The sequence below is a fragment of the Streptomyces sp. NPDC021224 genome, from assembly GCF_044332905.1.
GTDB lineage: Bacteria > Actinomycetota > Actinomycetes > Streptomycetales > Streptomycetaceae > Actinacidiphila.
Map to the genome: position 1 here is coordinate 517,750 of NZ_JBIRPW010000001.1, position 114,860 is coordinate 632,609.

The window sequence follows — 114,860 nt, forward strand, 5'->3', positions numbered from 1 at the left end:
GGGGGTCAGCCGCCGGAGCCGCCGTTGCCCGCGGAGGAGCCGTTGCCCGCGGTGCCGCCGCCGCCCGAGTCGTCGGTGGGGGAACTGCTGGGCTTGTCCGTCGGCTTGTCCGTCGGGGTCGAGTTGGACGGCGGCGGCGTGGTCTGCGTCGGCTTCGACGTCGGCGAGTCGTCGGTCGGCGGTGTCTTCGACGGGGCCGAGGGCGGGGCCGTCGTGGTCGGCGTCCAGGTCGGCTTCGTCGGGTCGTCCGTCGGCGCGCCGGTGTCGCTCGGCTCGTCGGTCTGCTGGTCCGTGGGCTGGTTGTCGCTCGGCTGGTCGACGGGCGCGCTCGTGGACGACGAGGGCTGCTGGTTGTCCGCCGGGCTGTCGCCGTTGCCGCTGCCGTGCGTGGCGAGGACGACGCCGATGACCACGGCCAGCACCGCGGCCACCGTGAAGAGCACCGGCTTGAGCCAGCGGTTCCCGCCGGGGCCGTCGTCGTAGCCGCCGCTGCCGCCGGAGCCCGCGCCCGTACCCGTGTGCGTACCTGCACCCATGCCCGTACCGCCGACGACGCCGGGGACGAGGGGGGCGTTCAGTTCGGCGGTGCTGCCGCTGCGGCCGTCCGGGTGGTAGCCGCCGGGGCGAGTGGGGGCGGGGCCGGGGCCCTCCGGGAGGACCTTGGTGACCGCGCCGGTGTCCCACATGCCGCCGGTCCAGCCGCCCTGCTGGGTGAGGGCCTGGTGGGCGTAGCCGACGACACCGCGCATCTCCTCCGCGCTCTGGAAGCGCTCCTCCGGCTGCTTGGCCAGCGAACGCAGCACCAGGCCGTCCAGCTCGGGCGGCACCCGGTCGTTGACCTGCGAGGGAAGCCGCGGCTCGTCCTGGACGTGCTGGTAGACCACGGAGAGCGGTGTCTCGCCAACGAAGGGCGGCCGCAGCGCCAGCAGCTCGTAGAGCAGGCAGCCGGTGGCGTAGAGGTCGCTGCGGTGGTCGACGGACTTGCCGAGCGCCTGCTCGGGCGAGAGGTACTGCGGGGTGCCCATGACCATGCCGGTCTGCGTCATGGTGCTCGCGGCGCCGTGCAGGGCGCGGGCGATGCCGAAGTCCATGACCTTGACCGCGCCGCCGGTCGTGATGATCACGTTGGCGGGCTTGATGTCCCGGTGCACGATGCCGTGCTGGTGGCTGTACGCGAGGGCGTCCAGCACACCGGAGACGATGAGCAGCGCCTGGTCGACGGGCGGCGGGGTCGCGCTGGTGAGCAGGTCCTTGATCGTGTGGCCCTCGACGAGCTCCATCACGATGTAAGGGGCCGTGCCGCTGGGCGTGCGGTCCTCGCCGGAGTCGTAGACGGCGACGACGGCGTGGTGGTTCAGGCCCGCGACGGCCTGCGCCTCGCGCGTGAAGCGGGCCTTGGAGACGGGGTCCTCGGCGAGGTCGCCGCGCAGCAGCTTGACGGCGACGATCCGGCCCAGCCGTACGTCCTCGGCCGCGAAGACCTCGGCCATGCCGCCGCGGCCGAGCCGCCGGGTCAGCCGGTAGCGGCCCTCGCCGACAACGGAGCCCGTGCCCCACTGCTGGAGGGAGGTCTCCGACGCTCCGGTGCCCGCGGCCGTCTCGTTCGGGTCGACCATCAGTCCTCGCCGTCGTTCGCCTTCGCTTGGTCTGGTGCGCCACCGTACCGCTTTTCCGTCGGCGGCCACGGCCGGTGTCCGGTGGACGGGCGCACCCGTGCACCGGCCGCCCCGCGACCCCTCGGGATTCGTGCGGGGCCCGCGCCAGGGGTCCGCGCGGGTCCACTCAGGCGCCGTCTACCCCGCGGCGGCGGTCCGACCCGCCGTTACGCGGGAAAGTTCCGCGTTCTGTATGCGACCGATGCGTATCAGGTGACGAGATGGTCAACGAACTTGACGTGCCGGTGCTATCAGCCAGACTGAGCGGGCAAGCTCGGGGACGTGTGTCATCCCGTCGGACCTTCATGGGGGTAGCGGTACTGATGAGCGGGGACGCCACGCAGGGCGGCGGTTACACGGGGCGCTCGGTGGGCGGTGGGCGCTACGTACTGCGCAACCTGCTCGGCCAGGGCGGCATGGCCTCCGTGCATCTGGCACACGACACCGTGCTGGACCGGCCGGTGGCCGTCAAGACCCTCCACACCAACCTCGGGCACGAGCAGTCCTTCCGCGAACGCTTCCGCCGCGAGGCGCAGTCCGTCGCGAAGCTCAACCACACCAACATCGTCTCGGTCTTCGACTCCGGCGAGGACACGATCGACGGTCAGGTCGTCCCCTATATCGTCATGGAGTACATCGAGGGCCGCCCGCTCGGCGACGTCCTCGCCGCGGACATCGCGCAGTACGGCGCGATGCCCGCCGACAAGGCGCTGAAGATCGTCGGCGACGTGCTCGCCGCCCTCGCCGTGAGCCACGAAATGGGCCTGGTCCACCGGGACATCAAGCCCGGCAACGTGATGATCACACGGCGCGGCGTCGTCAAGGTCATGGACTTCGGCATCGCCCGTGCCATGCAGTCCGGCGTCACCTCCATGACGCAGACCGGCATGGTCGTCGGCACCCCGCAGTACCTGTCGCCCGAACAGGCCCTCGGACGCGGCGTCGACGAGCGCTCCGACCTCTACTCGGTCGGCTGCATGCTCTTCGAACTCCTCACCGGACGGCTCCCGTTCGACGCCGACTCGCCGCTCGCGATGGCGTACCAGCACGTCCAGGAGACGCCGCCCGCCCCGTCCGGCTTCAACCGTGCTCTGAGCCCGGCCGCCGACGCACTCGTGGCCCGCGCGCTGCGCAAGAACCCGGCGGAACGTTTCCCGACCGCCGACGCCATGCACGACGAGACCGACCGCGTCCTCGCCGCCACCGCGCAGAACGCGATACCGCAGCTTTCCGGCGAGGCCGCGACCGGCAGCCGCGGGGAAGGCGTCGCCAACTCCGTCTTCCCGTCCGCGCAGGGGCCGGTGCAGACCCCGCCGCCGCAGCTCCAGACGCCGTACGCGCCGACGACGCCCGCCCCGCAGTCCGGCTACGCCCCGCACACCCCGCCGCCCTCCGCCTACGGCTACCCGCAGCAGGGCCACGCCCAGACCCCGCCGCCGAGCACCGCGTACGGCATGGGCGCGCCGCCCTCCCTGCAGGGCATCCCGCAGCAGCACATGGGCGGCGGCCACCCGGGCGGCATGAACCCGGGCGGTCCGGGCGGCCCCGGCGGCGGGCGCAAGCGCAACACCCCGCTGATCGTGGGCGCCGCGGTGGTCGGCGTCGTGATCGTCGTGATCGTCGCCGTCGTACTCGCGACGCAGGGCGGCGGCAAGCCCGACCCCGACCCCACGGCCGCCCCGAACCCCACGGCGACCACCGGGACCGCGGAGCCCACCGCCACCGGCGACGGCGTCGTCATGGGCGACCAGACCCGCACCATCGAGACCAGCGAGTGCACCAAGGCGCACAACGAGCTGATCAACCCGGGCAAGCCCAACCTCATGACGATGCCCGACTTCACCTCGATCTACGTCGACTCCGCGGTCGCCTGCATGAAGGCCGCCAACTGGCCGTACGAGATCAAGGACATGGACGAGCAGCAGTGGGGCAAGGGCACGATCACGTCCCAGAACCCGAAGCCGCTCGACGACTTCGACGCCAACTCCGGCGACAAGATCACCATCTGGGTCTCCACCGGCAAGGGCTCCAACTAGCCCCTGGGGCCTGGGCCTTCGCCTTTTCTGCCCTTCGCCCTCCCGCACCTGTCCCGCCGGGCGTCCGGTGGCACTCAGCACCGCGGGCCCGGCCTCTTCCGAGAGGCCGGGCCCGCGGTGCTTCTCCCGGGACACGGGCCCGCGCCACCCCCCGGGTGCCGCAGACCGGCGGTGCCGTCGGAGACAGCCGTCGGAGACAGCAATCAGAGATAGGGGCCCGAACGCGAGCCCGGGTGACCGGTGTCCAGCTCCTCCTCGTGCCCGAGCGCCCCCGGCGGCAGCGCCCGCCGCATCTGCTCCAGCTGGGCGCGCGCGGCCATCTGCTGGGCGAACAGCGCGGTCTGGATGCCGTGGAAGAGGCCCTCCAGCCAGCCGACCAGCTGCGCCTGGGCGATCCGCAGCTCGGCCTCGCTGGGCACACTGTCGTCGGTGAAGGGGAGCGACAGCCGCTCCAGCTCCTCCACCAGTTCCGGTGCGAGCCCGGCCTCCAGCTCCTTGACCGAGCTGGCGTGGATCTCCTTCAGCCGCACCCGGCTCGCCTCGTCCAGCGGAGCCGCCCGCACCTCCTCCAGGAGCTGCTTGATCATGCTGCCGATCCGCATCACCTTCGCGGGCTGCTCGACCATCTCCGTGACCGGGATCTCGCGCCCCTCCTCGCCGTCGCCGCCCCCGGCCCCGCCGAGGGCCATGCCGTCCGGCCCGACGACCAGGACCTGCGGATTCTGCGAGCTCTCCGGCGAGCGTTCGTTCATCGGCATCTCCATGTCGCCATTGTCCCGCACCTCGGTCCGCGCGGGCCGTGTGGCCCCCTCCTCGCCCACACGGCCCGCACGCCCCCGAACACGTCCCGGCCCTCCCGGCGCCCCCGGCACGTGCCTGCTCCCCTCAGCCGTGGCTCCGGTCAGCCCTCCTCCTCCCCCCGCCGCTCAGCCGTCGGCGCGTCTGCCGAGCTGCGGACGGGACCGGGTGACCAGGGCCGCCAGCAGTCCCGCTCCCAGCGGCACCGCCACCACCAGCAGCGTCAGCGTCCCCCAGGGGATCGCCACCGGGACGCGGGGCACACTGCTCGCGTCCGTCCAGCCGTGGAGCAGATCGCGCCGGAACTGCGCCCACCGGTGTCGCCGCTCGACCCGCCGCAGCGCTACCGCGGGCAGCACCCCGGCGACCGAGCCCAGCACCACACCCATCACGGCGACGATCCCGCACTGGAAACCGGACAGCGTCCGCCGGATGCCCCCGCTCGCGCCTATCGCCGCCAGCGTCCTGAGGTCCGGACCGGCATCCGCCTGCGCCAACCCCGTCGTTATCCCGGCCGCCCCGACCGTGACCAGCCCCGCGAATATCGCCAGCGCCAGCAGCAGTACCCCGTCATGCCGGGAGTAGCCGTCCTCGACGTACACGCTCACCTGCGTGCCGATCTTGGCCACGTCCAGGTCGAGCGTCTGCTGCTCCTTTCCGCTCGGCAACCTCGCCGTCGTGTAGAAGGAGCCCAGCGCCACGGTCCGGAAGCCCGCCGCCTCCGCCGCCCGCGGCGGCACGAGCGCCGTCAGCCCGTACGGCGTGTCCTCGGCGGCCAGATACGCGGGGAGCACCTTCACCTTGCCCGCGGGCTCCGAACCCTCCCCGACGTCGGTCTTCGTGACGTCCGCGATCACCGTGACCCGGAGAGTGCCGTGGTCGGCGTAGGCCCGGTCGAACAGCACCGTCTCCCCACGGCCCAGCGCCTGCTCCGCCGCGGGGTCGCGGATGCCCAGCGCGTGCAGCACATCGGCCCCGCCGACCATGATCCCGCCGTCGCTCGGCATCGCGGTCGCTCTGTTCGGCCTCGTGCAGCGCCAGTCCGCGAGCAGCGCCTCGACCGACGTGGGCCGTACGGCCGGGCCGCCCTCGTGCGGCACCGAAGGGCACCGGTTGGCGTCCGGCATCTCCGCCTGCACCGCGCCGCAGCCCTTCTCCTCGTCCACCGCGCAGGACGGCGCCCCGATGTAGATCCGCGACACGTCCACCCGCCCGGTGACCGGGTAGTCCTTCTCCACCGCGGCCCGCACCCGCGCGAGATCGCCGGACGCGCTGCCGAGTCCCGACACCGCCACCGACCCGTACGGGAGCATCGCGTGGTGGGCCTGCCGGTCCTCCTGCCCCTTGCTCGCCGTGTAGGTCGCGACCGCCACCGACCCGGCCACCGCCGCCAGCACCGCGGCCACCGCGGGCGCCGTGCGGCCCCGGTTGCGGACCGTGTCCCGCAGCGCCAGCCTCGGCGCCGTCGGCAGCCATCGCCCGAGCCGGCCGAACAGCCCGATCAGCACCGGGGTCGTCATCGCCAGCCCGATCTCCGCGAGGCTCGTGCCGAGCACCGCCGAGTAGATGCTGTCGGTGCGGGTCGTCGCGTAGACGGTGGTCGCCACCCCGATGACCATCACGCCCGCTCCCATCAACGGCAGCACACGGCTCGCGCGCCGCACCCCCCGCCGGCCGGTGAGCGAGGCGATCACGCTCTGCCGCGCCGCCGACACCGCCGGCACCATCGCCGCCAGCACCCCGGTGAGCACCGCCAGCCCGCCGATCGCCGCCAGCTCCAGCGGCCGCAGCGTCAGCCCGCCGAAGCGCGCGCCGCCGTGCTCCTCCAGGGGCCCGCGGAGCAACTGGGTGAGCGCGACCCCCAGGACCGTCCCGACCACGGCCGCCCCCACGCCGATCACCAGGCCGCTGGAGATCACTATGGCCCTGATGTGCCTGCGGTCACCGCCGTTGGCACCCACCAGCCCGAGCTGGCGCCTCGAGCGGCGCGCCCCGACCGCGAAGGCCGGACCGGCCAGCAGGCAGATCTCCACGATGCTGAGCCCGACGATCGTCACTATCACGGCGACCGCCTCGGCCCTCGTGTCGCTGCCGTCGGACAGCAGCCGCACGCTCTCGGGCCTCGCCCGGTAGAGCGGCACCTCGGCCGCCGGCGGCTGGTGCTCGCGCACCTGCCGCGAATCGACGACCACGCCCAGTGTGTTGGCGTGCTTGACCATCTCCCAGGTGAAATCCCCCGGGAAGGACACCAGATAGCTGAGACGTCCCGGGGAGAACCTGTCCTTCATCGTGTCCGCGGCCGCCTGGTAGGGCGCGACGAAAGCACCGGGCAGCACGTTGAGTTCCGCGTCGTTCAGGTCGCTCGGCAGTTCGTAGACGCCGACGATCATGTAGGACCGGCTCAGACCGCGCACCTTCACCCGTGACCCGATGTCCAGCCCGCTGTCCTGGAGGAACTGGCCGGTGGCACCCGCCTCGTCCGGCGTCCTCGGATAGCGGCCCCGGAGCAGCCGGGTGATGCCCTTGGCCATCGGGTCAGCCGCCTTCAGCTCCCTGACCTCGGTGTCCAGCAGCCCGTACTTCCCCATGACCGGTGCGTAGGCGTGGACGTCGCTCAGCCAGCGCGCCCCGGCCGGCAGCGCGGTCAGCGGGTCGACCACGGGGTCGGCCGCGGGGCCTTCCCCGTCGGCCGGATCCTGGTGCTTCAGGGGCATCCCGATGCCGTCCTTCGGGTCCTCGTACACCGGCTGCGGTCCGTACCCCGGGTCGGACAGCCGCGCGTCCGCGGCCCCCAGCTCGCGGGTCGCCTTCTCCCCGACCGACAGCTGCGAGCTGCGGACGGTGACATCGGCCGCGCTCACGCCCATGATGGGCACCGCGATCATGGCCAGCACCATCAGGCTGCGGGCCTTGTACCGCAGGGCGTCCCGGCGGGCGATCCGCACCGCCACCCGCCACGCGTGCAGCCGCCCGGCACCCGGTACCGCGCCCCAGCGCCGCCCGCTCACCGCCCCGCTCCGCCCGCTCACCGCCCCGCTCCGCCCGCGAGCAGCGACTCCGCACTGGAGCGCAGCGTCGACTCGACCACCGAGCCATCCCGCAGGAAGACCACCCGGTCCGCCCACGCCGCGAACCGCGGCTCATGCGTCACGAGGATGCCGGCCGCGCCCGCGTCGCACCGGGACCGCAGCAGCGCGAGCACCGCGTCACCGGTCTCCGAGTCCAGCGCGCCGGTGGGCTCGTCGGCGAGCACCAGCCGCCGGTCGCCCACCAGCGCGCGGGCGATGGCCACCCGCTGCTGCTGCCCACCCGACATCTCGTCCGGGAAGCGGTCGGCGAGGTCGGCCAGCCCGATCTCGCCGAGCGCCGCGACCGCCTCCCGGCGGGCCTTTCGGCTGCCGAGCCCGTCCAGCTCGCGGGGCAGCGCCACGTTCTCCGCGGCGGTCAGGGCGGGGATCAGGTTGTAGTCCTGGAAGACGTAGCCGATGCTCCGCCGCCGCAGCGCCGCCAGTTCCTTCCGGCTCGCCACCGTCAGGTCGGTGCCCTCGACCAGCACCCGGCCGGACGTCGGCAGGTCGAGCCCGCCGGCCAGCGTCAGCAGCGTGGACTTCCCCGAGCCCGAGGGCCCCATGACGGCGACCAGCTCCCCCGCGTGGACGTCGAGATCGATCCCGCGCAGCGCGTGCACCTCGGCCGCGCCGGTGCCGTGCACCCGGGTCACCTCCTCGACGCGGAGCACGGGCTCCACCTCGGGCTCCGCCTCCCGGGCGCCGCCGCTCGCCCCGGCCCGGCCGGGCACGCCGGACGCCTTCTCCGGCTCGGCCGGCGGTGTGGACTGACTGGACATCGGACTTCCCCCTGCTTCCGGTCCGGGCCGTCCAGGTCCGGACTGTTCGTCGTGCTCCTCGCGTACGTCATCCCGTGGGCCCGCGCCGCGCCCTGCTGCGGCGCGGCCGTGTGCGCGGCGGTGTGCAGCGCCGCGGGCCCGCCCCGGGTGCGGGCCCGAGCGGGCCCGACCGCGACCCCGTCTCCCGCTCGTCCTCCGTCAGGACCGGGCGGGCGGACGGTCAGCGCCGGGGCCGCCGCAGCGCGCCGCGCAGCCCGCCGGCCCGCGCCACGCCCTGCTGCGGTGCGGTGCCCGTCCGCTCCGCGGCGCCGTCCCCGCCCGGGCTGTCCTCTTGTTCTTCCTCTTCTTTCCGCTGCCGGTCGGCGGCCGCCTGCGGGGCGAGCCGGACGAGCCGGGTCTCGCAGTGGTCCAGCCAGCGGGCCTCCGCCTCGGCCTGGAAGATCATCTGGTCCAGGACCAGTTGCCAGGCCACGTCGTCCGGGTCGAAGACTCCCGGGCGGGCGCCCGCCGCCTCCAGCGCCTGCGCCTTCAGCCGCGTGTAGTCCTGCATGGCCTGGATGGTGTGGGCGCGCTGGGCCTGGATGACGGTGCGGACATCCACATCGGGCGTCCCCACCGCCATCGCGAGCTTTATCGCGAGCTCGTCGCGCGGCGGACTCGCGCGGTCCACCGGCGTGGTGAACCAGCGTCTGAGCTCGTCGCGCCCGTCCTCCGTGATGGCGTAGAGGGCGTGCCCCGCGTCGTCCTCGCCCGCGGGCACGACCAGGCCGTCACGCTCCAGCCGGGCGACGGTGGTGTACACCTGCCCGACGTTGAGCGGCCAGGTGGAACCGGTGCGCGACTCGAACTCGGTGCGTAGCTGGTAGCCGTAACGCGGCCCTCGTTCGAGGAGGGCCAGCAGGCCGTGACGGATCGACATACTCAGTATGTATACCGAGTAAGGTCACCTCCGGCAAGAGCGATCGGCGAGCCGGGACCTCCCTTCACTCGAACGAATGAACGAAGGGCGTTCGATGTTCGAGCGGCCGCGCCGCAGGCAATCATGATCGGGAACGGTCACCTGCGACGGCGGGCAGCCGGGACGGAAACTCTCGCGCGGGCGGGTACGCATGCGCCCGCGGGCACGCGCGCAGGCGCGGGCACGCGGGGGAGAACAGGGTGGGCGGCCGGTCGGCCAGGTTTCGGGCGATCGGGGGCCTGGGGGTCGGGCGCCGGTGCGATCGGGGCCTGGCGATCCGGGCTGTCGGGTGCGGTTCGATCGGGTGCTGGGCCGTCAGGTCCGGCGCAGGCGGAGGCCGAGAAAGCCGAGACCGAGCCCGACCAGCATCATCCCGGCCCCGAGCGGCAGCACCCGGAGCACCCGGGGCTTCCGGGTGGTGGTCGGCGGCGGGTCGCTCTGCACCGCGGCCGGCGCGGGAAGCGTGGTCGCCGTCGGCTCGGGGCCGGTGGAGCCCGCGCCGGGCAGGAGCGAGGGTGCCTGCTCGCGGAAGCCGTGGTCGTAGCGGCGCTGCCGGGGCCGGTCCTCGTAGGCGCGGTGCCGCGCGTGGACGCCCTGGCCGGATCCGTCGGCGGGGAGTCGCGCGGGAGGCCTCAGCGGTGCGCCGCGGGGAGCCGACGGCGCGGGCGCCCGCGCCGGATCGGAACGGGCGGGACCGGAATGGGCGGGCTTCCCGGAAGGACGGGGAGGCCCGGACGGGCCGGCGGAGGCGGGCGGGAGCGAGCGAGGAGGTGACGGCATGGCAGGCATGCCGGAAGTGGCGGGTGGACGCGGCGCGCCGGGGTGCGGGCCGCTCACGGACGGGCGCCCCGGTCCGGGCGGCGAGGGCCGCGCGGGCTGCGACGGTGCCACGGGTCGCACGGGGTGGCCGGGACCGGTGGATCCGGGCGGCGGGAAGTCCGCGGCCCCGCCGGGCTGCGGACCGCCGGGCCGCTGGTCGTGCCCCGGCCGGGGCGGGCGGGCCACGCCGGGAGCGGCGGCCTGCGGCGACGCACGCTGCCCGGAGGGGGGTGTCGCCCCCTCCGGCGCGACGGGACGCCCCGTGGCGCCGGAGCCGAGGAGGGCCACGGCGAGCAGTGCGGGAGCTGCCGCCCGGAAGGCCGCGGCGGCGGCCGGGCGGACGGGATGCGCGGCATCGGGGAGTGACCCCCGCCTGCCGGATGCCCACCGCACGTCCCTCGCCTCTCCGCCGGACTCTCGGTGGGATCAGCGTCACACGAAGCGACAATTCCGGCATCCCGGGCGGGGAGCGGGGTGTTGGCGGTCAGACGGTGAGCAGGATCTTGCCGACGTGCTCGCTGCTCTCCATCAGCCGGTGCGCCGCGGCGGCCTCGGCCAGCGGGAAGGCCCGGTCGACGACCGGGCGGACGGTGCCCGCCTCGACCAGCGGCCAGACGTGCTCGCGGACAGCCGCGACGATCGCCGCCTTCTCCGTCTCCGGCCGGGCCCGCAGACTGGTCGCGATCACGGCGGCACGCTTGGCGAGCAGCTTCGCGAGGTTGAGTTCCGCCTTGACGCCGCCCTGCATGCCGATGACGACCAGGCGCCCGTTCAGGGCCAGGGCGTCGAGGTTGCGATCCAGGTACTTCGCCCCGACCACGTCCAGGATGACGTCGGCGCCCCCGTCACCGAGCTGCTCGACGAAGTCCTGCTCCCGGTAGTTGACCAGGATGTCGGCACCCAGCTCGCCGCAGAAGGCCAGCTTCTCCGCCGTGCCCGCGGTGGTCGCGACCGTCGCGCCGACAGCCTTCCCGAGCTGGATGGCCATGGTGCCGATGCCGCTGGAGCCGCCGTGCACGAGCAGTGTCTCGCCCGGCCGCAGGTGCGCGATCTGGAAGACGTTGGACCAGACCGTCGCGGTCACCTCGGGCAGCCCCGCCGCCGTGACCGGGTCGATGCCCTCGGGCAGCGGCAGCAGCTGCCCGACCGGCACCGCCACCAGCTCGGCGTAGCCGCCGCCGGACAGCAGCGCGCACACCTCGTCGCCGACCGCCCACCCGGCCACGCCGGGGCCGAGTCGCACGATCCGCCCGGAGCATTCGAGGCCGGGGTAGCGGGAGGCACCGGGCGGCGGGTCGTAGAAGCCCTGCCGCTGCAGGACGTCGGCGCGGTTCACGGCCGAGGCCGCGACCTCGACGAGCACTTCGCCCGGACCCGGTTCGGGGTCGGGCACCTCGGAGAGGACCAGCACATCGGGCCCGCCGGGCTCGGCAATGGTGATCGCACGCATGCCCCGACCTTACGGGAAGCGTTCGCGGCGGTCCGTCGCGCCGTGCTGCGGTGCTGGATCCCGCGGTCAGTCCAGCGGCGCGGTCTCCGTACCGCCGGTCGCCCGGTGGATGGTGATCAGCCGGTCGCCCGGGCGCAGCGGCGAGGCGTCCGGGTCGTCGTGGCCGAGAAGGCGCGAGCCGCGCTTGACCGACACCACCAGATCGCCGCACTCGCGCGGCGCCCTGCCCGCCTCGGACGCCGTGACCGGCCGCTCGATGAGGTCGAGCCCGCTGCCGTAGGTGATCAGGTCGTCCATCACCTGCCCGACGCTGGGGCTGAGCACGCCGAGCCCCAGCAGCCGCCCCGCGTAGCCGGAGCTGGTGATGACGGAGTCGGCGCCCGACTGCCGCAGCAGCGGCCCGTTCTCGTCCTCGCGGACGGACGCGACGATGTGCGCGGTCGGGTTGAGCTGACGCGCGGTCAGTGTGACCAAGACGGCGGTGTCGTCGCGCTGCGCCGCGACGACGATCTGCCGCGCCCGCTGCGCCTCGGCCCTGCGCAGCACCTCGCTGTGCGTCGCGTCGCCCGCGACCGCGACGAACCCCTCCTCGGTCGCGCCGTGCACCGCCTTGTGGTTCGGGTCGACGACCACGATCTGCTCCTTCGGCACCCCGCGCCCCAGCAGCGTCCGCGCCGCGGACCGGCCCTTGGTGCCGTACCCCACGATGACGACGTGATCGCGCACCGTTCTCCTCCAACGGGTGATCCGGAACTGCTCCCTGGTCCGCTCGGTCAGTACTTCCAGCGTCGTGCCGACCAGGATGATCAGGAAGAGTACGCGCAGTGGCGTCACAAGAAAGGTGGTCGTCAGGCGCGCGCTGGTGCTGTACGGGACGATGTCGCCGTAGCCCGTCGTCGACAGCGTGACCGTCGAGTAGTAGAGCGCGTCGAGGAAGCCCACCGAGGTGTCGGCGGCGTCGTGGTAGCCGCGGCGGTCGGTGTAGACGAGGACGACGGTGACGGCGAGCACCAGCAGCGCGAGCAGCAGCCGCTTGCTCACCTGCACCAGCGGCCCCGCGGCCTGGTGCGGGAAGGCCACCACGTGTCCGCCGGGCGTGGCGTCGGGCGGCGGAGCCTCGTCCCCGCCGCCCGGCCCCTCCGGCGGGGTCATGTACCGCTCCCCCACGCGGGCGCGAGCACCCCGGTGTCCAGCACCGCCGTCTCCTCCCCGGCCCTCCCGCCGCCCGGCGGGATCACCGCCATACCGTCCGCCGCGGCCAGCCCGCGCAGCATCGCCGGACCGGTGAAGTGCAGCGGGCGCGCGGCCGATTCGTCGTCGAAGACGACAGGCACGAGCCGGGTGTCCACCGGGTGGCCCGGCACGTCCGAGGTCAGCGGCGCCGCGTACGGGGCCGGCAGCGGCCGTCCGGCCAGCGTGCGCAGCACGGGGGCGACCAGGGTGAGCACGCCGGAGACGGCCGCGAGTGGATTGCCGGGCAGCCCGGCCAGCAGGCCCCCGGCGGGCAGCCGGGCGAGCAGCATGGGGTGCCCCGGCCGCACCGCCACCCCGTCGACGAGCAGCCCGGCGCCGAGCCGGGCCAGTACGGGATGCACATGGTCGACCGGGCCGCCCGCCGTCCCGCCGGTGGTCACCACCAGGTCGGCGGTGCTCGATGCCAGGGCGGCGTGCAGCACGTCGGCGTCGTCCGCGAGCCGCCGCACCCCGGTGACGTCCGCGCCGAGCCCGCGCAGCCACGACGGCAGCATCGGGCCGAGCGCGTCGCGCACCCGCCCGGTCCGGGGCGGCCCCTGGTCCAGCAGCTCGTCGCCGAGCACCAGGATCTCGACCCGGGGGCGCATGACGACGGTCAGCTCGTCGTATCCCGCCGCGGCGGCCAGCCCGAGCACCGCCGGGGTGACCAGCGCCCCCGTGGGCAGCAGTTCGTCACCGCTGCGGCATTCCTGGCCCCTGCGCCGTATCTCCTGGCCGGGCCCGGGAGGGGAGTGCGGCGCCAGTACGTGCAGCCACTCGCCGTCGGTCCGCTGCCGCACACCACCGTGCTCGCTGCGCAGCACCGCGGTGGTGCCCGGCGGCAGCACCGCACCGGTGGCGATACGCACCGCGTGGCCGCCCAGCAGGGGGTCGGACGGCCGCCGCTGCCCGGCGAGCACCTGCCCCTTCAGCCGCCACGGGCCCTGGCCCGCGACCGCCCAGCCGTCCATCGCGGAGGAGTCGAAGGAGGGCAGGTCCGTCAGCGCGGCGAGCGGCCGCGCCAGTGCCATGCCGAGCACCTCCTCGCCGAGCGGCAGCGCCCGCGCGTCGAGCCTGCGCCCCGCCCGGCGGGCGATACGCCGCGCCTCCGGCCAGGAGACGGTGCTCGCCGCGGGCTGGGCGGGCTCGGGCGCGCGCACCGGCTCGTGGCCGAGCGCGACCGCCAGCGGGTCGTTGGCGGGCGGCCGCGCGCTCCGGCCCGCCCTGCCCCGGGGCCCGTTGGCCAGCGCGAGGGCGTCGTCCAGGGCGCGGTCGGCGGCGTCCTCACCGCTCGCGCCGCGGTCACGGGGGCCGTTCATCCGGCTTATTCCTCCGGTTCCGGCCAGTGCACGGCCAGGTCCGCGGCCTTGCGCGCCGCCTCCCGCACGGCCTGCGGCCCGCCACCGGCCTGCGCGGCCGCGTAGCCCACCAGGAAGGTGGTCAGCGGCGCCGCCGGGCGCGCGACACCGTGCGCGGCGTCACGGGCCAGGTCGAGCAGGACACCGGTGTCCACGTCGAGTTCGATGCCCAGTTCGGTCTTGACTGCTGCGATCCATTCGTCCACCACACGCCCATGGTCCCCGATCCGCCCGCGCAAGCCACCCAGGCTCACCCCGTGGACACCCCGCCCGGCCCACCGGCGCCCGTGGGCGGCGCCGACGGGGCGTCAGACTCCGGGCAGACCGCCGCGCGGGTCCAGGCGGGAGCGCGCGACGGCGACGTCCTCCCATGTGTCGCAGTCGAAACTCGCCCGGCCGGTGGGGTCGGGGATCCGGCGCAGCGTCAGAGCCGAGGTGAGCAGCCGCAGCGGAAGGCCCGACAGGGTGCCGTACTCGGCCCGGAGCAGCGCGGCCTCGCGGCGCAGCGGCTCGGCCCGGTAGGCCGCCGCGAGCGGCTGGTCGCGGCCGCCCGCGTCGGTGAGCAGCACACCCTCCCATGCGCCGGTGAGGCCGCCGGTGAGCGCCGTGACCGTGTCCACCGTGAGGAAGGGCAGGTCGGCCGCGAGCACGAGCACGACCGGCGGACGGTCCGGGCCGCCGAGCGCGGCGAGTCCGGCGGCCAGCGCGGGCAGCGGGCCGCCGCCCGCGGGCTCTTCCCGGGTCCAGCGCACCGGCCGGGCGGTGGGCCTGCGCGGGCCGACGACGACGGTGCGGTCCGCGTCCGCGCACACCGAGAGCACCCGGTCGAGCAGCGTCCGGCCACCGACCGCCAGCGCGGGCTTGTCGGCGCCGCCCAGCCGCCGGGCCGCGCCGCCGGCCGGCACCACCGCGTCGTAGCTCGTCGTCATGACGCCGAGTATCCCCCGGCCGGTGCGCGACACGGCCGGGGGAACGGGTCAGCAGCGGGCCGGGGCGGGTCAGACGGCCGCCAGCAGCACGGCGGGCTGCTCGACGCAGTCGGCCACCATCCGCAGGAAGCCGCCCGCGGCACCGCCGTCGCACACCCGGTGGTCGAAGGTGAAGGACAGCTGCACCACCTGGCGCACCGCCAGCTCGCCCTCGTGCACCCACGGTTTCGCGACGATCCGGCCCACACCGAGCATCCCGGCCTCGGGGTGGTTGATGATCGGCGTGGAGCCGTCGACACCGAAGACGCCGTAGTTGTTCAGCGTGAACGTCCCGCCGGTCAGCTCGGCCGGGGACAGCGTTCCGGCGCGGGCGGACTCCGTGAGCCGGGCGATCCCGTCCGCCAGCGCCGCCGTGGTCATCGTGTGGGCGTCGCGCAGCACGGGCACCACGAGGCCGCGGTCGGTCTGCGCGGCGAAGCCGAGGTGCACTGCGGGCAGCCGCACGATCTCCGAACGCTCGGTGTCCACGGTGGCGTTGAGGTCCGGGTAGCGGGCCAGCGCGGCCGTGACCACCCTGGCCAGCAACGCGAGCACGGAGATCCGGCGCTGTCCCGAGGCGTTCATCGCGGCGCGGGCCGCGAGCAGTTCGGTGGCGTCGGCGTCCACCCAGCAGGTCGCGTCGGGCACTTCGCGGCGGCTGCGGGCCAGCTTCTCCGCGGCGGCCCGCCGTATCCCGCGCAGCGGCACCCGCTCCGCGCCCTCCGGTACGGCCGTGGGGGCGGTGGCGGGAACCGGGACGGCGGGAGCGGCGGCGGGGGAAACGGAAGCGGGGGCCGCCGTGATCGCGCGCTCGACGTCGGAGCGCAGGATCAGTCCCTCGGGCCCGCTTCCGGCCAGCGTCCGCAGGTCCAGCCCGTGCTCGCGGGCGATCCGCCGCACGAGCGGCGAGATGACGGCCACCGGCCCGCGGTCCGCACCGTCCTCAGCGGCCGCACCATCGGACCTGGCCGGCCCGGCCGACGCGTCGGGCACGGGCGTCGGCGGGGGAGCGGGAGCCGGAGGCGGCGCGACCGCCGCGGGCGCGGGACCGGCCGCCACCGGGGCGGCGCCCGGTGCGGCCCGCCGGCCGCCCGCCCGGATCCGCCCCCGGCGGCGGCCCGCGGCACCGGCGGTGCCGTAGCCGACCAGCACGTTGCCGGAGCCCTGTCCGCCGTCCGCGGCTCCCGCGGGGGCGGCGCCGTCCGCACCACCGGCCGCGTCAGCGTCGGCGGACCCGACCGCGACGGTCACCAGCGGCCGTCCCACGGCGAGCGACTCGCCCTCCTCGCCGAACCGCGCGGTGACCACGCCTCCGTAGGGGCACGGCACCTCGACCACGGCCTTGGCCGTCTCCAGTTCGACCACCGGCTGGTCGATCGCGACCACGTCGCCGACCTCCACCAGCCAGCGGACGATCTCCGCCTCCGTCAGCCCTTCCCCGAGGTCGGGGAGGGTGAACTCGCGCACCACGGCCATCAGTCGTCCTCCCACTGGAGTCGGCCGACCGCGTCGAGGATGCGGTCCACACCGGGGAGGTGGTGCCGTTCGAGCATCGGCGGCGGGTACGGGATGTCGAAGCCGGTGACCCGCAGCACGGGTGCCTCCAGGTGGTGGAAGCAGCGTTCGGTGATGCGGGCGGCGATCTCCGCGCCCGCCCCGGCGAACCCTGCCGCCTCGTGGACCACGACGGCCCGCCCGGTGGCGCGCACGGCCGCCGCGACGGTCTCCTCGTCGAAGGGCACCAGGCTGCGCAGGTCCACCACGCCCAGATCCCAGCCCTCCGCCGTGGCCGCCTCCGCCGCCTCCAGGCACACCGGCAGCGACGGCCCGTAGGTCACCAGCGTCGCCGTGCGCCCGGCCCGGCGCACCATGGCCTGTCCCGGCGGCGGCACCGCCACCGGCTCCCGTGGCGACCAGTCGGCCTTCGACCAGTACAGCCGCTTCGGCTCCAGGAAGACGACCGGGTCGTCGGAGGCGATGGCCGCCCGCAGCATGCCGTAGGCGTCCTCCACCGTGGCCGGGGTGTAGACGTGCAGGCCCGGGGTGTGGACGTAGTAGGCCTCCGAGGAGTCGCTGTGGTGCTCCACACCGCCGATGCCGCCGCCGTAGGGGATCCGCACGGTGATGGGCAGCGGCAGCGCGCCCCGGGTGCGGTTGCGCATCCGGGCGACATGGCTGACGAGCTGCTCGAAGGCCGGGTAGGCGAAGGCGTCGAACTGCATCTCGACGACCGGCCGCAGCCCGTACATCGCCATGCCGACGGCCGCTCCGAGGATCCCGGCCTCGGCGAGCGGGGTGTCCGTGCAGCGGTCCTCGCCGAAATCCCTGGTCAGACCATCGGTGATGCGGAAGACCCCGCCCAGCGTGCCGACGTCCTCCCCCATGACGTGCACGGCCGGATCCGCCGCGAGGGCGTCCCGCAGCGCCTGGTTGAGCGCCTGCGCCATGGTGGTCTGCTTACGGGCGGGCGGCGCCGTGCGGCCCGCGTCGGTGGTGGCAGTGGTCATGGCCGGCGCTCCGCCGCCGGCTCCTCCGCGGGAGCGGCCGCGGCTGCTTCCGCGGCCTCCGCCGCCTCTGCTGCCTCCGCCGCCTCCGCCGCTATCTCCGCGCGCAGCATCTCGGCCTGTTCGCGCAGTTGCTGCGTGGGCTCGGCGTAGACGTGTGCGAAGAGCTCCATCGGGTCGAGCGAGGGCTCCTCGTGCATCCGTGCGCGCAGGTCGGCGGCGAGCGTCTCCGCCTCGTCGGCCGCCTGCTGCCGCCCCGCCTCGTCGAGCAGCCCGCGGCCGGTCAGTTCCCTTTCCAGCAGCTCCACCGGGTCGTGCGCGCGCCACGCGGCGACCTCGGCCTCCTCGCGGTAGCGGCCCGCGTCGTCGGCGTTGGTGTGCGCGTCGATCCGGTAGGTGACCGCCTCGACCAGGGTGGGGCCGCCGCCGTCCCGCGCGCGGTTCAGCGCCTCGGTGAGGATCTGGTGGACTGCCGGTGCGTCGTTGCCGTCCACCAGCCTTCCCGGCATGCCGTAGCCCACGGCCTTGTGCGCGAAGGTGGGGGCCGCGGTCTGCTTGGCCAGGGGGACGGAGATGGCGAAGCCGTTGTTCTGCACCAGGAAGACCACCGGCGCCCGCCAGACGGCGGCGAAGTTGAGTGCCTCGTGGAAGTCGCCCTCGCTCGTGCCCCCGTCGCCGACCATGGCGAGCGCGGCCACCGGGTCCCCGCTGAGCCGGGCGGCGTGGGCGAGGCCGACGGCGTGCGGCAGTTGGGTGGCGAGCGGCGTGCTGAGCGGGGCGACGCGGTGGACGCGCGGGTCGTACCCGGTGTGCCAGTCGCCGCGCAGCAGCGTCAGCGCCTCGACCGGGTCCACCCCGCGGGCCACCACGGCGAGGGTGTCGCGGTAGCTGGGAAAAAGCCAGTCGGCGGGTGCGAGGGCGAGAGCGGCGGCGACCTCGCAGGCCTCCTGGCCGGTGCTGGACGGGTAGACGGCGAGCCGGCCCTGCTTGGTCAGGGCGGTGGCCTGCCGGTTGTAGCGGCGTCCGCGGACGAGCTGCGCGTACAGGGCGCGCAGCAGCGCGGGGTCGAGACGCGCGGCGGCCGGGGTGCCGAGCAACCGGTAGGGCTCCGGGTCGGGCAGCAGCGGCGCGGCGTCGGCGCGAGGCCGCCAGGCGGGGGTGTCCAGCACGGTCATCGCGAGCACCTCCTTGTGGTCGGTGACCGTCAGCAGTCGGGAGCGCGAGCGGGTTCCGCTCTCCCTACCGATTGTTCGGTCGCCGGAGGCATTTTGGCTACGGGGTGGTTCCGCCTGTGGACAAACGGTTCTGCACAGCCTGAGATGGAGCCAGTACGTCCATGGTAGGGAGCCCCGGGGGGATGGCGAGAGAACAGATGGCCGACCAGGAGCCCGCAGCGCGGCCGCTGGACCCGACGGACCGCACGATCCTCCGGCTGCTCCAGGAGGACGGCAGGGCCTCGGTGCGTTCGGTGGCGGAACGGGTGCACGTGTCCCGGGCGAACGCGTACGCCCGGATCAACCGGCTCATCGAGGACGGGGTGATACGCGGCTTCACGGCCCGGGTGGACCACGAGCGGGCCGGGCACGCCGCCTCCGCCTACATCACCCTCAAGATCGTCCAGAATTCCTGGCGAACGGTGCGGGAAAAGCTCGTTGCCCTTCCCGGCGTCGTCCACATCGCCCTGGTCAGCGGCGATTTCGACGTCCTGCTGCTGGTGCACACCGTCGACAACCGCAGTCTGCGGGAGCTGGTCCTCACCCGCCTCCAGCTGATCGAGGAGGTGCTGAGCAGCAGGACGCTGCTGGTCTTCGAGGAGACGGACCTGGTAGTCGGCGACTGACCCGGACGCCCGGCAGGGGCCCGGCGCCGCCAGGTCCGGCCGCCGCTCCCGACAGCTCGCGGCCCGCCTTCGCCCGTTCGGGTGACGCGGGGCGAGGCCAGGTGCCCTGCGTCCGCCTCCTACGCGCGCAGCCCGTCGAAGGCCAGCCGCACCACGGCGTCGGCGACCTGCTCCCGGTCCAGCGCGCCCTTGGCGGCCGGCCGGTACCACTCGGCTATGGAGTTGATCATCCCGAAGAGCAGCCTGGTCGCCAGCCGCGCCTCCACGTCCGTCCGCAGGTCCCCCTCCGCCACCGCGGCCTTGAGCAGCTCCGCGACCCGCTGGTCGAACTCCCGGCGGCGCTTCATGGCCCAGCGCTCCGTCGTGGTGTTGCCGCGCACCCGCAGCAGCAGCGTCACATAGGGGAGTTCGTCCATCAGGACCACGGCCGTGCGCCGGATGACGAACTCCAGCTGCCGCACCGCGGCACCCTCCCGCGCCGCGGGCTCCTCCAGGATGCCGAAGAGCGCGTCGAGCGCGCGCCCCACCGCCCGGTGGAGCAGCTCCTCCTTGCCGCGCACATGGTGGTAGATGGAGGACTTGGAGATCCCGGCCACGCGGGAGAGGTCCTCCATGGACGTGCCGTCGTAACCGCGCTCGTTGAAGACCTCCACGGCCACGGCGAGCAGCGAGTCCGGCGTATAGGTGTCGCGCTTCGGCATGGTCATGAGGAGATCACATCCTGCTCCCGCCACGCGCGCCGCCTCAGCCCCTGGCTGGGCGCGTAGCGCCCGGTGGGGTACACGTCGTGCATCCCCTCCAGCACATCCACCACATAGTGCGCCGAGATACGGTCGCACCATTCCAGCGGGCCCAGCGGGTAGTTGACCCCCAGCCGCATCGCGGTGTCGACGTCCTCGGCGGAGGCCACCTGGCGCGCGACCGCGTCGGCCGCGAGGTCGGCCAGCATGGCGACGGTCCGCGCCACGATCAGGCCGGGAGCGCTGTTGACGACGCTGACCTCCTTGCCGAGCGCCTGGAAGAGGCCCACCGCGTGCGCCACCGCGTCCGCGTGCACCCCCGGTTCGGGTGCCAGCGCGATCCGGGTGGCGGCCCGGTAGTCGGCCGCGAGGTCGAAGCTGATCTCAGGTTCGTCGCTCTCCCGGCCCGCGGCCAGGCGGAGCAGCGTCCCGTCGGGCAGCACGAGGCCGTCGTCACCGCCCTCGGGGTCCTCGGCGACCTCGACACCGGCCTCCCGCAGCATCGGCACCACCTCCCGCGCGGGCCCCAGGCTGCCGCGCACCAGCACCCGGGTCGGCGCCAGGGCGGGTTCGGCGGTGTGCGGCTGGTGTCCGGGATCCGCGGTGCCGCCGGGGCGGCCGTCCGCCGGATAGGGATACCAGCCGCGGCCGGACTTCCTGCCGAGCCGGCCCGACTCCACCAGGCGGCGCTGGGCCAGCGACGGGGTGAACTTCGGGTCGTGGAAGAAGGCCTCCCAGACCGTACGGGTCACCGCCTCGTTGACGTCCTGGCCGATCAGGTCCATCAGCTCGAAGGGCCCCATGGCGAAGCCGCCGCATTCGCGCAGGACGGCGTCGATGGTCGCCGGGTCCGCGACCCGCTCCTCGTACAGCCGCAGGGCCTCGGCGTAGAAGGGTCGCGCGATGCGGTTGACGATGAAGCCGGGGGTGTCCGTGCAGCGCACCGGTGTCTTGCCCCACGCGGTCGCCGTGTCCGCGGCGCGGGAGACGGCCGCCGGGGAACTCTCCGCACCCGCGACCACCTCGACCAGCGGCAGCAGCGGGGCCGGGTTGAAGAAGTGCATCCCGACCAGCCGGCCCGGCAGCCGCAGCGCACCGCCGATGGCGGTCACCGGCAGCGAGGAGGTGTTGGTCGCCAGCAGGCAGCCGTCTGCGACGACATCCTCCAGGCCCGCGAAGAGCGCCTGCTTAGCGGCCAGGTCCTCGACGGCGGCCTCCACCACGAACGCGGCGTCCGCCAGCTCGGCGGCGCTCTCCACGGGCACGAGCCGCGCCAGCGCCTCCTTGTGCTCGCTCGCGCCGAGCCTGCCCTTGGCGACCAGTCGGTCGAGGCGGCCCGCCACGCCGTCGGCGGCGGCTTCGGCCCGTCCCGGAAGGGCGTCGTGCAGCAGCACCCGGTGGCCGGCGAGCAGCGCGACCTGCGCGATGCCCTGGCCCATGGTGCCGGTGCCGACGACGGCCACGGTGCTGGTGCGGTCGATCCCGGTCACACTGTCCCCTGTTCCCTCTCACGGCGTCCTGCCCGTGCCTGCCCGTCCACGTTCCGCCCCTCCCTGGCCGTCCCCGGCCGTCCCCGGCCGTCCCCGTCCCGGCCCGTCGCGGCGCTCGCGGTGCCCGGTGGCCGGGGGCGCGACGGGCCCGGAGAGTTTTCCACAGGCCCGGGACGGCCGCCTTGTCCCGACCGACCATTCGGTTAATCTAGCTGTGTCGCCCTCACTCCGCGCAGCTCGACGAGGAGTTGGTCCCATTGTCCGCCGGTCTCTCCCCCCAGTCCCTGGCAGAACGCCACCGCGCCACCCTCGACACGGCGCTGGACACGATCAGGACGCGCGGCTTCTGGTCGCCCTACCCCGAGCACCCCAAGGCGTACGGGGACGCCGAGGAGGGCAAGGCCGCGTTCGACGCGCTGCTCGGCAGGCCCTTCCCGTTCGCGGCGGAGCAGCCGGGCACGGACGAGTGGACGGGCGGCGAGCGCTCGCCGTACGGCGTGGAGCTGGGCGTGAGCTATCCGCACCCCGACCCGGACGTCCTGCTGCCCGCGATGCGCGCGGCGATGCCCGCCTGGCGGGAGGCCGGACCGGAGACCCGGGCACTGGTCTGCCTGGAGATCCTGGCCAGGATCAACGCGCGGACCCACGAGATGGCCCACGCCGTCATGCACACCTCCGGCCAGGCCTTCACGATGGCCTTCCAGGCCGGTGGCCCGCACGCCCAGGACCGCGGTCTGGAAGCGGTGGCCTACGCGTACGCCGAACAGGTCCGCGTGCCCGGCACCGCCGAGTGGGTGAAGCCGCAGGGCAAACGCGATCCGCTGGAGCTGCGGAAGTCCTTCACCGCGGTGCCGCGCGGCGTCGGCCTGGTCATCGGCTGCAACACCTTCCCGACCTGGAACGGCTACCCGGGTCTCTTCGCCTCGCTGGCCACCGGCAACGCGGTGCTGGTCAAGCCCCATCCGCAGGCCGTGCTGCCGCTCGCGCTGACGGTGTCCGCCGCCCGTGACGTACTGGCCGAGGCGGGCTTCTCCCCCGACCTGGTGTGCCTGGCCGTCGAGCGCCCCGGCGAGGGCCTGGCCAAGACGCTGGCGCTGCGCCCCGAGATCCGCATCGTCGACTACACCGGTTCGACCGCCTTCGGCGACTGGCTGGAGGCCAACGCCCGGCAGGCGCTGGTCTTCACCGAGAAGGCCGGCGTCAACACGGTGGTCGTCGACTCCACCGACGACTACCGCGGCATGCTCGCCAACCTGGCCTTCTCGCTGTCCCTCTACAGCGGCCAGATGTGCACGACGCCGCAGAATCTGCTGATCCCCAGGCACGGCATCGGCACCGAGGCCGGACCGCGGACGTACGACGAGGTGGTCGCCGACCTCGCCGCCGCCGTGGAGAAGCTGCTCGGTGACGACGCGCGGGCCAACGCGCTGCTCGGCGCCCTGGTCAACCCGGAGGTCAGGGCCCGGGTGGAGGCCGCCCCCGGCATGGGCGAAGTGGCGCTCGCCTCCCGGGAGGTCGTCCACCCCGACTTCCCCGACGCGGTGGTCCGCACCCCGGCCCTGGTCCGGCTGGACGCGGCCAAGCCCGACAGCGAGGCCCTCTTCACCGCCGAGTGCTTCGGCCCGGTCGCGTTCGCCGTCGCCGTCGACTCCACCGACGAGGCGCTGAAGCTGCTGCGCCGCACCGTCCGCGACCACGGCGCCATGACGGTCGGCGGCTACACGACCTCGCCCGAGGTCGAACGGCGGCTGGAGGAGGTGTGCTTCGAGGAGTGCGCCCAGCTGTCGCTCAACCTGACCGGCGGGGTGTACGTGAACCAGACGGCCGCCTTCTCCGACCTGCACGGCTCCGGCGGCAATCCCGCGGCCAACGCGGCCCTGTGCGACGCGGCCTTCGTTGCGGGCCGCTTCCGGACGGTGGAGGTGCGCAGGCCCGCCTGAGCCGCGCCAGGCCGGAGCCGGGGCGCGCCGCCCGCCCGAGCCCCGCCCGAGCCCCGCCGGTGCTCAGGAGCGGCCTGGCACCCGCTCGGAAGCCGAGGTGGCCGCCCAGTGGTAGAGGGCCATGCCGACGCTGGTGGCGAGGTTGTAGCTGGACACCTGCGGGCGCATCGGCAGCGCCACCAGCGCGGTGGCGCGGGCCCGCAGTTCCTCGGACACCCCGTGCCGCTCCGAGCCGAAGACGATCAGCGCGTCGTCCGGCAGCTCGGCGGCCCGGATGTCCTCGCCCTCCGGGTCGAGGACGTGCAGCGGTCCCGGCGGCAGCCCCTCCGGGCCGGTGCGGGTCACCGCGGTCGCGTAGTGGAGTCCGGCGCCGGCGCGTACGGCGTTGGGGTGCCAGGGGTCCAGGTCGCCCGTGGTGACCACGCCCGTCACCCCGAAACCGGCGGCGAGCCGGACGACGGCGCCGACGTTGCCGAGGTTGCGGGGCCGGTCGAGGACGACGACGGGCGCGCGCCGGGGCAGCGCGGTCAGCGCCGCGGTACGGCGCGCGGGGTCGGGGGCGGCGGCGAGGGCGGCCACCGCGGTGGGGTGGACCCTGGCGACCAGGCCGCGCAGCTCGGCGGCCGGGATCTCGGTCACGCACGCCCTGAGGGCGGCCGTCAGGTCGGGCGCGAGGTCGGCGGCGAGCCGCAGCACGGCCTCCTTGTCGCTGCTGACCGCGACGAGGACGTCGGCGCCGAAGCGCAGCGCGTGCTTGAGGGCGTGGAAGCCGTCGAGCAGCACCGCGTCCGCGGTGTGCTCGTGCCAGCGGATCACGGCGGACCGCTCCCCGGACAGCCGGATCGCGGCCTGCTCGTCGCTCATGGCGCCCAGCCTACGGCCGGACGCCGAGCCGCCCCGGCCGCCCGGTGTGGTCCGGGAGGCCGGGGCGGCTCGGGAAGGGACGGGCCCCGGGGGCCTCAGGTCAGGTCGGTCACCGGCTCGGCCACCGGTGTGCCGCCCGCGGGGACGTCGTCGGCCTGCCTGCTGCCCGGGATCGCGGCCGCCTCGCGCGGACCGGGGGACAGCCGCAGCAGCCGGGCCACGTGCTGGCCGATCCAGCGCAGGAAGTTGGTGGGCAGGAAGACGGAGTCGGCGGCGATCATCGCCAGCGAGAAGATGGGCAGCCCGAGCACGATCGCGATCGACGCGTGCTCCAGCATCATCGCCCCCAGCAACACGTTCTTCACCTTGCGGTTGAAGAGGGTGAAGGGGAAGGCGACCTGCACGATGACGGTGCCGTAGGTAATCAGCATGACCATCAGCGAGTTGCCCGCCAGCGCGTGCGAGAGCGAGGGCCACGGCGTGAAGTCGTCCAGGTGGAGCGGGTAGTAGAGCGCGGTGCCGTCCTCCCACCGGCTGCCCTGGATCTTGTACCAGCCGGCCGTGGAGTAGATCAGGCAGACCTCCACGACGATCACCAGCATGGCGCCGTTGTGGATGACGTTGGCCATGATGTCGAGCACCGAGCGCGGCTCGCCGGGCGCGTAGCGGCGCACCGCCCACCACAGCGCCTGGACCAGCAGGCCCGCCCACAGGGCCACCTTCCACTCGGTGGAGAGCTTGCCCATCGACGTGGCGAGGACCAGGCCCGCGGCCAGCAGCACCCACAGCCCGACGCCCACGGGGTCGCTCCCGGTGCGCGCGGGCAGCAGGTCGGCGGAGAGTTCGGGCTCCACCGCGCCCCGCGCCCCGGCCCTGGCCGCGGCCCGGTCGGCGAGCCTGCGGTCGACCGACCAGACCTGGCCGCAGCGGGTGAAGACCAGGTAGATGGCCATGAGGTGGACGACGTTGTCGCCGCCGTCGCCCATGAAGACGCTGCGGTTCTGCAGCGACAGCACGCCGATCATGAAGAGCACGGACGCGGTCCTGGTGCGCCAGCCGACCAGCAGCATGGCGCTGCTGACGATCGCCACCGCGTAGACCAGCTCGAACCAGCCGCGGCTGTCGCTCCACATCAGCGCGGTGAAGGCGTGGTTGCCGGCGATCAGCCGCTTGGCGAGGTCGAAGCTCCACGGGCTGTCGGGGCCGTACAGCTCCGAGCGGTGCGGGAATTCGCGCAGCAGGAAGAGCAGCCAGGTCAGCGCGAAGCCGATCCGGACGATCGCGACCTGGTAGGGACCGAGGGCGGAGCCGGTGACCTTGGCCAGGCCCTGGGCGATACCGCGGTCGACGGCCGCGCCGAGCCCGGCGAAGGGCGAGGGCACGGGCGCGTCGTCCTTGCCGGGAGCGTCGGCCGCGACGTGGCTGCCACCGGCACCGGTACCGGCACCGGGGGCGTCGGGAGCGGCGGATCCTGCGGGGGTGCGGGGGTCGTCGCTCACGAGGCCTTCTCCTGCCCGGCAGGGGCCGTGGGGAGGACCCACCACGGCAGTTCACGGTAAGTGGTCGTGGCGCTGGGGGCCTGGCCGCTCCAGTCCGGCTTGGCGACCGGGGTGACCGCCGCCCGGGCCTGGATGCGGACGACCGTCCCGCCGTCGAGGTGCGTGCCGAGGCGCTCGGAGATGATGTTGCGCAGGTAGGTGTCGCTCAGGTCGCTGCCGTTGCCCGAGGTCGGCTGGTTCTGGTCGTTGTGGGTGTCGGTGTAGTAGCCCCAGGCGCGCCGCAGCTCGTTCTGGTCGGTGTGGCTGGGGATCGGGTTGTGCCGCATGGCCGCCACGTCCTGCGCCGTCAGGTCCACCCATCCGGTGGTCTGGGTGCTGCCGTCCGGCTTGCGGACCTCCGCCCTGGCCTGCACATGATTGTTCTGCTGGACCGGGTCGGGCGCGAACAGCTTCCAGTTCTGCTCGAACTCGGGATAGATGTAGTCGCTCACCGCCGCGGCGTGCTGGGTGTTGAGCGTGTTCGACGGCGAGACGTGCAGGAACACCATGCCGAGGTGGAAGAGCGCTCCCACGGCGACGACGCCGACGGTCACCGCCACCGTTATTCGTGCGGGCAGCGACAACGTCGCCACCTGGGGCGTCGACCCCTCCGCTGACTCCATCGTCTCTCCGCTCTCATGTCGTCGCACCAGGCGCGCTCATGCCGGGCAGCACGCTACCGATCCCGAAGTCCGGCGGTGACCTTACCGAGTTATCCACAGGTGACGGAATGCCTTGACACCCCCATGACCGGCCATCGACCATGGAACGGACCGAACGATCGGTCGGTGGTGCATCCGGGAGAGCAGGACAGGGCATCCGCGCGAAGGAGGCGTCCGCATGACGACCACGGCGACGACGACGGGCACGGCCGCGCCCCGGGCGACCGGACCGACCGGGGCGACCGCGCAGGCGGCCGCCGCAGAGGACGTCAGAGCGCTCACTGAGGCCTTCGACGCGGCGGTGGCCGACGAGGTGCGGATCGAGCCGCGCGACTGGATGCCGGACGCCTACCGGGACACGCTGGTCCGCCAGATGGCGCAACACGCCCACTCGGAAATCATCGGCATGCAGCCCGAGGCCAACTGGATCACCCGCGCCCCCTCGCTGCGCCGCAAAGCGATACTGATGGCCAAGGTCCAGGACGAGGCGGGCCACGGCCTCTATCTCTACAGCGCGACCGAGACCCTGGGCGTCAGCCGCGACGACCTGCTGGACAAACTGCACGCGGGCCGCCAGCGGTATTCCTCGATCTTCAACTACCCCACGCTCACCTGGGCGGACGTCGGAGCCATCGGCTGGCTGGTGGACGGCGCCGCGATCACCAACCAGGTGCCGCTGTGCCGCTGCTCCTACGGCCCCTACGCGCGGGCGATGGTGCGCATCTGCAAGGAGGAGTCCTTCCACCAGCGGCAGGGGTACGAGCTGCTGCTCGCCCTCAGCCGCGGCACCCCCGAGCAGCACGCCATGGCGCAGGACGCGGTGAACCGCTGGTGGTGGCCCTCGCTGATGATGTTCGGCCCGCCCGACGACGAGTCGGCGCATTCCGCCCAGTCGATGGCCTGGCGGATCAAGCGCCATTCCAACGACGAGCTGCGGCGCCGCTTCGTGGACATATGCGTCCCGCAGGCGGAGATCCTCGGCCTGACGTTTCCCGACCCCGACCTGCGGTGGAACGAGGAGCGCGGCGGCTACGACCACGGGCCGATCGACTGGACGGAGTTCCGCGAGGTGCTGCGGGGCAACGGTCCGTGCAACCGCGAGCGGCTGGAGCGCCGCCGGTCGGCCCACGAGAAGGGCGCCTGGGTGCGGCAGGCGGCGGCCGCCTACGCCGCCAAGCACGCCCCCGGACCGGAGGGCGCGGACGGGCAGGGGCGTACGAACGGGCAGCGGCAGCAGGAACAGCAGGAGCAGCAGCGGCAGGAGGAGGACGCATGAGCGGGCAGCAGCAGCCGGGCGGCGAGTGGCCGCTGTGGGAGGTCTTCGTCCGCAGCCGGCGCGGGCTCAGCCACACCCACGCGGGCAGCCTGCACGCCCCGGACGCCGAGATGGCCCTGCGCAACGCGCGGGATCTCTACACCCGGCGGGCGGAGGGCGTGTCGATCTGGGTGGTGCCGTCCGCGGCGGTCACCGCCTCCTCCCCCGACGAGAAGGACGCGTTCTTCGAGCCCGCCGCCGACAAGCCGTACCGCCACCCGACGTTCTACGCGATCCCCGAGGGGGTGAAGCACCTGTGAACGCGCCCGTGACCCCGCCGACCACCGCGCCGGGCCCGTCGGCCACCGCGTCCGCCGCCCTGGCCCTGGGCGACGACGCCCTCGTGCTCGCCCAGCGGCTGGGGGAGTGGGCCGGGAACGCCCCTGTCCTGGAGGAGGACGTCGCCCTCACCAACATCGCCCTGGACCTCCTCGGCCAGGCCCGCACCCTGCTCTCCCTGACCGGCGACGAGGACGAACTGGCCTTCGGCCGCGAGGCCCACCGGTTCCGCAACGTCCAGCTGGTGGAGCGCCCCAACGGCGACTTCGCCGACACCATCGCCCGCCAGCTCTTCTTCTCGGTCTACCAGGAGCTGCTGTACGGCGCGCTCGCCGGCGGCGACGGCGAGCTGGCGCCGCTGGCCGCCAAGGCGGTCAAGGAGGTCGCCTACCACCGCGACCACGCCGAGCAGTGGACGCTGCGGCTCGGCGACGGGACGGAGGAGAGCCACCGCAGGATGCAGCGCGCCCTGGAGGAGCTGTGGCCGTACACCGCGGAGCTGTTCGACCCGCTGGACGGGCTCACGGTGGAGCTGCCCGCGCTCCGCGGGCCCTGGCTTGAGCGGATCGGAGCGGTCCTGGAGCGGGCGACCCTCGCCCTGCCGCAGGGCAGCGACCGCACGGCATGGTCGGCGGGCGGCGGACGGCAGGGCGTCCACACCGAGGCCTTCGGGCGCCTGCTGGCCGAGATGCAGTATCTGCACCGCGCCCACCCGGGGGCGTCATGGTGAGCGACAGCCCGCTGGAGCGGGAGCTGCTGCGGCTGGTCGGCGAGGTCCCGGATCCGGAGCTGCCGGTGGTCTCGCTCGCCGACCTGGGGGTGCTGCGCGGCGTGGAGGTCACCGGACCGGGCCGGGTCGAGGTGGAGCTGACCCCGACGTGGACGGGCTGCCCGGCGCTGGACACGATGGCGGCCGACATCACCCGGGTGCTCACCGAGCACGGCATGTCCGACGTGGAGGTCCGCACCGTGCTGGCGCCCGCCTGGACGACCGACGCGATCAGCGCCGAGGGCCGCCGCAAGCTCGCCGAGCACGGCGTCGCGCCACCGCGGCCGGGGGCCGGTCCGGGCGCGGGCGCGGGCGAGCGGGGCACGCCCGTCGCCGTCGACCTGGCGGTGCGCTGCCCGCACTGCGGCTCCACCGAGACGGTGCTGCTGAGCCGCTTCTCGTCCACGGCGTGCAAGGCGCTGCGCCGCTGCGAGTCGTGCGGCGAGCCGTTCGACCACTTCAAGGAGGTGTGAATGTTCCATCCGCTGCGGGTGGCCGAGGTCAGCCCGCTCACCGACGACTCGGTGACCCTCACGTTCGAGGTCCCCGAGGAGCTGCGCGGGGCGTATCGCTACGCGCCCGGCCAGCACATCGCGATCCGCCGCAGGGTGGACGGCGCGGAGATCCGCCGCACCTACTCGCTGTGCGACCCGGTGGCCGCGGGCCCCGACCCGGGGCCGCGGCGGCTGCGGGTGGGGGTGCGGCTGGTGGAGACGGGCGAGTTCTCGACGTACGCGTTCAAGGAGCTGGCGCCCGGGGACGTCCTGGACGTCATGACGCCCGCTGGCCGGTTCGTCCTGGAGCCGCGGCCGGGCCGCTTCGCCGCGGTCGTCGGCGGCAGCGGCATCACCCCGGTGCTGTCGCAGGCCGCGACACTGCTGGCGCGCGAGCCCCGGGCGCGGTTCTGCCTGGTCCGCAGCGACCGTTCGGCGGCCTCCACGATGTTCCTGGACGAGGTGGCCGAGCTGAAGGACCGCTGGCCGGACCGCTTCCAGCTGGTCTCCGCGCTCTCCCGGGAGGAGCAGCAGACGGGACTGCCGACCGGGCGGCTGGACACCGACCGCCTGACGGCGCTGCTGCCCGCGCTGCTGCCCGTCGCGGAGGTGGACGGCTGGTATCTGTGCGGTCCGCTCGGCCTCGTCGGCGCGGCCGAGCGCGCGCTGCGCGGGCTCGGCGTGCCCCGCTCGCGGGTCCACCAGGAGATCTTCCATGTGGACGAGCCGCCCGCGCCCGGCGCCGCCGCGGCGATACCCGGCGGCGGCACGGTCCGGGCGACGCTGGACGGCCGGGCGGGCAGCTGGCGCTCGCAGGCCGGGGAGAGCGTGCTGGAGACGGTGCTGCGCAACCGGCCGGACGCCCCGTTCGCCTGCAAGGGCGGGGTGTGCGGGACGTGCCGGAGCCGGCTGGTGTCCGGCGAGGTACGGATGGACCGCAACTTCGCGCTGGAGCCGGAGGAGACGGAGGCGGGCTACGTACTGGCCTGCCAGTCGCACCCGCTCACCCCCGAGGTCGAGGTCGACTTCGACGCCTGACCGGCGGACGGATCGCATCGGCCGGGCCACGGTCCGCGGACCGGCCGTCCGTGGGACACGCCGGACGCGGGGCGAGCCGGACCCGGGGCGGGCCGTCAGACCACGAAGCCCGCGGCGCCGTCGCCGGTGACGACCGGGCGGCCCGCGGCCTCCCAGTCGAGCATGCCGCCGCTGACGTTCACCGCGTCCCGACCCTGGGCGATCAGGTACTGCGTGACCTGGGCCGACCGGCCGCCGACCCGGCAGACGACATGGAGCGGGGCGCCCTCGGGCACCTCGTCGATCCGGGCGACGACCTCGCCCATGGGGATGTGGACGGCGCCTTCGGCGTGGCCCGCCGCCCATTCGTCGTCCTCACGGACGTCGAGCAGGACGGCGCCGGCCGGTACGGCGGCGGCATCCACCGAGGGCAGCTGCGAACGGAACATCGGGTCGGCCTCCTGGGGCGCGGGAGAACGCGGTGACGCGTGGGCTCCCGCAAAGCTACCTCAGCCGCTGGCGGGGTCCTGGACGAGTTCGGCGAGCCTGGCCTCGCGCTGGGCGACCTGGCCGAGAAGCTGCTCGGCGATCTCGTTGAGCAGCGCGTCCGGGTCCTCGGGCGAGAGCCGCATCATCTGGCCGATCGCGCTCTCGTCCAGCTCGGTGACCATGGCGGCCAGCATCTCCTTGCGCTCGGCCAGCCACTCCAGCCGGGCGTAGAGCACCTCCGCCTCGCCGGGCAGGTCCGCGAGCGGTACGGGCCCGGCCTCCCACTCCTCGGCCAGGGCCTGGAGCGCGTCCTCGTCCGCGTAGGCGTAGGCCTCGTTGACGCGGGCGATGAAGGCGCTGCGCCGCTCCTTCTCCTCCTCGTCGTCCTGCGCGAGGTCGGGGTGGGCCTTGCGGACCAGCTCGCGGTAGAGGCGCTGGGCCTCCTTGCCGGGGCGGACCCGGCGCGGCGGGTTGGGATCCTCCACCGGGCGCACCCCGTCCGAGCCGAGCAGCCCGCCGAACAGCTCCTCCACACCAGGCATGGGCATGACGAGGGCACGAGCCTCCCAGGCCCGCTCGATGTCCGCCCGGTCCCCGCTGTGGGCCGCGACCGCCTCCGCGATCAGCGCATCCAGCTCGTCCAGGCGCGCGTACATCGGGCCGAGCCGCTGGTGGTGCAGCCGCGAGAAGTTCTCCACCTCGACCCGGAAGGTCTCCACGGCGATCTCGAACTCGATCAGCGCCTGCTCGGCCGCACGCACCGCCTTCGCCAGCCGCTCCTGCCCTGCCGACGCGGGCGCGGCACCGGGCACGGCGGCAGGGCCGGACGCGGCGGCGGACTCGGTTCCGAAGGTGTTCGTCACCCGGACAGCCTAGGCCCTGTCCCGCCGAACGCGCCGAAAGCGCCGGGCGGGCACGGCCCCGCGCCCCGCCCCGGCCCGGCACCGCGCACAACCGGGCTCAGCCCTCCGTCTCCGCGGCCAGCCGCCCGCTGCGGACAGCCGCGAGCAGGTCGGCGTGGTCGGCCTCGGTCCGGTCGGCGTAGGCCACCGCGAAGGCCGCCACCGCGTCGTCCAGTTCCTCGTTCTTGCCGCAGTAACCGGCCACCGCGCGCGGATCCGCGCTGTGCGCGTGCGCCCTGGCCAGCAGCGCACCGGTCATCCGGGCGTAGTCGTCCAGCAGCCCGGGAGGCAACGTCGCGGGGTCCACGCTGCCCTTCCGGTTCCGGAACTGCCGCACCTGGTACGGCACACCGGCCACGTCCGTCCAGCCGAGCAGCAGGTCGCTGACGACCTGCATCCGCTTCTGGCCGAGCACGACCCGTCGCCCCTCGTGCCCCGCGGGTTCCGCGGCGAAACCGGCCTTCGCCAGGTGCGGCAGCAGCGCCGAGGCGCGGGCCTCCTTGACCTGGAGCACCAGCGGCTCCCCCAGATGGTCCAGCAGCAGCACCACGTACGACTTGGTCCCCACGCTGCCGGTGCCTACCACCCGGAAGGCGACGTCGTGCACGGCGTAGCGGGCGAGCAGCGGCAGCCGGTCCTCGCCGACCGTGCGCAGGTAGCCGTCCAGTGCGCCCGCGACGGCCGCGGCCTCCGCGTCCGGTATCCGCCGCAGCACCGGCGGGGCGTCGGTGAAGCGCCGCGCGCCCCCGTCCAGCGTCTCGGTGGAGCGCGCCGCGAACTTCGCGCTGGTGTTGCGCCGGGCCTTCGCGGAGACCTGCTCCAGCGTCCCGGCCAGGTCGTGGGCCCCGGCGTGCGCGACCAGCCGCTCGTCGGCGATGGCGTTCCACGCCTCGTGCACCGGGAGCTTGGCCAGCAACCGCATCGTCCGCCGGTAGGCGCCCACCGCGTCGTACGCCGCCGCCCGGCAGACGTCCTCGGCCGCGCCCGCCTCGCGTCCGGCCAGCACCAACGACACCGCGAGCCGCAGCACGTCCCACTCCCAGGGGCCGCGCGCGGTCTCGTCGAAGTCGTTGATGTCCATCACCAGGCCGCCGCGGGCGTCGCCGTAGAGGCCGAAGTTCGCCGCGTGCGCGTCGCCGCATATCTGGGCGGCGAGACCGGTCACCGGCCGGTCGGCGAGGTCGGCGGCCATGAGCCCGGCGGAACCGCGCAGGAAGGCGAACGGGCTCGCCGCCATCCGCCCCACGCGCAGCGGCACCAGCTCGGGTATCCGCCCGGCGTTGGACTCCTCGACGGCGGCGACGGCGGCCGCGCCGCCCCCGGCGCCCGCGCTCTCCCGCTCCCGCCACGTCCACAGCTCGGGCCGTCCGAAGACGTCCCGCGGCACGCTCTCCCGCAGCGCCTTGCCCTGCTGTTTCGCCGACCGCTCGTGCGGCCAGCGCGCGAACCCCGCCACATGCGGCACCCGTGCGTGCACCGAACAACTCCCCCCAGCCGCCCGCGTCAGCGGACATCACGTGATGTAACCCACTGCGGGGGTCAATCCGGCTGTTCGGCCGCCCCCGCCGCCCGATCCGTGCTTGCCTTGAGTCCAGAGGACCCTACTCAGCGGCGAACCGCAGGTGCACGACGTTGGACGACATCAACCGGCATCCCGCAGCCACCGATGCAGATGATCACACGGAACGTCCCACACCCCAAGAGCAGCGTGACGGCCAGGCACGTCCCGCCGCCCGCCGGTTAGCCGGAGCGCGCCCCGCGGCGAACGGCACGCCGCCGCACCCGGCCGACGGCGTCCCGGAGCCACCTGCCGCCGAGCCGTTCGGCAGCGCCCCCACGGACGTGCCGGGCGGCCTCCCGGGCATGACCGCGCTGCTCCGCCTCGCCGTGCTGTGCGTCGACCCGGACGGCCGGATCTCGTACTGGAACCGCGGCGCCGAGGAGCTGTTCGGCCACCGCTGGGAGCACGTCTTCGGCCACCGCGCCTCGGGCCTGCTCACCCCCACCCGCACCGCGGCGGGCGCCCTGCACACCGCCTCGGGCACCACGCGGCAGGACACCCTCGACGTCCTCGACGACCTCACCACTTCGGCCTGGTCGGGCGCGCTGGCCGCCGCCGACCGGGACGGCACCGTCAAGGACGTGCTGTGGTGGACGTACCGCATCACCGAACCCGGCGGGCGCAGCCTGCTCGCCATCGCCACGCACGGCAGGCCGCTGCGCACCGGCGGGCTGCGCATCGCGGTGGGCGCCCGGCTGCTGCCCTACGTCGCGGAGGGCCCGCGGCGGCAGGACATCGCCGTCGCCGCCGTCCTTTCCCCCGCGCCCGACCCTGCACAGGGCCACGCGCTGACCGCCCGGCTGGGCACCGTGCTTCCCGGCGTCAGCCCCGGCAGGCTGGACCGCATCGTCCGGCAGATCGCCCCGCTCGGGCACCCCGCGATCGAGATCGAGGGCGGCGTCCGGCTGCCCGTCACCCCGCAGGACTACGCGCAGGTCGCCGCGGCCGCTCGGGCCGACCGTGCGGCCCGCCGCGAACTGCTCCCCGGTCCCCGCCCGGACCCGGCCGCAGCTCCCGAACCGACGACTCCCCGCAATCATTCGACTACCCAAAGTGCGGACCGTTCAAGCGCGTCGGCGCTCACCGCCGTGCCGCCGCCCACCCCCGGCCGTCCCGCGCCCGTCTCCCCCGCCAACCCGCCGCCCGCGGGCCCGGGCCGTCCCGGACGCCCCGCGGGGCCCGTGCCACCGCCCGGCGCCGCTCCCGCCGCCCGGACCGCGCGGCGCGGTAATTCGCCCGGCAGCGCGCTCGACGAGCAGTTGTCGCTGCTGCGCGAGACCGGCTCCGTCGTCGGCTCCACCCTGGACCTCCAGCTGACCGCGCGCGAACTCTGCTCGGTCACCGTCCCCCGCTTCGCGGACCTGGCCAGCGTGCTCGTCGTCGACCAGCTCTTCTCCGACACCGAGCCACTCAAGGACGACCGTGCGGCCGACAGTGTCGTGGTCCGCCGGATCGCCCTCGCCCACCAGCCCGAGCCCGCCACGGCCTGGCCCGCCTGGGAGACGGCGCTCCCGGAGGGCGAGTTGCTGACGCTGCCCGCGCAGGACGCGGTGCCCAGACTCGGCGACCCGGTCCTCGTCCCGGTCGTCGACCCCTCGCTCGCCCCCGACATCGCCGCCGACCTGGGGGTCGCGGGGCTCGGCGGCCTGCTGGCCGGCCACTCGCTGATCCTCGCGCCGCTCACCGCCCGCGGTACGGTCCTGGGCCGGATCTGCTTCGTCCGCGGTCCCGGGCGCCGCCCCTTCGACGCGCGGGACGCGGCGACGGCCGCCGAGGTGGCCGCCCGCGGGGCCGTCCACCTCGACAACGCGCGGCTGCACCGGCTGGAGTCACGCGCGGCCGCGACCCTCCAGCGCTCGATGATGCCCACCAGGCCACCCCGCATCCCGGGTGTGCGCATCGCCCACCACTACATGCCGGGCGACCGGCAGGCCCAGGTCGGCGGCGACTGGTTCGACGCGATCCAGCTGCCGGGCGGGCGGGTCGCGCTGATCGTCGGCGACGTGATGGGCCACGGCCTCCAGGCGGCGGCCGTGATGGGCCAGTTCCGCACCGCGGTGATCACCATGGCCGCCCTCGACCTGCCACCGGCCCAGCTGCTGCGGCACCTGGACAACCTCGCCCACCGCCTGGGCACCGACCACCTCGCGACCTGCGTCTATGCCGTCTACGACCCGATCAACCGCACCCTCACGCTCGCCAACGCCGGGCACATCCCGCCGGTCCTGGCCGGTCACGACGGGCGCAGCGAGCTGCTGACGATCCCCGGCGGCGCGCCGATCGGGGTGGGCGGGGTGCCGTTCGAGACGGTGGAGATCCCGGTACCGGACGGCAGTTGGCTGGTGCTGTGCACCGACGGCCTGGTGGAGGTGCGCGGCCAGGGTATAGACGCCGGACTCGCCGCGCTGTGCGCGAACGTGATCGAACCCGAGCAGACGCCCGAGGACGTCTGCGCGCAGATCCTGCAGCGGGTGCACTCCGAGGATCGGCGCGACGACGTGGCGCTGCTGGTCGCCAGGTTCGAGGGCATCGCGCCGCGCGACGTGGTGCAGTGGCGGCTGCGGGTGGACGAGTCCGATGTCGCGCGGGCCCGCGACCTGACCCGGCGCCAGCTCGACTGCTGGGGCCTGCAACGGCTGAGCGAGACCACCGAACTGCTGGTCAGCGAGCTGGTCACCAACGCGATCCGGGCGGCGTCCTACGAGGTCGAGCTGCGGCTGATGCGCGTCGGCAAGCTGCTGGTCGAGGTCAGCGACGACAACCACAACCTGCCGCAGTTGCAGCGCGCCGAGGCGGACGACGTCGAGGGGCGCGGGCTGGCGCTGGTGTCGCACATGTCGCGGCGCTGGGGGACGAGCCGCAAGGCGGTGGGCAAGGTCGTGTGGTTCGAACTTCCACTACCCAGCTGATATTGTTGCACTCTGCAACACTCCACGTCGGCGGGCGGTCACCGGACCACCTGGTCGGACGGCCGACGGGAGTGCCGGTGTGAGGAGTCGCAGCCATGAATGCCCGGGAGCCGTCGTCCCTGGACATCGTCCAGCGCGAGCTGACCGCGTTCGCCCGCCGCGCGCGGGCCACCGCGGCACGCATGCACCCCGAGCTCTCCCTCGTGTCGTACACGATCCTGGCACATCTGGAGGAGCAGCAGGGCTGCCGGGCGACCGACCTGGCCGTCCACTACATGCTGGACAAGTCCACCGTCAGCCGGCAGGTCGCCGCCCTGGAGAAGCTGGGCTTCATCGAGCGCCGGGTGGACGAGAAGGACCACCGCGTGCAGGTGCTGCACCTGGCGCCCGGCGGGAGGGAGATCCTCACCTCCGCCCGCCGCAGCCGCCAGGAGTCCATCCAGGCGCGACTGGCCGCGTGGGACCCCGAGGACCTGGAGCGCTTCGCGCGCTACCTCGTCCGCTACAACGAGGACGCCGCGGCGCACCCCTGAGCCCGCCTGCGCCCCGGTCCGAGGCGGCCCTGTCCGCGTGAGCCCCGCCCACCGCCCGGGGAGGGCGGCGGACGGGGCTGTCACACCCGCGGCACGCGTACGCCGAGGCGCACGCCGGAGGCCTACGTCAGAGGTTGACGCCGAAGTCCTGCGCGATGCCGCGCAGGCCGGAGGCGTAACCCTGGCCGACGGCGCGGAACTTCCACTCCGCCCCGTTGCGGTACAGCTCACCGAAGACCATCGCCGTCTCGGTCGAGGCGTCCTCGGTCAGGTCGTAGCGGGCGATCTCGGCGCCACCGGCCTGATTGACGACCCGGATGAAGGCGTTGCGCACCTGGCCGAAGCTCTGCTGCCGGGTCTCGCCGTCGTAGATCGAGACCGGGAAGACGATCTTGTCGACCTCTGCGGGCACGCCCGCCAGGTTGACGTTGATGGTCTCGTCGTCGCCCTCACCCTCACCGGTGAGGTTGTCACCGGTGTGCTCGACCGAGCCGTCGGGGCTCTTGAGGTTGTTGAAGAAGACGAAGTGCTTGTCCGAGACGACCTTGCCCGACGTGTCGAGCAGCAGCGCGCTCGCGTCGAGGTCGAAGTCCGTGCCCGTGGTCGTGCGAACGTCCCAGCCCAGGCCGACGGCGACCGCCGTGAGTCCGGGGGCCTCCTTCGTCAGTGAGACATTGCCGCCCTTGGAAAGGCTGACACCCATGGTGGATCTCCCTGCTCAATCCGGCGCGGGCCGCGCCACTTGACGATTTCTTTGCCCAATGGCTCCAACGGACACCACCCTGCCCCGGTTCCCGGCGGGCTGCCACCGTACGCGGTCAGCCGAGCTCGGCCACCTGGCCGCGGGCCCACTCCGCCCACTCCTGCCTCATGACTGTCAGCCGCAGTCCGTACTCCAGGGCAAGTCGGCCGTGGACGGAGATCCTGTCCTCCCCCCAGTCGACCGAGGCCTCCAGCCGCTCCAGCTCGGCGTGCTCGGAGGCGGCGCTGTCGGCCTCAAGGCTGAGGTACGTGACCGCCTCCACCCGGCTGAGGAGGCCCAGGAAGAAGACCCGCAGCAGGGTGTCGCTGCGGCGCGTGCGGTCCGGCCGTGTCTCGATCAGCCAGGTGCGCAGCTCCGCGAGCCCGCGGTCGGTGATCGTGTACTCCTTGCGGCCGCGCGGGCCCTCCGCGGCGACCTCCAGCAGCCCGGCGCTCGCGAGTTTCCCCAGCTCGCCGTAGACCTGGCTCTGCGTGGCGGGCCAGACGTTGGCGAGCGAGGAGTCGAACAGCTTCATCAGGTCGTAGCCGCTGGCCGTTCGGTCGGCGAGCAGCCCGAGAACCGCATGGCGAAGACTCATGCGGAACAGCTTACCTTCCACTGTTGACAGGTCAATACTTGACCTTCCACTCTCGACATGTCAGAGTTGGAACACATCGCAGCCCGGGCGCCCACCAGACCGACACCCGGGCCCGTACGAGGGGGAATCCGATGAACTACCTGCGCGGCTTCGTTCCGTGGATCGCCTTTGCCGCCGTCTCGCCGGCCGGTTGGCAGTGGGGCGCGCTCGCCGGGCTGCTGCTCGGGCTCCACCGGGTCGCGCAGGACCGCAGGGCGGGCGTCGCCGCCGACGCGCTGATACTGGAGCACAGCACGGTCGCCTGGTTCGCCGCGCTGACCGCCTTCTCCTTCGCCCGCACCGACAGCCCGGTGCAGCACTGGACGGGCGCGCTCTCGCTCGGCTGGCTCGCCGCCACCGCGTGGGCGGGACTGGCCGCGCGCCGCCCCTTCACCCTCGGCATAGCCCGCCGCCAGACCCCCGAAGAGCTGTGGGAGAACCCGGTGTTCCTGCGGATCAACGTCGTCCTGAGCACGGCGTGGGCCGCCTCCTTCACCGTCACCGCAGCGCTTGTGGCCTCCGCCGACGCCGCCGGGCTCGGCTCCGCGGTCACGATCCCGCTCCAGATAGCCGGCTTCGCGCTCCCCGCCGTCTTCACCGCCCGCTACCCCGAGCGCGTCCGCGCCCGCCTCGCCTGAGCCCACGGCACGGCACGGCACGGCACGGCACGGCAGCACGAAAAACCCCCGCCCCGGAAGGAATCCGGAGCGGGGGTGATGAGATCTCGGTCACACTTTCACGCCGAGTGCTCACATAATGTGCGCGAGGGGGGAGTTGAACCCCCACGCCCTTTCGGGCACTGGAACCTGAATCCAGCGCGTCTGCCTATTCCGCCACCCGCGCATGGGTGCTGTCGTTCGATTCTCACACATCCGGTGGACTGTCCGGTCCGGTGGCGGTGAGCGCCTTCCGACATGCAGAAGATTAGCACGGGGTCCGGGGTGGAATCACATCCGTTTGACCTGGGCCGGACGCACACCGGCCGCACGCCGGAAGCGGGCCGGACCGGGCCGGACCGGTGCCGGGCGGGACGCAGGCCGGACGGATGGCGGGGACGGTGGCGGAAAGGGTGGCGGGAACACGGCGACAGGTTGCGGGAGTCGGCACGGGGGTACGCGGTCGTGCGGGAGACTGGGGACACTTGGAACGGAGCCGGACCTACCATCGCTGTGGAGCTGGGCGAAGGGGGACAAGGGGAACGGCGCGCGAGCGCGGGCGTGTGAGGGTTGACACTGCCCTGTCCAGGGCGTTCGGGGAACCGCAGGTTTTTCCCGCGCGTGGATACGATCAGTAAGCAGTATCGGATTCGACTCGGAGGAAGACCCGAGGAGGGAGGTGCCCCGTGGGAGTGCTGAAGCGCTTTGAGCAGCGCCTGGAAGGACTGGTGAACGGCACCTTCGCCAAGGTGTTCAAGAGCGAGGTGCAGCCCGTCGAGATCGCGGGCGCGCTCCAGCGCGAGTGCGACAACAACGCCACGATCTGGAACCGCGACCGCACGGTCGTCCCCAACGACTTCATCGTGGAGCTGAGCGGCACCGACTTCGAGCGGCTGAGCCCGTACGCGATCCAGCTGGGCGACGAGCTGGCCGGGATGGTCCGCGACTACGCCAAGCAGCAGCGCTACACCTTCATGGGGTCCATCAAGGTGCACCTGGAGCGGGCCGACGACCTGGACACCGGGCTCTACCGGGTGCGCAGCCGCACCCTGGCGTCCAGCGAATCCCAGCACCCCCAGAATCCGCAGCAGGCCCAGCAGTTCCCGCCGGAGCGCCAGCAACGGCCCGCCGCGTACCAGCAGCAGGCCCCGCAGGGGTATCCGCCGCAGCACGCCCCCTATCCGCCGGCCGGCGGACCGCCGGCCCTCCCCGCCGCCGGGCCGCGCCCCGCCGCACCGCCTCCCATGCCCGCCGCGCCGCCGCCCGGCGGCGGCGCGCGGCCCGGCGCGCCCGTCACCCGGCTCCCGGGCACGGGTGTCCCGGCCGGCGCCCCCGGCGCGTCCATGCGCCGCTGGATCGAGATCAACGGGACGCGCCACCAGATCACCCGGCAGACCCTGGTGCTGGGGCGTTCGACCGAGGCCGACGTCCGGGTGGACGACCCGGGCGTATCGCGCAAACACTGCGAGATCAGGGTCGGTATGCCGTCGCTCGTGCAGGACCTCGGGTCGACAAACGGCATTGTGGTGGACGGACAGCACACTCAGCGCGCTACGCTCCGCGACGGCTCCCGCATCGTCGTGGGGAGCACGACCATCGTCTACCGGCAAGCCGAAGGGTGAAGCGGGGCCAATGTCAGAGCTGACCCTGACGGTCATGCGGTTGGGTTTCCTCGCCGTGCTGTGGCTGTTCGTGATCGTCGCGGTGCAGGTGATCCGCAGTGACCTCTTCGGGACCCGGGTGACCCAGCGCGCGGGGCGCCGCGACGCGGGGACGCGTCCGCCGCAGCAGCGCCAGCAGGCCGCCCCGCAGCCGCAGCGCGCGCCGCAGCAGCAGCCCCAGCAGAGCCCGCGCCAGCGGCGCGGCGCCCCCACCAAGCTGGTGGTGTCCGAGGGGTCGCTCGCCGGCACCACGGTGGCGCTGCAGGGCCAGACGATCACGCTCGGCCGGGCGCACGATTCGACGATCGTCCTCGACGACGACTACGCGTCCAGCCGGCATGCCAGGATCTACCCGGACCGGGACGGCCAGTGGATCGTGGAGGACCTCGGATCCACGAACGGCACCTATCTCGACCGGAATCGGCTCACCACGCCGACCCCGGTCCCGCTGGGTGCTCCGATCCGCATCGGCAAGACCGTCATCGAGCTGCGGAAGTAGTCGCACAATGAGCGAGCGGAGCCACGACGCGCGAGCGAGAGGGTGGGCAGCGTGCGGATGTACCCGGAGCCGACGGGGGAGGTACGCATGTCTCTGAGCCTGCGTTTCGCCGCCGGTTCGCACAAGGGCATGATCCGCGAGGGGAACGAGGACTCCGGCTACGCCGGTCCCCGTCTGCTCGCGATCGCCGACGGCATGGGCGGCCAGGCCGCCGGAGAGGTCGCCTCCTCCGAGGTGATCTCCACCATTGTCTCGCTCGACGACGACATTCCCGGTTCCGACATCCTGACGTCGCTCGGTTCCGCGGTGCAGCGTGCCAACGACCAGCTGCTGCAGATGGTCCAGGAGGACCCGCAGCTGGAGGGCATGGGCACCACGCTCACCGCCCTGCTCTGGACCGGCCAGCGGCTCGGCTTGGTCCATGTCGGCGACTCCCGCGCGTACCTGCTGCGCGACGGTGTCCTCACCCAGATCACCCAGGACCACACCTGGGTGCAGCGGCTGGTGGACGAGGGGCGGATCACCGAGGAGGAGGCGACCACCCATCCGCAGCGCTCGCTGCTGATGCGCGCGCTGGGCAGCGGCGAGCGGGTCGAGCCCGATCTGTCCATCCGTGAGGTGCGGGTCGGCGACCGCTACCTGATCTGCTCCGACGGCCTGTCCGGCGTCGTCAGCCACCAGACCCTCGAAGACACCCTGGCCGGCTACCAGGCGCCGCACGAGACGGTTCAGGAGCTCATCCAGCTCGCGCTGCGCGGCGGCGGCCCCGACAACATCACCTGCATCGTCGCCGACGTCCTGGACACCGACGACGGCGACACCCTGGCCGGCCAGCTCAACGACACCCCCGTGGTGGTCGGCGCGGTCGCCGACACCCAGCTGCCGCTCAGCGACGCCCGCCACCTCCAGACCCCGGCCGGCCGCGCCGCGGAGCTGGGCCGTACCCCGCAGCAGTCGGGCCCGGCCGGCGCGTTCGGCCCGCCCGGCAGCGGCGGTCCGGTCCCCGGCGCCCCGCTGGGCACGTTCGGCGAGCACGAGGACGCCGAGAAGGGCGAGCCGCGCAAGGGCCGCTCATGGGTCAAGCGCACGGTGATCGGCGCGGTCGTGCTCGCGGTGGTCGCCGGCGGCGGCCTCTACGGCTTCTACACCTGGGCGCAGACGCAGTACTACGTCGGCGCCAAGGGCGACCACGTGGCCGTCTACCGGGGCATCGACCAGAAGCTGGTGTGGATCAGCATGTCGAAGCTCCACGAGGACCGCCCCGACATCAAGCTCGCCTACCTGCCGGACTACCTGCGCAACCAGGTCGCCAGCACCATCGCGATGAGCAGCGCCGGCCAGGCCGACGACAAGGCGGACGAGCTGGCCACACAGGTCGCGGTGTGCGAGAAGGCCGAGCGGGTGAAGGCGCAGAACACCGCCAAGCCCCAGGACACCACCAAGGCGCAGGACGGCGCCAAGTCGTCCGGCGGCACCGGGGACACCGCGTCCGACAAGGACGACAAGGCCGCGAGCCCGCTCGACAAGGTGAAGAAGGCCACCGCCCTGCCGTCCACCGGCGCGGGCGGCGCGGCCGGCCCCGAGGTGGGCGACCCGACGAGCACGCCCACCCCGGGCAAGAACAGCCCTGACTCCTCGGGCCCCGACAAGGCCGACACCGGCAAGACCACGACCCCGCCCACCCCCGAGGTCCTGTCGCCGGAAGAGCAGGCGAAGGCCCGAAACTGCCCGTCGGGGCAGTCGTAAGACCAGGAGGGCTCGGCTCGTCATGAGCGCCAGCAACACCACCACCATCACGTCGATCGGCGCTCCCAACCGCCGCAACACCGAGCTGGCCCTGCTCGTCTTCGCGGTCCTCATCCCGGTCTTCGCCTACGCGAACGTCGGGCTGGCCATGAAGGGTTCGGTCCCGGCGGGCCTGCTCGGCTACGGCGTGGGCCTCGGCCTGCTGGCCGGGGTGGCCCATCTGCTGGTGCGCAAGTTCGCGCCGTACTCCGACCCGCTGATGCTGCCGATCGCGACGCTGCTCAACGGCCTCGGCCTGGTGCTGATCTGGCGGCTCGACCAGGAGAAGAGCCTGGGCACCCCGATGGCGTCCAAGCAGCTGATGTGGTCGACGGTCGGCGTCGCGCTGTTCATCGCGGTGCTGGTCTTCCTCAAGGACCACCGCATCCTGCAGCGCTACACCTACATCTCCATGGCGCTGGCGCTCTTCCTGCTGGTCCTGCCGGTGTTCTTCCCGGCCGTCTACGGCGCCCGGATCTGGGTGACGCTGCCCGGCATCGGCTCGCTCCAGCCCGGTGAGTTCGCCAAGATCGTGATCACCGTCTTCTTCGCGGGCTACCTCATGGTCAAACGTGACGCGCTCGCGCTCGCCAGCCGCCGGGTGATGGGCCTGTACCTGCCGCGCGGCCGCGACCTCGGCCCGATCCTGGTGATTTGGGCCATGAGCCTGCTCATCCTGATCTTCGAGACCGACCTGGGCACCTCGCTGCTCTTCTTCGGCCTCTTCGTGATCATGCTCTACGTGGCCACCGAGCGCACCAGCTGGATCGTCTTCGGCCTGCTGCTCAGCGCCGCCGGGGCGGTCGCGGTCGCCTCGACCGAGCCGCATGTGAAGATCCGCGTCCAGGACTGGCTGCACCCGCTCGCGCTGGCCTCCAACGGCGGTGTGACCGAGACCGCCCAGTCCCGCTACGCCTTCGGCGCGGGCGGGCTGTTCGGCAGCGGACTGGGCCAGGGCTACTCCCGCCTCATCGGCGGCATCGCGCCCAAGAGCGACTACATCCTCGCCACCGTCGGCGAGGAGATGGGCCTGGCCGGTGTGATGGCCGTCCTGCTGCTCTACGGGCTGCTGATCGAGCGCGGCATCCGCACCGCGCTGGCCGCCCGCGACCCGTTCGGCAAGCTGCTGGCCATCGGCCTGTCCGGCGCGTTCGCGCTGCAGGTCTTCGTGGTGGCCGGCGGTGTGACCGGGCTCATCCCGCTCACCGGTATGACCATGCCGTTCATGGCCCAGGGCGGATCATCGGTGATCGCCAACTGGGCCCTGGTGGCGATCCTGCTGCGGATCAGCGACACCGCGCGCCGGCCCGCCCCGACCCCCGCCGGATCTCCCGACGCCGAAGCGACCCAGGTGGTGAAGAGCCAGTGAACAAGCCACTGCGACGGGTTGCGATCTTCTGCGGTCTGCTCGTCCTCGCGCTGCTGCTGCGGGTGAACTACGTGCAGTTCGTCCAGTCCGACCAGCTCAACAACGACAAGAACAACCGGCGGGTGGCGATCAACCAGTTCGCCCAGCCGCGCGGCGACATCATCGTCGACGGCAAGGCGGTCACCGGCCACACCGAGACCACCGGCAGCGACTTCAAGTACAAGCGCACCTACACCGACGGCAAGATGTGGGCCCCGGTGACGGGTTACGCCTCGCAGGTCTACGGGACGACGATGCTGGAGGGCGTCGAGGACAGCTTCCTCACCGGCGACGACGACCGGCTGTTCTTCAACCGCACCATCGACCTGCTCACCGGCAAGCAGCGCCAGGGCGGCAACGTCGTGACGACGCTCAACGCCAAGGCGCAGAAGGCCGCGTACACCGGGCTCGACAACAAGAAGGGCGCGGTCGTCGCGCTCGACCCGCGCACCGGCGCGATCCTGGCGATGGCGAGCACCCCGTCGTACGACCCCTCGACGATCGCCGGGAGCAACGACGGCGACGCGTGGACGGCGCTCGACAAGAAGAACGACCCCGACGACCCCACGCAGAACCGCGCGCTGCGCATCACCTACCCGCCGGGCTCGACGTTCAAGCTGGTCACCGCGGCCGCCGCGCTGGAGAACGGCCAGGTCACCAACATCGACGACAAGACGCAGTCGCCCGACCCGTACACCCCTCAGGGCACCACCACGCAGCTGAAGAACGAGGGCAGCATCAAGTGCAAGGACGCCACGCTGCGTGACGCGCTGCGGCAGTCCTGCAACACCGTCTTCGGCAAGCTCGGCACCGACGTCGGCCTGAAGGGCATGGTGGACGAGGCCGAGAAGTTCGGCTTCAACAAGGAGCAGTTCGTCCCGGTGCGCGCCAACGCGAGCAACTTCGACACCGAGATGAGCATCGACCACGTCGCCCAGTCCTCCATCGGCCAGTTCGACACGGCCGCGACACCGCTGCAGATGGCGATGGTCGCCTCGGCCATCGCCAACAACGGTGTGCTGATGCAGCCGTACGAGGTGGACCGGCTGGAGGCGCCCAACACGAGCACCATCTCGCAGACCACCCCGCAGAAGATGAGCACCCCGCTCTCGCCGAAGAACGCCCAGGCGCTCCAGTCGATGATGGAGACCGTCGTCACCGACGGCACCGGCAAGAACGCGCGGATCCCCGGTGTGCGGGTCGGCGGCAAGACCGGCACCGCGCAGCACGGCGTCAACAACGACAAGGCGCCGTACGCGTGGTTCGTCTCCTACGCCATGACCGACCACGGCTCGCCGGTGGCGGTCGCGGTCGTCGTCGAGGACAGCGACGCCAAACGTGACGACATCAGCGGCGGCGGTCTCGCGGCCCCCATCGCCAAGAGCGTCATGGAGGCGGTGCTCAACAAGTGAGACCAACGTCACGCACGGTGTCGGCCCTGTTCACATACCGGTCAGGTATCGGCGGTGGGCGAGGGCGCGGATCCGCGGGAAATGCCCGGTACCGTAGCTCCGTGCAGCGCAGGGCAGGGATTAACGGATTCGGGTCGTGAACGTCAAGATACGGGTTTGAGGAGAGGGCAGAGCTATGGAAGAGCCGCGTCGCCTCGGCGGCCGGTACGAGCTGGGCTCGGTGCTCGGCCGCGGTGGCATGGCGGAGGTGTACCTCGCGCATGACACCCGTCTCGGCCGTACCGTGGCGGTGAAGACGCTGCGGGCGGACCTCGCCCGCGACCCGTCGTTCCAGGCCCGGTTCCGCCGGGAGGCCCAGTCGGCCGCCTCGCTCAACCACCCCTCGATCGTCGCGGTGTACGACACCGGCGAGGACTACGTCGACGGCGTCTCGATCCCGTACATCGTGATGGAGTACGTCGACGGCTCGACCCTGCGCGAGCTGCTCCACTCCGGGCGCAAGCTGCTGCCCGAGCGGGCGCTGGAGATGACCGTGGGCATCCTCCAGGCCCTGGAGTACAGCCACCGCGCGGGCATCGTCCACCGGGACATCAAGCCGGCCAACGTGATGCTGACCCGTACGGGCCAGGTCAAGGTCATGGACTTCGGCATCGCCCGTGCGATGGGCGACGCCGGCATGACGATGACGCAGACCGCCGCCGTCATCGGCACGGCGCAGTACCTGTCGCCGGAGCAGGCCAAGGGCGAGCAGGTCGACGCCCGCTCGGACCTCTACTCGACCGGCTGCCTGCTCTACGAGCTGCTGACCGTGCGACCGCCCTTCGTGGGCGACTCCCCGGTCGCGGTGGCCTACCAGCACGTCCGCGAGGATCCGCAGCCGCCGTCGGTCTTCGACCCCGAGGTCACCCCCGCGATGGACGCGATCGTCCTCAAGGCGCTGACCAAGGACCCCGACTACCGCTACCAGAGCGCCGACGAGATGCGCGCCGACGTCGAGAGCGCGCTCGACGGCCAGCCGGTCGCCGCGGCCGTCGCGATGGGCGCGGCCGGCTACGGCTACCCGCCGTCGTACGGGGACGGCGCCGCCACCACGGCGCTGCCGCAGCAGGCCGACCCGCGCACCTCGATGCTGCCGCCGGCCCGTGACGACGACGGCGGCTACGGCTACGACGAGCGCCCCGACCGCCGCCGGCAGAAGAAGAGCGGCGGCAACGCGTCCACCGTGCTGCTGGTGCTGGCCGGTGTCCTGGTGCTGGTCGGCGCGATCTTCCTGGGCAAGGCGCTCTTCGGCGGCAACGGCGCCGGCAGCAGCGAGAAGGTGCCCAGCTTCGTCGGCAAGTCCATGGACGAGGCGAACACCACGGCGAGCAATGTCGACCTGAAGATCGTCGCGGGCACCCCCGCCTTCTGCGACGCGGTCGACAAGGACCTGATCTGCTCGCAGACTCCGGCGGCCGACAGCGCGATCCCGTCCGACAAGACGGTCACGGTCGTCCTGTCGAAGGGTGCGGCGCCCAAGGCCGTCCCGGATGTCGTCAACGACAAGTTCGAGGACGCGCAGACCCAGCTGACGAACGCCGGTTTCCAGGTCAAGCGGGTGGACCAGGAGTCCACCACGGTCGACGAGGACACCGTCATCAGCCAGGATCCCAAGGCGGGCACCAAGGAGCCCAAGGACACGATCATCACGCTGAAGGTCGCGGTCAAACCGGCGGAGAAGCAGATCCCGGATCTCGCCGGCTACACCGAGGCCGGCGCGAAGAAGCAGCTCCAGGACATGGGCTTCACCAACATCCACACCCAGCGCCAGCCCTCGGACGACACGCAGTATCAGAACGGCACGGTCATCAGCACCAACCCGCAGGCGGGCTCCTCGGCGAAGCTGGACGACTCGATCACCCTGATCGTCTCCTCCGGCCCGACGCAGCAGACGCAGGACCCGACGCAGCAGGCGGTCATGCCGGACGTCTCCGGCCACCGGCTGGGCGAGGTCAAGCAGCAGCTCCAGGCGATGGGCGTGAACGTCGAGGTCATCGGCGGCGGCCCGCAGGGCGACAACGCCCGGGTGATCAACAGCACCACGCCGCAGGGCACACCGCTCCAGCCGGGCCAGACGGTCCAGGTGATGACGATGGGCGGCGGCCCCGGCGGCGGCTGATCCCGCGGGGCCCGGGGCACCCCCGGGCCCGCCGCAGCACCAGGGGCGCCGCCGTCCGGACTAGCGCAGTTCGGGCGGCGGCGTCCTTTGTGCGTCGACCTTCTGGGTGCGGACCAGCTCGCCCCACACGATGTAGCGGTAGCGCGAGGTGTAGACCGGGGTGCAGGTCGTCAGGGTGATGTAGCGGCCCGGCTTGGTGCGGCCGGACTCCTTCGGCACCTGGGCGGCCACGCCGACGTTGTACTTCGAGGTCTGGTCGAGGATCTTGTAGACCCTGTAGATGTACCAGGTGTCCTTGGTCTCGAAGACGATCGCGTCGCCGTTGTCGATCTTGTTGATGTTGTGGAACTTCGCACCGTGGCCGTCGCGGTGCGCGGCGAGCGTGAAGTTGCCGGTCGTGGCCCACGGCATCGCCGCCGGGACGGGCTTGGTGTAGTAACCGGCCACCCCCTCGTTGAGCACCTTGGTGGAGGTGCCCTTCTTGACCAGCACCTCGTAGTTCTTGCCCATCGCGGGGACGTGCAGGAAACCTATGCCGCCGCCGGTGTCCAGGCCGCGGGCGGGCGCGCCGGGCGGTGCGTGGGACCACTCCTGGCGGACCTTGTCCGCCTCCTTGGCCTCGTGCCGGTCGGCCAGCACGTTCGTCCACCACAGGGAGTAGACGACGAACAGGGCCAGGACCAGCCCGGCCGTGATGAGCAGCTCGCCGACGACGCTCACGACGGAGGCGAAGGCGCTCCTGCCGCGTGGGGTCCCGGCCTGGCCGTCGCCGCTCTCCGGAGCACCGGGGTCGCCCGTCTCGCTGGTCGTGGTGGTGGTCACGCTGTTCAGCTCTCCGTCCGATGGCACTGCGGCACTGCCGGCGAGGGGGAAGGCTCCGCGGGTCCGTCAGTCGCCGGAGACGAGCGCGTCCGGCTTGCCCTTGCTGCGCGGACGCTCCTCGACCAGTTTGCCCCACACGATCAGCCGGTTGGTGCTGGTGAATTCCGGCGTGCAGGTGGTGAGCGTGAGGTAGCGGCCGGGGGCGGTGAAACCCGATCCGTTCGGGATCGGCTTGAGCACGCTGATGTTGCTCGGCGGCGTACTGGCCAGCGAGCTGGTGATCACGTAGGTGTAGTACTCGCTCTCCGTCTCGACCACCACCTTGTCGCCGGGCGTGAGGTGGTTGATGTAGCGGAAGGGCTCGCCGTGGGTGTTGCGGTGCGCGGCGACGGCGAAGTTGCCGGTCTTGTCCCAGGGCATCGCGGTGTTCAGGGAGCCGTCGTAGTGGCCGATCATGCCCTTGTCGAGCACGTTGTGCTTGGAGACGCCCTGCGCGATGGGCGCCTTGACGTCCAGTTTGGGGATGTACATGATCGCGAAGCCCTGGCCGGGCGAGAAGGTGCCGGGCACCCGGTTGGGGTCGGAGGACTCGTTGTCCCACTTCTGCTGGAGGTTGTTCGCGGCGCCCGCTGCCTCGCGGTGGGCGCGGACGTTGGTCCACCACAGCTGGTAGGTGACGAACAGCAGCATCAGCACGCCGAGGGTGATGAACAGCTCGCCGACGACCCGGCTGGCGATGACCGCGGGGCTCTCCTTGGCGGCTTTCGCGGCCCGTCTGGCCTCCACCCGGCTCAGCGGTGCGGCCGGGGCCGCGCTCTGCGCCTGCGCGGCCTGGGGGGCGCCCTCCCGGCCTCCCCCGCGGGCCCGGTGCCCGCCGCCCTGCCGTGCGGCCTTGCGCCGCGCCGCCCGTCCGCCGTCCGCGGGCGGTACGGCCGCCGGGACCGGGGCCGCGGCCGCCGCGGGGGCTTCGGGCTCCGCCGGTTCGGGCGTCACGACCGGCAGCACCGCGGTGTCCCCACCACCCGCCGCCTCCCCGCCCTCCCGCGGCTCGTCGTACGGTGCGGGCCCGGTCGGCTCGTCGTACTGCGCGGGCCGCCTCGGCTCCTCGTACGCGGCCGGGGCGGCCGGTTCCTCGTACGGTGCGGCGGCGGGTGCCGACGGCTCCTCGTACGGCAGCGCGGCGGGGGGCTGCTCGTACGGGAGGGCGGCCGGGGCGGCCTCCAGGGGCTGGGCGGGGCTGAACCACGGGGAGGCGGAGGCAGGCCCGGCGAAGGCCTGCGGCGCGGGGGCGTACACCTGCTCCGGCCCGGGGCCCTGCTCCGCGTACGGCTCCGGAACGCCGCCCTGCTGCGGGGCCGGGTCGGCGCCCGGGGCCTCCGGCGGCTCCTCCTGGACGGCGGCGGGGCGGCCGGGCAGCGGGTCGTTCAGCGGATCGTCGAGCTGTTCCACGACAGCTCTGAACTGCCCGGTGTTCTCGTACGACATCGGGCCGTCGTCGGCGGGGCGCTCCGGGCGGAGCGTGGTCACGCCCCCGCCCTCCCGACAACGGGCGCGAGGCCCTCCGAGCGGTCCCTGGCGCCCGCGTCACCGCATTCGGCGAGCCAGTTGGCCAGCATCCGGTGCCCCCATTCGGTGAGCACCGACTCGGGATGGAACTGCACGCCCTCCACAGCCGCCTCCCGGTGTCTGAGCCCCATGATGATCCCGCTGTCCGTCCACGCGGTGACCTGGAGCTGGTCCGGGAGGGTCGGGCCCTCGACGGCGAGCGAGTGGTAGCGGGTGGCGGTGAAGGGCGACGGCAGTCCGGCGAAGACGCCCGCCCCTTCGTGCGTCACCAGCGAGGTCTTGCCGTGCAGCAGCTCGGGGGCCCGGTTGACGACGCCGCCGTAGGCGACCGCGATGGACTGCACACCGAGGCAGACGCCGAAGACCGGCACCCCGGTTTCCGCGCAGTGCCGCACCATGTCGATGCACACCCCGGCCTCCTCGGGGGTGCCGGGGCCGGGGGAGAGCAGCACGCCGTCGAAGCCGTCCTGCGCGTGCGCGGGCTGCACCTCGTCGTTGCGCAACACCTCGCACTCGGCGCCGAGCTGGTAGAGGTACTGGACCAGGTTGAAGACGAAGCTGTCGTAGTTGTCGACCACGAGGATGCGTGTGCTCATCGGACGGCGGCCATCCCGTTGTCGACGGTGACGTCATTGAAGGGCAGCAGCGGCTCCGCCCAGGGGAAGACGTACTGGAAGAGGAGGTAGACGACTGCCAGCACCAGCACCAGGCAGGTCAGCGCCCTTATCCACGCGTTGCCCGGCAGATTCCGCCAGATCCAGCCGTACATGCGGTCCCTTCCTTCCGGCTCCCCGGAACAGAGTAAGGGGAGATCGCCCGGAGTGGGTTGGTAGCCGGACAAAGCTTCGTCCCGGCTTCACCTGCGCGTCCGGCGCCCAAGACCCCGTGATCCGGGGGTTCTTCAGGGCTGGTCCACAGGCTGCGCATAGTGAAGGGACGTCGAGCCGGTGTAGCCCGGCAGGGTGGTGGAGCGCGCGCTGGAGACCTTCCAGCCGAGGCCGTACGCGGCCACGTACTGGAGGTAGTTCTGGATCGCGGGGCTCGCGTCGAGAGCCTGGCGGAGTTTCCCCTGGTCGCCGACCGCGGTGATGCGATAAGGCGGGGAGTAGACGCGGCCCTGGAGGATCAGGGTGTTGCCGACGCAGCGGACCGCGCTGGTGGAGATCAGCCGCTGGTCCATGACCCGGATGCCGCGGGCGCCACCCTGCCACAGCGCGTTGACCACGGCCTGCAGGTCCTGCTGGTGGATGACCAGGTCGTTGGGCTGCGGGTCCGGCACACCGGGGATGAGCGGGGTCGCGCCCTGCGGGGCGTCGTTCAGGGTGACCTCGACGGAGGGGCCGCTGAGCGGGGCGGTGCCGGCGTCCTTGCGAAGGGCGTCGATCCTGGCCTGCTCGGCGGCGCTGAGGCCGCTGCCCTGCCGGGTGAGCTTGTCCACGTCGTCGCGGACGCCGGTGAGCTGGTCCTCCAGCTGCTCGTTGTGGGCGTTCTTGGTGCGGATGGTGTCGGAGAGCTTCGGCAGCGGGTCGTCGCTGCGGATGTCGACGCCCTTGGCGGTGTCGAAACTCATCCAGAAGATCAGTCCGGCGAGCGCGAAGACTCCCGCGCTGGCCAGCCGCAGGGCCACCGTGCGCGGGACGGGGCGAGGGGAGGGGGCGGGTGAGCTTCCGCCGGGATCCGTCGCCACCGTACGCTGTCTCCTTAACAAGCAGATGAAGCACTACGCTAACGGACGCCCGGCGGCGGCACCGCCCCCGCCGGTGGCAGACCGTCGTCCCATACCCGCCAGGACCGCCCAGCACCCCCGCGCGGTTACGCAGCGCATCGACAGGAGAGTCCCTCGTGCCGAAGTCACGGATCCGCAAGAAGGCCGACTTCACCCCGCCCCCGGTGAAGGCAGCAACCGCCATAAAGCTGGGCAACCGCGGCTGGGTCGCCCCGCTGATGCTGGCGTTCTTCGTCGTCGGGCTGGCCTGGATCGTGCTCTTCTACGTCACGCAGGGCGATCTGCCGGTGGACGCGTTCGGCAACTGGAACATCGTCGTGGGCTTCGGCTTCATCGCCGGGGGCTTCGTCGTCTCCACTCAGTGGAAGTAGCGGACACCTCCGGCGGCAGCGCCGGAACGGTTGTCCACAGAGTTATCCACAACCATGTCCACAGTGGGGAAAAGGTCGGAAGATCTGTGGATAACCTCTACGAGGTTGACGCCGGTACGACCGGTGGCCGCGGCTGACGGCCACCGGTCGTTTGCTGTCCCGCCACCGAACCGTAGTGATCTTGCCGGAGAAAACGGGACAATCCGAACGCTCGGCCGCCTGCACACAACCCCTTCCGCAGGGTGTGCACAACTCGCACAGGCTTCCCTACCCGCTGTGGATAACGTGTGATCAACGGCTGTGGTTACGGCCCTCAGGACGTGACCTGGACCACAGCGATCACGCTGAGCACCAGCGAGAGCACCAGCACTCCCGCGGTGGTCCCCCACTGCACCGCGTTCCGCCGCTCGCGCGGGGCGTAGAACATCGCTATGGCGACCGCGGTGCCGCCCACCAGCCCGCCCAGGTGCGCCTGCCAGCTCACATGCGGCCAGGTGAAGGTGAAGAGGATGTTCAGCCCGAGCAGGATGAGGATCGGGCGCATGTCGTAGTTGAGCCGCTTCACGAAGACCGCGGTCGCGCCGAAGAGCCCGTAGAGCGCCCCGGAGGCGCCGAAAGTGAGCGCGCCCGGGTCCAGCAGCAGCACCGAGGCACTGCCCGCCAGTGCCGAGACCAGGTAGAGCGACAGGTAGCGGCTGCGGCCGAGCATGCGCTCCAGCGGTCCGCCGATCCACCACAGCGTCAGCATGTTGAAGAGGATGTGCGTGAAGTTGGGCGGCAGGTCGTGCACGAAGGCCGAGGTGATGACGCGGTACCACTCGCCGTCGGCGACGCCGCCGCACCGCTGGCCGATCGTGCCCTTGGGGCCGCAGGCCGCCCACAGTCCGAGGTCCTCGGCGATCCTCTTGCCGACCGTCAGTTCCAGGACGTAGACGGCGACGTTGAGCGCGATGAGGATCTTGGTGACGAGAAAGGGATCGTGGGCCACCACGCCGCCCGCGATCGTGCGCTGCCGGGTGTGGGGGGACGATCCCTGCCGTACGCAATCCGGGCACTGGAAGCCGACGGAGGCGCTGATCATGCAGTCGGGGCAGATCGGCCGCTCGCACCGGGTGCAGCGTATGCCGGTCTCCCGGTCCGGGTGCCGATAGCAGCAGACCGGCTGGTCCATGAGTCCACTCCCCTGTCGCGGCGCTCCCGTGGCGCCGAACGCCCCACCCGCTCTTCCGACGTGCGGGCGGGGCGCGGTGTTCCCGTCGTGGTCCCCGCCGCTCGTTCGGGTGGCCGGACGGCGCCAGGCGCCGTCCGGAGACCTCGCAGCCTACGTCAGCCGCGCTTCTCGACGACGACCGACTCGATCACGACGTCCTCCAGCGGACGGTCGGTGCGCGGGTTGGTGGGGCTGCCCACGATCGCGTCCACGACCTTGCGGCTCGCGTCGTCGGCGACCTCGCCGAAGATCGTGTGCTTGCCGGTCAGCCACGCGGTCGCGGACACGGTGATGAAGAACTGCGAGCCGTTGGTGCCCGGGCCCGCGTTGGCCATCGCCAGCAGATAGGGCTTGTTGAAGGCCAGGTCCGGGTGGAACTCGTCGGCGAACTTGTAACCGGGACCGCCGGTGCCGTTCCCCAGCGGGTCGCCGCCCTGGATCATGAAACCGGAGATCACCCGGTGGAAGACCGTGCCGTCGTAGAGGCGGTCGTGCGAGGCCCGACCGGTGTTCGGGTCGATCCACTCCCGGGTGCCCTCGGCGAGGCCCACGAAATTGGCCACGGTCTTGGGGGCATGGTTCGGCAGCAGCCGGATCACGATGTCGCCCTGGTTGGTCTTCAAGGTGGCGTAGAGCTCCTCGGCCACGGTCTACCTTCCATAGTCGTCGCTGACAGGGGTTGATCCTCGCACGGCGCGAACCGCCGCGCGGCCTTCCCCCGCACTCCGCGCCCGCCGACTCCGCAGCAACCGGGCCGACTGACCCGTATGCGCGTCCGCACATGCCGTACGCGGTGTAGACGGGCATGATTTCAAACCGGATGGAAAGGCGAAAACCGTACGCCACCGAGGAGGAGGTTCCTGTGACCCGCATCGACAGCGTGCGCAGCGCGGCTGACATGACGAAGGACAGCGTGCGGCACGCCGCGGAGGTGGCTGCGCCGTACGCCAACACCGCGAAGGACGAGGCCGCGCGGTACGCACAGCAGGCCGGTGTCTATGCCCAGCAGGCGGGCGCGTCCGCCCGCCGGGCCTACGACGCCAAACTCGCCGCCCAGGTGAAGCAGGCGCGCGAGCAGGCCTGGGCGGCGGTGCCGCCGAAGGCCGCGGAGGCGGTCGAGACCGCCGCCAAGCGGACCGCCCAGGGCGCACGGACGGCCGCCGACTACGCCGTACCGCGGGTGAGTTCCGCGGTCGCGGCGACCCGGGCGGTGGCCGTGCCGGTCACCGCCGAGGCCCTGGTGCGCGGCAGCGCGGCCCTGCACGCGCTGCGCGGCCAGGTGACCGCGGCCGAGATCGACCGGCTGGTCCGCAAGCGGATCCGGCGGCAGCAGACCGCGCGGGCCTTCCGCACGCTGCTGCTGGCCGGGGTCGCGGGCGGTGCCGTCTACGCCGCCTGGCGCTGGTGGAGCGCCCAGTCCGACCCGGAGTGGCTGGTGGAGCCGGGCGAGGCCACCGAGGCACCGGCGCCGGAGGAGACGATCAGCGGTACGAGCACGCTGACCGTCGTCGACCCGCTGGACGGGCCGCCCTCGTCGGTCAACGGCCAGAGCGGCGCGCACGTCGACCTCGTCGACGGCTCCGCCGCTACGGACGCGGACGCCGAGTCCTCGTCGTCCGACGACGACAAGCCCGAAGGCGCGTAAGGCCGACTGCCGGGGCGGGGGCCGGTCCTCCGGCCCCCGCCCCGGCACCGGCACGTCGCGGAGCCCTGGCCCCGCACCCCTGCCGAGGGGTGCGGGGCCAGGGCTCCGCGGGGTCGTACGGGGTGTCAGGCGGTCGCGGGCTCCGGGTCCAGCAGCACCGCGGGCACCTTGCGCAGGGTGACGAGCGCGAAGACCGCTCCGGCGAGCATCAGGGCACCACCGATCAGGGTCGTGGTGTGCAGGCTGTCCGTGAAGGCGTTCCGGGCCGCCTCGACGACCTGGTGCCCGAGCCCGCCGCCCAGCTGCGTACCGGTCGCCACACCGCCGCTCACCGACTCGCGGGCGGCGCCGGTCTGGCCGGCCGTCAGCCCGGACGGCAGCGTGAGGCCGCTGCGGTAGTACGCGTTGAGCACCGAGCCGAGGATGGCGATGCCGAGGGCGCCGCCGAGTTCCATCGCCGTCTCCGAGGTGGCCGCGGCCGCGCCGGTACGGGTCGCCGGGGCGCTGGCGAGAATGGTGTCGGCGGTCACCGCGAAGGTGAGCATCAGACCCGCGCCGTTGACGATCACCACGGGCAGCAGCTGCCAGTACGCGCTGTGTTCGGTGGCCAGGCCAAGCCCCGCCGTGCTGAGGCCCATGAGCACCAGTCCGGCGGCGACCGTCCGGGCCCGGCCGATGAGCGGGATCAGGGCGGAGGCGGCGGGCGCGACCAGCGCGGCGGCCAGCGGGCCGGGCAGCACGGCGAGGCCCGCGGTCAGCGGCGACCAGCCGCGCACCTCCTGGAAGTACAGCGAGAAGCCGAGGGAGAGCACGGTCGAGGCGAACATCGTCACGACGTTGGCGCCGATCGCGCCGGAGAAGGCGGGGTTGCGGAAGAGGCGGAGGTCCAGCAGCGGCTCGGCGAGCCGGGTCTGACGGCGCAGGAAGGTCAGGAGCAGCGCCGCGCCCAGACCGGCCGCGATCCACACCGAGGGCTCGGCGACGCCGTCCCGGGCGGCGGTCTTGATCGCGTAGATCACGCCGAACATGCCCAGCACCGACAGCGGCACGCTGGCCCAGTCCAGCCGCCCCGGCTTGGGGTTGCGGCTCTCCGGCAGCACGACCAGGCCCAGGGCCAGTACCAGGGCCATCACCGGCACGTTGACCAGGAAGACCGAGCCCCACCAGAAGTGGTCCAGCAGCAGGCCGCCGACGACCGGGCCGAGCGCGAAGCTCGCCGCGGCCACACCGCCGCTGATGCCGACGGCGGCGGTGCGTTCCTTGGGGTCGGTGAAGACCGTCCGCACCAGGGAGAGCGTGGAGGGCATGATCGTGGCGCCGAACAGGCCCAGCAGCGCGCGGGCCGCGATGAGCATCTCCGGGCTGCCGGCGTAGGCGGTGAGCGCGGAGGCGGCGCCGAAGCCGGTCACCCCGATGAGCAGCAGCTTCTTGCGGCCTATCCGGTCACCGATGTTGCCCATCACGATGAGCAGGCCGCCCAGCACGAAGCCGTAGACGTCCACGATCCACAGCAGCTGGGTGGCAGACGGTGCGAGCTGGGCGGTGAGCGAGGGGACCGCGTAGTTGAGCACGCTGGTGTCGATGCCGAGCAGCGCGGAGGCGACGCTGCAGATGGCCAGGACAGCCCAGCGCCGCCCGTCGCGGTCGGCGGCGGCCGGTGCGCCGGTGGTGTCGTGCGTCGATGTCTTCGTCATGCACGGCAGCCTGCGGGGCACCGCTGACCGGCGGCTGACCGTCCGCGCACCGCTCACGCACCGAGCGCGCACCGCGGGTGGTGCGGGGCTGTGCGGGCGGTGCGCAGGGCGGTCAGCCGCCGCAGACGTACGAGGTCAGCAGCGCGAACGCGGTGTTCCGGTCGCCGGGCACCTCCGCCGGACGGTCCGTGCCGCCCGTCGCGGCCCGCAGCGCCTCCCGGACGACAGTGCTGTCCGGCCCGGTGCCGGGGCCGCCGCGCAGGGCCTCGGCGGCCCCGAGCAGCGCGGCGGCCCGCCCGGGATCGCCCTCCAGCAGCGCGAGGGCGGCCGCGGCGTCGGCGACGGTCGCCGCGGTCTCCGCGGCCATCCGCAGCACGTCGGGGTCGAAGGTCACCGCGTCCCGCAGCGCGGTCCGCGCGCCCTCCGTGTCGCCCGCGGCCACCGCGATCCGGGCGAGCGCCACCTGCACGCCGGTACGGATCGCGTTGCTGGAGAACCAGCCGGTGGGGCATTCGGCGAGGGCCTGCTCGGCAAGTTCCCGGGCGCCCGGCAGATCGCCGCGCAGCCGCGCGATGTCGGCGAGGCCCCTGTGCGCGACGGCCAGGCTCTCGGGGGCGCCGGCCCGCCGGGAGAGCGTGGCGGCCCGCTCGCAGTCGGCCTCGGCGCCCGCGAGGTCCCCACCCCGCAGCCGGTAGGCGGCGCGGTTGGCGAGCAGCTCCGCGACGTCGAGGGCGGAGTCCAGCTCCTCGGCGAGTACCAGCGCCTCCTCGTGCAGCGCCACCGCGGCCCGCAGGTCCCCCGCGTGGTCGGCGAGGTCGGCGAGCAGGTGCAGGCAGGTGATCATGCCCCAGCGGTCGCCCTGCTGCCGGAAGCCCGCCAGCGCGGTCCCGCAGGCCTCGCGGGCGGTGTCCTGGTCACGGTGGGTCAGCCACGCCTGGAAGCCCCTCCCGAGCTGCCCCAGCGCGTCGTACCAGGGGTCGTCGAGGGCGGCGAGCCGTGCCTCGGCCTTGGCGAGGTCGTCGGTGTCGGCGGAGGGCGCCCCGGCGAAGGGGGCCCACAGCAGCGTCAGGACGGGGTAGCGGCTCGCCACCCGGTAGAAGCCCTCGACGATCCCGGCGGCCTCGGCCACGTGCGCGGTGTAGCCGGAGGGGTCGCTCAGCGCGTTGACGACGGCGAGCACGCACAGCGCGTACTCCTCCTCCAGGCCCTCGGGCGCATGCGGTCCGACGGCCGCCAGCACCTGCTGGGCGGGGCCGACACCCTCGTAGCGCACCCCGCGCAGCAGCCAGTACGAGGAGAGCGCCGAGATCAGCCGCATGGCCCCGGGGATGTCACCGGCGTCGAGGGTGCGGTGCAGGGCGGCCTGGAGGTTGTCGCGCTCGTCGGACAGCAGTCGCAGCCACTCCAGTTGACCCGCGCCGCGCAGATGGGGGTCGGCGGCGAGGGCGAAGCCCAGGAAGTGGGCGGCGTGCGCGCGATGGGTCCGCTCCGTCTCACCCGCCTCGGCGAGCCGCTCGGCGCCGTAGGCGCGGATGGACTCCAGCATCCGGTAGCGGACACCACCGGGCCCGTCCGTGTGCTGGGCGACCACGAGCGACTTCTCGACCAGCGCGGCCATCAGGTCGAGCATGTCCTCGGGGTCGATGCCCTCCTCCGCCCCGTCGCCGTCCGCGCACACCGACTCGGCGGCCGCCGGGGTCCAGCCGCCCGCGAAGACCGAGGCGCGGCGCAGCACGGCCCGCTCGTCCTCCGGCAGCAGTTCCCAGCTCCAGTCGACGACCCCGCGCAGCGTGCGCTGCCGCGGCTGGGCGGTCCGGCTGCCGCGCGACAGCAGCCGGAAGAGCACATCAGGGCGCGGCCCGAGGCTGTACGGGGCCGTGTCCGCGGGCAGCGCGCCGAGCCGCGCGGCGATCTCGGTGACGGGCAGCGTGCGCAGCCGGGCGGCGGCCAACTCGATGGCCAGCGGCAGCCCGTCGAGGGTCGTGCACAGCCGCAGGACGGTGTCGGCCGTGGCCGGATCGGCGCCCAGGTCGAAGCCGGGGCTGACGGCCGCCGCGCGCTCGGCGAAGAGCCGTACGGCGGGAGAGGCGAGCACCTGGTCGCGGTCGCTGCCCGGCCGCGGCAGGGCGAGCGTGGGCACCGGGCACAGTGTCTCGGCGGTGATGCCGAGCGCCTCCCGGCTGGTGGCCAGGATCCGCAGGGAGGGGGAGGCGGCGAGCAGCCGCTCGGCGAGCGCCGCGGCGTCGGCCACCACATGCTCGCAGTTGTCCAGCACCAGCAGCAGCGGCCGGTCGGCGAGCGCGGAGGCGATCCGGGCCACCAGATCGGCCGCGCCCGAGGGTCCCGGGTGGCCGGACGGCGGGAGCAGTCCTCCGTCGCGCAGGCCCAGGGCGCCGAGGACCGCCTGCGGGACCTCGGCGCCTTCGGTCACGCCGGTCAGGTCCACGAAGCACACGTCGTGCGGATGGCGGGCGCCCGCCTGCACCGCGAGCCGGGTCTTGCCCGCGCCGCCCGGACCTATGAGGGTCACCAGCCGTCGCCGGGCCAACTGCGCACCGATCACCGACAGTTCCTCACCGCGGCCGACGAAGCTGGTGAGCTGCGCCGGGAGGTCGTGCCGTGCGCTCTGCGGGGAGGGCGTGTCCGGCGGGGTGGCCGGGGGGACGGAGGGCGGTGTCCGCGCCGAGGACGCGACGGGTATCGACGATGCGGTACCGGTCGGCGTTTCACGTGGAACATCCCGGCTCAGTGCGTTTTCCGCTGTTTCACGTGAAACAGCGTCCAGCGGCATGTCCAGCGGTTCACCGCGGAGGATCGCCAGATGGACGGCGGCCAGTTCGGGCCCCGGGTCCGCACCGAGAGACTCGGCCAGCTCGCGGCGGGCGTCCTCGTACGCCTCCAGCGCCTCGCTCTGCCGCCCGCTGCCGTACAGCGCCCGCATCAGCTGCCCGCGCAGCCGCTCCCGCAGCGGGTGGGCCGCGACCTCAGCGCCCAGCTCCGCGACCAGCGAACGGTGCCGGCCGAGCGCCAGGTCGGCCTCGACACGGTCCTCGACCGCACCGCCGCGCAGCTCCTCCAGCCGGACGACCTGGGCGGCGGCGAAGGGTGCGTCACCGACGTCGGCGAGCGCCGGACCGCGCCAGAGCGCGAGGGCTTCCCGCAACACCTCGGCGGCCAGGGAGGGTTGTCCGGCGAGCAGCGCGTCCCGGCCCTGGGCGGCGAGCTGCTGGAAGCGGTGCGCGTCCACCTGGCCGGGGTCGATGGCGAGCCGGTAACCCGCGGGGTGCCCCTCGACCGGGACGGGCAGCACCTGGCGCAGCCGGGAGACCTGGGACTGCAGCGCGTTCGCCGCGCCCGCCGGAGGCTCCTCCCCGTACAGCGCGTCGGTCAGGCGCTCGGTACCGACGAGCCGCCCGGCGTCGAGCAGCAGCACCGCGAGCAGCGCGCGCCGCCGCGGGCCGCCCAGCGCCAGTTCGGCGCCGTCCGCGCCCAGGGCCTGTGTCGTACCGAGGATGCCGAACATCACGCCCCGATTGTGTCGCACCGGCGGCAGGCAGCACCGACGTGTTCCGCGGGGCGCGTTCGCCCGGGGCGGGGCGCGGGTGGGGGGCGCGACTCAGCAGCCGGCCGCGGGAGAGCAGCCGTCGTCCTCCGCGGGATCGCAGCCGTCGTCCGTGGAACCGTGCGCGGCGGCGTCGCACGCGGGCAGCGATCCGGACGCGGCGAGCAGCAGCAGCTCGTACAGGGTGTCGCGCTGGTCGGCGTCCAGCGCGCCGAGCACCTCGTCCTCCACCCCGGCGAGCGAGAACTCGGCCTTGACCAGCACCCGCACCCCCTTCTCGGTGAGCCGCACGATGTGCCGCCGCCGGTCCTCGGGGGAGCGCTGCCGCTCGATCAGCCCGTCGCTCTCCAGCTCGTTGAGCAGGCCGACCACGGTGGCGCGGTCCATCATCAGCGTCGTCGCCAGCGCCTGCTGGGTGCTGCCGCCCTGGTCCCGCAGCACCGTCAGCGCCACCAGATGCCGCGGCCGCAGCCCGAGCGGCGTGAGCACGCCTTCCGCGTGCAGCCGCATGCGCCGAGCGAGCTGGTCCAGCAGCGCGCCCGACCGCCGCGAGGGCTGGTTCAGCACGGGCAGGGAGGCCATCCACGAATTCTATCCCGACATGCGGGAATCGTGCCGTGCTATAAATCGTTGGCGTAAGGCAAATCAATGAGAGAGGACAAATGAGATGCCTCACCTTCTGCACATCGACTCCAGCATCCAGGGCGAGCGGTCCACCAGCCGGCGGCTGACCGCCCGCGCCGCGGCCGCGTGGCGCGCGGCCCACCCCGGCGGCACGGTCACCTACCGCGACCTGGGCAGCAATCCGCTGCCGCACCTGACCCCCGCGACCGTGCACGCCGGGATGGTGCCGGAGGCCGACCGCACCCCCGAGCAGGCGGCGGCCTGGGCGCTGAGCCAGGAGGTCGTCGGCGAGGTCCTGGCGGCCGACACCGTCGTCCTCGGCCTGCCCGTCTACAACTGGGGCGCCCCCAGCAGCGTCAAGTCCTGGGTCGACCACCTGATCGCCGTCGGCCTGTCCGTCCACCCCGAGACGCAGGAGGGTCTGCTCGGCGACACCGACTTCGTCGTCGTGGGTTCCCGCGGTGGTGGTTACGCCCCCGGCACCCCGCGCGAGGGCTGGGACCACGCCGAGCAGTGGCTGCCGCACGGCGTCTCCCTGACCGGCCTCGTGCCGCGCTTCATCACCGCCGAGCTGACGCTCTCCCGGGTCAACCCGGCGATGACCGAGCTGATCCCGCTCGCCGACAAGAGCCTCGCCGAGGCCGAGCAGGCCATCGACGCCCTGTGGCCGGCCCCCGTCACCGCCTGAGCCCCGCCCGCGTCCCGCGCCCCGCGGCGCCTCCCGGCAGCCGCGGGGCCCATCGCCGCCCGGTCCGCCCTCACCGCGCGTCCGTCCGGGCCAGCACTGCCAGGCCCAGCGCCGCCCACGCGGAGAACTCCTCGGGCAAGAGGCGCTGATGGGCCTGCAGGCCGCTGTTTCACGTGGAACATCGCCAACGGTGCACGCCGCGCAGGCGGTGGCGCTGCTTTCCGACGCCGGGGCTGCCGGGGGCGGTCGTGCTCGGCGGGCAGGCAGCCGTCCGTCCTCACGTTCCTGGCGTGGCCTACCCACGGCATACGGAGGACGGGGCAATCGGATCGACCGAACACAGAACGGATTTGAGCCGGAGGACGAAACCGCCCGCCCGCCGGGCGGCGGCCACCCTTGGGAGCCGCCGTGGACGGCACGGCGGCCGGGCACCGCGCGGGAACCGGCGGAGCTTCCAGTCCAGTCGGGCGTCGGGAAAAGGGCGGAAAAAAGCCCCGCCTGACCGGCTTCCGCAGGTCAGACAGGGTTCACGGTGTGGAGCCTAGGGGAGTCGAACCCCTGACATCTGCCATGCAAAGACAGCGCTCTACCAACTGAGCTAAGGCCCCGCAACGGAGACAGCGTACCCGGTGGAGCGGGGTCGACCGAACGGCATTTCCGGGACCTAGGATGGTTTGCGGGATTCGCACGCGCAAACAGGGAGAGGTCATGGACGGCTCGGGCCGTACCGGAGGGGGCGGCCAGGAAGCCGGTGCGCGGGCCCTGGAGGCGCGGGAGTTGCAGCGCGGGTGGTACGGGGAACCGCTGGGCGAGCTCTTCCAGCGGCTCATCGCGGACCTGGGGCTCAACCAGGCGCGGCTCGCAGCGGTGCTGGGGCTGTCGGCGCCCATGCTGTCGCAGCTCAAGAGCGGGCAGCGGGCCAAGATCGGCAACCCGGCGGTGGTACAGCGGCTGCAGGCGCTCCAGGAGCTGGCCGTGCAGGTCACCGACGGCCGGACGGACGCGGTGGAGGCGGCGGCCCGGATGGACGAGATCCGTGACGCGGCCACCGCCTCCGTGCTGGGCACGACACACTCCGCCCTCGCCGCCAGGGGTCCGGCCGCCGCCCCCCGCGAGGTGGTGCGCGGCATCCAGGAGGTGCTGCGCTCGGTGGCCTCGGCCACGGAGGTGGAGCAGGCCGCCCGCTCCCTCGCGCCGCTCCATCCGCACCTGGCAGAGTTCCTCCGTGTGTACGGCGCCGGGCGGACCAGCGAGGCCGTGGCCCATTACGAGGCGCACCGGGACTGACGGACGGCCACGGGGGGAGAGCGGGACGCCATGGGTGAGGTCTTCGCCGGTCGCTACGAGCTCGTGGACCCGGTCGGACGCGGTGGCACCGGCGCGGTCTGGCGGGCCTGGGACCAGCGGCGGCGCCGCTACGTGGCTGCGAAGGTGCTCCAGCAGCGCGACGCCCACGCCCTGCTGCGCTTCGTCCGCGAGCAGGCCATGCGCATCGACCACCCGCACGTCCTGGCCCCCGCGAGCTGGGCGGCCGACGACGACAAGGTGCTCTTCACCATGGACCTGGTGCGCGGCGGTTCGCTGTCGCACCTGGTCGGCGACTACGGGCCGCTGCCGCCGCACTACGTGTGCGTGCTGCTCGACCAGTTGCTCGCCGGGCTGCACGCGGTCCACACCGAGGGGATCATCCACCGCGACATCAAGCCCGCCAACATCCTGCTGGAGGCGACCGGCACCGGCACCCCGCACGTGCGGCTGTCGGACTTCGGCATCGCCATGCGGCAGGGCGAACCGCGGCTCACCGACGCGCACTTCGTGGTCGGCACCCCGGGGTACTTCGCGCCCGAGCAACTCCAGGGCGCCGAACCCGCCGTCGCCGCCGACCTCTACGCGGTAGGGCTGGTCGCCCTCTACCTGCTGAGCGGGCTGCGCCCGGACGCCGAGGCCGTCAACGCCCGCTTCCTCGCCGACGGCGCCCCGCCCGCGCCGAGGGAGGTGCCGCGGCCGCTGTGGCAGGTCCTGGTGGCCCTGCTCCAGTCCGACCCGCAGGCCCGCTTCCGCACCGCCCTCGGGGCGCGCAAGGCGCTGGCCGGCGCCGTCGAGCTGCTGCCCGAGCCGCCGTCGGGGGAGGAGCCGGTCGAGATCTTCGACCAGGTGGGGCCGCTGCCCGAGGGCTTCGGCCCCGACGGGCCGGTGCGGACGGCGCCCGGCAGCAGTACGTACGCGGTGGGGCCGTCCGCGGCGGGAGCAGGGACCGGGAGCGCCGCGACACCTCAGCGGGGTGCGGAGCAGCAGCCGAGCCCCGCCGGGCCCTCCGTCACACATCCGCCCACCAGGGCGGACCTCCCTGCGCCGGCGCCCGCCCCCGCACCCTCCGTACCGCCGCCGGGCCCGACTCCCGCTCCCGCTCCCGCGGCCGCGCCCGCCGCCCCGCAGCCGCCCGTACCCCCGCAGCCGCTGCCGCCGCGCGCGGACGCCGCGAGCGCCGCGGGCGCCACGACCGCGGGGGCGCGTCGGGGTGCGCACCGGACCGTCCCGCGGCGCAGGCCGGGACCGCCGCGCGCGGTGGTGATCCCGGTCCTGGTCGTCGCCGCGCTGTGCTTCGCGGTCGGCATCGTGGCGCTGGCCACGGGCTGAGGCCCCGGCGGGACCGTCCGGCCCGGCGTCACCGCTACCGCGGCGGGCGTTGCTGCGTGACCGTGTCGGCGGCGGCCGGCCGCCGCCGCACCGCGAGCGTCCACCCGCCCAGCGCCAGCACCAGCACCGTCCCGGCGCCGAGCGCGGCGAAGCCGACCTGGCGCCGCACGGAGGTGCCGCCGTCCGCGGCGGCCCGGGACGGCGCGGTGCCGTCCGCCGAGGACACGTCGTGCGCGCCGACCCCGATCCCCACGGCCTTCGGGTCCCCGTCGTAGGCGGGCGCGGCCTGCGCGCTGCCCGCGACCTCGATCCGCAGCGTCACCGGCACGGCGCCCCGCACGAAGGTGGCGACCTCCGGGTGCACGGTGACGGCGACGTAGTACCAGCCCGCGAAGCGCACCGCCGAGACGTCCGAGTCGTCGGCGCCGCGGTTCGCGTACGAGACGGGCGCGAGCTGCTCGTGCAGCGAGCTGGGGGTGCCGTCGTAGGACTCGTCGGTGTCGTCGACCAGTGCGCGCACCGGGTTGAAGACGGCCAGCCGCACACCGCCGCTGGTGAAGCCGGAGTCGTCGGTGACCTCGGCGTTGGAGAAGTCGGCGAAGACGGTCGCCCGCTGGCCCCAGTCGACGGGGATCTTGTAGAAGCGCGTCTCGCCCGGCCGCACCGTGTCCTTCCAGATGCCGGTCCGCACCGCCGCCGCGGTCTCCGGGGAGGTGCCGCCCGCCGCCTCGTGCGGGGTCCCGGCGGTCAGCGGGGTGGGGGTCGCGCTGTCGGGGTCGCTGTCGGAGTCGAGGCCGGGCGCGTGCCCGGCGGGGGCGCCGGACTTGAGCGGCGGCTCCACGACCCAGCGCAGCTCCAGCGGCCAGGGTGCCGGGTCGGAGGCGCCCCCGCTGGTGCGGTGCACGGACAGCGTGTACTGGCCGGCCTCCTGGCAGACGTCGTCGGCCGCGATCGTGCGGGAGACCGCGGTGCCCACCGGACGTGCCCCGTCGTCCTCCCCGAAGTGGACGTCGGCGTCGTCGCACTGGTCGCCGTCGGCGCTGAGCAGGGTCAGCTCGATGCCGTCGTCGAAGGCCACCCGCGCGCCGGGTGCGGGAAGCGCGAAGGCCGAGGCATAGGCGGAGGACACGGCGTCGAGCGCGATGCCGTAGTAGCGCGTCTCACCGGGCCGGATCGTGTCGCGGTAGGTGGCGCCCGGCTTCATCGCGGGTGCGTCCGCGGTCGTGGCCGTACCGGCGAGCTGCGCGCCCTGCGGCTGCCAGCCTGCGGGAGCGGCGGGCGTACCGCCCGTTCCCCCGGTCACGCCGTCCGCGTGGGCGGGCCCGGCCTGGAGGGCTCCCAGCGCCAGCAGCGCCCCCGTCAGGGCGGCCCCCGCCGCGCGCCGCCCGCCTCCCCCACGGGTGCCGGTACGACGACGGCCCCCGGCACGTATGCCGCGGCATATGCGCCGGAAAACGGAAGACGCGGCATATATACCGAGTCGTTGAGCCGGCCCGGCTCCTAAGGCACGCCGCCCGGCGGCCCCTGCCCGTACACCGTGCTTCCCGGCCGCTGCCGCCCGTATGCGGCGGTGCGGCGCCCCGTGCCCTGTCATGGCCCACCCCTTGTCGTACGGCTCCGCATACGGCGTGCCAGGGCCGTCGCTCCGGGTCCGGCGAGCAATCCGGAACGGTCACGGTCCCACAACAACGAAGGTCCCGGCCGCAGTCACTGCGGCCGGGACCTGGGGCGGTGGTGCCGGCTCTCGGCGGCCCACCGCGGCGTCACACGTTGGCGCCGGAACCCGCCGGGACCGAGTCAGTGGCTTCCGTCCACAGGTCCTGCTCGGCGCGGTCCGCCTGGATCTGTCGGTAGACGAACAGCCCGGCGACGGCGGCCAGTGCAACCAGGAGAAACTTCTTCATCGCCCGACCTCCTCCTTCATGCATGGTGGAAACAGCTCCTGACGCGCCCGACTATACACAGCAGCCGATACCGAACGGTGACCTGCGCCCCCGAAGCGCCGCGCCCCCTCGCTCCCACCGCGCCGACCTGCGCACAAACGCCGAAGGCCACGTACTCGATCGAGTACGTGGCCTTCGCGCGTCGGTGGGGCTACCAGGACTTGAACCTGGGGCCTCTTCCTTATCAGGGAAGCGCTCTAACCGTCTGAGCTATAGCCCCGCGCTGCAACGAAAGATTAGCGCACGCCTGGCCATGTCCCAAAATCGGTATCGCCCGGCGCTACTCGTCCTCGGCGAGCGTCAGCTCCACACCGCCCACGAAGCCCGCGGACAGGTTGTAGATGAAGGAGCCCAGCGTGGCCAGCGCGGTGGCCAGCACGACGTCGATGACCGCGATCACCGTGGTGAAGAGCATCACGCGGGACAGCGACAGGAAGGACACCAGGTCGAAGCCGCCCTTGCCGCCCTGCTCGGACGTGGTGGCGTCGGAGATGGTCGAGCCGACGGTGCTGAAGACGCCGATCGCGTCGAGCACCATCCACAGCACCGCGACGGCCACGATCGTGCAGATGCCCAGCGCGATGGACAGCAGGAAGCTGACCTTCATCACCGACCACGGGTCGGCCTTGGCGATCCGCAGCCGTGCCTTGCGCGTGCGCGGCACCGTACGGGCCGCGGGGCGCGGGCGGCGCACTCCGGCGGAGGACGCCGAGCCGCGCCCCCCGGAGCGGCCCTGCGCGCCCCGCCCGCTGTGACCGCCCGGCGCTCCGGGCGTACCCGGCGAGGCGGGCGGCGCACCCGGCGGCGGAGGCGCGTAGGCCTGCGGCGGCTGGTGCGGTTGGGCCGGCTGCTGACGCGTGCCCGTCACTGAGTATCCCCCCTGGTCAGGGCCGCCAGCCGAGCCACGGGCACCTCCGGTCGTCCCGGACCCGCCTGCGGCGCCCGTGGCTCCACTCACGGCTTACTCCTCCGGCTCACCGGCCGCGGGCGCTTCGCCCTCGGCCGTAACGTCCTGTCCGGCGTCCTGTCCGGTGCCGGCCACGACATGTTCGATTCCGTGTCCGGACCCATCCTCGCCCATAACGGCGGGACCGGCCGCATCCGGATCATCCTCCGCTTCGGCGTTACGCGCGATACCGACCACGGCATCGCGTTTCCCGAGGTTGATCAGTTGGACGCCCATGGTGTCACGGCCGGTTTCACGGACCTCGTCGACCCGCGTCCGGATGACCCCGCCGCTCAGCGTGATGGCCAGGATCTGGTCACCGGCCTCGACGACGAGCGCGCCGACCAGCGAGCCCCGGTCCTCGACGATCTTGGCGGCCTTGATGCCCAGGCCGCCGCGGCCCTGCACCCGGTACTCGTCGACCGAGGTGCGCTTGGCGTAGCCGCCGTCGGTGGCGGTGAAGACGTACGTCCCGGCCCGCACCACGTTCATGGACAGCAGCTCGTCGCCCTCGCGGAAGCTCATGCCCTTGACCCCGGACGTCGCCCGGCCCATCGGCCGCAGCGCATCGTCCGACGCGGTGAACCGGATGCACTGGGCCTTCCGGCTGACCAGCAGCAGGTCGTCCTCCGCCGAGACCAGCTCGGCGCCGATCAGCTCGTCGGGGGTTCCGCCCTCGGCGCCCTCGGCCCCTTCGGCGGCCTCGCGCAGGTTGATCGCGATGACACCGCCGGCCCGCGGGGAGTCGTAGTCCTTGAGCGCGGTCTTCTTCACCAGGCCGGACTTGGTGGCGAGCACCAGGTACGGCGCGGCCTCGTAGTCCTTGATGGCCAGGATCTGCGCGATCCGCTCGTCCGGCTGGAAGGCCAGCAGGTTGGCGACGTGCTGGCCGCGCGCGTCCCGCCCGGCGTCCGGCAGCTCGTAGGCCTTGGCGCGGTAGACCCGGCCCTTGTTGGTGAAGAACAGCAGCCACTGGTGAGTGGTGGTGACGAAGAAGTGGTCGACGATGTCGTCCTGCTTGAGCTTCGTGCCGCGCACGCCCTTGCCGCCGCGCTTCTGCGAGCGGTAGTCCTCGGTCTTGGTGCGCTTGACGTAGCCGCCGCGGGTGATCGTGACGACGATGTCCTCCTCGGCGATCAGGTCCTCGATGGACATGTCACCGTCGAAGGGCACGAGCTTGCTGCGCCGGTCGTCGCCGTACTTGTCGACGATGGCCTGCAGCTCCTCGCTGATGATCTGCCGCTGCTTCTGCGGCGAGGCGAGGATCGCGTTGTACTCGTTGATCTTCGCCTGGAGCTCGTCGTGCTCGGCGATGATCTTCTGCCGCTCCAGCGCGGCCAGCCGCCGCAGCTGCATCTCCAGGATCGCGTTGGCCTGGATGTCGTCGATGTCGAGCAGGCCCATCAGGCCCTCGCGCGCGACCTCGACCGTGTCGCTGCGCCGGATGAGCGCGATGACCTCGTCGATCGCGTCCAGCGCCTTGAGCAGGCCGCGCAGGATGTGGGCGCGCTCCTCGGCCTTGCGCAGGCGGAAGCGGGTGCGCCGGACGATGACCTCGACCTGGTGGGTGACCCAGTGCCGGATGAAGGCGTCCAGCGACAGCGTGCGCGGCACCCCGTCGACCAGGGCCAGCATGTTGGCGCCGAAGTTGGTCTGCAGGTCGGTGTGCTTGTACAGGTTGTTCAGCACGACCTTGGCGACCGCGTCCCGCTTCAGGACGATGACCAGCCGCTGGCCGGTGCGCGACGACGTCTCGTCGCGGACGTCGGCGATGCCGCCGATCCGGCCGTCCTTGACGAGGTCGGCGATCTTCTGCGCCAGGTTGTCGGGGTTGACCTGGTACGGCAGTTCGGTGACGACCAGGCACTGCCGGTTCTGGATCTCCTCGACCTCGACGACCGCCCGCATGGTGATCGAGCCGCGGCCGGTGCGGTACGCGTCCTCGATGCCCTTGCGGCCGACGACGAGCGCGCCGGTCGGGAAGTCAGGGCCCTTGATGCGCTCCATGAGCGCTTCCAGCAGCTCCTCCGGTCCGGCGTCCGGGTTGGCCAGGCACCACTGGGCGCCGTCGGCGACCTCGCGCAGGTTGTGCGGCGGGATGTTGGTGGCCATACCGACCGCGATGCCGGCCGAGCCGTTGATCAGCAGGTTCGGGAAGCGGGACGGCAGGACCGTCGGCTCCTGGTTGCGGCCGTCGTAGTTGTCCTGGAGGTCGACGGTCTCCTCGTCGATGTCCCGGACCATCTCCATCGACAGCGGCATCATGCGGCACTCGGTGTACCGCATGGCGGCGGCCGGGTCGTTGCCGGGCGAGCCGAAGTTGCCGTTGGAGTCGACGAGCGGCATCCGCATCGACCACGGCTGCGCGAGGCGGACCAGCGCGTCGTAGATCGAGGAGTCGCCGTGCGGGTGGTAGGTGCCCATGACGTCGCCGACGACGCGGGCGCACTTGTAGAAGCCCTTCTCCGGCCGGTAGCCGCCGTCGTACATCGCGTACAGCACCCGGCGGTGCACCGGCTTGAGGCCGTCCCGCACGTCCGGCAGCGCACGCGAGACGATGACGGACATCGCGTAGTCGAGATAGCTGCGCTGCATCTCGGTCTCGAGCCCGACGGGCTCGACGCGCAGGCCGCCGGCCTCGTTGCGCAGTTCCCGCTCGGAGTCGGGGACGTCGGGCACGGGGGGCATGTTCGGGGGGGTCTGGTCGTCGGCCATCGCTGTCAGATAGTCCTTTCACACGGCCAATGAGGGGGCCGACTCAGATGTCCAGGAACCGGACGTCCTTGGCGTTGCGCTGGATGAAGGAGCGGCGGGCCTCCACGTCCTCGCCCATCAGGACCGAGAACAGGTCGTCGGCCTGCGCCGCGTCGTCCAGCGTGACCTGGCCGAGCACACGGTGGTCGATGTCCATCGTGGTGACGCGCAGCTCCTCCGCGTTCATCTCGCCCAGACCCTTGAAGCGCTGGATCGAGTCCTCACGGACGCGCTTGCCGTTCTGCTTGCCCAGGACCACCAGCGCGTCGCGCTCGCGGTCGGAGTAGGCGTACTCGAAGTCGTCCCGGCCCCACTTGATCTTGTACAGCGGCGGACGGGACAGGTAGACGTGTCCGGCCTCCACCAGCGGGCGCATGAAGCGGAAGAGGAAGGTCAGCAGCAGCGTGTTGATGTGCTGGCCGTCGACGTCGGCGTCCGCCATCAGGATGATCTTGTGATACCGCAGCTTGGCGATGTCGAAGTCCTCGTGCACGCCGGTGCCGAAGGCGGAGATCAGCGCCTGGATCTCCTGGTTCTGCAGGATCTTGTCGATCCTGGCCTTCTCGACGTTGAGGATCTTGCCGCGGATCGGCAGGATCGCCTGGTACTGCGGGTTGCGGCCGGACTTCGCGGAGCCACCGGCCGAGTCGCCCTCGACGATGAAGATCTCGCACTTCGTCGGGTCGTTGGACTGGCAGTCGCTCAGCTTGCCGGGAAGCGACGCGGACTCCAGCAGGCCCTTGCGGCGGGTCAGGTCGCGCGCCTTACGGGCCGCCACCCGGGCCGTCGCCGCCTGGATGGCCTTGCGGACGATGTCCGCGGCCTCCACCGGGTTGCGGTCCAGCCAGTCGCTGAGGTGCTCGTGGACGACCTTCTGCACGAAGGTCTTCGCCTCGGTGTTGCCCAGCTTGGTCTTCGTCTGGCCCTCGAACTGCGGCTCGCCGAGCTTGACCGAGATGATCGCGGTCAGACCCTCGCGGATGTCCTCGCCGTTGAGGTTGTCGTCCTTCTCGCGCAGCAGCTTCTTCTCCCGCGCGTACTTGTTGACCAGGCTGGTCAGCGCCGCGCGGAAGCCCTCCTCGTGGGTGCCGCCCTCATGCGTGTGGATGGTGTTGGCGAAGCTGTAGACGCCCTCGCTGTACTGGCTGTTCCACTGCATCGCCACCTCGACGGACAGCAGCCGCTCCTTGTCCTCCGCCTCGATGTCGATGACGGTGGGGTGGATCAGCTCGCCCTTGCGCGAGTTGAGATACGTCACGTAGTCGACGAGGCCGCCCTCGTAGAAGTACGTGACGCTGAGCGGCTTGCCCTCCTCGTCCACGTGGTCGGCGCGCTCGTCGGTCAGCGAGATGCGCAGGCCCTTGTTGAGGAAGGCCATCTCCTGGAAGCGGCGCGAGAGCGTCTCGAAGGAGTAGTCGGTGGTCTCGAAGATGTCGCCGTCGGCCCAGAAGGTCACCGACGTGCCCGTCTCCTCGACGGCCTCGTTGCGTGCCAGCGGCGCCGTCGGCACCCCGAGCTTGTAGTCCTGCGTCCAGCGGTAGCCGTCGGTGCGCACCTCGACCGCGACGCGCGTCGACAGCGCGTTGACCACGGAGACGCCGACGCCGTGCAGACCGCCGGAGACCGCGTAGCCGCCGCCGCCGAACTTGCCGCCCGCGTGCAGCACGGTCAGCACGACCTCGACGGCCGGCTTGCCCTCGGAGGCAACCATGCCGACCGGGATACCGCGTCCGTTGTCCACCACGCGCACCCCGCCGTCGGCGAGGATCGTGACGTCGATGGTGTCCGCGTGCCCGGCCATCGCCTCGTCGACCGAGTTGTCCACCACCTCCTGCACGAGGTGGTGCAGGCCGCGCTCGCCGGTGGACCCGATGTACATGCCAGGACGCTTGCGCACCGCGTCCAGGCCTTCGAGCACGGTGATCGCGCTGGCGTCGTAGGACTTGCTGGAATTCTCGTTGGGGTTGCCGGAATCGGCCACGAAGCGCCCTTTCTGGCACAGCACGAGCCGGGTCCCGACGCGCGGGATCGGCTGCGTCTTCGACATGTTCCGCTGGGGTACCCCTGCCGCTTGGCCAGGGGAGGGCGGTGTTGGAGCCAGTCTACCGGTAGCGCCGACCCTCATGGGGCTTTGCCGGTACCTCGCTTCCCATGTGCCGCCCAAAACCGCTGCCGTGAGACTCCCTCCACGCGGACCAGGCCCCAAAACCGCTCACGCGGGCGTCCAGGGCTTCCGGCTGTCAGGGCCCGGCTACGCACAGCAGGCTCTCCCCCCGGCATCCCCGCAGCCCTCTCACCAGGCTCGCACGCAGGTCCGACAGAGCCCTCTGACCTGCGCTTTCATCGCGGTACGCGCAAGGTCCGCGGCGCCGCCCGGCTCGTACGGGCGTACGGCGGTGGTACGGGGGCGCGCGTCGGGCGCTCCCCGTACGGCGTCCGGCACGTGAGGAACCGGCTCAGCCGTACGTGTCACCCGGGCCGCGGCTGCCCGGCGCGCGCAGCCGCCCGTTGTAACCGCGCGGGGGACCCGCCGGGCCCTGGACCTTCAGCAGCTTGACCGTGCCGTGCCCGAGGTCGGTGTTGAGCCGGGCCACCAGCATCGGGGCCAGCAGCCGCAGCTGCGTCGCCCAGGCCGTGGAGTCGCACACCACGGTGAGGACGCGCGCCTCCTCGTCGTAACGCTCGGGCGCGCAGTGCTGCGCCACGTCGGGGCCGACGAGCTGCGGCCAGCGGCCCATCACCCCGCCGACCGCGGCCGGCGCCTCCCAGCCGCGCTCGGTGATCAGCCGGTTGATCGCCGCGCCCAGCGGCAGCGGGTCGCGCCCGTCGGCGTGCGCGCCGCTGCGCAGGCCGCCCCGCCTGGCCTGCTTCTTCTGCACGGCCGCCGCACCCCTGGCCCTGGCCTGCTCCTTCGCGGCACGCAGCGCGACCCGCGCCAGATCCACACCCGAGGGCTGCTGGCCGGGCACGGCGGGGGAGGCGTCCGGGGCGCCGGACGGACCCGGTGGGCCCGGGGTGCCGGGCAGGCCGGGAGTGGCGTCGCTCACTGCCGCACCACCGTCCCGTTCTCCACCGCGAAGCGCGCGCCGCGCAGCGCCCCGGGCACGTCGTCGTCCACCGCCGCGGTGACCAGCACCTGCTCGCCGCCCGAGACGAGATCCGCGAGCCGCTCCCGGCGCCGGGCGTCCAGCTCGGCGAAGACGTCGTCGAGGACCAGCACCGGCTCGTCGCCGTCCGCGCACAGCAGCTCGTAGGAGGCCAGCCGCAGCGCCAGCGCGTACGACCAGGACTCGCCGTGGCTCGCGTAGCCCTTCGCGGGCATCGGGCCGAGCTTGAGCAGCAGGTCGTCGCGGTGCGGGCCGACCAGCGTCACACCGCGCTCGATCTCCTGCCGCCGGGCCTGCGTCAGCGCCTCCAGCAGCCGCTCGCGCAGCTCGTCGCGGCCGCTCGCGCCGGCCATCGCCTCGTCGCCGATCGAACCGCGGTAGTCCAGGCCCACCGGCCCGCCGCCCGGCGCGAGCTGCTCGTACGCCTTGTCCACCAGCGGCTGGAGGGCCGCGACCAGGTCCAGCCGGTGCGCCAGCAGCTCCGCGCCCGCGCCCGCAAGATGCTGGTCCCACACGTCGAGGGTGGACAGGTCCCCCGCAGACTTCGTCGCGGGAGGTCCCCCCGGGCCCTTGCTGCCGTGCCGTCGGGCCAGCGCGGCGGTCTTCAGCAGCGTGTTGCGCTGCTTGAGCACCCGGTCGAAGTCGCTGCGCACCCCCGCCAGGCGCGGCGCCCGTGCGGTGATCAGCTCGTCCAGGAAGCGCCGCCGCTCCCCCGGATCGCCCTTGACCAGCGCCAGGTCCTCGGGCGCGAAGAGCACGCTGCGCACGATGCCCAGCAGGTCGCGCGGGCGAACCTGGGAGGAGCGGTTGATCCGGGCGCGGTTGGCGCGGCCGGGGTTGATCTCCAGTTCGAGCAGCTGGCGGCGCTCGGCCGCGTCGCCGCCGAGCGGGCCGGGGCCGCCGCCCTGCACGACCTGGGCCCGCACCACCGCGCGCTCGGCGCCGATGCGCACCAGCGGGGCGTCGGCGGCGACCCGGTGGCTGCCCAGCGTCGCGAGGTAGCCGACCGCCTCGACCAGGTTGGTCTTGCCCTGCCCGTTGGGGCCCACGAACGCCGTGACGCCCGGGTCGAGAGGGACCTCGGCCCGGGCGTAGGAGCGGAAGTCGGCGAGCGACAGGTGCGCTACGTGCATCGCGTGCTTGGCGCGCGGCCGCGCCGACCTCCTTGCTGTGCTGTGCGGTGCGGTGCGGGCCGCCGGACGGCCCGCACCCGCGGCTTACTCCGCGGCGGTGACCGCGTGGCCGCCGAACTCGTTGCGGAGCGCGGCGATCATCTTCATCTGCGGCGAGTCCTCCTGGCGGGAGGCGAACCGCGCGAAAAGCGAGGCGGTGATCGCCGGCAGCGGCACCGCGTTGTCGATCGCGGCCTCCACCGTCCAGCGTCCCTCACCGGAGTCGTCGGCGTGACCGCGCAGCTTCTTCAGGTGCTCGTCCTTGTCGAGGGCGTCCACGGCCAGGTCGAGCAGCCACGAGCGGATGACCGTACCGGACTTCCAGGAGCGGAAGACCTCGCGGACGTCGGTGACCGAGTCCACGGCCTCCAGCAGCTCCCAGCCCTCGGCGTAGGCCTGCATCATCGCGTACTCGATGCCGTTGTGGACCATCTTCGCGAAATGCCCCGCGCCGACCTTGCCGGCGTGCACCGCGCCGCTGTCGCCCTCGGGCTTGAGCGCGTCGAAGATCGGCTGCGCCTTGGCGATGTCCTCGGCCTTGCCGCCGTACATCAGCGCATAGCCGTTCGCCAGGCCCCAGACGCCGCCGGAGACACCGCAGTCGACGAAGCCGATGCCCTTGGCGGCCAGCTGCTCGGCGTGCTTCTCGTCGTCCGTCCAGCGCGAGTTGCCGCCGTCGACGACCAGGTCGCCGGGGGAGAGCAGCTCGCCCAGCTCGTCGATGGTCGCCTGGGTCGCGGCGCCGGCCGGCACCATGACCCACACCACGCGCGGCGCCTGCAGGCTGTCCACAAGCTCCTTGAGGCTGTGGACATCGGCGAGATCGGGGTTGCGGTCGTAGCCGATGACGGTGTGCCCTGCGCGGCGGATGCGCTCGCGCATGTTGCCGCCCATCTTGCCGAGACCGATGAGACCGAGCTCCATCACACTTCCTTCGTTTCGAAGCCTCGCGGACCCCCGGAACGCGCACCGGCGCCGTCCGCGGCCGTCTGACGCTGAACCTGACCTGAGGACGAGCCTACGTCGGTCCGTATGCCCCCTGCGGGCGGGCTCAGCCGGACAGCCGCACCGGCATGATCAGGTACTTGTACGCCTCGTCCGCCTCGGCGTCGACCGCCGGGCGGCCGCTGAGCAGCGCGGGCTTGGTGGACGTGGTGAAGGACAGCTGGGCGGCCGGGGAGTCGATGGCGCTCAGGCCGTCGAGCAGGAAGGTCGGGTTGAAGGCGATCGAGATGTCGTCGCCCTCCAGCTTGGCGTCGACCCTTTCCACAGCCTGTGCATCCTCGCTGGAACCGGCCTCCAGGGTCAGCACGCCCTGCTCGAAGCTCAGCCGCACCGGGGTGTTGCGCTCGGCGACCAGGGCCACGCGCTTGACGGCCTCGACGAAGGGCGCCGTCTCGATCACCGCGACGGAGGCGAACTCCGTGGGGAAGAGCGTGCGGTACTTCGGCAGGTCGCCCTCCAGCAGCCGGGTCGTCGTCCGGCGGCCGGCGCCCTCGAAGCCGATCAGGCCCTCCCCGGCTCCGGAGCCGGCCAGCGCGATCGAGACGGTGTCGCCGCTGGTGAGCGACTTGGCGATGTCCTGCAGCGTCTTGGCGGGCACCAGGGCGACGGCGGAGATGTCGGCCTGCTCCGGCTTCCACAGGAACTCGCGGACGGCGAAGCGGTAGCGGTCGGTGGCGGCCAGCGTCACCGTGTCGCCCTCGATCTCGATCCGGACGCCGGTCAGCACCGGCAGCGTGTCGTCGCGCCCGGCGGCGATGGCGACCTGGCTGGCGGCGGCGGCGAAGACCTCACCGGGCACGGTGCCGGACGCCGTCGGCATGGCGGGCAGCGCCGGGTATTCCTCCACAGGCAGTGTGTGCAGCGTGAAGCGCGAGCTGCCGCAGACCACGGTGACGCGGACGCCGTCGGTCGAGATCTCCACCGGGCGGTTGGGCAGCGCCCGGGAGATGTCGGCGAGCAGCCGGCCGGACACCAGGACGGTGCCCTCCTCGTCCACCTCGGCCTCGACGGCGACCCGGGCCGAGACCTCGTAGTCGAAGCCGGACAGGCTCAGCTGCCCGTCCTCGGCCTTGAGCAGCAGGCCCGCGAGGACCGGCACCGGGGGACGGGCCGGGAGGCTGCGGGCTGCCCAAGCCACTGCCTCGGCGAGTACGTCGCGCTCCACCCGGATCTTCACCGGAACCGCCTCCTGCTTGTTGCCGACTGTCGGGGAACAGTCTGCCGCAGGGGACTGTCACTCGTTGCTGCTTGCCGTCAAGCGGCGACACGGGCGGGCGGACGACGACCGGCGAGTTGTGCACAGGACCGGCTTCGAAACGCTTTCCCCGCTCTCTACGTGTAGTCGTAGTAGTAGGGGGTGTGGATACCGTGGATAACCGGTTCCTGCGCAGGTCAGGCCGCGTTTTTTATCCCCAGAGCCTGTGGGTGGAGCCTGTGGGCAACCGGGGTCCGCTGTGGACGGCGGAAAGTTGTGCACACCTCGTGCACAGGCCGATGGGGGTTGTCCCCAGCTGCATCCCCAGGAATACCCAGGTTCTCCCCAGGCCAACCCACCACGTTGGTGTGACGGCTTTCACTCTTCCGGGGGACAGACCGGATTTCGTTGCCGAACAGTGGACAGAGATGTGGAGAAGTGGCCTTCTGCTGTGCACAACCGACCGCATCCTGTGGGCGAGCGGTGGACAACCGGTCGGGGGGTGCTGTGGACGACCGCGCTGTCCACAGTCTGTGGACGACGGTTACCCACATTTCCCCAACCGGCTGAGCTGCCCGGACGGCCGCACGGCGGCCGGACCTGTGGAGGGTATCGGGACAACTCCGGTGTCCCCAGGGTGTGGACGACAAAAACGCCGCGATCCTGTGGACAACAGGACCGCGGCGTCGGGGATTCGAACAGGGCGCGGGGCGTGCGAGGGCGCGGAACGCGCGCGGCGGGACGAACGTGGGGGGCGGGACGTGCGCCCGCGGCTCAGCTCTTGATGCGGTTGGTGAGCTCGGTCACCTGGTTGTAGATCGACCGCCGCTCGGCCATCAGCGAGCGGATCTTGCGGTCGGCGTGCATCACCGTGGTGTGGTCGCGGCCGCCGAACAGCGCGCCGATCTTCGGCAGCGACAGGTCCGTCAGCTCCCGGCACAGGTACATCGCGATCTGCCGCGCGGTGACCAGCACCCGGCTGCGGGAGGAGCCGGACAGGTCGTCCACCGCGAGCCCGAAGTAGGCCGCCGTCTCCGCCATGATCGCGTTGCCGCTGATCTCCGGCACCGAGTCCTCGCCGCCCGGGATCAGGTCCTTGAGCACGATCTCGGTGAGCTGGAGGTCCACCGGCTGCCGGTTGAGGCTCGCGAAGGCCGTGACGCGGATCAGCGCGCCCTCCAGCTCGCGGATGTTGCGGGAGATCCGCGAGGCGATGAACTCCAGCACCTCCGGCGGCGCGTTCAGCTGCTCCTGCACCGCCTTCTTGCGCAGGATCGCGATCCGCGTCTCCAGCTCGGGCGGCTGGACGTCGGTGATCAGGCCCCACTCGAAGCGGTTGCGCAGCCGGTCCTCCAGGGTGACCAGCTGCTTGGGCGGCCGGTCCGAGGACAGCACGATCTGCTTGTTCGCGTTGTGCAGCGTGTTGAAGGTGTGGAAGAACTCCTCCTGCGTCGACTCCTTCTGCGCCAGGAACTGGATGTCATCGACGAGCAGGATGTCCATGTCCCGGTATCTCTTGCGGAACGCGTCCGCCTTGCCGTCCCGGATGGAGTTGATGAACTCGTTGGTGAACTCCTCCGAGCTGACGTACCTGACCCGGGTGCCCGGGTAGAGGCTCCGCGCGTAGTGTCCGATCGCGTGCAGCAGGTGCGTCTTGCCCAGACCCGACTCGCCGTAGATGAAGAGCGGGTTGTACGCCTTGGCCGGCGCCTCGGCCACCGCGACGGCGGCGGCATGCGCGAAGCGGTTGGAGGCGCCGATGACGAAGGTGTCGAAGAGGTACTTCGGGTTCAGCCGCGCGGTCGGCTCCACCGACCCGCCGCTCGCACCGCCCGATCCGGGGCCGCCGCTGTGGCCGCCGCCGTGACCGGGCCCGTGGCCGGGTCCGCCCGGACCGCCGCCGTGGCCGCCCGCCGGGCCGGGCCCGGGGCGGTCGCCGCGGGAATCGGAGGCGGGGTGCTGCTGCGGCGGGTAGCCGCCGCCGGTCGCGGGGGGGTACGGGCCCCGGTCCGGGGGCAGCGCCTGGTGCGGAACGGAGGGGTAGCCGTCGGAGCGCTCGGGACGGTAGGGCCCGGAGGGGTCGGGGCGCGGGTCGCGGTGGCCGGAGTAGTCGTCGGGCCTGCGGTCCGGGAAGCCGCCGCCGGAGGTGCCCCAGGTGCCGAGCCCCGGCTGCTGCCAGCTCTCGCCCGCGGGGGTGCGCGGCGTCCAGTCGTCGCTGCCGCCGCCGGGCGGGTCCTGGTAGGAGTGCCGCGGGCGGGGGACGTCGTCGTACGGGTCCTCTGCCGGCCGCTGCCGCTCGGGGGAGGGCGCGGGCGGCGGGGCGGGCTGCTCCTGCTCGCCGCCGGACGCGACGGCGATGGCGATCCCCACGGTGTGACCGAACTCATGACTGAGCACGTCCGTGATGAGCTGCTTGAGCTGCTGCCCCTCCAGGATTTTCTTGGCGTACTCGTTCGGCGCCGACAGCACCGCGGTGCCGGCCACCAGCGCCAGCGGCTGGATACGGCGCAGCCACTCGGCGTGCACCGGCTTCAGGTCCTCCCCGCTCACCAGCAGCTTCTGCAGGACCCGGGGCCACACTGCGGCAAGATCGGCGCTTACGTCAGCCACAGGGCACGCTCTCTCGGGTTGCTGAACTAACTGGGGGTGCGTGGACTCCCGCGGACGTGTGGATCGCGACAGGGGCGGGAAGAGTACGGAGTTCAGCCACGGTAATCAGCGCGGCGTGCACGGTTCAAGTCGTTGTCCACAGGGTGTGTACAAATGGCGGGCGCGCACCGCCGGGTTTGACCGGATGGCCTAGCCGCACGTACCGTATCGAGGTCGAGTTGTCGATGGCTGCTGCCGCCTGCCTACCGATAGGCGAGGATCCTCCGGTGTATTCGTACTGCCGGGCGGTCGTCAAGCGGTGACCCGTTTGGTCCGCGAGCTTTTCGTGGGCGCACGGTGACAGCCAGGCGACGCCCCGCCGGATCCGAGACTCTCCTGGAGCCCCTGAGTGAGCAAGCGCACTTTCCAGCCGAACAACCGTCGTCGTGCCAAGACCCACGGCTTCCGCCTGCGGATGCGTACCCGTGCCGGTCGCGCCATCCTCGCGACCCGCCGCGCCAAGGGCCGCGCGCGCCTGTCCGCCTGATTGCCTCAGGCCTGATGTCGTGCTGCCCACCGAGAATCGGCTGAGGCGGCGCCAGGATTTCGCTGCGGCCGTACGCCGTGGACGCCGGGCGGGCCGCCCGCTGCTGGTCGTCCATCTGCGTCGCGACGCCACCCACCCGCATGTGCCGGGGGAGAGCACTCCCCCGGCACGTGCGGGTTTCGTCGTAAGCAAGGCGGTCGGCGATGCCGTACAGCGGAATCGGGTCAAGCGCAAGCTCCGGCATCTCGTACGGGAACGTCTGTCTCTGCTTCCCCCCGGTAGCCTGGTAGTGGTACGCGCGCTTCCCGACGCCGGGAACGCGGACCATGCACAGCTGGCCCTCGACCTGGACGCCGCACTGAAGCGGCTGCTGGGCCGTGACACCCATGGCGACGCCGAGGGGAGGGTGGCTCGATGAAATACCCGCTGCTGGCACTGATCAAGCTGTACCAGTGGACGATCAGTCCGCTGCTCGGCCCGGTGTGCCGGTACTACCCGTCGTGCTCGCACTACGGGTACACCGCGATCGATCGGCATGGTGCGATCAAGGGCACCGCCCTGACCGCGTGGCGCATCCTCCGGTGCAACCCCTGGTCGCCCGGCGGTGTGGATCATGTACCGCCGCGTAAGCGGCCGCCATGGCACCAACTGCTGCGCCGCGCACTGCGGGGCGGCTCCGACGGGCCCGTCACGCCCGAGCCCACCGGACCCTCTCACGCCCAAGGAGCCTGACCGTGGGGATCCTGAACCCCCTATACGACGCAGTGTCGTGGATCATCGTCCAGTTCCACTCGTTCTACAGCCTGATCTTCGACAAGGACAGCGGCTGGGCGTGGGGTCTGTCCATCGTCTCGCTGGTGGTCCTGATCCGCATCTGCCTGATCCCGCTCTTCGTGAAGCAGATCAAGTCGACGCGGAACATGCAGGCGCTCCAGCCGAAGATGAAGGCGATCCAGGAGCGGTACAAGAACGACCGCCAGAAGCAGTCCGAAGAGATGATGAAGCTGTACAAGGAGACGGGCACCAACCCGCTCTCCTCGTGCCTGCCGATTCTGGCGCAGTCGCCGTTCTTCTTCGCGCTCTACCACGTGCTGAGCAACATCGCGAAGGGCAACGAGGTCGGTGTGATCCACCACAACCTCGTCAACAGCGCGCAGAACGCCCACATCTTCGGTGCCCCGCTGGCCGCGAAGTTCCTGGACAGCTCCTCCAAGGTCGAGAGCCTCGGTGCGACGCTCGCCGATGTGCGTGTCGTCACCATCATCATGATCGTGATGATGTCGGCCTCGCAGTTCTTCACCCAGCGCCAGCTGATGACGAAGAACGTCGACATGACGGTCAAGACGCCGTTCATGCAGCAGCAGAAGATGCTGATGTACGTCTTCCCGCTCATCTTCGCCGTGATGGGTATCAACTTCCCCGTCGGTGTCCTCATCTACTGGCTGACCACCAACGTGTGGACCATGGGCCAGCAGATGTTCGTGATCTACCGCAACCCCACCCCGGGCAGCCTGGCCTTCAAGCAGCGCCAGGAGCGGCTGCGTGCCAAGGGCAAGCTCGTGGAGCCGCCGGAGGAGGTCGCCGCCAAGGAGGCCGTCGAGGTCGCCCGGGCGAACCGCACCCAGCCCAAGCGGCAGACCAAGGCCAAGCGGCACACCGGTGCCACCGGTGGCGGTACGGGCCCCGGCGCCTCTCGTGCGGGCGGCTCCGGCGGCCAGGACCAGGACGAGGGCGGTAGCGCCAAGACCGTCGACGGCGACACCGCGGACTCCGCCGGCTCCGGGTCCTCCCAGGCCTCCGGTGGCGGCAGCAAGCCCAAGTCCGGCAACGGCGGAGCTCCGCGGGCGGGTGCGCCGCGCGCCGGTGCGCCCCGTGCCGGAGCCCCCAAGGCCGGCGGTCAGAAGGGTGGCGGTCAGAAGGGCGGCTCCACGGGCAAGCAGCCCGGAGCCAAGGCCAAGCCGACCACGTCGAAGAAGAAGTAAGAGGAGAGTCCAGGCGTGAGCGACGTCAACACCGGCACGGCAACCGACAGCGGCTCGTCCGCGACGCTGACCCGCCTCGAGCAGGAGGGCGAGATCGCGGCGGACTACCTGGAGGGGCTGCTGGACATCGCCGACCTCGACGGTGACATCGACATGGATGTCGAGGGCGAGCGGGCTTCGGTGTCGATCATCGGCGACGGCTCCGCCCGCGAGCTGACCAAGCTCGTCGGGCGGGACGGCGAGGTGCTGGAGGCGCTCCAGGAGCTCACCCGGCTCGCGGTGCACCGCGAGACCGGCGAGCGCAGCCGCCTGATGCTGGACATCGCGGGCTTCCGGGCCCGCAAGCGCGCCGAGCTGGCGCGGCTGGGCGCGGAGGCCGCCGCCGAGGCGAAGGAGACCGGTGAGCCGGTGAAGCTCGACCCGATGACCCCCTTCGAGCGCAAGGTCGTCCACGACGCGGTGGCCGCCGCCGGACTGCGCAGCGAGTCCGAGGGCGAGGAGCCCCAGCGCCGGGTGGTCGTCCTGCCGGTCTGACGACCGGCTGCCGCCCATGATCATTCGGCCCCGTCTGCTCGCAGGCGGGGCCGAATCTTGTCAGGCTGGACGAACCCGAACGTGACGATCGACACGACAACCGACCACGAGAACCGACGAAAGGAAAGTCCCGTGACGGAGGCAGCAGCGGAGCTTCCCGCGCCGCCGGAGCAGGCCGGGGCAGTGTTCGGCGACCGGTTCGCCGACGCCGTGCGCTATGCCGAGCTGCTGGCGGACGCCGGGGTGCACCGTGGCCTCATCGGTCCGCGTGAGGTGCCGCGGCTCTGGGAGCGGCACCTGCTGAACTGCGCGGTGCTCTCCGAGGTGATCGAGCAGGGCGTGTCGGTGTGCGACGTCGGCTCCGGTGCCGGCCTCCCCGGCATTCCGCTGGCGCTGGCCCGCCCCGACCTGGACATCACGCTGCTGGAGCCGCTGCTGCGCCGGACCACCTTCCTGGAGGAGGCGGCACGGCTGCTCGGGCTGGAGAACGTCACGGTGGTCCGCGGCCGGGCTGAGGAGATGGTCGGCAAGCTGCCGCCGGTGGACGTGGTGACCGCGCGGGCGGTGGCCCCGCTGGAGCGGCTCGCCGGGTGGGGGCTGCCGCTGCTGAGGCCGCACGGGGAGATGGCGGTACTCAAGGGCGACACCGCCGAGGAGGAGCTGAAGGCGGCGCGGGCGGCGCTCGGCAAGCTCGGCGCGGTGGGCGCCTCGGTGGTCCAGGTGGGCGAGGGTGTCGTGGACCCGCAGTCCACCGTGGTGCGTGTTCTGGTGGGCGAGAGCCCGGGTGGCGTACGGGCGGCCACGCGCCGGGCCAAGGCCGCGCGGGCCAGCCGGGCGCCGCGTACCGGAGGCAGCGCGGGACGCCGCCGCCGCTGAAGCCGGGTGGGGCTCCGCGGCGCGGACCATCCGCCTGTCCGCCTGTCCGCCCGATGCTGAGCAGGACAGCCGACGCGGGCCGAATGTGCCGACCGAAACGGCCAAAGCGGCACAATTCGGAGTGTCTGCCGCAATACCGGCGCGGTGCGGCGCATCGTGTTTCACGTGAAACGTCGCTCACTGCTTCCAGGAGTCCTCAGCCGCGGTCGGGCCGCGGCCGAGGCGCGCGCCAACAAACCGACCAAGACCAATTCGGCTGTGGATAACCGGGATTTGTCCACAGGCGGCCGGGGCTCGCTGGTTCAGCACCCCTCAGGCATGGCAGGCTCTTCTTATCGCGAGCCTGACGTCGAGGAGAGTGAGTCATTGCGGTCCGACGCCAACATCGCGGGGCCGATGGCCGACCCGGTCCCCGGCCCCCGCACTGCTGAATCAGCCGGGGGATCACTTTCCACGCCCCCGGGCTTCGGGAGCGATGTTTCACGTGAAACATTGCCTCCTATGGATGACACCCCGATCGGCCGCGCTGCCCAGATGGCCGTCGAGGCGATGAACCGCACGGGCGAGGGGCTGCCGCGACCGGCGCAGACCCGCGTCATGGTGGTCGCCAACCAGAAGGGCGGGGTCGGAAAGACCACGACCACGGTGAACCTGGCGGCTTCGCTGGCTCTGCACGGCGCCCGTGTCCTCGTTATCGACCTCGACCCGCAGGGCAACGCATCCACCGCGCTCGGCATCGACCATCACGCCGAAGTGCCGTCGATCTACGACGTGCTGGTGGAGAGCAAACCGCTGTCCGATGTGGTGGTGCCGGTGGCCGATGTGGAGGGGCTCTTCTGCGCGCCCGCCACGATCGACCTGGCCGGTGCCGAGATCGAACTCGTCTCGCTGGTCGCGCGGGAGAGCCGGCTCCAGCGCGCCATCGAGGCCTACGAGCAGCCGCTGGACTACGTCCTGATCGACTGCCCGCCCTCGCTCGGCCTCCTCACCGTCAACGCCCTGGTGGCCGGCGCCGAGGTGGTCATCCCGATCCAGTGCGAGTATTACGCGCTGGAGGGCCTCGGACAGCTGCTGAAGAACGTGGACCTCGTCCGGGCCCATCTGAACCCGAAGCTGCATGTCTCCACGATCCTGCTGACGATGTACGACGGCAGGACCCGCCTGGCGTCCCAGGTCGCCGAGGAGGTGCGTACCCACTTCGGGAAGGAAGTGCTGCGCACCAGCATCCCGCGATCGGTACGCATCTCCGAGGCGCCCAGCTACGGCCAGACCGTCCTCACCTACGACCCGGGCTCCAGCGGCGCCCTGTCCTATCTGGAGGCTGCGCGGGAGATGGCGCTGCGCGGTCTGCCGGGAGGTCTCACCGTGGAGTACCAGCCGCAGGACGACCAGCATCATGAGCAGCACCCGCACAGCATGTCGGAGGGCATCCAGTGAGTGATCGACGCAGAGGACTTGGGCGCGGTCTCGGCGCGCTCATCCCGGCAGCGCCGCAGCCGACCAGTCCGGCGGCGGGAGCTGCTCCGGTGATGGTGCCGGACCGCGGGGTCGCGGCCGCCAAGGTGGCCGGGCTGGTGGACCGCCGGTCCGCCGACGCGCCGCCCGCGGTGGACATCCCTGTTTCACGTGAAACAGAGCCCGATCTCTCCGCCGCCCGGGTTCCGGTGAGCGGTGCCTACTTCGCCGAGCTGGAGCTCGACGCGATCACCCCCAACCCGCGCCAGCCGCGGGAGGTGTTCGACGAGGACGCGCTCAACGAGCTGATCACCTCGATCAAGGAGGTCGGCCTCCTCCAGCCCGTGGTGGTGCGGCAGATCGGCGCGGACCGCTTCGAGCTCATCATGGGCGAGCGCCGCTGGCGTGCCTGCCGTGAGGCGGGGCTGGAGCGGATCCCGGCGATCGTCCGGGCCACGGACGACGAGAAACTGCTTCTCGACGCCCTGCTGGAGAACCTGCACCGGGCTCAGCTCAACCCGCTGGAAGAGGCGGCCGCCTACGACCAGTTGCTGCGGGACTTCGCCTGCACGCATGAGCAGCTCGCCGACCGGATCGGACGGTCGCGCTCGCAGGTCTCCAACACGCTGCGGCTTCTGAAGCTGCCAGCTCCGGTGCAGCGCCGGGTGGCCGCGGGCGTGATCTCCTTCGGGCACGCCCGCGCGCTGCTGGCGCTGGATGACTCCGAGGAGCAGGACCGGCTGGCGCTCCGGATCGTGGCGGAGGAGCTGTCGGTCCGCACGGTCGAAGAGATCGTGAAGCTGATGAACAGCGAGCCGCGGACGGCGAAGAAGACCGCGGCGCCGCGGGCAGGCCGCCGGGTGTCCCCCGCGCTCACACATCTCGCGACCCGGCTGTCCGATCGCTTCGACACCCGGGTGAAGGTCGATCTGGGGCAGAAGCGCGGAAAGATCGTCGTGGAGTTCGCGTCGATGGAGGATCTGGAGCGCATTCTCGGCACCATGGCGCCGGGCGAGGGCAAGGTCCTGGAGAGCCCGCTCGACGACGGAGCCGAGGACGACGACGAGTGACACCGTGGCACCCCGGAACTGCCGCCGGGGTGCCACCCCACCGCCGTTGGTAGCGACAGAAATGGGGTCTGTGGCACATGGGGCGTCGGCTGGTACCGCTCACGCTGGACAACCTTCCCGATCTCCCCAGACCCTGCAGACGCTGTGTCTTCTGGGAACTCGACCCCGTGAGCGGCGAGGCCGCCGTCCAGGCCGGTAAGCCCGAGCTGGAGAAGGAGGCCTGGATCTCCGCCGTCCTGCTGGAGTGGGGATCCTGCGGCCGGGTCGTCTATGTCGACGAGATGCCGGCGGGCTTTGTGCTCTACGCCCCCGCCGCCTACGTCCCCCGGTCCACCGCCTTCCCCACCAGCCCGGTGTCGCCGGACGCCGTGCAGCTGATGACCGCCCGGGTGCTGCCCGGCTACCAAGGGCAGGGCATCGGGCGGGTGCTCGTACAGACCGTCGCCAAGGATCTGGTGCGTCGGGGCTTCAAAGCGATCGAGGCCTTCGGCGACGCGACATGGTCCTCGCCCTCCTGCGTGCTGCCCGCGGACCATTTGCTCGCCGTCGGCTTCAAGACGGTCCGGCACCACCCGCGCTATCCGCGGCTGCGGCTGGAACTGCGCTCGACGATCTCCTGGAAGGAAGACGTCGAGATGGCCATCGACCGGCTGCTGGGCGCCGTACAGAAGGAGCCCGCACTCCGGCCGCTCTGAGCATCCGCTGTGGCCCGTACGGGCCGTCAGGCGCCGCGGCACAGCGAAAAGGGCCGGCTCCCAGGAGGGGAGCCGGCCCTTCATGTTCCACGTGGAACAGTCGCGGACTCAGCTGATGAAGTCCGACAGGTCACGCAGCAGCGCGGCCTTGGGCTTGGCGCCGACGATCGTCTTCACGACCTCGCCGCCCTTGTAGACGTTGAGCGTCGGGATCGACATCACGCCGTACTTGGCCGCGGTGACGGGGTTCTCGTCGATGTTGAGCTTGACGATGGTGATCTCGTCCGGGTGCTCCGCGGCGATGGACTCCAGCGACGGGGCGATCTGGCGGCACGGGCCGCACCACTCGGCCCAGAAGTCGACCAGAACAGGCTTGTCGCTGTTCAGGACCTCGTCGGCGAAGGTGTCGTCAGTCACGTGGATGGGCTTGCCGGCCACGGCAGTCTCCTCAGGTTCGATGGGATGCGGGGTGAAGGGTTCAGGCGGGCTGCTCGGCGTCGCTGAGGGCCGCCAGGTAGCGCTCGGCGTCCAGGGCGGCGGAACATCCGGTGCCGGCCGCGGTGATCGCCTGGCGGTAGGAGTGGTCCACGACGTCCCCGGCGGCGAAGACCCCCGGGATGCTGGTGCGGGTGGTGGGCGACTGGACCTTGAGGTAGCCCTCGGCATCCAGGTCGAGGACGCCCTTGAAGAGTTCCGTCCGCGGGTCGTGGCCGATCGCGATGAAGAGCCCGGTGACCGGCAGCTCGGAGGTCTCGCCGGTCTTGGTGTTGCGCAGCGTCAGGCTGGAGAGCTTGCCGTCGCCGTGGATCTCGGCGACCTCGCTGTCCCACACGAAGGAGATCTTCGGGTCGGCGAAGGCCCGCTCCTGCATCGCCTTGGACGCCCGCAGGGTGTCCCGCCGGTGCACGATCTTGACGGACTTGGCGAACCGGGAGAGGAAGGTGGCCTCCTCCATCGCGGTATCGCCGCCGCCGATGACCGCGATGTCGTGCTCGCGGAAGAAGAAGCCGTCACAGGTGGCACACCAGGAGACGCCACGGCCGGAGAGCTGGTCCTCGTTGGGCAGGTTGAGCTTGCGGTGCTGCGACCCGGTGGCGACGATCACGGCCTTCGCCCGGTGGACGGTGCCCGCCGAGTCGGTGACCGTCTTGATGTCACCCGACAGGTCGACGGCGACCACGTCGTCCGGGACCAGCTCGGCGCCGAAGCGCTCGGCCTGGGCCCTCATGTTGTCCATGAGGTCGGGGCCGATGATGCCGTCACGGAAGCCGGGGAAGTTCTCCACCTCGGTGGTGTTCATCAGCGCACCGCCCGCGGTGACCGAGCCCTCGAAGACCAGCGGGCTGAGGGAGGCGCGTGCCGTGTACAGCGCCGCGGTGTAGCCCGCGGGCCCCGAGCCGATGATGATCACGTTACGGACGTCGCTCACGGGTGTCTTCCTCGTCTCTGCGGACTGCGGTGGGGGTCCGGTTCTGGCTGGACTCTCGTCGTGCCTAACGGATCCTACGGGGCGGGCATTCCCGCGGCAGCGCAGCGCTCCAGGCGCACCGGCGCAAGTGCCCAGCAGGGTGTCAGCCCCGCGGGTAGCTGCTCTCGAAGAGCACCCGGGCCGGAGTCTCGGCAGTGCACGACGCCGTCAGCACGTACGCCTCCACCGTGCTGCTGTCCGTGCCGGGGAGGATGACGACGAAGGACTCGACGCCCTCGTAGAGCTTCCGCTCGGCGGCCAGTGGCTTGTCGGTGCGCTGCGTGGCCTTGAGTACGCAGGAGGGGACGGACGTCACGGTGCCGTTGGGCGCGGCGACGACGGTGTCCCCGCTCTCGCCCAGCATCGGGGATTTCGCCGGGCCGCCCATCGAGGAGCTTCCTGGACTGCTGAGGAGCCGCGCCACATCGATCGCCACCGTGTCCGGCGCGGCGTCGTCCCCGGACGAGCCCTTGGCCGAGGAGACGCTGTCCTTCTGCATACCCCCGGAGCCGCTGTGCGATGCCAGCTCGTACGTGAGCCCGCCCAGCATGAGGACCGCGGCGGCTCCGGCGGCGGTCAGCAGCAGGCGGCGTCCGCGCTGACTGGCCCGCCCGGAGCCGATGGGCGCCGACGGGCGGGTGGATGCCGACGGGCGGCCGGCAGGGGCCGATGTTCCACGTGGAACAGCGGGGCGGATTGCGCCGGGCCCGGGCCGCGGTGTTTCACGTGGAACATCCGCGTGCTCGCTCGTCGGCAGCGGCTCGGCAGCGAGTGCCGCGTCGATACGTGCGGCCACGTCCGCCGGCATCGGCTCGGGTGCCTCGGGGACCGGCAGCTCTGCGAGAAGTCCGCTGACCTCCTGGAGCGACGCCAGCACGTCCGCGCAATCGGCGCAGGAGTTGATGTGCGCGCGGACCTCGCTGGCCCGCTCGACCGGCAGGATGCCCTCGGCGAGGTCGGCGATCTCGACGACGTCGGGGTGCGCGTTCTGGTCCGTGCGCGATGTCATCGGGGGTCACCTCCGCCCTGTTCCGTTCCTGCCGGTGGGACGGATGGTTCCGCCGACCGGTTCCTCTGCCTGCCGGGGCCGCTGCCCGTACGATCCGCTCCGCCCGCCCGGAGATGGGTCAGGAGCGGCAGCAGCCGGGCGCGGCCCCGCGCGCATCTGCTCTTCACCGTGCCCTCGGGCACGGCCAGCACGGCGGCGGCCTCGGCCACCGGATAGCCCTGCATGTCGACCAGGACGAGTGCGGCGCGCTGTTCGGCGGGCAGCGTGGCCAGCGCCTCCAGCAGCTCGCGGTGCAGCTCCTCGCGTTCGGCGGGGGCCTCCGCGGATTCGTGTGGTTCGAGATGTGCCTCGAAGCTGTCCTCGTCGGCCATCGTGGCGGTCCGCCGGGACGCCGCCCGCCGGACCCGGTCCAGACAGGCGTTCACCGTGATGCGGTGCAGCCATGTCGTGACCGCCGCCTGACCACGGAAGGTGTGAGCGGAGCGAAAGGCCGACACCAACGCGTCCTGCACGGCGTCCGCCGCCTCCTCGCGGTCGCCCAGGGTGCGCAGGGCGACCGCCCACAGCCGGTCCCGGTGCCGGCGGACCAGCTCGCCGAAGGCGTCCGGCTCACCGGCCACATGGCGCGCGAGCAGGTCGGCGTCGACGGCTTCGCCGAGCGGTATTCGCTCTTCCAAGGCCGGATCCCCCCGTCCGCGGTCGGTCAGCCGATGACGCTGATCTCCGAGATCTTGCCACGGAACTGGCCGTTCGGGGCGAGCGGGAGCTTGGTCAGCCAGACGACCAGGTAGCGGGTGGTCACCGGGGAGGCGGGCTTGAGTGTCACCCGGGAGGTGCCGGAGCCGGAGGCGACCTTGGTGAAGCCGGTCGCCTGCTGCGGCTGGGTCCTCGTGCCCGGGGGTGCGGCCAGCAGCTCCAGGTCGGTGCCGCCCCCGGCCAGGTCGACGGTGACCGACGTAACGGGGTGGTCGGCGCCCAGGTCCAGCACGAGGCCGACGCCCTCCTTGAGGCCGCCGAGGTCCGCGCGGGTGTAGGCCAGCGTCTGCCAGTAGGTCGAGGCGTCCTTGTCATAGGCGTTGCCGACGAGCTTGGGCGATTCGGAGCCGTCGCCCTGGGGGTCGAACGACTTCGCCCCGACGATCGTCAGCGGAGCCACCGGCGGGGGCGCGGAGTGCGGCTGCGCCGTGGGCGTCGGTGTCGGGGTGGGAGTGGAGTTCTCCCGCGACTTCAGGGCGTCCGCGAGCTGCCAGCTGCCGAGCCCGATGGCCACGATCAGCAGTGCGGACACGGCCCACTTGAGCGCGCTGCCGGTGCGGCCCGGGAGCGCGGGCGGCGCGACCGGCGCGGACTCCGGGGCGGTGTAGAGGGACGCGTTGGCGGGCGGCTGCGGGGGCTGCTGGTAGACGTGCTGCCGGTAGACGGGCTTGGTGTGCTCGGGCGGCCGGATCCGCGGGATCCCGGCGACCGCCTTCGCCAGCTCCTCCGGGGTGGTGCAGGGCGGCTCCTCGCGGGAGGCGGTCGCACCGTCGTTGACGAGGGCGCGCATCGCCACGTCGGACAGAGCGCGGTGGACCCCGGCGCGCAGCTGGTCGGGCGCGACCAGACCGACGCCCTTGGGGAGTCCCGTCAGGCCGTGCGCGTCGTCCTCGTAGGGCCAGCGCTGGGTGAGGCAGGCGTAGATCAGGGCGCCGATCGCCTCGGTGTCCTGCCGCTGCGGGCGGTCGGCGCTCAGTCCGCGCAGGGCGGCGGCGACGGCGAGCCCGCGGATGCGGTACTGCCCGGAGCTGGTGCGCAGCACCGCGCCCGGGTCCAGCCGCAGATGGGCCAGACCCTCGCGGTGCGCGGCGGCCATGCCCTGGGAGACCTGGGCGGCCATCTGGTAGGTCTCGTGCGGCTCCATCGGGCCCGAGGCGAGCAGGTCCGCCAGCGAGATGGCGTCGGGCAGCCACTCGTGGATCACGTAGACCAGCTCGTCCTCCTCGACCGCGTCGAGGACCTGGACGAAGCGCGGGTCGCCGAGCAGCGCCGCCGACCGGGCCGCGGCCAGCACCTGCCGGGCCCGCGGGTGCTCGGCGGGCAGCAGGTGGATGCCGACGGCGCGGCGGAGCTTCTCGTCCACCGCGCGCCAGCTGCTGAAGCCGTCGACCCGGGTCACGCACTCGGCGAGCTGGTAGCGGCGGGCGAGCCGGTGGCCGCTGTGCAGTTCCGGCGCGGTCGGCTTGGGGCGGGGGCGCGGCTCGGGCTTGCCGACAGCAGGCTCGGCGGCGGTCTGCGGGGCCTCGGCGGGGGTTTCCGGTGTGTCGGTGCCGGAGTCGGCCGCGGGGCCCTCCACGGGCCGCTCATCGGTTTCGGGTCCGGTCTCGGCGAGGACTTCCGTATCGGTCCGGGCCTCGGCCGCCTCCTCGGAGCTGGTCGGTTCGGCGTCCGTCCCGGAGCCCGACGTCTCGGAGTGGGCCGTCCCGGAGTCGTCCGCCTCGGGTGCGGGCTCGGAGCCGGTGGACGTGTCGGGGTCGTGTGTCGTCTGCTGTGCGGTCACGTCGGTGGTGGGGTCGCCCTCTGCCGTGTCCTCGGACGTGGTGTCGCCGTCGGCGCTGCTGCCGTGCCGGCCGTCCGTCGGGGTTCCGTCGGGTGTGCCGTCCTGCTCGGGGTCAGACGGTGCGCTGCCCTCTTCGGCCACCTCGACGGCCGCCGTGCTCCGATCCGCCACCGTCGTTCCTGCCTCCCCATCCAGTGCACGATCTCACATCGAGCCGAGGACAATTGTGCCCGCAGTCCGGCTGTATGCACGACACGCGGCGGCCCGCGATGGTTGCCCACGGAGTGCTGTCGGCGGGCCGCTGGCGCGGTCAGCGCCCGAGCCGCCCCCGGACCATGCCGATCATGCCGTTCAGCTCCTGGATCCGCATCTGCTTCGCGATCAGCAGGAAGATGCCCATGAGCAGGCCGCCACCGACCACCAGCGACGCCAGCGACCCGGTCACCCCGCCGCCCAGCTTGTCGCTGAGCATCCACACCGCGATCCCGGCGATCCCGGCGGCCGGGATGCAGGCCCCGATGAGCCGGGCGTACGTGCGGACCACCCGGCGGCCGTCGAGGTCGCCGCCCAGTCGGCCGCGCAGCCGCTTGACGGCCACCCCGACGCCGACCGCGTAGGCGAGGCCGTAGGAGAACGCCATGCCGACCACGGCCCAGCGGGCGGGCAGCACCAGGAAGCAGATGCCGGAGGCCGCCGCGTTGACGGCGGCCACGATCACGGTGTTGTAGAAGGGGGTGCGGGTGTCCTCGAAGGCGTAGAAGCCGCGCAGGATGACGTACTGCACGGAGTAGGGGATCAGGCCGCCGCCGAAGGCCATCAGGATGAAGCCGATGTTGCGGGCGGAGCCCGCGTTGGTGCTCGCGTAGAGCAGGGTGCACATCGGGACGCCCAGCGCGAGGAAGGCGAAGGCGGCGGGCACGATCGCGACCGCCGAGGTGCGCAGGCCGTAGGAGATGTCGTCGCGGACCGCGGCAATGTCGCCGTCGGCGACGGCGCGGGAGATCCGCGGCAGCACCGCGGCCATCACCGACACCGTGATGATCGCCTGCGGCATCTGCCAGATGAGCAGCGCGTTGTTGTAGGCCGTGATGCCCGTGCCCTGGAAGCCGCTCTTGTCGGCGTTGGCGCCCGCCCAGGTGGCGAGCTGGGTGACCACGATCAGGCCGGCCTGGTTGGCGAGCACGAAGAAGAACGTCCACTTCGCGAGCTTGGCGGCCTTGCCGAGCCCGTGCCCGCGCCAGTCGAACCGCGGGCGGAACTTGAACCCGGCGTCCCGCAGGTAGGGCAGCATCGCGAGGGACTGCACCACCAGGCCGAGCAGGGTGCCGATGCCCAGCAGCCGGGCGCCCTCGGGGGTGATGGTGGTGGCGTCCATCCGCGTGGTGCTGTAGGAGCCGTAGACCCAGATGAACATGCCGAAGGTGAAGATCACCACGATGTTGTTCAGTACCGGGGTCCACATCATCGCGCCGAAGCGGCCGCGCGCGTTGAGCACCTGGCCCATGACCACGTGCACACCCATGAAGAAGATCGTGGGAAGGCAGTAGCGGGCGAAGGTGATCGCCACGTCGTACGTGTCCGGGTTGTCGGCGATCTTTGCGGACATCAGCCGGATGAGCAGCGGCGCCGCGATCACGGTGACCGCGACGATGCCGCCGAGGATCACCATCACCACGGTCAGCAGCCGGTTGGCGTACGCCGAGCCGCCGTCGTCGTCGTCCTTCATCGCCCGCACCAGCTGCGGGACGAACACCGAGTTCAGGCCGCCGCCGATGGTGAGGATGTAGATCATCGTCGGCAGGGTGTTCGCGACGGCGTAGGAGTCGCCGAGGGTCGCCACGCCGATCGCGGCGGCGATCACCAGGGTGCGTACGAAGCCGGTGAGGCGGGACACCAGGGTGCCCGCGGCCATCAGGGCGCTGGACTTGAGGATGCCGCCGCCCTTGGCCGCTGCCGCGGGGGCCGTGGGCGCGGGCGCCCGCCGGGGGGTGCCCGGGGCGGCCGGAGCGCCCTGCTGGGGACCCTGCGGGGAATGGCCGGGCTGGTAGTCCTGCGGCGGGTACGGCTGCTGCCCCTGGTCCTCGTAGGGCTGCTGGTACGGCTCCTGGTAGGGCTGCTGGTACGGGTAGCCGTAGCGGGGGTCGGCGTAGCGCGGGTCGACGTACTGCTGGTCGGCGTAGCGCGCGTCGCCGTACGCCTGGCTCTGGTACATCTCCTGGGCGTAGCCGGTGTCCTGGAAGACCGGCAGGGAGAAGCCGGTCGTCTCGTTCGCCGACGGCATGTGCGGATAGCCGGCCGGGTAGCCGTACTGCTGCGACGGGTACCCCTGGTAGCCACCGCCCTGCTGGTGACCGCCCTGTCCGCCCTGGTAGCCGTCCTGCGGGTAGCCCTGCTGCTGGTGGTAGTCCTGCTGCGGGTAGTTCTGCTCGTACCCGCTCTGCTGGTAGCCGGTGCGCGGGTCGTAGCCGCCCTGCTGTTGCTGCTGGGGGTAGCCCTGCTGGTAGCCGCCGTCCTGCTGCGGATACTGCGGCTGCTGGTCGCGGAAGAGGTGCGCGAAGGCGTCGTACTCCTGGCCCTGCTGCTCCTGCCCCTGGACCGGCGCGTCCGCCGCCGGGTACTGCGGGTACTGCGCCGCGGCCGCGTCCGGGTACGGGTTCTGCTCCGGGTAGCCGGACTGCTGCTGCCACTGTGCCGGATCCTGCTGCTGGTACGGATCGTAGGCATACGTGTTCTGCAGATACGGGTCGGGTGCCGCCGGACCCTCGTCGGGAGATTGGGGCATCTGGCCCGCAGAGTCGCGGTCACCGTCGTACGGCGCGTTCATCAGTGCCCCACCTTATTGTCTCCGGCTACCCGTCCACTTTCTCACCTGCTGGTGATGGCTCCCGGGTTTCCGGCCCGGTGTCAGCGGCAGGGTCACCCGGCTGCTCCGGGTCCGTTCCGTCCGTGTCCTCGTCGCCGTCCCCGCCGTCGCCGCCGTCGTCCCCACCGCCCGAGGCGGCCAGTTTCTTGCGCTGACGGTAGATCCGTACCCCGGCCAGGACCAGGAGCAGCAATCCGGCGCCGATGACGAGCATCACAAGGTCGGTGACCTTGTTGATGTGGACATCGAAGGACGTCGAGCTGCCGTACATCTGATTGTCCACGGTGTACAGGGCGGCGACGACGTTCACCGTCCCGTTCGCGCCGGCCTTGGTCTGGAACTTCAGGGTACGGGTGTGGCCACCGTCGATGGCGATCGGCTGGTCGGAGTCCTTGATCTCCAGCCTGATGTTGGCGCCCGACGTGAGCTTCAGCACCACGTTCACCGGCTGGCCGAGCTCGTTCTTCACCGTGATCGGGATGGTGCCGCTGCGTCCGGACAGGGTCAGCGTTGTCTTGTCGACGATGTGGACCGAGTCGATGAGGTCCGTGAGGTACAGGCCGATCGCGTTGCGGTAGGCCATGGCGCCCGCCACGTTGCCGCGCCAGTTGGTGGACATCGAGCGGAGCACCGCGTTGCCGAACGGGACGGTGACGCGGTCCTGGCGGGTGAGGATCACCACGAAGGTGTTGAGGTGCTTCTGCGTCTCGTGGATCTGGGCGAAGTCCTGGACGGTCGACTCCTGCTTGCGCAGCGCCGCCGGATAGGACTTCGCCGACGGCACCGAATGGTTGGCGCGCGGGTCGGCGTGGGCGGAGGCGGCCTCGTCGAAGTAGACCGGTGTGGCCCATGCGGCCGTCGAGGTCTCGTGGATCGCCTCCGCCATGGCCCGGGCCTGGGCGACGGTGGGCATCCGCTGCGGTGCGACCACCACCGAGCGCTGCCTCTCCGGCGCCTCCATGGTGATCATCAGGGTCTGTGCGATGTAGCTCTGCACCGCGAGGTTGGTGTCCTCGGCGTCGGACATCGTGCCGCTGAAGGCGGTCGACAGCGTCGCGTCGCTGACCACGGCCGTGGTGCCCTTGCCGATGGACCGGGCCGCGTTCGGCGTGTGGTCCAGGTCGTCGCTCTCGTGGAAGGTGTCGCTGCGCGCGATGATCCGCTTGGCGCCGCCGGTCCGGGCCACCGAGACGATGGACGGGTCGATCGCGCCGTCCACCGGCCATGCCACGTCGGCGGTCGGCGTGCTGCCGAGGATCGTCTCGACGGTGGTCAGCCCGAGCGTCGTGCCGGTCTTCAGATAGCCCGTGGTGCCGGGGACCTTCTGTCCCTGGTGGGCCACGGAGGCCAGGTCGGTGTCACCGAAGGGGAGGGCGATCACCTCGTCGCCGGCGACCGCGAGTCTGAGGTCGTTCAGCCACTGCTTGGCGAGGTCGGTGCCCCTCCCGGCGGTGGTCTTGGTGACGTCGCCGCCGGGGCCCACCACCCGGTAGCCCTTGGTCATGAACTCCACGGTGGCCAGCAGATCGGGATCGACGACCCAGGTCACCTGCAGATTGCGGGCCAGATCGACCATCGTCCGCAGCCGCCCGCCCGGCGCCAGCTCGGTGGCGAGGTCGTCGTCGAGGAAGATCGGGCTGCGCTGGGAGTCGGTGTCGCCGCGCGGCGCGATGTGCGAGGTGTCGATGAGCGGCCACAGATAGCTGATCTTGGTGTGCTTGGTGCCGGTGGCGTCGTCCGCGCCGTACCAGGGCAGGAAGGTGCGCTTGATGCCGACGACGTGCTCCGACGGGTCGGACGAGGTGCTGCCCTCCAGCGCCACGCCCAGCTGGTAGACACCCGCGTCGGTGAAGTCGAGGGCGCTGACCGGGACGGTGAGGGTGAAGGTGGTCTTCCCGCCCGGCGGGAGGTCGGCCACGGTGGCGGTGTGGTTCTCGACCTCGTCGCCGTCCTGCGCGTAGCTGTAGCCGGTGCGGGAAGCCGAGTCCTTGAGAGCACTGCGGGTGTCCAGCGGGCCGTCGGAGCGCACCCGGAAGCCCACATGGGCACCGGTGACCGCGGACTTGCCGTTGTTGGTGAGTCGGCCGGAGACGGTGACCGTTCCGCCCTTGGCCGGGATGCGAGGGGTGAGGGCGTCCAGCGAGACCGTGACCGCACGCGAGCCGGACGGAGCGGCCGCCTGGGCGGCGGGCGCGGTGGTGGCCTGCAGCAGCCCGGTCAGCAGGGCCCCGCCGGTCGCCAGAGCCAGGACCTGTGCCATCCGGCGCCGGACCCGGGACGGGGACTTTCCGGGTGACTGTGCCGCCTCGCCCACGCGTTCGCCCGTCCTCGTCTGTGAATCTGATCGTCTGCCGTGCTGGTCCATCCGATGTGCGTGCTGGCATGGTAACGATCGGCGCTGTGCCGCAGTGCCGTGGACGGCAGCTTGATACGGGCTTGGTACCGGAGCCCGGACGGGCCGGGAAACCTGTGCGCGCGGGGCGCCCGCGGACCCGTACCCTTTTACGTTGTGCCGAATGCCAACAATGCCGCTCAGACCCCGTCGTCCGCCGGTGCCGCCCAGGCCTCCCGCCAGGTCGAGCCCGTCGCCGAGGAGCTGGGGCGCCGCTTCCGCGCCGCCGGCTTCGCCCTCGCCCTGGTCGGCGGCTCGGTCCGGGACACCCTGCTGGGCCGGCTCGGCAACGACCTGGACTTCACCACTGACGCGCGCCCCGAGCAGGTCCTGAAGATCCTGCGGCCGTGGGCGGACGCCGTGTGGGAGGTCGGCATCGCCTTCGGCACCGTCGGCGGCATGAAGAAGGCGCAGGGGCTGGACGGCACCACACGCGGCTTCCAGATCGAGGTCACCACCTACCGCAGCGAGGCGTACGACCGCACGTCCCGCAAGCCCGAGGTCTCCTACGGCGACACCATCGAGGAGGACCTGGTCCGCCGGGACTTCACGGTGAACGCCATGGCGGTGGCGCTGCCCGGCAGCGACTTCATCGACCCCTACGGCGGCCTCAACGACCTCGCGGCCCGGGTGCTGCGCACCCCGGGTGCGCCCGAGGCGTCCTTCTCCGACGATCCGCTGCGGATGCTGCGGGCCGCCCGCTTCGCCGCCCAGCTGGACTTCGAGGTGGCGCCCGAGGTGGTCGTCGCCATGACGGAGATGGCCGACCGGATCGAGATCGTCTCGGCCGAGCGGATCCGGGACGAGCTGAACAAGCTGATCCTCTCCGACCACCCGCGCAAGGGGCTGCGGCTGCTGGTGGACACAGGGCTCGCCGACCGGGTGCTGCCCGAGCTGTCGGCCCTGCGGCTGGAGCGTGACGAGCACTTCCGGCACAAGGACGTCTACGAGCACACGCTGACGGTGCTGGAGCAGGCGATCGACCTGGAGCAGGACGGCCCTGACCTGGTGCTGCGGCTCGCCGCGCTGTTGCACGACATCGGCAAGCCCAAGACCCGGCGTTTCGAGTCGGACGGCCGGGTGTCCTTCCACCACCACGAGGTGGTGGGCGCCAAGCTGACCAAGGCGCGCATGCTCCAGCTGAAGTACTCCAACGAGCTGGTCAAGGACGTCTCCCGGCTGGTCGAGCTGCATCTGCGCTTCCACGGCTACGGCGGCGGCGAGTGGACGGACTCCGCGGTGCGCCGCTACGTACGGGACGCGGGGCCGCTGCTGGAGCGGCTGCACAAGCTCACCCGCTCCGACTGCACGACCCGCAACAAGCGCAAGGCGGCGGCGCTGTCGCGGACGTACGACAGCCTGGAGGCCCGGATCGCCGAGCTCCAGGAGCAGGAGGAGCTGGACGCGATCCGGCCCGATCTGGACGGCAACCAGATCATGTCGATCCTGGGTGTCCCGCCGGGGCCGGTGGTGGGCAAGGCGTACCAGCATCTGCTGGAGCTGCGGCTGGAGAACGGCCCGCTGGGTGAGGAGGCCGCGACCGCGGCCCTGCACGAGTGGTGGGCGGCGCAGTCCGCCGGATGAGGCCGGGCTCCTCGGCGGTGGTGGTGGCGGGCGGCCATGTTTCACGTGGAACATGGCCGCCCGTGTTGTTCCCCCCGTGTCGGTCGGCCGGGGGTCAGTTCGCCGAGGTGCTCGCGCGCGGTGTTTCACGTGAAACATCGCGGACCCGCGCCATCCCCAGCGCGGTGGCGGCGTAGATGAGCGCGAGGGCCACGATCAGTACCGGCGAGCGTCCGTCGGCGGGCAGCACCAGGGCCGCGACCGCGGCGGCGCCCACGAAGGCGACGTTGAAGACCACGTCGTAGACCGAGAAGACCCGGCCCCGGTACGCGTCGTCCACCTGCGCCTGCACGACCGTGTCGGTGGCGATCTTGGCGCCCTGTGTGGTGAGCCCGAACACGACCGCGGCGAGCATCATGGGCGCGAGCGTGAAGGACAGCGCGAGCGGCGGCAGCAGCACCGCCGAGGCGGCACAGCACCCGACGATCCACCCGGAGGTGCCGAACCGCCCGGTGGCCCAGGGCGTGATGAGCGCCGCGGCGAAGAACCCGGCCGCCGACAGCCCCACGGCGAGCCCCAGCAGGCCGAGCCCCGCATCGGCGTCGGAGGCGTCGGACCAGGAGTAGCGGCAGAGCATCAGCAGGGTCACGGTGAGCGCGCCGAAGCAGAAGCGCATGGCCGTCATGGCCGCCATCGCCCGCGCGGCCGGCGGCCTGCGACGCAGATGCCCCATCCCTTCGCGCAGCCCCTGCGCGGTCCCGGCGAGGGCGGACAGCACACGCGGGCGCACCCGCTCGGGGTCGGGACCGAGCAGATCGCGTCCCAGGGTGAGCGCGGCCAGACCGGCGCACAGGTAGAGCAGCGCCCCGAGCAGCACGGTCGTGGCGTTGGCCGCGTCGCCCTCGGCGGCGAAGAGGTGGACCACGAACGCGGCGCCGCCGCCGACGGTGGCCGCCAGGGTGCCTGCGGTCGGGGAGAGCGCGTTGGCGGTCACCAGGGCGTCCCGGTCCACCACCCGGGGCAGGGCCGCGGAGAGTCCGGCCAGGACGAAGCGGTTGACCGCCGTCACCGACAGGGCGGACAGGTAGAACAGCCAGTCCGGGACGTGCAGCAGGATGAGCCCCGCGGTGCCGCAGGACAGCACCGCCCGCAGCAGGTTGCAGTAGAGCAGCACCTGGCGGCGCCGCCAGCGGTCGAGCAGGACGCCGGTGAAAGGGCCGAGCAGCGAGTAGGGCAGCAGCAGGACCGCCATCGCGGAGGCGACCGCCCCCGGGGTCGCCTGCTTCTCCGGCGAGAAGACCACGTAGGCGGCCAGTGCGATTTGGAAGACGCCGTCGGACAGCTGGGACAGCAGGCGTACCCCGAGCAGCCGGCGGAAGTCCGGCTGCCGCAGCAGAACGCGCAGGTCACGCAGAAGGCCCATGCGCACAGCCTCACACGACGCGTAAGGCCCCGGGTACGCGACCCAGGGCCTTACGTGTGAGAGCCGTAAGCAGCGCGAACGCTACGGACCCGTGCGAGCGGTGTGTCAGCGCTCGACGTCGCCGCGGATGAACTTCTCCACGTTCTCGCGGGCCTCGTCGTCGAAGTACTGCACCGGCGGGGACTTCATGAAGTACGAGGACGCCGACAGGATCGGGCCGCCGATGCCGCGGTCCTTGGCGATCTTCGCGGCACGCAGGGCGTCGATGATGACACCGGCGGAGTTCGGGGAGTCCCAGACCTCCAGCTTGTACTCCAGGTTCAGCGGGACGTCACCAAAGGCGCGGCCCTCGAGGCGGACGTACGCCCACTTCCGGTCGTCGAGCCACTGCACGTAGTCGGACGGGCCGATGTGCACGTTCTTGGCGCCGAGGTCGCGGTCGGGGATCTGCGAGGTGACGGCCTGCGTCTTGGAGATCTTCTTGGACTCCAGGCGCTCGCGCTCGAGCATGTTCTTGAAGTCCATGTTGCCGCCGACGTTCAGCTGCATGGTGCGCTCGAGGACCACACCGCGGTCCTCGAAGAGCTTGGCCATCACGCGGTGCGTGATGGTCGCGCCCACCTGCGACTTGATGTCGTCGCCGACGATCGGCACACCGGCCTCGGTGAACTTGTCCGCCCACTCCTTGGTGCCGGCGATGAAGACCGGGAGGGCGTTGACGAAGGCGACCTTGGCGTCGATGGCGCACTGGGCGTAGAACTTCGCCGCGGCCTCGGAACCGACGGGCAGGTAGCAGACCAGCACGTCCACCTGGCGGTCCTTGAGCACCTGGACGACGTCCACGGGCTCCTCGGCGGACTCCTCGATGGTCTCCCGGTAGTACTTGCCGAGGCCGTCGAGCGTGTGGCCGCGCTGGACCGTCACGCCGGTCTGCGGCACGTCGCAGATCTTGATGGTGTTGTTCTCGCTGGCGCCGATGGCGTCCGCGAGGTCGAGGCCGACCTTCTTCGCGTCGACGTCGAAGGCGGCGACGAACTCGACGTCGCGCACGTGGTAGTCGCCGAACTGCACGTGCATGAGACCAGGCACCTTGCCGTCCGGGTCAGCGTCCTTGTAGTACTCGACGCCCTGCACCAGCGACGTGGCGCAGTTGCCCACACCGACGATGGCTACGCGAACCGCGCCCATACCCGTTGCTCCCTGTGTAATCGTCACGCGGTTCCCCGGGCTTCGGGTCGGCCGCCGTTCTCTTGGTTGTTGTCGTTGTCGTCCCGCTGATCGGGCGAGCGCATCGTGCGCCCGGCCCGCTCGGTCTCGATCAGCTCGTTGAGCCAGCGGACCTCGCGCTCCACCGACTCCATGCCGTGCCGCTGCAGCTCGAGCGTGTAGTCGTCGAGCCGCTCGCGGGTGCGGGCCAGTGAGACGCGCATCTTCTCCAGGCGCTCCTCCAGGCGGCTGCGCCGCCCTTCGAGCACCCGCATCCTGACGTCCTTGGACGTCTGGCCGAAGAAGGCGAAGCGGGCTGCGAAGTGCTCGTCCTCCCAGGCGTCGGGACCTGAGTGGGCCAGGAGCTCCTCGAAGTGCTCCTTGCCCGCCGCCGTTAGCCGGTAGACGATCTTCGCACGGCGCCCGGCCAGAGGCGCGGCGTGCGGATCGCTGTCCACCGCCGGCTCCTCCACCAGCCACCCCAGCGCGACCAGCGTCTTCAGACAGGGATACAGGCTCCCGTAACTGAAGGCCCGGAAGACCCCGAGCGAGGTATTGAGCCGCTTGCGCAGCTCGTACCCGTGCATCGGGGACTCGCGCAGCAAACCGAGAACCGCGAATTCGAGGATTCCGGAGCGCTTGCTCAATGGCCCGTCCCTCGTCCTCTCGTTTCGCGCTTCTGTCGATCCGATGTATCGAGTCGATACATCGTGACGATAGAGCGGCGCGAGACATCGCGCAAGGCGAGCTCTCGTGACCGGCGTCACATCCGTAAACCTGTGAGCTCCGCGGAGCCCGCTATGTGGTGAACATACGCATCGTGGGTCTTTTGACCCTGCGTACTCTGTTCGCCATGCGGAGCACCGGGAACCCCACGCCGCTGGCGGGCGTCTTGATCCACGGTGCAGTGCGGCCTGACCCAGCCGCATGCAGGGGGACCGTCCGCAATGTCACCGATGCCTTCAGGCGAACCCGCCTGTCGAGGAGTAGCTGTTCATGAGCGAGCACCGTCGCAAGCAGCAGCCGCCGTCGCCGTCCGGCGGCCGCGCAGCCGCCCGGCGCGGGGGACAGCAGCCGACGCCCCCGCCGTCCGGCGGCCACCGGTCCGGAGGCGGCCCGCCGCCCGGCGACCGCGGCGGACGCGACGTCCCCGCCGGATCGCCGAGCGGTTCGCACGGCCCACGGGCCGACGGCCCGGACATCATCGGCGGCGGCAGGGACTCCGGCGGTGAGCCCTACCAGGGCCGGGCGGCGGCGCGCCGCGCGGCCCAGGGGCACGGGCGGCGCCGAGGCGGCGGCGCGGGCAGCGGTCCGGGCGGGCCGGGGGGCCCGGCGGGACGTGGCGGGCGGGGGCCCGCCAGGCGCCCCGGCAAGAAGCGCTTCATCGACTACCCGCGCTTCGGCAAGGACGGCTGGCGTCGCTGGATGCCGTCCTGGCGGCAGGTCACCGCGCTCTGCGTCGGTTTCATCGGCACCCTCGTCGGCATCGCGGGCATCGCGTACGCCATGGTGGACGTCCCCGACGTGAACAAGGCCTCGCAGGCCCAGAACAACGTCTACTACTGGGCCGACGGCTCCCGCATGGTCACCGGTGGCGGCAGCGTCAACCGGCAGAACATCCCGTACGAGAAGATCCCCAAGGCCATGCGCGACGCGGTGATCTCGGCGGAGAACAAGAGCTTCGAGACGGACAAGGGCGTCGACCCGAAGGGCATCGCCCGCGCGCTGTTCAACATGGCGCGCGGCGGCGAGACCCAGGGCGGCTCGACGATCACCCAGCAGTACGTCAAGAACACCATGCTGGATCAGTCGCAGACGGTGAGCCGCAAGTTCAAAGAGCTGTTCATCTCCATAAAGGTCGGCCGCACGGTCGGCAAGAACGACATCATGGCCGGCTATCTGAACACCTCGTACTTCGGACGGGGCGCGTGGGGTATCCAGGCCGCAGCGCAGACGTATTACCACGTCGACGCCGAGAAGCTCGATCCCAGCCAGTGCGCGATGCTCGCCGCGCTGCTGAAGGGCCCGACGTACTACGACCCCAACGGCAACGTGAGCATCGACAGCTCGGCGACGCCCGCCGCGAACAGGGCGCGTGCCGAATCCCGCTGGAAGTCGATCCTCGACAACGAGGTCCGTTTCGGTCACATGAGCGCCGCCAGGCGCGCGACGTACACCAAATTCCCGGACCCGGACGGGCTCAAGGCCCAGGTCGGAATGAGCGGCCAGATCGGCTACCTGGTCTCGACGGCCAACAACTACATAATCCAGCACTCCAATCCGAAGATCACCCAGGACATGCTGGACCGGGGCGGCTATCAGATCTACACGACCTTCGACAAAGCCAAGGTCGACGCGCTGAAGACCTCCGTCGAGAAGGTCCAGGCGGAGCGGATCAAGCCCGGAGCCGGGCACATGTACACCGGCGGCGACCCCCAGTTCAAGGGTGACGCCGACACCAACGTGCAGTTCGGCGCGGCCTCCGTCGTACCGGGTGACGGCAAGATCGTGGCCCTCTACGGCGGCCCCGGCATGGACAAGGGCGAGTTCAACAACAATGCCGACACCCTGGGCGTCCCCGTCGGTTCAACTTTCAAGCCCTTCGTGCTCGCCGCCGCGATGACCTACGGCACGAACTACAGCGACGGCAAGCCGCTCACGCCGGACAGCAAGTACAACGCCGACGACCTGATCCCGATCAAGGACCACGACGGCAACCAGATCAAGACCAAGGACGGCTCGGTCTTCCGACAGAAGAACGAGTCCGGTACCAAGTGGGGCTACGTCACCTTGAACAAGGCGATGGAGCAGTCCATCAACTCCCCCTTCGTCCAGCTCGGCGAGGACGTCGGCCTGGACAAGGTGAGGGACGTCGCGCTCAAGTCCGGCATCCTCGAGGACTCGATGAAGGCCACCCAGAACGTCGCCTCGTTCTCCATCGGCACCTCGACGCCCAGCGCGATCCGTATGGCGAACGCCTACGGGACGTTCGCCGACTCGGGCGTCTCCGTCGAGCCGTACTCGGTGACCAAGGTGCTGCACGACGGGGACACCGACCACGCGTTCAAGAGGCCGGAGCGCACCAAGACGGTGGCGCTCCAGCCCGCGGTCGCCGACACCGTGACCCAGGTGCTGCAGAACGTGGTGAAGAAGGGCACCGGTAAGGCCGCGCTGGCGTTGCACCGCGACGTGGCCGGCAAGACCGGTACCACCGACACCGACGGGGGCACGCGGTCGGCCTGGTTCGTCGGCTACACCCAGCAGCTGTCCACCTCGGTCGTGATGTTCCGGCAGGACTCCAAGAAGGCGCAGCTGCAGCCGATGGCCGGCACCGGTGGCCCGACGTCGACCACCCACGGTGGTGACATCCCGGCGACCATGTGGACCAACTACATGAAGGTCGCGCTCGGCAACTCCGACGACCCCGGCTTCCCGAAGCCCGGCAAGATCGGCGACGGCAAGACGATCAGCGAGGAGGGCGCGCCGTCCCCGACGCCGTCGATGACGACGTCGCCGACCCCGACCACCTCGCCGACTCCGTCGCAGACGCCCACCCAAGGCCCGACCGAGACGCCGACGTGGCAGCCGCCGACCGACACACCGTCGCCCACGGACACACCGCGCTGCTCGATCTTCAACCCGCAGGACTGCAACAGCTCCTCGCCGACGTCCTCGCCGACGGCGACGGACACCGGGCCCCCGGGACGCAACAACAACGGAGGCACCCGAGGCAACTCGGGCTGACGGCCCCCGGGAGCCCGTCCCCGCCCGGGGCCGGGCTCCCGGACCGCTGAGGCCGGGCCTTTCCCAGACCCCGTGCCGGTCGCCGATCCGCATCCGGATCGCATGACGACCGTCACGGGGTCTGCTGCACCCACAGCCCCGTACGGCAGGATGTGCGCATGACGAGCGTGCGCGATCGAGAAGAGGACGACCGGCGGGACGTTCCGGTGCGCCCCACCGACGAGGACTCGCTGGCCGCGGCCGCGAGCGAGCTGATCGGCGGCCCGGCGGGCAAGCACGCCGAGACCGGTGGGCACCGCTGGTGGACGGCGCTGCGCGTGATGGTGCTGATCGTCATCGGGATGGTCGCGCTCGGCATGGTCCAGAAGGCACCGTGCTACGACGGCGGGTGGTTCCAGGGCGGCGACGCCCAGTACATCCACGCCTGCTACTCCGACATCCCGCACCTTTACCACGACCGCGGCTTCGCCGACGACGTCGTGCCGTACTTCGACAGCATCCCCGGCTCGCTCTCCGGCAGCGGCTTCCACCACCTGGAGTACCCGGTTCTGACCGGGCTCTTCATGGAGGTCGCCTCCTGGCTGACGCCGCACGGTGGCAGCATGCAGCACCGCAGCCAGATCTTCTGGATCGTGAACTCCGGCATGCTGATGATCTGCGCGGCCGCGCTCGTCGTGCTGGTGTCCCGCACCAACCGGCGGCGGCCGTGGGACGGGCTGTTCATCGCGCTGTCCCCGGCTCTCGCGCTGTCGGCCACGATCAACTGGGACCTGTTCGCCGTGGCCCTGGCCGCCGCGGGTCTGCTGCTGTGGTCGCGCAGCCGGCCGCTGGCCGCCGGTGTGCTCATCGGCCTGGCCACGTCCGCGAAGATCTACCCGGTGCTGCTGCTGCTCGCCCTGCTGCTGGTGTGCGTGCGGGCGGGCCGGATGCGGGCCTTCGGCGCGGCGCTGGGCGGCGCGGTGGGGGCCTGGCTGGCGGTCAACCTGCCGGTGATCCTGCTGGCCCGGTCCGGCTGGGAGCAGTTCTACAGCTACACCCGCTCGCGGGGCGTGGACTACGGGTCGCTGTGGCTGGTCGTCATGCAGCGCACCGGCAACCCGCTCAGCGGGGTGAGCGCGTACGCCGCCGCACTGATGATCGTGCTGTGCGCCGCGATCGCGGGCCTCACCTTCTACGCGCCGCGTCGGCCGCGGCTCGGCCAGGTCGCCTTCCTGCTGGTGGCCGCGCTCGTGGTGAGCAACAAGGTCTACTCGCCGCAGTACGTGCTGTGGCTGCTGCCGCTGGCCGTGCTCGCACGGCCGCGCTGGCGCGACCTGCTCATCTGGCAGGGCGCCGAGGTGCTCTACTACCTGGGCATCTGGATGGAGCTGGCCTACGTCAGCGGCGGCACCAAGCACCACGGGCTGCCCACCGACGGCTACCAGCTGGCCGTCGTGCTGCACCTGCTGGGCGTGCTCTACCTCAGCGCCGTGGTCGTCCGCGACATCCTGCGGCCCGAGCACGACGTCCTGCGGCAGGACGGCTCCGACGACCCGGTGGGCGGCGTGCTCGACGGAGCCGGGGACTCCTTCGTCCTGGCCATGGCGCCCGACCCGGGCGCCGAGCCGGAGCCGCTGCCCGCGACGGCCGGGGTGCCCGGCCCGGCGGGCGAGCCCGGCGGCCTCGGCAGGCCCGCGGGGCCGGCCGCACCCGGCGGCGGGCCCGCGGGCGGGACGGGCTACGAGGCCTGACGGTCCACGATCCGGTCGAACTGCGTGGTGGTGTGCCGCAGGTGCGCCACCAGCTCGTCACCGACCGCGGGCGGTGCCACGTCGCCCGGCAGGAAGAGGATCGACACCTGCATGTGCGGCGGCTCGGCGAACCACCGCTGCTTGCCCGCCCAGACGAACGGCGACAGGTTGCGGTTCACCGTCGCCAGGCCCGCGCGGGCCACGCCCTTGGCCCGCGGCATCAGGCCGTGCAGCGCCTTGGGCGCCTCCAGGCCGACACCGTGCGAGGTGCCGCCCGCCACGACGACCAGGTGGCCGGCGTCGGCGGCCTTCTCCTGCCGGTAGCCGTAGCGCTCGCCCTTGGCGATCCGGGTGACGTCGAGGACCGCGCCGCGGTACTCCGTCGCGTCGTGGTCGCCGAGCCACATCCGCGTACCGATGCGGGCGCGGAACCGGGTCTGCGGGAACTGCTGCTGGAGCGCGGCCTGCTCGGTCGCCTTGAGGTGGCTGACGAACATGGTGTGCAGCGGCAGCCGGGCGGCGCGCAGCCGCTCCATCCAGCCGAAGACCTCCTCGACCGCGTCGCTGCCGTCGGGGCGGTCGAGCGGCAGGTGGATGGCGAAGCCCTCCAGCCGCACGTCGTCGATCGCGGTGTGCAGCTTGCCCAGGTCGTCCTCACCCACGCCGTGGCGCCGCATCGAGCTCATGACCTCGATGACCACCCGGGCGCCCACCAGGCCGCGCACCCCCTCGACCGAGGAGACCGAGCGGATCGCCCGGTCCGGCAGCGGCACCGGTTCCTCGCCGAGCCGGTAGGGGGTCAGGACGAGGAGGTCGCCGCCGAAGAAGTCCTTGATCCGGGCCGCTTCGTACGTCGTGCCGACGGCGAGCATGTCGGAGCGCAGCCGCGTCGCCTCGTCGGCGAGCCGCTCGTGGCCGAAGCCGTAGCCGTTGCCTTTGCAGACCGGGACTATGCCGGGGAACTGGTCGGCCACTTGCTGCTGGTGGGCGCGCCAGCGTGCGGTGTCGACATACAGCGTGAGCGCCATGGCCTGGAGGACCTTCCTGTCGTGCGTCGGCCGGTCAGCGGCGCGACATGTAGATGTCGAGAGCCTTGTGGAGCAGCTTGTTGAGCGGGAAGTCCCACTCGCCCAGGTACTCGGCGGCCTGGCCGCCGGTGCCCACCTTGAACTGGATCAGGCCGAACAGGTGGTCGGTCTCGTCGAGGGAGTCGCTGATACCGCGCAGATCGTAGACGCTGGCACCCATCGCGTACGCGTCCCGCAGCATGCGCCACTGCATCGCGTTGGACGGCCTGACCTCGCGCTTGTGGTTGGCGGAGGCACCGTAGGAGTACCAGACGTGCCGGCCGACGGTGAGCATCGTCGCCGCCGCGACCGCCTCGCCCTCGTGCAGCGCGAGGTAGAGCCGCATCCGGTTGGCGTCCTCGGCGTTGAGCTTGGTCCACATCCGCTGGAAGTAGGCCAGCGGGCGGGGGCGGAACTGGTCGCGCACCGCGGTGATCTCGTAGAGCTGCTGCCAGGTCGGGAGGTCGTCGTAGCCGCCCTGGATGACCTGGACGCCGGCCTTCTCGGCCTTCTTGATGTTGCGGCGCCACAGCTGGTTGAAGTTCTTCAGGATGTCGTCGAGCGAGCGGTTCTCCAGCGGGACCTGGTAGACGTAGCGCGGCTGCACGTCACCGAAGCCGGCGCCGCCGTCCTCGCCCTGCTGCCAGCCCATCCGGCGCAGCCGCTCGGCCACCTCGAAGGCGCGCGGCTCGATGAAGTCGGCCTCCACGTCGCGCAGCCGCTTGATGTCCGGGTCGGCGATGCCCGCCTTGATGGTGTTGGCCTCCCAGCGGCGGATTATCACCGGCGGGCCCATCTTCACGCTGAAGGCGCCGTTCTGCTTCAGGTGGCGCAGCATCGGCTGGAGCCATTCGTCCAGGTTGGGCGCGTACCAGTTGATGACGGGGCCCTCGGGCATGTAGGCCAGATACCGCTTGAGCTTGGGCAGCTGCCGGTACAGGACAAGGCCGACGCCGACCAGCCGGCCGCCGCCCTTGGACAGCTGGCCGGGCTGCTCGTCGAACCAGCCGAGGCTCTCCGACCGCCACTCGGACTTCACGTCGGCCCATGCGGGGACCTGGCAGTGGCTCGCCGAGGGCAGACTCTGGATGTATGCCAGGTGCTGCTCTCGGGTGATGGTCCTCAGGGTCAGACTCATGCGGGGCGCTCCCCATGCTCACGACTGCGGGGTTATCTGGCCCGAAGCCTACTGCTCAGGGGTAGCGCCCCCACCAGCCCTGTGGACAACGGCGCGGCTTTTCCACAGCCCGCCGGACCGTCGGCGCGGCAGCTACCAGAGCCCGCCGGTCAGGCCACCGTGCGCCACCCCGATGTAGAAGCCGACCGCGGACATGCCGAGGCCGACGATCAGGGCGAAGCGCTCGATCGTCGTGACGGAGATGAACTGGCCCCAGCCGCCGGTGAAGATGCCGACGATCCCGGTCCAGGAACTGAGCAGATGCAGGCTGTTGAAGGCCGAGGAGATGATCGAGATCCCGCCCAGGACGAGGGTGAGGATCGCGAGCGAGTTCACCAGGGGATGGGGCCGGCCGTCGGTGTTGAAGGTGAGGCGGTGGGTTCGTGCCGCGTGCTGTGCCATGGAGTACCTCCGTGACGGAGTCGTGGCGCGCTGTGGCGCCTGACACACCCGATGTGTACAGATTGCGGTCATTAGGGGGCGGATTTCAACCCGAGAGCGCTAGCCGGTACTGTGTACGGTCTGCACCGGTGTCTGCGCTGGCCCGGTCGGGCAGTCCGGGGGAACTCCTCCGGCTGTCAGTGGCCCGCGCTACCGTTGCGACGCAGATACAAACCCTCCTGCCACGGAAACGCCGTGGCCGCTGAGTCCAAAGGAGGTGGGTTCACCTATGCGTCACTACGAGCTCATGCTCATCCTCGACCCCGATCTTGAGGAGCGCTCTGTCGCCCCCCTGATCGAGTCCTTCCTGTCCGTCGTCCGCAACGGCGGCGGCAGCGTGGAGAAGGTCGACACCTGGGGCCGTCGTCGTCTCGCTTATGAGATCAACAAGAAGCCCGAGGGCATCTACTCGGTCGTCGACCTGAAGGCATCGCCGGAGGTCGTCAAGGAGCTGGACCGCCAGCTCAACCTGAACGAGTCGGTGCTGCGGACCAAGGTCCTCCGTCCGGAACTGCACTAGTACCGGACTCCGAGTAGCTAGCCAGCACTACCCAGAGCCAGTCGAGAGGTCACCCCATGGCAGGCGAGACCGTCATCACGGTCGTCGGCAATCTCGTCGACGACCCCGAGCTGCGCTTCACCCCGTCCGGTGCGGCGGTCGCGAAGTTCCGTGTCGCGTCCACTCCCCGCACGTTCGACCGGCAGACCAATGAGTGGAAGGACGGCGAGAGCCTGTTCCTGACCTGCTCGGTCTGGCGTCAGGCGGCGGAGAACGTCGCAGAGTCGCTGCAGCGCGGCATGCGCGTCATCGTGCAGGGCCGCCTCAAGCAGCGGTCCTACGAGGACCGCGAGGGCGTCAAGCGGACGGTCTACGAACTGGACGTCGAAGAAGTGGGCGCCAGCCTGCGCAGTGCCACGGCCAAGGTCACCAAGACCAGCGGCGGTGGCGGACGCAGCCAGGGCGGCTACGGCGGTGGCGGTGGCGGCGGCCAGCAGGGTGGCGGCGGCTGGGGCGGCGGCCCCGGCGGCGGCTCCGGCGGCGGGGCTCCCGCCGACGACCCCTGGGCCACCAGCGCGCCGGCCGGCGGCGGCCAGCAGGGCGGTGGTGGCGGCGGTGGCGGCTGGGGCGGCGGCTCCGGCGGTTCCGGTGGCGGCTACTCGGACGAGCCGCCCTTCTAGGGCGGATCCTCACTCACTTCTTGATCGCATAGGAGAATCACCATGGCGAAGCCGCCTCCGCGCAAGCCGAAGAAGAAGGTCTGCGCGTTCTGCAAGGACAAGACCGTGTACGTGGACTACAAGGACACGAACATGCTGCGGAAGTTCATTTCCGACCGCGGCAAGATCCGTGCCCGCCGCGTCACCGGCAACTGCACGCAGCACCAGCGTGACGTCGCCACGGCCGTCAAGAACAGCCGTGAGATGGCGCTGCTGCCGTACACGTCGACCGCTCGATAAGGAAGGGTGACCGTAATGTCGAAGATCATCCTTACCAACGAGGTCAGCGGCCTCGGTGCCGCCGGCGACGTCGTCGACGTCAAGCCGGGCTACGCCCGCAACTACCTGATCCCGCGGGGCTTCGCCATCGCGTGGACCAAGGGTGGCGAGAAGGACGTCGAGCAGATCCGCCGTGCCCGCCGTATCCGCGAGATCCACTCGCTGGAGGACGCGAACGCGGTCAAGGGTCAGCTGGAGGCCGTCAAGGTCAAGCTGAGCACCCGCGCCGGCGACACCGGCCGTCTGTTCGGCTCCATCACCCCGGCCGACATCGCCGCGGCGATCAAGGCTGCCGGTGGTCCGGCCGTCGACAAGCGCCGGGTCGAGGTCGGTGCGCCGATCAAGACGCTCGGTGCGCACAAGGTGTCCGTGCGGCTGCACGCCGAGGTCGAGGCTGTCCTCGACCTGGAGGTCGTCGCGGCGTAACGCGCCTTTTGCTCGGTATGGCGCGGATGCCGTCGATGTTCCACGTGGAACACCGGCGGCGCCCGCACCGTCACGACGCAACGGAGGGCCGGGTATCCCCAGCGGGGGTGCCCGGCCCTCCGGTCTGTCCGGCCGTCCTCGGTCCGTCCGGCCGCTTCCGGTCGGCCCGGTCCGCTCCCTTGCCGGTCGGCGGGGCGGTTCCCGGTCCCTCTCCTCCTGGCTCCCGGCCTCCCGGCTCCCGCGCCGACCGTTTCAGCGCGCGGCGCCGGTGACCACCCAGCGGCCGGAGCGGGCCCGCAGCCACAGTGCGACGAGCCGGGTCAGCATCATGAGCGTCATGGCCCACCACAGGGCCGTCAGCCCCGCCCCGAGCGCCGGGACGGCGAGCGCGGCCGGGGCGAAGACCGCCAGCGTCACCAGCATCGACCAGGCCAGGTACGGCCCGTCCCCGGCGCCCATCAGCACGCCGTCCAGGACGAAGACCACCCCGCACAGCGGCTGCGACACGGCCACCACCAGCAGTGCGGAGGCCAGCGCGGACCGCACGGCCGGATCGGAGCTGAACAGCGGGCCGATCAGCGGCCGGGACAGCGCCACCAGCAGTCCGAGGACCACTCCGCAGGCCACGCCCCACTCGATCATCCGACGGCACGCGGCCCGCGCCCCCTCGGGGTCGTCCGCCCCCAGGTAGCGGCCGATGATGGCCTGGCCCGCGATGGCGATGGCGTCCAGCGCGAAGGCGAGCAGCGACCAGACCGTCAGTGTGATCTGGTGGGCGGCCACGGAGGTGTCCCCCAGCCGGGCGGCGACCGCGGTGGCGATCATGAGCACCGCCCGCAGGCTGACGGTGCGCACCAGCAGCGGCAGTCCGGCGCGGGCGCAGGCCCGTATCCCGGCGGCGTCCGGGCGCAGGCCCGCCCACCAGGGCCCCGTGCCGCCGTCCGTCACGGCCTGGCGGCGGATACCGCGGACGACGACCCAGAGGTAGACGGCGGCCATGCCGTTCTGCGCGATGACCGTGCCCCACGCGGAGCCCGCGATGCCGAGACCGGCACCGTAGACGAGCGCGGCGTTGAGCCCCGCGTTCGCGGCGAAGCCGCCCACGGCGACGTAGAGCGGTGTGCGGGTGTCCTGGAGGCCGCGCAGCACGCCGGTGGCGGCCAGCACCACGAGCATGGCGGGGATGCCGAGGGAGCTGATCCGCAGATACGTGGTCGCGTAGGGGGAGGCGGTGCCGGACGCCCCGAAGAGGCTCACCAGGGCGGGCGCCGTGGGCAGCACGGCGGCAATCACCGCGCCGCCCAGCAGCAGGGCGAGCCAGATGCCGTCCACACCTTGGCGCAGGGCGGCGGACAGGTCGCCGGCGCCGACCCGGCGGGAGACCGCGGCGGTGGTGGCGTAGGCGAGGAAGACGAAGATGTTGACGGCGGTGGTGAGCAGCGCCGCGGCGACGCCGAGCCCGGCGAGCTGGGCCGTGCCGAGGTGGCCGACGATCGCGCTGTCGACCATCACGAAGAGTGGTTCGGCGACGAGGGCGCCGAAGGCGGGCAGGGCGAGGGTGAGGATTTCGCGGTCGTGGCGGCGCCGGGCCGCCGGTGCGCGGCGCGGGCTGCGGCCGGGGGCAGGCTCAGTGGTGCCAGGGGGTTCGACGGCGTGATGCACAAGCACAGCTTAATCGTCCACAAGTAAGAGGTGGAAGCGCTGAGGGACTCTTACCTCTGACTGCGTAGCGTGATCTCCTCCGCGTCGTTTGTGGCGATCTTGGCGGCACGGAAAAAGTTTTTCTCCTGCACAGGCTATGGATGAAGAAGGTGCAGGTCAGGGCCTCTCTCCCGGGGAGGCGCGCAGCTTGTCCACAGCGCTGTCCCAAGGCCTGTACACAGGTTGGGGGCAGTTCTCCACAGGTATGCAGCCGTCGTCCACACCCCCTGTGGATAACCGCCTTGGTCCGGGCCGCCAGGAGCCCTACCGTGGACCCCTCCCCCGGTGTGCCGCGAGCGGCGTGACGCGGCACCTCACGGCGCGGCGCGACGCGTGCGCGGCGCCCACCGGGCGGATCAAGGATCGGAGCGGTGCCATGAAAGAGTGGCACGCACGCGGGGTCCGGCCGGACCGGCCGGATGGGAGGAGGTGGCGGGCGTGAGCCAGCCAGAACCCGCCGACGACCACTGGCCGGACCTCCCGCCCGGTGAGCGCCAGGGGCCCGCGACCGGGGTCAGCCCCTTCCGCAAGAAGTCCGCCCAGGACGACACCCGCTACTCCGAGGGCGGCGGCGGCTTCGAGCGCGTCCCGCCGCAGGACCTGGACGCAGAGCAGTCCGTGCTCGGCGGCATGCTGCTGTCCAAGGACGCCATCGCCGACGTCGTCGAGGTCCTCAAGGGCGCCGACTTCTACCGGCCCGCGCACGAGACCATCTACCAGGCGATCCTCGACCTCTACGCCCGGGGCGAGCCCGCCGACCCCATCACCACCGCGGCCGAGCTCACCAAGCGCGGCGAACTGGCCCGGATCGGCGGCTCCCCGTACCTGCACACCCTCGTCAACGCGGTGCCCACCGCCGCGAACGCGGAGTACTACGCCGAGATCGTCCACGAGCGGGCGGTGCTGCGCCGCCTCGTCGAGGCCGGTACGCGCATCACCCAGATGGGATACGCCGCCGACGGCGACGTCGACGAGATCGTCAACAGCGCGCAGGCCGAGATCTACGCGGTCACCGAGCAGCGCACCTCCGAGGACTACCTGCCGCTCGGCGACATCATGGAGGGCGCCCTCGACGAGATCGAGGCGATCGGCTCCCGCAGCGGCCAGATGTCCGGCGTCCCCACCGGCTTCGCCGACCTGGACTCGCTCACCAACGGTCTGCACCCCGGTCAGATGATCGTCATCGCCGCCCGCCCGGCGATGGGCAAGTCGACCCTGGCGCTGGACTTCGCCCGGACGTGCTCCATCGCCAACAAGATGCCCAGCGTCATCTTCTCCCTGGAGATGGGCCGCAACGAGATCGCGATGCGACTGCTGTCCGCCGAGGCCAGGGTCGCACTGCACCACATGCGGTCGGGCACGATGACCGACGACGACTGGACCAAGGTCGCCCGCCGGATGTCCGACGTCACCGAAGCGCCGCTCTACATCGACGACTCGCCCAACCTGTCGATGATGGAGATCCGCGCGAAGTGCCGCCGCCTCAAGCAGCGCAACGACCTGCGACTGGTCGTCATCGACTACCTCCAGCTCATGCAGTCCGGCGGCTCCCGCCGCCCGGAGAGCCGCCAGCAGGAGGTCTCCGACATGTCCCGAAACCTCAAGCTCCTGGCCAAGGAACTGGAAGTCCCGGTCATCGCCCTCAGCCAGCTCAACCGAGGCCCCGAGCAGCGCACCGACAAGAAGCCGATGGTCTCCGACCTGCGCGAGTCCGGCTCCATCGAGCAGGACGCCGACATGGTCATCCTCCTGCACCGCGAGGACGCCTACGAGAAGGAGTCCCCCCGCGCCGGCGAGGCCGACCTGATCGTCGCCAAGCACCGCAACGGCCCCACGGCCACCATCACCGTGGCCTTCCAGGGCCACTACTCCCGCTTCGTGGACATGGCCCAGACCTGAGCCGGCTTGGCGTTCCCGGCTCCGGTGGGCCGCGGGGTCCGTCGGGGCGAGTTGTCGGAAACCGACCCGGAAGCCGCTCTCCGGTAGTGGGCACGCCTATGCTGCCGGGATGATCAAGCCTGTTGAGCTGGTGATATTCGACTGCGACGGGGTGCTCGTCGACAGTGAGCGCATCGCGGTGCGCGTGCAGGTGGGGCTCGGGGCCGAGTTGGGGTGGGCGCTGGATGAGGCGGAGGTCGTCGAGCGGTTCATCGGGCGGTCGCATGCGGCGATCCGCGAGCAGGTCGCCGAGCGGCTGGGGGAGGAGGTCGCCGGGGTGTGGGCCGAGCGGTTCGAGGAGTGGCACCGGGTGGCGGTGGACGCCGATCTGGTCGCGG

95 protein-coding genes, 3 tRNA genes and 3 pseudogenes (1 of these 101 running past the window's edge) are annotated in these 114,860 nt (G+C 72.1%); 40 read left to right on the plus strand and 61 right to left on the minus strand.

Annotated elements, in window-relative coordinates; translation table 11 throughout:
* Positions 1-5: 5 nt before the first annotated feature.
* Entirely contained in the window at positions 6-1,616 is a 1,611-nt protein-coding gene (locus ACH4PY_RS02290) for a protein kinase (RefSeq protein WP_398174968.1), read from the minus strand.
* Between the two features lie 362 nt (positions 1,617-1,978).
* On the opposite strand from ACH4PY_RS02290, the gene ACH4PY_RS02295 reads away from it, so the two are divergent.
* A complete protein-coding gene (locus ACH4PY_RS02295; RefSeq protein WP_398174972.1) occupies positions 1,979-3,691 on the plus strand; it encodes a protein kinase in 1,713 nt (570 codons plus the stop codon).
* Between the two features lie 203 nt (positions 3,692-3,894).
* Here the strand turns inward: ACH4PY_RS02295 and ACH4PY_RS02300 are convergent, their stop codons facing one another.
* From ACH4PY_RS02300 to pdhA, 13 genes and pseudogenes are all read right to left on the minus strand, one after another.
* Positions 3,895-4,455, minus strand: coding sequence for a bacterial proteasome activator family protein (locus ACH4PY_RS02300; protein WP_398174975.1), 561 nt, complete (start codon positions 4,453-4,455; stop codon positions 3,895-3,897).
* Between the two features lie 162 nt (positions 4,456-4,617).
* Positions 4,618-7,518 carry an FtsX-like permease family protein gene (locus tag ACH4PY_RS02305; protein WP_398174978.1) on the minus strand — a complete coding sequence of 967 codons (2,901 nt, stop codon included), beginning with the start codon at positions 7,516-7,518 and terminating at the stop codon, positions 4,618-4,620.
* The gene (locus tag ACH4PY_RS02310; RefSeq protein ID WP_398174981.1) at positions 7,515-8,336 is read right to left on the minus strand and encodes an ABC transporter ATP-binding protein; all 822 of its coding nucleotides are present in this window, start codon (positions 8,334-8,336) and stop codon (positions 7,515-7,517) included. Before ACH4PY_RS02310 ends, ACH4PY_RS02305 begins: the two co-directional genes overlap by 4 nt.
* Positions 8,337-8,556: 220 nt before the next feature.
* Entirely contained in the window at positions 8,557-9,255 is a 699-nt protein-coding gene (locus ACH4PY_RS02315) for a PadR family transcriptional regulator (protein WP_398174984.1), read from the minus strand.
* Positions 9,256-9,609: 354 nt separating this feature from the next.
* Positions 9,610-10,074, minus strand: coding sequence for a hypothetical protein (locus ACH4PY_RS02320; RefSeq protein WP_398174987.1), 465 nt, complete (start codon positions 10,072-10,074; stop codon positions 9,610-9,612).
* Between the two features lie 523 nt (positions 10,075-10,597).
* Positions 10,598-11,563, minus strand: a complete 966-nt coding sequence (locus ACH4PY_RS02325) for an NAD(P)H-quinone oxidoreductase (RefSeq protein WP_398174990.1) — start codon at positions 11,561-11,563, stop codon at positions 10,598-10,600.
* A 66-nt stretch (positions 11,564-11,629) separates the two neighbouring features.
* Positions 11,630-12,715: a potassium channel family protein gene (locus ACH4PY_RS02330; RefSeq protein WP_398174993.1), complete on the minus strand. Its 1,086-nt coding sequence runs from the start codon at positions 12,713-12,715 to the stop codon at positions 11,630-11,632.
* A complete protein-coding gene (locus ACH4PY_RS02335; RefSeq protein WP_398174996.1) occupies positions 12,712-14,115 on the minus strand; it encodes a molybdopterin molybdotransferase MoeA in 1,404 nt (467 codons plus the stop codon). Before ACH4PY_RS02335 ends, ACH4PY_RS02330 begins: the two co-directional genes overlap by 4 nt.
* Before the next feature lie 5 nt (positions 14,116-14,120).
* Positions 14,121-14,384, minus strand: a pseudogene (locus ACH4PY_RS02340) (DUF6457 domain-containing protein); the annotation flags it as partial.
* A 114-nt stretch (positions 14,385-14,498) separates the two neighbouring features.
* Positions 14,499-15,083 (minus strand): annotated as a pseudogene (locus tag ACH4PY_RS02345) (molybdenum cofactor guanylyltransferase); the annotation flags it as partial.
* Between the two features lie 69 nt (positions 15,084-15,152).
* Complete coding sequence (locus tag ACH4PY_RS02350) at positions 15,153-16,598, minus strand: dihydrolipoamide acetyltransferase family protein (RefSeq protein WP_398174999.1); 1,446 nt, start codon at positions 16,596-16,598, stop codon at positions 15,153-15,155.
* Entirely contained in the window at positions 16,598-17,629 is a 1,032-nt protein-coding gene (locus ACH4PY_RS02355; RefSeq protein WP_398175002.1) for an alpha-ketoacid dehydrogenase subunit beta, read from the minus strand. Before ACH4PY_RS02355 ends, ACH4PY_RS02350 begins: the two co-directional genes overlap by 1 nt.
* The gene (gene pdhA / locus ACH4PY_RS02360; protein ID WP_398175005.1) at positions 17,626-18,801 is read right to left on the minus strand and encodes a pyruvate dehydrogenase (acetyl-transferring) E1 component subunit alpha; all 1,176 of its coding nucleotides are present in this window, start codon (positions 18,799-18,801) and stop codon (positions 17,626-17,628) included. Before pdhA ends, ACH4PY_RS02355 begins: the two co-directional genes overlap by 4 nt.
* A gap of 182 nt (positions 18,802-18,983) precedes the next feature.
* Here pdhA and ACH4PY_RS02365 point away from each other — a divergent pair, with 182 nt between their 5' ends.
* Entirely contained in the window at positions 18,984-19,466 is a 483-nt protein-coding gene (locus ACH4PY_RS02365) for an Lrp/AsnC family transcriptional regulator (protein WP_398175008.1), read from the plus strand.
* Positions 19,467-19,585: 119 nt separating this feature from the next.
* Here the strand turns inward: ACH4PY_RS02365 and ACH4PY_RS02370 are convergent, their stop codons facing one another.
* Positions 19,586-20,173 carry a TetR/AcrR family transcriptional regulator gene (locus ACH4PY_RS02370; protein WP_398175011.1) on the minus strand — a complete coding sequence of 196 codons (588 nt, stop codon included), beginning with the start codon at positions 20,171-20,173 and terminating at the stop codon, positions 19,586-19,588.
* Positions 20,170-21,696, minus strand: coding sequence for a 3-hydroxyacyl-CoA dehydrogenase (locus ACH4PY_RS02375; RefSeq protein ID WP_398175014.1), 1,527 nt, complete (start codon positions 21,694-21,696; stop codon positions 20,170-20,172). Before ACH4PY_RS02375 ends, ACH4PY_RS02370 begins: the two co-directional genes overlap by 4 nt.
* A gap of 257 nt (positions 21,697-21,953) precedes the next feature.
* Between ACH4PY_RS02375 and paaN the strand changes: the two genes are divergently transcribed.
* The gene (paaN, locus tag ACH4PY_RS02380; protein WP_398175017.1) at positions 21,954-23,636 is read left to right on the plus strand and encodes a phenylacetic acid degradation protein PaaN; all 1,683 of its coding nucleotides are present in this window, start codon (positions 21,954-21,956) and stop codon (positions 23,634-23,636) included.
* 63 nt (positions 23,637-23,699) lie between these two features.
* On the opposite strand, the gene ACH4PY_RS02385 is transcribed toward paaN, so the two are convergent.
* The 3 genes from ACH4PY_RS02385 to ACH4PY_RS02395 all read right to left on the minus strand — a co-directional run bounded on the left by ACH4PY_RS02385 (position 23,700) and on the right by ACH4PY_RS02395 (position 26,661).
* Positions 23,700-24,500 (minus strand): TrmH family RNA methyltransferase, encoded by an 801-nt coding sequence (locus tag ACH4PY_RS02385; protein ID WP_398175020.1) that lies wholly within the window; start codon positions 24,498-24,500, stop codon positions 23,700-23,702.
* A gap of 95 nt (positions 24,501-24,595) precedes the next feature.
* Positions 24,596-25,999 carry an HTTM domain-containing protein gene (locus ACH4PY_RS02390; protein ID WP_398175023.1) on the minus strand — a complete coding sequence of 468 codons (1,404 nt, stop codon included), beginning with the start codon at positions 25,997-25,999 and terminating at the stop codon, positions 24,596-24,598.
* Positions 25,996-26,661 carry a DUF5819 family protein gene (locus tag ACH4PY_RS02395; protein ID WP_398175026.1) on the minus strand — a complete coding sequence of 222 codons (666 nt, stop codon included), beginning with the start codon at positions 26,659-26,661 and terminating at the stop codon, positions 25,996-25,998. Before ACH4PY_RS02395 ends, ACH4PY_RS02390 begins: the two co-directional genes overlap by 4 nt.
* Positions 26,662-26,878: 217 nt before the next feature.
* On the opposite strand from ACH4PY_RS02395, the gene paaA reads away from it, so the two are divergent.
* Genes paaA through ACH4PY_RS02420 form a run of 5 tightly spaced genes read left to right on the plus strand, consistent with a single transcriptional unit; the run spans position 26,879 to position 30,595 of the window.
* Positions 26,879-27,976: a 1,2-phenylacetyl-CoA epoxidase subunit PaaA gene (paaA, locus tag ACH4PY_RS02400; protein ID WP_398175029.1), complete on the plus strand. Its 1,098-nt coding sequence runs from the start codon at positions 26,879-26,881 to the stop codon at positions 27,974-27,976.
* On the plus strand, positions 27,973-28,275 hold the full coding sequence (paaB, locus tag ACH4PY_RS02405; RefSeq protein WP_398175032.1) for a 1,2-phenylacetyl-CoA epoxidase subunit PaaB: 303 nt from the start codon (positions 27,973-27,975) through the stop codon (positions 28,273-28,275). The genes paaA and paaB overlap by 4 nt, the downstream gene beginning before the upstream one ends.
* The gene (gene paaC, locus ACH4PY_RS02410; protein ID WP_398175035.1) at positions 28,272-29,024 is read left to right on the plus strand and encodes a 1,2-phenylacetyl-CoA epoxidase subunit PaaC; all 753 of its coding nucleotides are present in this window, start codon (positions 28,272-28,274) and stop codon (positions 29,022-29,024) included. Before paaB ends, paaC begins: the two co-directional genes overlap by 4 nt.
* Positions 29,018-29,536 (plus strand): 1,2-phenylacetyl-CoA epoxidase subunit PaaD, encoded by a 519-nt coding sequence (paaD, locus tag ACH4PY_RS02415; protein WP_398175038.1) that lies wholly within the window; start codon positions 29,018-29,020, stop codon positions 29,534-29,536. The genes paaC and paaD overlap by 7 nt, the downstream gene beginning before the upstream one ends.
* Positions 29,537-30,595, plus strand: coding sequence for a 2Fe-2S iron-sulfur cluster-binding protein (locus ACH4PY_RS02420; RefSeq protein WP_398175041.1), 1,059 nt, complete (start codon positions 29,537-29,539; stop codon positions 30,593-30,595).
* Between the two features lie 95 nt (positions 30,596-30,690).
* On the opposite strand, the gene ACH4PY_RS02425 is transcribed toward ACH4PY_RS02420, so the two are convergent.
* The 3 genes from ACH4PY_RS02425 to ACH4PY_RS02435 form a co-directional block, all read right to left on the minus strand.
* Complete coding sequence (locus tag ACH4PY_RS02425; RefSeq protein WP_398175044.1) at positions 30,691-31,023, minus strand: rhodanese-like domain-containing protein; 333 nt, start codon at positions 31,021-31,023, stop codon at positions 30,691-30,693.
* 60 nt (positions 31,024-31,083) lie between these two features.
* Positions 31,084-31,926, minus strand: coding sequence for a hypothetical protein (locus tag ACH4PY_RS02430; RefSeq protein ID WP_398175047.1), 843 nt, complete (start codon positions 31,924-31,926; stop codon positions 31,084-31,086).
* A gap of 97 nt (positions 31,927-32,023) precedes the next feature.
* On the minus strand, positions 32,024-33,442 hold the full coding sequence (locus ACH4PY_RS02435) for a DUF2252 domain-containing protein (RefSeq protein ID WP_398175051.1): 1,419 nt from the start codon (positions 33,440-33,442) through the stop codon (positions 32,024-32,026).
* 386 nt (positions 33,443-33,828) lie between these two features.
* Here ACH4PY_RS02435 and ACH4PY_RS02440 point away from each other — a divergent pair, with 386 nt between their 5' ends.
* Complete coding sequence (locus ACH4PY_RS02440) at positions 33,829-36,435, plus strand: SpoIIE family protein phosphatase (protein WP_398175054.1); 2,607 nt, start codon at positions 33,829-33,831, stop codon at positions 36,433-36,435.
* 95 nt (positions 36,436-36,530) lie between these two features.
* Positions 36,531-36,968, plus strand: a complete 438-nt coding sequence (locus tag ACH4PY_RS02445; protein WP_398175057.1) for a MarR family winged helix-turn-helix transcriptional regulator — start codon at positions 36,531-36,533, stop codon at positions 36,966-36,968.
* A gap of 127 nt (positions 36,969-37,095) precedes the next feature.
* Here the strand turns inward: ACH4PY_RS02445 and ACH4PY_RS02450 are convergent, their stop codons facing one another.
* Together ACH4PY_RS02450 and ACH4PY_RS02455 are read right to left on the minus strand one after the other, a co-directional pair.
* Positions 37,096-37,671, minus strand: a complete 576-nt coding sequence (locus tag ACH4PY_RS02450; protein ID WP_398175060.1) for a TerD family protein — start codon at positions 37,669-37,671, stop codon at positions 37,096-37,098.
* Between the two features lie 115 nt (positions 37,672-37,786).
* Positions 37,787-38,308 (minus strand): PadR family transcriptional regulator, encoded by a 522-nt coding sequence (locus ACH4PY_RS02455; RefSeq protein ID WP_398175063.1) that lies wholly within the window; start codon positions 38,306-38,308, stop codon positions 37,787-37,789.
* A gap of 131 nt (positions 38,309-38,439) precedes the next feature.
* On the opposite strand from ACH4PY_RS02455, the gene ACH4PY_RS02460 reads away from it, so the two are divergent.
* Positions 38,440-38,985: a hypothetical protein gene (locus tag ACH4PY_RS02460; RefSeq protein ID WP_398175066.1), complete on the plus strand. Its 546-nt coding sequence runs from the start codon at positions 38,440-38,442 to the stop codon at positions 38,983-38,985.
* Positions 38,986-39,106: 121 nt separating this feature from the next.
* Here the strand turns inward: ACH4PY_RS02460 and ACH4PY_RS02465 are convergent.
* Positions 39,107-39,190 (minus strand) — tRNA-Leu (locus ACH4PY_RS02465).
* Positions 39,191-39,689: 499 nt separating this feature from the next.
* Here ACH4PY_RS02465 and ACH4PY_RS02470 point away from each other — a divergent pair.
* From ACH4PY_RS02470 to pknB, 6 genes are all read left to right on the plus strand, one after another.
* The gene (locus ACH4PY_RS02470) at positions 39,690-40,625 is read left to right on the plus strand and encodes an FhaA domain-containing protein (RefSeq protein ID WP_398175068.1); all 936 of its coding nucleotides are present in this window, start codon (positions 39,690-39,692) and stop codon (positions 40,623-40,625) included.
* A 10-nt stretch (positions 40,626-40,635) separates the two neighbouring features.
* On the plus strand, positions 40,636-41,163 hold the full coding sequence (locus tag ACH4PY_RS02475; RefSeq protein ID WP_398175070.1) for an FHA domain-containing protein: 528 nt from the start codon (positions 40,636-40,638) through the stop codon (positions 41,161-41,163).
* Positions 41,164-41,250: 87 nt separating this feature from the next.
* Positions 41,251-42,909: a Stp1/IreP family PP2C-type Ser/Thr phosphatase gene (locus ACH4PY_RS02480; RefSeq protein WP_398175073.1), complete on the plus strand. Its 1,659-nt coding sequence runs from the start codon at positions 41,251-41,253 to the stop codon at positions 42,907-42,909.
* Between the two features lie 22 nt (positions 42,910-42,931).
* Complete coding sequence (locus ACH4PY_RS02485; protein WP_398175076.1) at positions 42,932-44,317, plus strand: FtsW/RodA/SpoVE family cell cycle protein; 1,386 nt, start codon at positions 42,932-42,934, stop codon at positions 44,315-44,317.
* Positions 44,314-45,768 carry a peptidoglycan D,D-transpeptidase FtsI family protein gene (locus tag ACH4PY_RS02490; RefSeq protein ID WP_398175079.1) on the plus strand — a complete coding sequence of 485 codons (1,455 nt, stop codon included), beginning with the start codon at positions 44,314-44,316 and terminating at the stop codon, positions 45,766-45,768. The genes ACH4PY_RS02485 and ACH4PY_RS02490 overlap by 4 nt, the downstream gene beginning before the upstream one ends.
* Before the next feature lie 175 nt (positions 45,769-45,943).
* Positions 45,944-47,926, plus strand: coding sequence for a Stk1 family PASTA domain-containing Ser/Thr kinase (pknB, locus tag ACH4PY_RS02495; RefSeq protein ID WP_398175082.1), 1,983 nt, complete (start codon positions 45,944-45,946; stop codon positions 47,924-47,926).
* 60 nt (positions 47,927-47,986) lie between these two features.
* Here pknB and ACH4PY_RS02500 read toward each other — a convergent pair whose 3' ends face one another.
* From ACH4PY_RS02500 to ACH4PY_RS02520, 5 genes are all read right to left on the minus strand, one after another.
* Positions 47,987-48,748 (minus strand): class E sortase, encoded by a 762-nt coding sequence (locus ACH4PY_RS02500; RefSeq protein ID WP_398175085.1) that lies wholly within the window; start codon positions 48,746-48,748, stop codon positions 47,987-47,989.
* A 66-nt stretch (positions 48,749-48,814) separates the two neighbouring features.
* Complete coding sequence (locus ACH4PY_RS02505; protein WP_398175088.1) at positions 48,815-50,275, minus strand: class E sortase; 1,461 nt, start codon at positions 50,273-50,275, stop codon at positions 48,815-48,817.
* On the minus strand, positions 50,272-50,910 hold the full coding sequence (locus ACH4PY_RS02510) for an aminodeoxychorismate/anthranilate synthase component II (RefSeq protein ID WP_398175091.1): 639 nt from the start codon (positions 50,908-50,910) through the stop codon (positions 50,272-50,274). Before ACH4PY_RS02510 ends, ACH4PY_RS02505 begins: the two co-directional genes overlap by 4 nt.
* Positions 50,907-51,083: a hypothetical protein gene (locus ACH4PY_RS02515; RefSeq protein WP_398175094.1), complete on the minus strand. Its 177-nt coding sequence runs from the start codon at positions 51,081-51,083 to the stop codon at positions 50,907-50,909. The genes ACH4PY_RS02510 and ACH4PY_RS02515 overlap by 4 nt, the downstream gene beginning before the upstream one ends.
* 132 nt (positions 51,084-51,215) lie before the next feature.
* Positions 51,216-51,884 (minus strand): DUF881 domain-containing protein, encoded by a 669-nt coding sequence (locus ACH4PY_RS02520; protein ID WP_398176034.1) that lies wholly within the window; start codon positions 51,882-51,884, stop codon positions 51,216-51,218.
* 272 nt (positions 51,885-52,156) lie between these two features.
* Here ACH4PY_RS02520 and crgA point away from each other — a divergent pair, with 272 nt between their 5' ends.
* Positions 52,157-52,411: a cell division protein CrgA gene (crgA, locus tag ACH4PY_RS02525; protein ID WP_398175097.1), complete on the plus strand. Its 255-nt coding sequence runs from the start codon at positions 52,157-52,159 to the stop codon at positions 52,409-52,411.
* Between the two features lie 313 nt (positions 52,412-52,724).
* On the opposite strand, the gene ACH4PY_RS02530 is transcribed toward crgA, so the two are convergent.
* Positions 52,725-53,582 carry a rhomboid family intramembrane serine protease gene (locus tag ACH4PY_RS02530; protein WP_398175099.1) on the minus strand — a complete coding sequence of 286 codons (858 nt, stop codon included), beginning with the start codon at positions 53,580-53,582 and terminating at the stop codon, positions 52,725-52,727.
* A gap of 155 nt (positions 53,583-53,737) precedes the next feature.
* Positions 53,738-54,268 (minus strand): peptidylprolyl isomerase, encoded by a 531-nt coding sequence (locus tag ACH4PY_RS02535; protein WP_398175101.1) that lies wholly within the window; start codon positions 54,266-54,268, stop codon positions 53,738-53,740.
* Positions 54,269-54,483: 215 nt separating this feature from the next.
* Between ACH4PY_RS02535 and ACH4PY_RS02540 the strand changes: the two genes are divergently transcribed.
* Positions 54,484-55,266: a DUF5324 family protein gene (locus tag ACH4PY_RS02540; protein ID WP_398175103.1), complete on the plus strand. Its 783-nt coding sequence runs from the start codon at positions 54,484-54,486 to the stop codon at positions 55,264-55,266.
* 125 nt (positions 55,267-55,391) lie between these two features.
* On the opposite strand, the gene ACH4PY_RS02545 is transcribed toward ACH4PY_RS02540, so the two are convergent.
* The 3 genes from ACH4PY_RS02545 to ACH4PY_RS02555 form a co-directional block, all read right to left on the minus strand.
* Positions 55,392-56,960 (minus strand): MFS transporter, encoded by a 1,569-nt coding sequence (locus tag ACH4PY_RS02545; RefSeq protein ID WP_398175105.1) that lies wholly within the window; start codon positions 56,958-56,960, stop codon positions 55,392-55,394.
* A gap of 112 nt (positions 56,961-57,072) precedes the next feature.
* On the minus strand, positions 57,073-60,483 hold the full coding sequence (locus tag ACH4PY_RS02550) for an AfsR/SARP family transcriptional regulator (protein WP_398176036.1): 3,411 nt from the start codon (positions 60,481-60,483) through the stop codon (positions 57,073-57,075).
* A gap of 93 nt (positions 60,484-60,576) precedes the next feature.
* On the minus strand, positions 60,577-61,104 hold the full coding sequence (locus tag ACH4PY_RS02555; RefSeq protein ID WP_398175107.1) for a MarR family winged helix-turn-helix transcriptional regulator: 528 nt from the start codon (positions 61,102-61,104) through the stop codon (positions 60,577-60,579).
* 85 nt (positions 61,105-61,189) lie between these two features.
* Here ACH4PY_RS02555 and ACH4PY_RS02560 point away from each other — a divergent pair, with 85 nt between their 5' ends.
* Entirely contained in the window at positions 61,190-61,834 is a 645-nt protein-coding gene (locus tag ACH4PY_RS02560) for an FMN-dependent NADH-azoreductase (protein WP_398175109.1), read from the plus strand.
* 535 nt (positions 61,835-62,369) lie between these two features.
* Here ACH4PY_RS02560 and ACH4PY_RS02565 read toward each other — a convergent pair.
* Positions 62,370-62,442 (minus strand) — tRNA-Ala (locus ACH4PY_RS02565).
* A gap of 100 nt (positions 62,443-62,542) precedes the next feature.
* Here ACH4PY_RS02565 and ACH4PY_RS02570 point away from each other — a divergent pair.
* Complete coding sequence (locus tag ACH4PY_RS02570; protein ID WP_398175111.1) at positions 62,543-63,121, plus strand: DNA-binding protein; 579 nt, start codon at positions 62,543-62,545, stop codon at positions 63,119-63,121.
* A gap of 30 nt (positions 63,122-63,151) precedes the next feature.
* The gene (locus ACH4PY_RS02575) at positions 63,152-64,471 is read left to right on the plus strand and encodes a serine/threonine-protein kinase (protein WP_398175113.1); all 1,320 of its coding nucleotides are present in this window, start codon (positions 63,152-63,154) and stop codon (positions 64,469-64,471) included.
* A gap of 34 nt (positions 64,472-64,505) precedes the next feature.
* On the opposite strand, the gene ACH4PY_RS02580 is transcribed toward ACH4PY_RS02575, so the two are convergent.
* The 11 genes and pseudogenes from ACH4PY_RS02580 to dnaA all read right to left on the minus strand — a co-directional run bounded on the left by ACH4PY_RS02580 (position 64,506) and on the right by dnaA (position 79,203).
* A complete protein-coding gene (locus ACH4PY_RS02580; protein ID WP_398175115.1) occupies positions 64,506-65,774 on the minus strand; it encodes a hypothetical protein in 1,269 nt (422 codons plus the stop codon).
* A 460-nt stretch (positions 65,775-66,234) separates the two neighbouring features.
* Positions 66,235-66,375 (minus strand): DLW-39 family protein, encoded by a 141-nt coding sequence (locus ACH4PY_RS02585; RefSeq protein WP_199923322.1) that lies wholly within the window; start codon positions 66,373-66,375, stop codon positions 66,235-66,237.
* A 185-nt stretch (positions 66,376-66,560) separates the two neighbouring features.
* Positions 66,561-66,634 (minus strand) — tRNA-Ile (locus tag ACH4PY_RS02590).
* A gap of 60 nt (positions 66,635-66,694) precedes the next feature.
* On the minus strand, positions 66,695-67,372 hold the full coding sequence (locus ACH4PY_RS02595) for a DUF3566 domain-containing protein (protein WP_398175118.1): 678 nt from the start codon (positions 67,370-67,372) through the stop codon (positions 66,695-66,697).
* Between the two features lie 3 nt (positions 67,373-67,375).
* On the minus strand, positions 67,376-70,075 hold the full coding sequence (gene gyrA / locus ACH4PY_RS02600) for a DNA gyrase subunit A (RefSeq protein WP_398175120.1): 2,700 nt from the start codon (positions 70,073-70,075) through the stop codon (positions 67,376-67,378).
* Positions 70,076-70,118: 43 nt separating this feature from the next.
* Entirely contained in the window at positions 70,119-72,119 is a 2,001-nt protein-coding gene (gene gyrB, locus ACH4PY_RS02605; RefSeq protein WP_398176038.1) for a DNA topoisomerase (ATP-hydrolyzing) subunit B, read from the minus strand.
* A 451-nt stretch (positions 72,120-72,570) separates the two neighbouring features.
* Entirely contained in the window at positions 72,571-73,083 is a 513-nt protein-coding gene (locus tag ACH4PY_RS02610) for a DUF721 domain-containing protein (protein ID WP_398176040.1), read from the minus strand.
* A gap of 74 nt (positions 73,084-73,157) precedes the next feature.
* Complete coding sequence (gene recF / locus ACH4PY_RS02615; RefSeq protein WP_398175122.1) at positions 73,158-74,354, minus strand: DNA replication/repair protein RecF; 1,197 nt, start codon at positions 74,352-74,354, stop codon at positions 73,158-73,160.
* An 84-nt stretch (positions 74,355-74,438) separates the two neighbouring features.
* A pseudogene (gene gnd, locus ACH4PY_RS02620) lies at positions 74,439-75,332 on the minus strand (phosphogluconate dehydrogenase (NAD(+)-dependent, decarboxylating)); the annotation flags it as partial.
* A 112-nt stretch (positions 75,333-75,444) separates the two neighbouring features.
* On the minus strand, positions 75,445-76,575 hold the full coding sequence (dnaN, locus tag ACH4PY_RS02625; RefSeq protein WP_031512716.1) for a DNA polymerase III subunit beta: 1,131 nt from the start codon (positions 76,573-76,575) through the stop codon (positions 75,445-75,447).
* 792 nt (positions 76,576-77,367) lie between these two features.
* The gene (gene dnaA / locus ACH4PY_RS02630) at positions 77,368-79,203 is read right to left on the minus strand and encodes a chromosomal replication initiator protein DnaA (protein WP_398175125.1); all 1,836 of its coding nucleotides are present in this window, start codon (positions 79,201-79,203) and stop codon (positions 77,368-77,370) included.
* A 388-nt stretch (positions 79,204-79,591) separates the two neighbouring features.
* Between dnaA and rpmH the strand changes: the two genes are divergently transcribed.
* From rpmH to ACH4PY_RS02675, 9 genes are all read left to right on the plus strand, one after another.
* A complete protein-coding gene (gene rpmH, locus ACH4PY_RS02635) occupies positions 79,592-79,729 on the plus strand; it encodes a 50S ribosomal protein L34 (protein WP_030543677.1) in 138 nt (45 codons plus the stop codon).
* 19 nt (positions 79,730-79,748) lie between these two features.
* Entirely contained in the window at positions 79,749-80,147 is a 399-nt protein-coding gene (gene rnpA, locus ACH4PY_RS02640; protein WP_398175127.1) for a ribonuclease P protein component, read from the plus strand.
* A complete protein-coding gene (gene yidD / locus ACH4PY_RS02645) occupies positions 80,144-80,461 on the plus strand; it encodes a membrane protein insertion efficiency factor YidD (RefSeq protein ID WP_031512713.1) in 318 nt (105 codons plus the stop codon). Before rnpA ends, yidD begins: the two co-directional genes overlap by 4 nt.
* A gap of 2 nt (positions 80,462-80,463) precedes the next feature.
* Positions 80,464-81,711: a membrane protein insertase YidC gene (gene yidC / locus ACH4PY_RS02650; protein ID WP_398175130.1), complete on the plus strand. Its 1,248-nt coding sequence runs from the start codon at positions 80,464-80,466 to the stop codon at positions 81,709-81,711.
* A 15-nt stretch (positions 81,712-81,726) separates the two neighbouring features.
* The gene (locus ACH4PY_RS02655; protein WP_398175132.1) at positions 81,727-82,245 is read left to right on the plus strand and encodes a protein jag; all 519 of its coding nucleotides are present in this window, start codon (positions 81,727-81,729) and stop codon (positions 82,243-82,245) included.
* Between the two features lie 132 nt (positions 82,246-82,377).
* Positions 82,378-83,121, plus strand: coding sequence for a 16S rRNA (guanine(527)-N(7))-methyltransferase RsmG (gene rsmG / locus ACH4PY_RS02660; RefSeq protein ID WP_398175134.1), 744 nt, complete (start codon positions 82,378-82,380; stop codon positions 83,119-83,121).
* 318 nt (positions 83,122-83,439) lie between these two features.
* Entirely contained in the window at positions 83,440-84,558 is a 1,119-nt protein-coding gene (locus ACH4PY_RS02665) for a ParA family protein (protein WP_398176042.1), read from the plus strand.
* Positions 84,555-85,646 (plus strand): ParB/RepB/Spo0J family partition protein, encoded by a 1,092-nt coding sequence (locus tag ACH4PY_RS02670; protein ID WP_398175136.1) that lies wholly within the window; start codon positions 84,555-84,557, stop codon positions 85,644-85,646. Before ACH4PY_RS02665 ends, ACH4PY_RS02670 begins: the two co-directional genes overlap by 4 nt.
* 77 nt (positions 85,647-85,723) lie before the next feature.
* Positions 85,724-86,341, plus strand: a complete 618-nt coding sequence (locus ACH4PY_RS02675) for a GNAT family N-acetyltransferase (protein WP_398175138.1) — start codon at positions 85,724-85,726, stop codon at positions 86,339-86,341.
* 108 nt (positions 86,342-86,449) lie between these two features.
* On the opposite strand, the gene trxA is transcribed toward ACH4PY_RS02675, so the two are convergent.
* From trxA to ACH4PY_RS02710, 7 genes are all read right to left on the minus strand, one after another.
* Positions 86,450-86,779, minus strand: coding sequence for a thioredoxin (gene trxA / locus ACH4PY_RS02680; RefSeq protein ID WP_398175140.1), 330 nt, complete (start codon positions 86,777-86,779; stop codon positions 86,450-86,452).
* Between the two features lie 40 nt (positions 86,780-86,819).
* On the minus strand, positions 86,820-87,770 hold the full coding sequence (gene trxB / locus ACH4PY_RS02685) for a thioredoxin-disulfide reductase (protein WP_398175142.1): 951 nt from the start codon (positions 87,768-87,770) through the stop codon (positions 86,820-86,822).
* Between the two features lie 142 nt (positions 87,771-87,912).
* The gene (locus tag ACH4PY_RS02690) at positions 87,913-88,818 is read right to left on the minus strand and encodes an anti-sigma factor family protein (protein ID WP_398175144.1); all 906 of its coding nucleotides are present in this window, start codon (positions 88,816-88,818) and stop codon (positions 87,913-87,915) included.
* Entirely contained in the window at positions 88,815-89,495 is a 681-nt protein-coding gene (gene sigM / locus ACH4PY_RS02695; RefSeq protein WP_398175146.1) for an RNA polymerase sigma factor SigM, read from the minus strand. The genes ACH4PY_RS02690 and sigM overlap by 4 nt, the downstream gene beginning before the upstream one ends.
* Before the next feature lie 26 nt (positions 89,496-89,521).
* Complete coding sequence (locus tag ACH4PY_RS02700) at positions 89,522-91,150, minus strand: protein kinase family protein (RefSeq protein WP_398176044.1); 1,629 nt, start codon at positions 91,148-91,150, stop codon at positions 89,522-89,524.
* 514 nt (positions 91,151-91,664) lie between these two features.
* On the minus strand, positions 91,665-94,136 hold the full coding sequence (gene murJ, locus ACH4PY_RS02705; protein ID WP_398175148.1) for a murein biosynthesis integral membrane protein MurJ: 2,472 nt from the start codon (positions 94,134-94,136) through the stop codon (positions 91,665-91,667).
* A 67-nt stretch (positions 94,137-94,203) separates the two neighbouring features.
* Positions 94,204-96,477 (minus strand): DUF6049 family protein, encoded by a 2,274-nt coding sequence (locus ACH4PY_RS02710; RefSeq protein WP_398175150.1) that lies wholly within the window; start codon positions 96,475-96,477, stop codon positions 94,204-94,206.
* A 249-nt stretch (positions 96,478-96,726) separates the two neighbouring features.
* On the opposite strand from ACH4PY_RS02710, the gene ACH4PY_RS02715 reads away from it, so the two are divergent.
* A complete protein-coding gene (locus ACH4PY_RS02715; RefSeq protein ID WP_398175152.1) occupies positions 96,727-98,193 on the plus strand; it encodes a CCA tRNA nucleotidyltransferase in 1,467 nt (488 codons plus the stop codon).
* Positions 98,194-98,287: 94 nt separating this feature from the next.
* Here the strand turns inward: ACH4PY_RS02715 and ACH4PY_RS02720 are convergent, their stop codons facing one another.
* The 3 genes from ACH4PY_RS02720 to ACH4PY_RS02730 form a co-directional block, all read right to left on the minus strand.
* Complete coding sequence (locus tag ACH4PY_RS02720) at positions 98,288-99,595, minus strand: MFS transporter (RefSeq protein ID WP_398175154.1); 1,308 nt, start codon at positions 99,593-99,595, stop codon at positions 98,288-98,290.
* A 105-nt stretch (positions 99,596-99,700) separates the two neighbouring features.
* Positions 99,701-100,783, minus strand: coding sequence for an inositol-3-phosphate synthase (locus ACH4PY_RS02725; protein WP_398175156.1), 1,083 nt, complete (start codon positions 100,781-100,783; stop codon positions 99,701-99,703).
* A gap of 23 nt (positions 100,784-100,806) precedes the next feature.
* Positions 100,807-101,448, minus strand: a complete 642-nt coding sequence (locus tag ACH4PY_RS02730; protein WP_398175158.1) for a helix-turn-helix transcriptional regulator — start codon at positions 101,446-101,448, stop codon at positions 100,807-100,809.
* A 349-nt stretch (positions 101,449-101,797) separates the two neighbouring features.
* Between ACH4PY_RS02730 and ACH4PY_RS02735 the strand changes: the two genes are divergently transcribed.
* Together ACH4PY_RS02735 and ACH4PY_RS02740 are read left to right on the plus strand one after the other, a co-directional pair.
* Positions 101,798-104,545, plus strand: a complete 2,748-nt coding sequence (locus ACH4PY_RS02735; protein WP_398175160.1) for a transglycosylase domain-containing protein — start codon at positions 101,798-101,800, stop codon at positions 104,543-104,545.
* A gap of 158 nt (positions 104,546-104,703) precedes the next feature.
* Entirely contained in the window at positions 104,704-106,275 is a 1,572-nt protein-coding gene (locus tag ACH4PY_RS02740) for a glycosyltransferase family 87 protein (protein ID WP_398175162.1), read from the plus strand.
* Here the strand turns inward: ACH4PY_RS02740 and ACH4PY_RS02745 are convergent.
* From ACH4PY_RS02745 to ACH4PY_RS02755, 3 genes are all read right to left on the minus strand, one after another.
* Positions 106,263-107,303, minus strand: coding sequence for an alanine racemase (locus ACH4PY_RS02745; protein WP_398175164.1), 1,041 nt, complete (start codon positions 107,301-107,303; stop codon positions 106,263-106,265). The genes ACH4PY_RS02740 and ACH4PY_RS02745 overlap by 13 nt on opposite strands.
* A 34-nt stretch (positions 107,304-107,337) precedes the next feature.
* Positions 107,338-108,480, minus strand: a complete 1,143-nt coding sequence (locus tag ACH4PY_RS02750; RefSeq protein ID WP_398175166.1) for a lipid II:glycine glycyltransferase FemX — start codon at positions 108,478-108,480, stop codon at positions 107,338-107,340.
* A gap of 132 nt (positions 108,481-108,612) precedes the next feature.
* Positions 108,613-108,921, minus strand: a complete 309-nt coding sequence (locus ACH4PY_RS02755) for a hypothetical protein (protein WP_398175168.1) — start codon at positions 108,919-108,921, stop codon at positions 108,613-108,615.
* A 268-nt stretch (positions 108,922-109,189) separates the two neighbouring features.
* On the opposite strand from ACH4PY_RS02755, the gene rpsF reads away from it, so the two are divergent.
* The 4 genes from rpsF to rplI are packed head-to-tail and all read left to right on the plus strand — an operon-like array spanning position 109,190 to position 110,883.
* Entirely contained in the window at positions 109,190-109,480 is a 291-nt protein-coding gene (gene rpsF, locus ACH4PY_RS02760) for a 30S ribosomal protein S6 (protein ID WP_031512681.1), read from the plus strand.
* A 56-nt stretch (positions 109,481-109,536) separates the two neighbouring features.
* The gene (locus ACH4PY_RS02765) at positions 109,537-110,139 is read left to right on the plus strand and encodes a single-stranded DNA-binding protein (protein ID WP_398175170.1); all 603 of its coding nucleotides are present in this window, start codon (positions 109,537-109,539) and stop codon (positions 110,137-110,139) included.
* A 42-nt stretch (positions 110,140-110,181) separates the two neighbouring features.
* Positions 110,182-110,418, plus strand: a complete 237-nt coding sequence (gene rpsR, locus ACH4PY_RS02770; protein WP_031512678.1) for a 30S ribosomal protein S18 — start codon at positions 110,182-110,184, stop codon at positions 110,416-110,418.
* A gap of 15 nt (positions 110,419-110,433) precedes the next feature.
* Positions 110,434-110,883, plus strand: a complete 450-nt coding sequence (gene rplI / locus ACH4PY_RS02775; protein ID WP_398175173.1) for a 50S ribosomal protein L9 — start codon at positions 110,434-110,436, stop codon at positions 110,881-110,883.
* Positions 110,884-111,135: 252 nt separating this feature from the next.
* On the opposite strand, the gene ACH4PY_RS02780 is transcribed toward rplI, so the two are convergent.
* On the minus strand, positions 111,136-112,449 hold the full coding sequence (locus ACH4PY_RS02780; RefSeq protein WP_398176046.1) for an MATE family efflux transporter: 1,314 nt from the start codon (positions 112,447-112,449) through the stop codon (positions 111,136-111,138).
* A 573-nt stretch (positions 112,450-113,022) separates the two neighbouring features.
* Here ACH4PY_RS02780 and dnaB point away from each other — a divergent pair.
* Together dnaB and ACH4PY_RS02790 are read left to right on the plus strand one after the other, a co-directional pair.
* Positions 113,023-114,483: a replicative DNA helicase gene (gene dnaB, locus ACH4PY_RS02785; RefSeq protein ID WP_398175175.1), complete on the plus strand. Its 1,461-nt coding sequence runs from the start codon at positions 113,023-113,025 to the stop codon at positions 114,481-114,483.
* Between the two features lie 109 nt (positions 114,484-114,592).
* Positions 114,593-114,860: the 5' end (the start) of an HAD family hydrolase gene (locus ACH4PY_RS02790; protein WP_398175177.1), read on the plus strand. The gene runs 380 nt beyond the window's last position; 268 of the gene's 648 nt are visible here — the first part of the coding sequence; the start codon lies at positions 114,593-114,595; its stop codon lies beyond the right edge, outside the window.

Excerpts from the sequence above, each read along its gene's own strand:
- ACH4PY_RS02290 (WP_398174968.1), bottom strand. The coding sequence starts at position 1,616 with ATGGTCGACCCGAACGAGACGGCCGCGGGCACCGGAGCGTCGGAGACC.
- ACH4PY_RS02295 (WP_398174972.1), top strand. The coding sequence starts at position 1,979 with ATGAGCGGGGACGCCACGCAGGGCGGCGGTTACACGGGGCGCTCGGTG.
- ACH4PY_RS02300 (WP_398174975.1), bottom strand. The coding sequence starts at position 4,455 with ATGGAGATGCCGATGAACGAACGCTCGCCGGAGAGCTCGCAGAATCCG.
- ACH4PY_RS02310 (WP_398174981.1), bottom strand. The coding sequence starts at position 8,336 with ATGTCCAGTCAGTCCACACCGCCGGCCGAGCCGGAGAAGGCGTCCGGC.
- ACH4PY_RS02315 (WP_398174984.1), bottom strand. The coding sequence starts at position 9,255 with ATGTCGATCCGTCACGGCCTGCTGGCCCTCCTCGAACGAGGGCCGCGT.
- ACH4PY_RS02320 (WP_398174987.1), bottom strand. The coding sequence starts at position 10,074 with ATGCCGTCACCTCCTCGCTCGCTCCCGCCCGCCTCCGCCGGCCCGTCC.
- ACH4PY_RS02325 (WP_398174990.1), bottom strand. The coding sequence starts at position 11,563 with ATGCGTGCGATCACCATTGCCGAGCCCGGCGGGCCCGATGTGCTGGTC.
- ACH4PY_RS02330 (WP_398174993.1), bottom strand. The coding sequence starts at position 12,715 with ATGACCCCGCCGGAGGGGCCGGGCGGCGGGGACGAGGCTCCGCCGCCC.
- ACH4PY_RS02335 (WP_398174996.1), bottom strand. The coding sequence starts at position 14,115 with ATGAACGGCCCCCGTGACCGCGGCGCGAGCGGTGAGGACGCCGCCGAC.
- ACH4PY_RS02350 (WP_398174999.1), bottom strand. The coding sequence starts at position 16,598 with ATGGCCGTGGTGCGCGAGTTCACCCTCCCCGACCTCGGGGAAGGGCTG.
- ACH4PY_RS02355 (WP_398175002.1), bottom strand. The coding sequence starts at position 17,629 with ATGACCACTGCCACCACCGACGCGGGCCGCACGGCGCCGCCCGCCCGT.
- pdhA (WP_398175005.1), bottom strand. The coding sequence starts at position 18,801 with ATGACCGTGCTGGACACCCCCGCCTGGCGGCCTCGCGCCGACGCCGCG.
- ACH4PY_RS02365 (WP_398175008.1), top strand. The coding sequence starts at position 18,984 with ATGGCGAGAGAACAGATGGCCGACCAGGAGCCCGCAGCGCGGCCGCTG.
- ACH4PY_RS02370 (WP_398175011.1), bottom strand. The coding sequence starts at position 20,173 with ATGACCATGCCGAAGCGCGACACCTATACGCCGGACTCGCTGCTCGCC.
- ACH4PY_RS02385 (WP_398175020.1), bottom strand. The coding sequence starts at position 24,500 with ATGAGCGACGAGCAGGCCGCGATCCGGCTGTCCGGGGAGCGGTCCGCC.
- ACH4PY_RS02395 (WP_398175026.1), bottom strand. The coding sequence starts at position 26,661 with ATGGAGTCAGCGGAGGGGTCGACGCCCCAGGTGGCGACGTTGTCGCTG.
- paaA (WP_398175029.1), top strand. The coding sequence starts at position 26,879 with ATGACGACCACGGCGACGACGACGGGCACGGCCGCGCCCCGGGCGACC.
- paaB (WP_398175032.1), top strand. The coding sequence starts at position 27,973 with ATGAGCGGGCAGCAGCAGCCGGGCGGCGAGTGGCCGCTGTGGGAGGTC.
- paaD (WP_398175038.1), top strand. The coding sequence starts at position 29,018 with ATGGTGAGCGACAGCCCGCTGGAGCGGGAGCTGCTGCGGCTGGTCGGC.
- ACH4PY_RS02420 (WP_398175041.1), top strand. The coding sequence starts at position 29,537 with ATGTTCCATCCGCTGCGGGTGGCCGAGGTCAGCCCGCTCACCGACGAC.
- ACH4PY_RS02425 (WP_398175044.1), bottom strand. The coding sequence starts at position 31,023 with ATGTTCCGTTCGCAGCTGCCCTCGGTGGATGCCGCCGCCGTACCGGCC.
- ACH4PY_RS02440 (WP_398175054.1), top strand. The coding sequence starts at position 33,829 with ATGACCGCGCTGCTCCGCCTCGCCGTGCTGTGCGTCGACCCGGACGGC.
- ACH4PY_RS02445 (WP_398175057.1), top strand. The coding sequence starts at position 36,531 with ATGAATGCCCGGGAGCCGTCGTCCCTGGACATCGTCCAGCGCGAGCTG.
- ACH4PY_RS02450 (WP_398175060.1), bottom strand. The coding sequence starts at position 37,671 with ATGGGTGTCAGCCTTTCCAAGGGCGGCAATGTCTCACTGACGAAGGAG.
- ACH4PY_RS02455 (WP_398175063.1), bottom strand. The coding sequence starts at position 38,308 with ATGAGTCTTCGCCATGCGGTTCTCGGGCTGCTCGCCGACCGAACGGCC.
- ACH4PY_RS02460 (WP_398175066.1), top strand. The coding sequence starts at position 38,440 with ATGAACTACCTGCGCGGCTTCGTTCCGTGGATCGCCTTTGCCGCCGTC.
- ACH4PY_RS02475 (WP_398175070.1), top strand. The coding sequence starts at position 40,636 with ATGTCAGAGCTGACCCTGACGGTCATGCGGTTGGGTTTCCTCGCCGTG.
- ACH4PY_RS02480 (WP_398175073.1), top strand. The coding sequence starts at position 41,251 with ATGTCTCTGAGCCTGCGTTTCGCCGCCGGTTCGCACAAGGGCATGATC.
- ACH4PY_RS02485 (WP_398175076.1), top strand. The coding sequence starts at position 42,932 with ATGAGCGCCAGCAACACCACCACCATCACGTCGATCGGCGCTCCCAAC.
- pknB (WP_398175082.1), top strand. The coding sequence starts at position 45,944 with ATGGAAGAGCCGCGTCGCCTCGGCGGCCGGTACGAGCTGGGCTCGGTG.
- ACH4PY_RS02510 (WP_398175091.1), bottom strand. The coding sequence starts at position 50,910 with ATGAGCACACGCATCCTCGTGGTCGACAACTACGACAGCTTCGTCTTC.
- ACH4PY_RS02515 (WP_398175094.1), bottom strand. The coding sequence starts at position 51,083 with ATGTACGGCTGGATCTGGCGGAATCTGCCGGGCAACGCGTGGATAAGG.
- ACH4PY_RS02520 (WP_398176034.1), bottom strand. The coding sequence starts at position 51,884 with ATGAGTTTCGACACCGCCAAGGGCGTCGACATCCGCAGCGACGACCCG.
- ACH4PY_RS02530 (WP_398175099.1), bottom strand. The coding sequence starts at position 53,582 with ATGGACCAGCCGGTCTGCTGCTATCGGCACCCGGACCGGGAGACCGGC.
- ACH4PY_RS02545 (WP_398175105.1), bottom strand. The coding sequence starts at position 56,960 with ATGACGAAGACATCGACGCACGACACCACCGGCGCACCGGCCGCCGCC.
- ACH4PY_RS02550 (WP_398176036.1), bottom strand. The coding sequence starts at position 60,483 with ATGTTCGGCATCCTCGGTACGACACAGGCCCTGGGCGCGGACGGCGCC.
- ACH4PY_RS02555 (WP_398175107.1), bottom strand. The coding sequence starts at position 61,104 with ATGGCCTCCCTGCCCGTGCTGAACCAGCCCTCGCGGCGGTCGGGCGCG.
- ACH4PY_RS02560 (WP_398175109.1), top strand. The coding sequence starts at position 61,190 with ATGCCTCACCTTCTGCACATCGACTCCAGCATCCAGGGCGAGCGGTCC.
- ACH4PY_RS02570 (WP_398175111.1), top strand. The coding sequence starts at position 62,543 with ATGGACGGCTCGGGCCGTACCGGAGGGGGCGGCCAGGAAGCCGGTGCG.
- ACH4PY_RS02575 (WP_398175113.1), top strand. The coding sequence starts at position 63,152 with ATGGGTGAGGTCTTCGCCGGTCGCTACGAGCTCGTGGACCCGGTCGGA.
- ACH4PY_RS02585 (WP_199923322.1), bottom strand. The coding sequence starts at position 66,375 with ATGAAGAAGTTTCTCCTGGTTGCACTGGCCGCCGTCGCCGGGCTGTTC.
- gyrA (WP_398175120.1), bottom strand. The coding sequence starts at position 70,075 with ATGGCCGACGACCAGACCCCCCCGAACATGCCCCCCGTGCCCGACGTC.
- recF (WP_398175122.1), bottom strand. The coding sequence starts at position 74,354 with ATGCACGTAGCGCACCTGTCGCTCGCCGACTTCCGCTCCTACGCCCGG.
- yidD (WP_031512713.1), top strand. The coding sequence starts at position 80,144 with ATGAAATACCCGCTGCTGGCACTGATCAAGCTGTACCAGTGGACGATC.
- ACH4PY_RS02665 (WP_398176042.1), top strand. The coding sequence starts at position 83,440 with ATGGCAGGCTCTTCTTATCGCGAGCCTGACGTCGAGGAGAGTGAGTCA.
- ACH4PY_RS02675 (WP_398175138.1), top strand. The coding sequence starts at position 85,724 with ATGGGGCGTCGGCTGGTACCGCTCACGCTGGACAACCTTCCCGATCTC.
- ACH4PY_RS02690 (WP_398175144.1), bottom strand. The coding sequence starts at position 88,818 with ATGACATCGCGCACGGACCAGAACGCGCACCCCGACGTCGTCGAGATC.
- murJ (WP_398175148.1), bottom strand. The coding sequence starts at position 94,136 with ATGCCCCAATCTCCCGACGAGGGTCCGGCGGCACCCGACCCGTATCTG.
- ACH4PY_RS02710 (WP_398175150.1), bottom strand. The coding sequence starts at position 96,477 with ATGGCACAGGTCCTGGCTCTGGCGACCGGCGGGGCCCTGCTGACCGGG.
- ACH4PY_RS02720 (WP_398175154.1), bottom strand. The coding sequence starts at position 99,595 with ATGGGCCTTCTGCGTGACCTGCGCGTTCTGCTGCGGCAGCCGGACTTC.
- ACH4PY_RS02725 (WP_398175156.1), bottom strand. The coding sequence starts at position 100,783 with ATGGGCGCGGTTCGCGTAGCCATCGTCGGTGTGGGCAACTGCGCCACG.
- ACH4PY_RS02735 (WP_398175160.1), top strand. The coding sequence starts at position 101,798 with ATGAGCGAGCACCGTCGCAAGCAGCAGCCGCCGTCGCCGTCCGGCGGC.
- ACH4PY_RS02740 (WP_398175162.1), top strand. The coding sequence starts at position 104,704 with ATGACGAGCGTGCGCGATCGAGAAGAGGACGACCGGCGGGACGTTCCG.
- ACH4PY_RS02745 (WP_398175164.1), bottom strand. The coding sequence starts at position 107,303 with ATGGCGCTCACGCTGTATGTCGACACCGCACGCTGGCGCGCCCACCAG.
- ACH4PY_RS02750 (WP_398175166.1), bottom strand. The coding sequence starts at position 108,480 with ATGAGTCTGACCCTGAGGACCATCACCCGAGAGCAGCACCTGGCATAC.
- ACH4PY_RS02755 (WP_398175168.1), bottom strand. The coding sequence starts at position 108,921 with ATGGCACAGCACGCGGCACGAACCCACCGCCTCACCTTCAACACCGAC.
- rpsF (WP_031512681.1), top strand. The coding sequence starts at position 109,190 with ATGCGTCACTACGAGCTCATGCTCATCCTCGACCCCGATCTTGAGGAG.
- ACH4PY_RS02765 (WP_398175170.1), top strand. The coding sequence starts at position 109,537 with ATGGCAGGCGAGACCGTCATCACGGTCGTCGGCAATCTCGTCGACGAC.
- rpsR (WP_031512678.1), top strand. The coding sequence starts at position 110,182 with ATGGCGAAGCCGCCTCCGCGCAAGCCGAAGAAGAAGGTCTGCGCGTTC.
- rplI (WP_398175173.1), top strand. The coding sequence starts at position 110,434 with ATGTCGAAGATCATCCTTACCAACGAGGTCAGCGGCCTCGGTGCCGCC.